This is a genomic window from Hyphobacterium lacteum (assembly GCF_036330345.1).
Taxonomy (GTDB): domain Bacteria; phylum Pseudomonadota; class Alphaproteobacteria; order Caulobacterales; family Maricaulaceae; genus Hyphobacterium; species Hyphobacterium lacteum.
Map to the genome: position 1 here is coordinate 112896 of NZ_JAZDRP010000001.1, position 115343 is coordinate 228238.

Annotated in this window: 106 protein-coding genes and 3 tRNA genes (2 of these 109 cut by a window edge); 90 read left to right on the forward strand and 19 right to left on the reverse strand. The window is 59.8% G+C overall.

Annotation, left to right across the window (positions count from 1 at the left end; genetic code table 11):
- From V0U79_RS00555 to V0U79_RS00580, 6 genes are all read right to left on the reverse strand, one after another.
- Window positions 1-860, reverse strand: partial view of an amidohydrolase gene (locus V0U79_RS00555; protein WP_330197510.1) — the 5' portion only. Its footprint begins 562 nt before the window's first position; the window shows 860 of its 1422 coding nt (coding positions 1-860); the start codon lies at window positions 858-860; the stop codon falls past the left edge of the window.
- Between the two features lie 67 nt (window positions 861-927).
- The gene (gene parE, locus V0U79_RS00560; RefSeq protein ID WP_330197511.1) at window positions 928-2988 is read right to left on the reverse strand and encodes a DNA topoisomerase IV subunit B; all 2061 of its coding nucleotides are present in this window, start codon (window positions 2986-2988) and stop codon (window positions 928-930) included.
- A 37-nt stretch (window positions 2989-3025) separates the two neighbouring features.
- Entirely contained in the window at window positions 3026-3634 is a 609-nt protein-coding gene (locus V0U79_RS00565) for a transglycosylase SLT domain-containing protein (RefSeq protein WP_330197512.1), read from the reverse strand.
- Between the two features lie 39 nt (window positions 3635-3673).
- Complete coding sequence (locus tag V0U79_RS00570) at window positions 3674-6880, reverse strand: autotransporter family protein (protein ID WP_330197513.1); 3207 nt, start codon at window positions 6878-6880, stop codon at window positions 3674-3676.
- A 155-nt stretch (window positions 6881-7035) separates the two neighbouring features.
- Window positions 7036-8439 (reverse strand): type I glutamate--ammonia ligase, encoded by a 1404-nt coding sequence (gene glnA / locus V0U79_RS00575; RefSeq protein ID WP_330197514.1) that lies wholly within the window; start codon window positions 8437-8439, stop codon window positions 7036-7038.
- Between the two features lie 51 nt (window positions 8440-8490).
- Entirely contained in the window at window positions 8491-8829 is a 339-nt protein-coding gene (locus V0U79_RS00580; protein WP_330197515.1) for a P-II family nitrogen regulator, read from the reverse strand.
- A gap of 92 nt (window positions 8830-8921) precedes the next feature.
- Here V0U79_RS00580 and V0U79_RS00585 point away from each other — a divergent pair, with 92 nt between their 5' ends.
- From V0U79_RS00585 to V0U79_RS00595, 3 genes are all read left to right on the forward strand, one after another.
- Window positions 8922-10481 (forward strand): NAD(P)H-hydrate dehydratase, encoded by a 1560-nt coding sequence (locus V0U79_RS00585; RefSeq protein ID WP_330197516.1) that lies wholly within the window; start codon window positions 8922-8924, stop codon window positions 10479-10481.
- Between the two features lie 27 nt (window positions 10482-10508).
- On the forward strand, window positions 10509-12788 hold the full coding sequence (locus V0U79_RS00590) for an NADP-dependent malic enzyme (protein WP_330197517.1): 2280 nt from the start codon (window positions 10509-10511) through the stop codon (window positions 12786-12788).
- A 74-nt stretch (window positions 12789-12862) separates the two neighbouring features.
- A complete protein-coding gene (locus tag V0U79_RS00595; RefSeq protein ID WP_330197518.1) occupies window positions 12863-14272 on the forward strand; it encodes an MATE family efflux transporter in 1410 nt (469 codons plus the stop codon).
- On the opposite strand, the gene V0U79_RS00600 is transcribed toward V0U79_RS00595, so the two are convergent.
- Window positions 14253-14858 (reverse strand): methyltransferase domain-containing protein, encoded by a 606-nt coding sequence (locus tag V0U79_RS00600; RefSeq protein ID WP_330197519.1) that lies wholly within the window; start codon window positions 14856-14858, stop codon window positions 14253-14255. The two genes, V0U79_RS00595 and V0U79_RS00600, sit on opposite strands and share 20 nt — an antisense overlap.
- A 240-nt stretch (window positions 14859-15098) precedes the next feature.
- On the opposite strand from V0U79_RS00600, the gene ppk2 reads away from it, so the two are divergent.
- From ppk2 to V0U79_RS00645, 9 genes are all read left to right on the forward strand, one after another.
- The gene (gene ppk2, locus V0U79_RS00605; protein ID WP_330197520.1) at window positions 15099-15854 is read left to right on the forward strand and encodes a polyphosphate kinase 2; all 756 of its coding nucleotides are present in this window, start codon (window positions 15099-15101) and stop codon (window positions 15852-15854) included.
- A 59-nt stretch (window positions 15855-15913) separates the two neighbouring features.
- Window positions 15914-15998 (forward strand) — tRNA-Leu (locus V0U79_RS00610).
- 381 nt (window positions 15999-16379) lie between these two features.
- Window positions 16380-17642 (forward strand): TadE/TadG family type IV pilus assembly protein, encoded by a 1263-nt coding sequence (locus tag V0U79_RS00615; RefSeq protein ID WP_330197521.1) that lies wholly within the window; start codon window positions 16380-16382, stop codon window positions 17640-17642.
- A gap of 151 nt (window positions 17643-17793) precedes the next feature.
- The gene (gene tig, locus V0U79_RS00620; protein WP_330197522.1) at window positions 17794-19362 is read left to right on the forward strand and encodes a trigger factor; all 1569 of its coding nucleotides are present in this window, start codon (window positions 17794-17796) and stop codon (window positions 19360-19362) included.
- A 135-nt stretch (window positions 19363-19497) separates the two neighbouring features.
- Window positions 19498-20127 (forward strand): ATP-dependent Clp protease proteolytic subunit, encoded by a 630-nt coding sequence (locus tag V0U79_RS00625; RefSeq protein ID WP_330197523.1) that lies wholly within the window; start codon window positions 19498-19500, stop codon window positions 20125-20127.
- Window positions 20128-20283: 156 nt separating this feature from the next.
- Window positions 20284-21570, forward strand: a complete 1287-nt coding sequence (gene clpX / locus V0U79_RS00630; protein WP_330197524.1) for an ATP-dependent Clp protease ATP-binding subunit ClpX — start codon at window positions 20284-20286, stop codon at window positions 21568-21570.
- 160 nt (window positions 21571-21730) lie between these two features.
- On the forward strand, window positions 21731-24136 hold the full coding sequence (gene lon / locus V0U79_RS00635) for an endopeptidase La (protein ID WP_330197525.1): 2406 nt from the start codon (window positions 21731-21733) through the stop codon (window positions 24134-24136).
- A gap of 163 nt (window positions 24137-24299) precedes the next feature.
- Window positions 24300-25460, forward strand: coding sequence for a bifunctional chorismate mutase/prephenate dehydratase (locus V0U79_RS00640; RefSeq protein WP_330197526.1), 1161 nt, complete (start codon window positions 24300-24302; stop codon window positions 25458-25460).
- 22 nt (window positions 25461-25482) lie between these two features.
- Window positions 25483-25558, forward strand: a tRNA-Val gene (locus tag V0U79_RS00645).
- A 131-nt stretch (window positions 25559-25689) separates the two neighbouring features.
- Here the strand turns inward: V0U79_RS00645 and V0U79_RS00650 are convergent.
- Window positions 25690-26292: a peptidylprolyl isomerase gene (locus V0U79_RS00650; RefSeq protein WP_330197880.1), complete on the reverse strand. Its 603-nt coding sequence runs from the start codon at window positions 26290-26292 to the stop codon at window positions 25690-25692.
- Window positions 26293-26431: 139 nt separating this feature from the next.
- Between V0U79_RS00650 and V0U79_RS00655 the strand changes: the two genes are divergently transcribed.
- From V0U79_RS00655 to yghU, 5 genes are all read left to right on the forward strand, one after another.
- Window positions 26432-26508, forward strand: a tRNA-Asp gene (locus tag V0U79_RS00655).
- Window positions 26509-26637: 129 nt separating this feature from the next.
- Window positions 26638-27303, forward strand: a complete 666-nt coding sequence (locus V0U79_RS00660) for an SDR family NAD(P)-dependent oxidoreductase (protein ID WP_330197527.1) — start codon at window positions 26638-26640, stop codon at window positions 27301-27303.
- A gap of 81 nt (window positions 27304-27384) precedes the next feature.
- A complete protein-coding gene (locus V0U79_RS00665) occupies window positions 27385-28347 on the forward strand; it encodes a mechanosensitive ion channel family protein (RefSeq protein ID WP_330197528.1) in 963 nt (320 codons plus the stop codon).
- Window positions 28344-29300 (forward strand): zinc transporter ZntB, encoded by a 957-nt coding sequence (locus V0U79_RS00670; RefSeq protein WP_330197529.1) that lies wholly within the window; start codon window positions 28344-28346, stop codon window positions 29298-29300. Before V0U79_RS00665 ends, V0U79_RS00670 begins: the two co-directional genes overlap by 4 nt.
- A 100-nt stretch (window positions 29301-29400) precedes the next feature.
- Window positions 29401-30276, forward strand: coding sequence for a glutathione-dependent disulfide-bond oxidoreductase (gene yghU / locus V0U79_RS00675; RefSeq protein WP_330197530.1), 876 nt, complete (start codon window positions 29401-29403; stop codon window positions 30274-30276).
- Between the two features lie 3 nt (window positions 30277-30279).
- Here yghU and V0U79_RS00680 read toward each other — a convergent pair whose 3' ends face one another.
- Complete coding sequence (locus V0U79_RS00680; protein ID WP_330197531.1) at window positions 30280-31665, reverse strand: S41 family peptidase; 1386 nt, start codon at window positions 31663-31665, stop codon at window positions 30280-30282.
- Between the two features lie 314 nt (window positions 31666-31979).
- Between V0U79_RS00680 and V0U79_RS00685 the strand changes: the two genes are divergently transcribed.
- Genes V0U79_RS00685 through V0U79_RS00785 form a run of 21 tightly spaced genes read left to right on the forward strand, consistent with a single transcriptional unit; the run spans window position 31980 to window position 51038 of the window.
- The gene (locus V0U79_RS00685) at window positions 31980-32345 is read left to right on the forward strand and encodes an NADH-quinone oxidoreductase subunit A (protein WP_330197532.1); all 366 of its coding nucleotides are present in this window, start codon (window positions 31980-31982) and stop codon (window positions 32343-32345) included.
- A 3-nt stretch (window positions 32346-32348) separates the two neighbouring features.
- On the forward strand, window positions 32349-32915 hold the full coding sequence (locus V0U79_RS00690) for a NuoB/complex I 20 kDa subunit family protein (protein WP_330197533.1): 567 nt from the start codon (window positions 32349-32351) through the stop codon (window positions 32913-32915).
- The gene (locus tag V0U79_RS00695) at window positions 32912-33523 is read left to right on the forward strand and encodes an NADH-quinone oxidoreductase subunit C (protein WP_330197534.1); all 612 of its coding nucleotides are present in this window, start codon (window positions 32912-32914) and stop codon (window positions 33521-33523) included. The genes V0U79_RS00690 and V0U79_RS00695 overlap by 4 nt, the downstream gene beginning before the upstream one ends.
- Window positions 33520-33954 (forward strand): GFA family protein, encoded by a 435-nt coding sequence (locus tag V0U79_RS00700; protein ID WP_330197535.1) that lies wholly within the window; start codon window positions 33520-33522, stop codon window positions 33952-33954. Before V0U79_RS00695 ends, V0U79_RS00700 begins: the two co-directional genes overlap by 4 nt.
- Before the next feature lie 5 nt (window positions 33955-33959).
- Window positions 33960-35165 carry an NADH-quinone oxidoreductase subunit D gene (locus V0U79_RS00705; RefSeq protein WP_373696421.1) on the forward strand — a complete coding sequence of 402 codons (1206 nt, stop codon included), beginning with the start codon at window positions 33960-33962 and terminating at the stop codon, window positions 35163-35165.
- A complete protein-coding gene (gene nuoE, locus V0U79_RS00710) occupies window positions 35162-35836 on the forward strand; it encodes an NADH-quinone oxidoreductase subunit NuoE (RefSeq protein ID WP_330197537.1) in 675 nt (224 codons plus the stop codon). The genes V0U79_RS00705 and nuoE overlap by 4 nt, the downstream gene beginning before the upstream one ends.
- Window positions 35837-35839: 3 nt before the next feature.
- Window positions 35840-37150, forward strand: a complete 1311-nt coding sequence (nuoF, locus tag V0U79_RS00715) for an NADH-quinone oxidoreductase subunit NuoF (protein ID WP_330197538.1) — start codon at window positions 35840-35842, stop codon at window positions 37148-37150.
- Window positions 37151-37159: 9 nt separating this feature from the next.
- Window positions 37160-39250, forward strand: coding sequence for an NADH-quinone oxidoreductase subunit NuoG (gene nuoG / locus V0U79_RS00720; protein ID WP_330197539.1), 2091 nt, complete (start codon window positions 37160-37162; stop codon window positions 39248-39250).
- Between the two features lie 6 nt (window positions 39251-39256).
- Window positions 39257-39463, forward strand: a complete 207-nt coding sequence (locus V0U79_RS00725) for a hypothetical protein (RefSeq protein WP_330197540.1) — start codon at window positions 39257-39259, stop codon at window positions 39461-39463.
- A complete protein-coding gene (nuoH, locus tag V0U79_RS00730) occupies window positions 39463-40512 on the forward strand; it encodes an NADH-quinone oxidoreductase subunit NuoH (RefSeq protein ID WP_330197541.1) in 1050 nt (349 codons plus the stop codon). Before V0U79_RS00725 ends, nuoH begins: the two co-directional genes overlap by 1 nt.
- Window positions 40509-40997 (forward strand): NADH-quinone oxidoreductase subunit NuoI, encoded by a 489-nt coding sequence (gene nuoI / locus V0U79_RS00735; RefSeq protein WP_330197542.1) that lies wholly within the window; start codon window positions 40509-40511, stop codon window positions 40995-40997. The genes nuoH and nuoI overlap by 4 nt, the downstream gene beginning before the upstream one ends.
- 24 nt (window positions 40998-41021) lie before the next feature.
- A complete protein-coding gene (locus tag V0U79_RS00740) occupies window positions 41022-41633 on the forward strand; it encodes an NADH-quinone oxidoreductase subunit J (RefSeq protein WP_330197543.1) in 612 nt (203 codons plus the stop codon).
- Window positions 41633-41941 (forward strand): NADH-quinone oxidoreductase subunit NuoK, encoded by a 309-nt coding sequence (gene nuoK / locus V0U79_RS00745; RefSeq protein WP_330197881.1) that lies wholly within the window; start codon window positions 41633-41635, stop codon window positions 41939-41941. Before V0U79_RS00740 ends, nuoK begins: the two co-directional genes overlap by 1 nt.
- 5 nt (window positions 41942-41946) lie before the next feature.
- Complete coding sequence (gene nuoL, locus V0U79_RS00750) at window positions 41947-44088, forward strand: NADH-quinone oxidoreductase subunit L (protein ID WP_330197544.1); 2142 nt, start codon at window positions 41947-41949, stop codon at window positions 44086-44088.
- On the forward strand, window positions 44089-45585 hold the full coding sequence (locus V0U79_RS00755) for an NADH-quinone oxidoreductase subunit M (protein ID WP_330197545.1): 1497 nt from the start codon (window positions 44089-44091) through the stop codon (window positions 45583-45585). It abuts the gene before it with no gap.
- Window positions 45586-45597: 12 nt separating this feature from the next.
- Window positions 45598-47049: an NADH-quinone oxidoreductase subunit NuoN gene (nuoN, locus tag V0U79_RS00760; RefSeq protein WP_330197546.1), complete on the forward strand. Its 1452-nt coding sequence runs from the start codon at window positions 45598-45600 to the stop codon at window positions 47047-47049.
- Window positions 47050-47790: a biotin--[acetyl-CoA-carboxylase] ligase gene (locus tag V0U79_RS00765; RefSeq protein ID WP_330197547.1), complete on the forward strand. Its 741-nt coding sequence runs from the start codon at window positions 47050-47052 to the stop codon at window positions 47788-47790.
- Window positions 47791-47799: 9 nt separating this feature from the next.
- Window positions 47800-48579, forward strand: a complete 780-nt coding sequence (locus tag V0U79_RS00770; RefSeq protein ID WP_330197548.1) for a type III pantothenate kinase — start codon at window positions 47800-47802, stop codon at window positions 48577-48579.
- The gene (locus tag V0U79_RS00775; protein ID WP_330197549.1) at window positions 48579-50249 is read left to right on the forward strand and encodes a ribonuclease J; all 1671 of its coding nucleotides are present in this window, start codon (window positions 48579-48581) and stop codon (window positions 50247-50249) included. Before V0U79_RS00770 ends, V0U79_RS00775 begins: the two co-directional genes overlap by 1 nt.
- 10 nt (window positions 50250-50259) lie before the next feature.
- On the forward strand, window positions 50260-50676 hold the full coding sequence (gene mce / locus V0U79_RS00780) for a methylmalonyl-CoA epimerase (RefSeq protein WP_330197550.1): 417 nt from the start codon (window positions 50260-50262) through the stop codon (window positions 50674-50676).
- Window positions 50673-51038 carry a DUF1467 family protein gene (locus V0U79_RS00785; RefSeq protein WP_330197551.1) on the forward strand — a complete coding sequence of 122 codons (366 nt, stop codon included), beginning with the start codon at window positions 50673-50675 and terminating at the stop codon, window positions 51036-51038. The genes mce and V0U79_RS00785 overlap by 4 nt, the downstream gene beginning before the upstream one ends.
- Here the strand turns inward: V0U79_RS00785 and V0U79_RS00790 are convergent.
- Window positions 51035-51826, reverse strand: coding sequence for an enhanced serine sensitivity protein SseB C-terminal domain-containing protein (locus V0U79_RS00790; protein ID WP_330197552.1), 792 nt, complete (start codon window positions 51824-51826; stop codon window positions 51035-51037). The genes V0U79_RS00785 and V0U79_RS00790 overlap by 4 nt on opposite strands.
- 134 nt (window positions 51827-51960) lie before the next feature.
- Between V0U79_RS00790 and proS the strand changes: the two genes are divergently transcribed.
- The 19 genes from proS (at window position 51961) to V0U79_RS00885 (ending at window position 73531) form a co-directional block, all read left to right on the forward strand.
- The gene (gene proS / locus V0U79_RS00795) at window positions 51961-53283 is read left to right on the forward strand and encodes a proline--tRNA ligase (protein ID WP_330197553.1); all 1323 of its coding nucleotides are present in this window, start codon (window positions 51961-51963) and stop codon (window positions 53281-53283) included.
- Window positions 53284-53290: 7 nt separating this feature from the next.
- The gene (locus tag V0U79_RS00800) at window positions 53291-54598 is read left to right on the forward strand and encodes a lipoprotein-releasing ABC transporter permease subunit (RefSeq protein WP_330197554.1); all 1308 of its coding nucleotides are present in this window, start codon (window positions 53291-53293) and stop codon (window positions 54596-54598) included.
- Complete coding sequence (locus V0U79_RS00805) at window positions 54591-55283, forward strand: ABC transporter ATP-binding protein (protein ID WP_330197555.1); 693 nt, start codon at window positions 54591-54593, stop codon at window positions 55281-55283. The genes V0U79_RS00800 and V0U79_RS00805 overlap by 8 nt, the downstream gene beginning before the upstream one ends.
- A 243-nt stretch (window positions 55284-55526) precedes the next feature.
- The gene (dnaE, locus tag V0U79_RS00810) at window positions 55527-58979 is read left to right on the forward strand and encodes a DNA polymerase III subunit alpha (protein ID WP_330197556.1); all 3453 of its coding nucleotides are present in this window, start codon (window positions 55527-55529) and stop codon (window positions 58977-58979) included.
- Between the two features lie 179 nt (window positions 58980-59158).
- Window positions 59159-60004, forward strand: coding sequence for a 30S ribosomal protein S2 (gene rpsB / locus V0U79_RS00815; RefSeq protein ID WP_330197557.1), 846 nt, complete (start codon window positions 59159-59161; stop codon window positions 60002-60004).
- 39 nt (window positions 60005-60043) lie between these two features.
- Window positions 60044-60925, forward strand: a complete 882-nt coding sequence (gene tsf, locus V0U79_RS00820; protein ID WP_330197558.1) for a translation elongation factor Ts — start codon at window positions 60044-60046, stop codon at window positions 60923-60925.
- A 56-nt stretch (window positions 60926-60981) separates the two neighbouring features.
- On the forward strand, window positions 60982-61746 hold the full coding sequence (pyrH, locus tag V0U79_RS00825) for a UMP kinase (RefSeq protein ID WP_330197559.1): 765 nt from the start codon (window positions 60982-60984) through the stop codon (window positions 61744-61746).
- Window positions 61747-61762: 16 nt separating this feature from the next.
- The gene (gene frr, locus V0U79_RS00830) at window positions 61763-62323 is read left to right on the forward strand and encodes a ribosome recycling factor (protein ID WP_330197560.1); all 561 of its coding nucleotides are present in this window, start codon (window positions 61763-61765) and stop codon (window positions 62321-62323) included.
- A 24-nt stretch (window positions 62324-62347) separates the two neighbouring features.
- Window positions 62348-63076, forward strand: a complete 729-nt coding sequence (locus V0U79_RS00835; RefSeq protein ID WP_330197561.1) for an isoprenyl transferase — start codon at window positions 62348-62350, stop codon at window positions 63074-63076.
- Entirely contained in the window at window positions 63066-63884 is an 819-nt protein-coding gene (locus V0U79_RS00840; RefSeq protein ID WP_330197562.1) for a phosphatidate cytidylyltransferase, read from the forward strand. Before V0U79_RS00835 ends, V0U79_RS00840 begins: the two co-directional genes overlap by 11 nt.
- Window positions 63881-65059, forward strand: coding sequence for a 1-deoxy-D-xylulose-5-phosphate reductoisomerase (gene dxr / locus V0U79_RS00845; RefSeq protein ID WP_330197563.1), 1179 nt, complete (start codon window positions 63881-63883; stop codon window positions 65057-65059). The genes V0U79_RS00840 and dxr overlap by 4 nt, the downstream gene beginning before the upstream one ends.
- Before the next feature lie 16 nt (window positions 65060-65075).
- On the forward strand, window positions 65076-66251 hold the full coding sequence (locus tag V0U79_RS00850) for a M50 family metallopeptidase (RefSeq protein ID WP_330197564.1): 1176 nt from the start codon (window positions 65076-65078) through the stop codon (window positions 66249-66251).
- Window positions 66252-66275: 24 nt separating this feature from the next.
- Window positions 66276-68633 (forward strand): outer membrane protein assembly factor BamA, encoded by a 2358-nt coding sequence (gene bamA, locus V0U79_RS00855; protein WP_330197565.1) that lies wholly within the window; start codon window positions 66276-66278, stop codon window positions 68631-68633.
- Window positions 68634-68635: 2 nt separating this feature from the next.
- Window positions 68636-69229 carry an OmpH/Skp family outer membrane protein gene (locus V0U79_RS00860; protein ID WP_330197566.1) on the forward strand — a complete coding sequence of 198 codons (594 nt, stop codon included), beginning with the start codon at window positions 68636-68638 and terminating at the stop codon, window positions 69227-69229.
- Between the two features lie 18 nt (window positions 69230-69247).
- The gene (locus tag V0U79_RS00865) at window positions 69248-70258 is read left to right on the forward strand and encodes a UDP-3-O-(3-hydroxymyristoyl)glucosamine N-acyltransferase (RefSeq protein ID WP_330197567.1); all 1011 of its coding nucleotides are present in this window, start codon (window positions 69248-69250) and stop codon (window positions 70256-70258) included.
- Window positions 70255-70719, forward strand: coding sequence for a 3-hydroxyacyl-ACP dehydratase FabZ (gene fabZ / locus V0U79_RS00870; RefSeq protein ID WP_373696414.1), 465 nt, complete (start codon window positions 70255-70257; stop codon window positions 70717-70719). Before V0U79_RS00865 ends, fabZ begins: the two co-directional genes overlap by 4 nt.
- Entirely contained in the window at window positions 70716-71507 is a 792-nt protein-coding gene (lpxA, locus tag V0U79_RS00875) for an acyl-ACP--UDP-N-acetylglucosamine O-acyltransferase (RefSeq protein WP_330197569.1), read from the forward strand. Before fabZ ends, lpxA begins: the two co-directional genes overlap by 4 nt.
- Window positions 71500-72363, forward strand: coding sequence for an LpxI family protein (locus V0U79_RS00880; protein WP_330197570.1), 864 nt, complete (start codon window positions 71500-71502; stop codon window positions 72361-72363). Before lpxA ends, V0U79_RS00880 begins: the two co-directional genes overlap by 8 nt.
- Window positions 72356-73531 carry a lipid-A-disaccharide synthase gene (locus tag V0U79_RS00885; RefSeq protein WP_330197571.1) on the forward strand — a complete coding sequence of 392 codons (1176 nt, stop codon included), beginning with the start codon at window positions 72356-72358 and terminating at the stop codon, window positions 73529-73531. The genes V0U79_RS00880 and V0U79_RS00885 overlap by 8 nt, the downstream gene beginning before the upstream one ends.
- On the opposite strand, the gene gltA is transcribed toward V0U79_RS00885, so the two are convergent.
- The gene (gene gltA, locus V0U79_RS00890; RefSeq protein WP_330197572.1) at window positions 73528-74832 is read right to left on the reverse strand and encodes a citrate synthase; all 1305 of its coding nucleotides are present in this window, start codon (window positions 74830-74832) and stop codon (window positions 73528-73530) included. The two genes, V0U79_RS00885 and gltA, sit on opposite strands and share 4 nt — an antisense overlap.
- A 28-nt stretch (window positions 74833-74860) precedes the next feature.
- Complete coding sequence (gene gltX / locus V0U79_RS00895) at window positions 74861-76294, reverse strand: glutamate--tRNA ligase (RefSeq protein WP_373696415.1); 1434 nt, start codon at window positions 76292-76294, stop codon at window positions 74861-74863.
- A gap of 59 nt (window positions 76295-76353) precedes the next feature.
- Between gltX and V0U79_RS00900 the strand changes: the two genes are divergently transcribed.
- Window positions 76354-78471, forward strand: a complete 2118-nt coding sequence (locus tag V0U79_RS00900) for a ComEC/Rec2 family competence protein (RefSeq protein ID WP_330197573.1) — start codon at window positions 76354-76356, stop codon at window positions 78469-78471.
- Here V0U79_RS00900 and lexA read toward each other — a convergent pair.
- Entirely contained in the window at window positions 78452-79120 is a 669-nt protein-coding gene (gene lexA / locus V0U79_RS00905) for a transcriptional repressor LexA (RefSeq protein WP_330197574.1), read from the reverse strand. The two genes, V0U79_RS00900 and lexA, sit on opposite strands and share 20 nt — an antisense overlap.
- Window positions 79121-79185: 65 nt before the next feature.
- Window positions 79186-79794, reverse strand: a complete 609-nt coding sequence (locus tag V0U79_RS00910) for an anthranilate synthase component II (protein WP_330197575.1) — start codon at window positions 79792-79794, stop codon at window positions 79186-79188.
- A 111-nt stretch (window positions 79795-79905) separates the two neighbouring features.
- On the opposite strand from V0U79_RS00910, the gene V0U79_RS00915 reads away from it, so the two are divergent.
- A complete protein-coding gene (locus V0U79_RS00915) occupies window positions 79906-80853 on the forward strand; it encodes a divergent polysaccharide deacetylase family protein (RefSeq protein ID WP_330197576.1) in 948 nt (315 codons plus the stop codon).
- 27 nt (window positions 80854-80880) lie between these two features.
- Here the strand turns inward: V0U79_RS00915 and V0U79_RS00920 are convergent, their stop codons facing one another.
- Window positions 80881-82794 carry a SurA N-terminal domain-containing protein gene (locus V0U79_RS00920; protein WP_330197577.1) on the reverse strand — a complete coding sequence of 638 codons (1914 nt, stop codon included), beginning with the start codon at window positions 82792-82794 and terminating at the stop codon, window positions 80881-80883.
- A 113-nt stretch (window positions 82795-82907) separates the two neighbouring features.
- Here V0U79_RS00920 and tpiA point away from each other — a divergent pair, with 113 nt between their 5' ends.
- From tpiA to V0U79_RS01010, 18 genes are all read left to right on the forward strand, one after another.
- Window positions 82908-83624 carry a triose-phosphate isomerase gene (gene tpiA / locus V0U79_RS00925; protein ID WP_330197578.1) on the forward strand — a complete coding sequence of 239 codons (717 nt, stop codon included), beginning with the start codon at window positions 82908-82910 and terminating at the stop codon, window positions 83622-83624.
- An 84-nt stretch (window positions 83625-83708) separates the two neighbouring features.
- A complete protein-coding gene (locus V0U79_RS00930; protein WP_330197579.1) occupies window positions 83709-84692 on the forward strand; it encodes a response regulator in 984 nt (327 codons plus the stop codon).
- Window positions 84693-84725: 33 nt separating this feature from the next.
- Entirely contained in the window at window positions 84726-85058 is a 333-nt protein-coding gene (gene secG / locus V0U79_RS00935) for a preprotein translocase subunit SecG (RefSeq protein WP_330197580.1), read from the forward strand.
- 76 nt (window positions 85059-85134) lie between these two features.
- The gene (gene pyrG / locus V0U79_RS00940) at window positions 85135-86763 is read left to right on the forward strand and encodes a CTP synthase (protein WP_330197581.1); all 1629 of its coding nucleotides are present in this window, start codon (window positions 85135-85137) and stop codon (window positions 86761-86763) included.
- A 71-nt stretch (window positions 86764-86834) separates the two neighbouring features.
- Entirely contained in the window at window positions 86835-87485 is a 651-nt protein-coding gene (locus V0U79_RS00945; RefSeq protein ID WP_330197582.1) for a head GIN domain-containing protein, read from the forward strand.
- Window positions 87486-87595: 110 nt separating this feature from the next.
- Window positions 87596-87778, forward strand: a complete 183-nt coding sequence (rpmF, locus tag V0U79_RS00950) for a 50S ribosomal protein L32 (RefSeq protein ID WP_109260304.1) — start codon at window positions 87596-87598, stop codon at window positions 87776-87778.
- Between the two features lie 105 nt (window positions 87779-87883).
- Window positions 87884-89158 carry a phosphopyruvate hydratase gene (eno, locus tag V0U79_RS00955; protein ID WP_330197583.1) on the forward strand — a complete coding sequence of 425 codons (1275 nt, stop codon included), beginning with the start codon at window positions 87884-87886 and terminating at the stop codon, window positions 89156-89158.
- Between the two features lie 143 nt (window positions 89159-89301).
- Entirely contained in the window at window positions 89302-89607 is a 306-nt protein-coding gene (locus V0U79_RS00960) for an FtsB family cell division protein (RefSeq protein WP_330197584.1), read from the forward strand.
- A gap of 103 nt (window positions 89608-89710) precedes the next feature.
- Window positions 89711-90745 carry a pyruvate dehydrogenase (acetyl-transferring) E1 component subunit alpha gene (pdhA, locus tag V0U79_RS00965; RefSeq protein WP_330197585.1) on the forward strand — a complete coding sequence of 345 codons (1035 nt, stop codon included), beginning with the start codon at window positions 89711-89713 and terminating at the stop codon, window positions 90743-90745.
- A 3-nt stretch (window positions 90746-90748) separates the two neighbouring features.
- The gene (locus V0U79_RS00970) at window positions 90749-91588 is read left to right on the forward strand and encodes a CPBP family glutamic-type intramembrane protease (protein ID WP_330197586.1); all 840 of its coding nucleotides are present in this window, start codon (window positions 90749-90751) and stop codon (window positions 91586-91588) included.
- Window positions 91585-91983, forward strand: a complete 399-nt coding sequence (locus V0U79_RS00975; RefSeq protein WP_330197587.1) for a hypothetical protein — start codon at window positions 91585-91587, stop codon at window positions 91981-91983. Before V0U79_RS00970 ends, V0U79_RS00975 begins: the two co-directional genes overlap by 4 nt.
- 37 nt (window positions 91984-92020) lie before the next feature.
- Window positions 92021-92509 carry a hypothetical protein gene (locus tag V0U79_RS00980; protein WP_330197588.1) on the forward strand — a complete coding sequence of 163 codons (489 nt, stop codon included), beginning with the start codon at window positions 92021-92023 and terminating at the stop codon, window positions 92507-92509.
- Window positions 92510-92554: 45 nt separating this feature from the next.
- A complete protein-coding gene (locus V0U79_RS00985; protein WP_330197589.1) occupies window positions 92555-93934 on the forward strand; it encodes a pyruvate dehydrogenase complex E1 component subunit beta in 1380 nt (459 codons plus the stop codon).
- Window positions 93924-94334: a hypothetical protein gene (locus tag V0U79_RS00990; RefSeq protein ID WP_330197590.1), complete on the forward strand. Its 411-nt coding sequence runs from the start codon at window positions 93924-93926 to the stop codon at window positions 94332-94334. The genes V0U79_RS00985 and V0U79_RS00990 overlap by 11 nt, the downstream gene beginning before the upstream one ends.
- A complete protein-coding gene (locus tag V0U79_RS00995) occupies window positions 94331-94732 on the forward strand; it encodes a GFA family protein (RefSeq protein WP_330197591.1) in 402 nt (133 codons plus the stop codon). Before V0U79_RS00990 ends, V0U79_RS00995 begins: the two co-directional genes overlap by 4 nt.
- The gene (locus V0U79_RS01000) at window positions 94729-95178 is read left to right on the forward strand and encodes a hypothetical protein (protein ID WP_330197592.1); all 450 of its coding nucleotides are present in this window, start codon (window positions 94729-94731) and stop codon (window positions 95176-95178) included. The genes V0U79_RS00995 and V0U79_RS01000 overlap by 4 nt, the downstream gene beginning before the upstream one ends.
- 63 nt (window positions 95179-95241) lie before the next feature.
- Window positions 95242-96561, forward strand: coding sequence for a pyruvate dehydrogenase complex dihydrolipoamide acetyltransferase (locus V0U79_RS01005; RefSeq protein ID WP_330197593.1), 1320 nt, complete (start codon window positions 95242-95244; stop codon window positions 96559-96561).
- A complete protein-coding gene (locus V0U79_RS01010) occupies window positions 96561-96929 on the forward strand; it encodes a cupin domain-containing protein (protein WP_330197594.1) in 369 nt (122 codons plus the stop codon). The genes V0U79_RS01005 and V0U79_RS01010 overlap by 1 nt, the downstream gene beginning before the upstream one ends.
- Here the strand turns inward: V0U79_RS01010 and V0U79_RS01015 are convergent.
- A complete protein-coding gene (locus V0U79_RS01015) occupies window positions 96926-97822 on the reverse strand; it encodes a haloalkane dehalogenase (protein ID WP_330197595.1) in 897 nt (298 codons plus the stop codon). The genes V0U79_RS01010 and V0U79_RS01015 overlap by 4 nt on opposite strands.
- 131 nt (window positions 97823-97953) lie before the next feature.
- Between V0U79_RS01015 and lpdA the strand changes: the two genes are divergently transcribed.
- The 4 genes from lpdA (at window position 97954) to V0U79_RS01035 (ending at window position 101313) form a co-directional block, all read left to right on the forward strand.
- Entirely contained in the window at window positions 97954-99366 is a 1413-nt protein-coding gene (lpdA, locus tag V0U79_RS01020) for a dihydrolipoyl dehydrogenase (protein ID WP_330197596.1), read from the forward strand.
- Between the two features lie 21 nt (window positions 99367-99387).
- Window positions 99388-99738 carry a hypothetical protein gene (locus V0U79_RS01025; RefSeq protein ID WP_330197597.1) on the forward strand — a complete coding sequence of 117 codons (351 nt, stop codon included), beginning with the start codon at window positions 99388-99390 and terminating at the stop codon, window positions 99736-99738.
- 78 nt (window positions 99739-99816) lie between these two features.
- Window positions 99817-100494: a hypothetical protein gene (locus V0U79_RS01030; RefSeq protein ID WP_330197598.1), complete on the forward strand. Its 678-nt coding sequence runs from the start codon at window positions 99817-99819 to the stop codon at window positions 100492-100494.
- Window positions 100495-100578: 84 nt separating this feature from the next.
- Window positions 100579-101313 (forward strand): AsmA family protein, encoded by a 735-nt coding sequence (locus V0U79_RS01035; protein WP_330197599.1) that lies wholly within the window; start codon window positions 100579-100581, stop codon window positions 101311-101313.
- On the opposite strand, the gene V0U79_RS01040 is transcribed toward V0U79_RS01035, so the two are convergent.
- A complete protein-coding gene (locus V0U79_RS01040; RefSeq protein ID WP_330197600.1) occupies window positions 101310-103139 on the reverse strand; it encodes an AMP-binding protein in 1830 nt (609 codons plus the stop codon). The two genes, V0U79_RS01035 and V0U79_RS01040, sit on opposite strands and share 4 nt — an antisense overlap.
- Before the next feature lie 248 nt (window positions 103140-103387).
- On the opposite strand from V0U79_RS01040, the gene V0U79_RS01045 reads away from it, so the two are divergent.
- From V0U79_RS01045 to V0U79_RS01060, 4 genes are read left to right on the forward strand one after another with little or no spacing between them, the layout of a single operon-like run.
- Window positions 103388-104269, forward strand: coding sequence for a hypothetical protein (locus V0U79_RS01045; protein WP_330197601.1), 882 nt, complete (start codon window positions 103388-103390; stop codon window positions 104267-104269).
- Between the two features lie 48 nt (window positions 104270-104317).
- Complete coding sequence (locus tag V0U79_RS01050) at window positions 104318-105577, forward strand: hypothetical protein (protein ID WP_330197602.1); 1260 nt, start codon at window positions 104318-104320, stop codon at window positions 105575-105577.
- A gap of 57 nt (window positions 105578-105634) precedes the next feature.
- A complete protein-coding gene (lipA, locus tag V0U79_RS01055; protein WP_330197603.1) occupies window positions 105635-106594 on the forward strand; it encodes a lipoyl synthase in 960 nt (319 codons plus the stop codon).
- Complete coding sequence (locus tag V0U79_RS01060) at window positions 106594-107097, forward strand: type II toxin-antitoxin system RatA family toxin (protein WP_330197604.1); 504 nt, start codon at window positions 106594-106596, stop codon at window positions 107095-107097. The genes lipA and V0U79_RS01060 overlap by 1 nt, the downstream gene beginning before the upstream one ends.
- Here the strand turns inward: V0U79_RS01060 and V0U79_RS01065 are convergent.
- Both V0U79_RS01065 and V0U79_RS01070 read right to left on the reverse strand, forming a co-directional pair.
- Complete coding sequence (locus V0U79_RS01065) at window positions 107071-107571, reverse strand: CinA family protein (RefSeq protein WP_330197605.1); 501 nt, start codon at window positions 107569-107571, stop codon at window positions 107071-107073. The two genes, V0U79_RS01060 and V0U79_RS01065, sit on opposite strands and share 27 nt — an antisense overlap.
- A complete protein-coding gene (locus V0U79_RS01070; RefSeq protein ID WP_330197606.1) occupies window positions 107564-108718 on the reverse strand; it encodes a bifunctional 2-C-methyl-D-erythritol 4-phosphate cytidylyltransferase/2-C-methyl-D-erythritol 2,4-cyclodiphosphate synthase in 1155 nt (384 codons plus the stop codon). The genes V0U79_RS01065 and V0U79_RS01070 overlap by 8 nt, the downstream gene beginning before the upstream one ends.
- A 79-nt stretch (window positions 108719-108797) precedes the next feature.
- Here V0U79_RS01070 and dusB point away from each other — a divergent pair, with 79 nt between their 5' ends.
- From dusB to V0U79_RS01095, 5 genes are all read left to right on the forward strand, one after another.
- Entirely contained in the window at window positions 108798-109772 is a 975-nt protein-coding gene (gene dusB / locus V0U79_RS01075) for a tRNA dihydrouridine synthase DusB (protein WP_330197607.1), read from the forward strand.
- Window positions 109773-109837: 65 nt separating this feature from the next.
- Window positions 109838-112090, forward strand: a complete 2253-nt coding sequence (locus V0U79_RS01080; RefSeq protein WP_330197608.1) for a sensor histidine kinase NtrY-like — start codon at window positions 109838-109840, stop codon at window positions 112088-112090.
- Window positions 112091-112093: 3 nt separating this feature from the next.
- Window positions 112094-113497 carry a nitrogen assimilation response regulator NtrX gene (gene ntrX / locus V0U79_RS01085; protein ID WP_330197609.1) on the forward strand — a complete coding sequence of 468 codons (1404 nt, stop codon included), beginning with the start codon at window positions 112094-112096 and terminating at the stop codon, window positions 113495-113497.
- A 10-nt stretch (window positions 113498-113507) separates the two neighbouring features.
- Window positions 113508-114881 carry a Trk system potassium transporter TrkA gene (trkA, locus tag V0U79_RS01090; RefSeq protein WP_330197610.1) on the forward strand — a complete coding sequence of 458 codons (1374 nt, stop codon included), beginning with the start codon at window positions 113508-113510 and terminating at the stop codon, window positions 114879-114881.
- A gap of 33 nt (window positions 114882-114914) precedes the next feature.
- Window positions 114915-115343, forward strand: partial view of a potassium transporter TrkG gene (locus V0U79_RS01095; protein WP_330197611.1) — the beginning only. It continues 957 nt past the right edge of the window; only the first 429 of its 1386 coding nucleotides appear in the window; its start codon is at window positions 114915-114917; its stop codon lies off the right edge, out of view.

Below are 115343 nucleotides of genomic sequence, written 5' to 3' on the forward strand. Positions count from 1 at the left end.
CAGTGCATCTGAACCAGGATCTGGCCTTCGAGGACGCCCATCAGAGTATCGAGCTCCAGATCACGGGTCGGAGCCGAATTGTTTTCCGGGTCTTCCCAGTAATCATTCCAGCTGTCGCGATAATCGGAGGCACGGATCCAGGCAGCGCGATAGCCGGCCATATTGCCCATATCCGTTGCCGGTGATGTGCCGCGATTTCCATAGACCCGCGACGGGTTCTCGCCACAGGCCATTTTAAGCGTGTAGGGCGCTTCCGGAAACTTCATGCCCTGAACGGTGCGAGACGGCACATTGCGCAGCGTGATGCCCCGGCCGCCGAACAGATTGCCCGAACCCGGTAGGACGTGCAGCGTTGTGACCCCGCCGGCCAGCGCGCGGGCAAAGCCCGGATCCTGCGGCCAGACCGAGTGCTCGGCCCAGACCTCGGCCGTATTCGGCTGGGTCAGCTCATTACCGTCAGAGTGCGCATCCACGCCCGGAGACGGATAATCGCCTAGGTGCGAGTGGATATCGATGACGCCCGGCGTGATGTAGCGGCCGGCCGCATCGACAATGACCGCGCCTTCTGGGGCTTCCAGGCCCTGGCCAATTGCCGCGATCCGGCCATCGACGACCAGGATGTCACCGTTCTCGATTTCACCTCCAACGCCATCAAAAATCGTGGCGCCGGTGATGAAAGTTGTCTCACTCGGCAGCGGTTGGTAGGTCGACGGATACGGGTCGAGATCGTATCGCACGACCTCCGCCTCGCCATTGCCAGTGTCGTTATCGGCAGCTTCATCGCTGCCATCGCCGCCAGAACAGGCAACGAGTGCGCTGGCCGCCAGACCGGCGACCCAGCTTTTCCAGTCCAAGGACATGATGTTCCACCCCATGAATTCGCGTCAGAAACGAATGGGGGCATTCAAACGGAGTGTGCCGGGTCCGTCAAACGTCCAGCGCGGCCATTGTGAATTGCGGCGCGTGATCCTGGATGTACTGGAAACGCAACTCGGCCTTCTTGCCCATCAGGGTTTCGACCAGAGCTTCGAAGGAGGGCCGTGCTGCCGCGTCGAAAGTGACCCGGGCCAGCTGTCGCACTTTGGGATCCATGGTCGTCGATTTCAGCTGCGATGGCGTCATCTCGCCAAGGCCCTTGAAGCGGCCGACATCGACCTTGCTGCCGGCCTTGAATTCGGACTTCAGCAGCTCCTCGCGATGCGCGTCATCGCGGGCATAGACGGTTTTCGAGCCCTGCGTCAGCCGATAGAGCGGCGGCTGGGCCAGGAATAATCGACCGGCCTCGATCAGCCTTGGCATGGCCGTATAGAAGAAGGTGATCAGCAAGGCCGCGATGTGGGCCCCGTCGACATCGGCATCGGTCATGATGATGACGCGCTCATAGCGCAAATCATCCGGATTGAACTTGGCGCCGGTCTGGACCCCGAGGGCCAGAAGCAGATCGCTGATTTCCTGGTTGGCGGCCATCTTGTCGGCTGTGGCCGACGCCACGTTCAGGATCTTGCCTCGTAGAGGCAGAATGGCCTGGGTTTCCCGGTTGCGGGCCTGCTTGGCGGAACCGCCAGCGGAATCGCCCTCCACGAGGAACAGCTCTGTATTGTCCGATCCGGCGCGGGAGCAATCCGCCAGTTTTCCTGGCAGCCGCAGCTTTCTGGAAGCCGTCTGCCGCTTGACCTGTTTTTCCTTGCGGCGGCGCATCCGGTCTTCGGCGCGCTCGATCACCCATTGCAGCAATATGTCGGCTTCCTTGGGAGAGCCGCCCAGCCAGTGATCGAAGCGGTCGCGCACCGAGCCTTCTACGATCCGCGTGGCTTCCGCGGTCGCCAGCCGGTCCTTGGTCTGGCCCTGGAATTCCGGATCGTGGATGAAGACCGACACCAGCGCACCGGCGCCGCCCATTACGTCCTCCGGCGTTATCAGGCTGCCTTTCTTGACACCGGTCAGTTCAGCATAGGCACGAAGGCCTTTCGTCAGCGCATTGCGCAGCCCTTGCTCGTGTGATCCCCCTTGGGGAGTCGGGACGGTATTACAGAAGGAATCAACAAAGCCGTCCGCGTCGCCAAAGCCGACCAGCGACCAGCTGACCGCCCATTCCACGGCGCCATGGCCTTCTTCCTTTTCGATCCGGCCGGAAAACTGCGACTGTGTGACCTGGCTTTTGGTGCCGATGATTTCCGCCAATCGGTCGGACAGACCGCCGGGAAAGTTCAGGACGGCCTGATCAGGTGTGTCTGTGCCCTCGATCAGGGATGGATCGCACGACCAGCGGATCTCGACACCACGGCGCAGGAAGGCTTTCGACCTTGCCATGGCGAACAGGCGCGCCGGCTTGAACCGGGCCTTGCCGTGAAAGATTTGGTCGTCGGCGAGGAAACGCACGGTCGTGCCGCGGCGGTTTGGTGCGGCGCCGATTTTCTCCAGCTTTCCAACGGGCAAGCCACGTTCAAAGACCTGCCGCCAGAGTGTCTTTTCCCTGGCGACCTCGACCTCCAGCCTTTCGGATAGCGCGTTGACCACGGCCGCACCAACGCCGTGCAGACCGCCAGCCGTCTTGTAGGACTTGTCCGAGAACTTGCCGCCTGCGTGAAGTGTGGTGAACACCACTTCCAGTGCAGATTTGTCCTTGAATTTGGGGTGAGGGCCGGTCGGGATACCCCGGCCATTATCAGCTACGGTGACAGAACCGTCGGCGTCCAGCCGGACTTCGATCCGGTCGGCCCAGCCAGCGACCACCTCGTCCATGGAATTGTCGAGCACTTCGGCAAACAGATGATGCAGGGCCCGCTCGTCCGTGCCGCCAATATACATGCCTGGACGGCGGCGGACCGCTTCCAGCCCTTCCAGCACTTCGATCGAGGCGGCGTCATAGCCTTCGCCACCGCCTTTCGCGGGCGGTTCGGCGGACGCAGGCGCAGCCTCGCTTGCCGTTTCGGATTTCTTGGGCGGGGGCGACGAAAACAGGTCGTCCTGGTCAGGTTGAGCGCTCATGAGTCAATAATGCCCGAGTCGTTCCGGGAAGGGGAGTTCAGAACACTCCCAGGAAGCGGCGATCCAGCCGCCGGCGGCACTGCGAGATCTGGCTGTCATAACGTGAGGCATCGGTGGCGACCTGGCTGGCAGCCCTGTTGAGCCAGGCGATGCCGCGATAGGTGCCCTGGTTATAGCCGGTATGACCCTGATGATAGGCCAGATAAAGGGACCGGCCGTCAGTCGGCGAAATGCCGGACAGGCGTCCGCTCATATGGCTATACCAGCCGATGAAATCGGTGGCATCGCCAAAATCGTCCCGGTCCGCACCACGCCGGCCGGTTTCCTCGCGATACCAGTCCCAGGTGGAATCCAGCGCTTGGGCATAGCCATAGGCCGATGACGGACGACGGCCCGGGATTACGCCGAAGAGGCGCTGCCGGGCAGGGCGGGCATGTGCGTTGAAGGAGGATTCCCGGCGCAGGATCGCCAGCTGAATTCCGGGCGAGACTCCCCAGCGATCTTCGCTGCGGCGAAGATCGCGCCACCAGGCACGGTTATCTTCCAGGATCAGGCAGGCGTCGTGTGTCTGCTCGGGAGGAGCATGACCGCAGGCGGCCACCAGACCTGACAGGCAGATAGCAAGAAGGGCATGCCGAATGGACATGCCCTTTTTTGATCCTGCTTGGGTTAACCGCTGGTTTCCCTAGAAGACGAGACGAACCACCAGGCGGGCCGTGTGACGCACAAAGCCATCCCGCAAATCGGCATCGTAATCGAACGAGAAGGTCGAGTAGTTCGAGCCGGCTTGCAGGGCGAGACCGAGGATCAGGCCGCTACCCGGCAGATCTTCGGCCCTGAAAGAGAACTCGTTCGTATAGCCGGAGAAACGGGCGGTCGTGATGGCATCTTGGCCGCCGAAATCATTCCGGTAACCAATACGGACCTGCGGTGACCACCAGCTATTGCTGCTGCCGAAGCGGGCACCGGCGGTAAAGCTGGCCGTAGAGGAGAAGGTCGAGCTTTCGCGGTCATCGATGATCAGGTCGATCCCCTGGCCGCCACCGCTTTCAGAGAAGGCGCTTTCGAAAAGGCGAAGGTAATCGATCGACAGGGACGGGCGCGCATACCAGCGGCCAATCTCGAAATCACGCGAGAACCGCGCCGAACCCGAATAGTGATAACCGGTCCAATCCGCCATGGCGGTGCGATCGAAAGAGCCAATCAGTACGCGGCGCTCGGTTTCGAAGCTGTCAAAGCCGCCACCGAGGTAGAATTCGCCGGAGAAGACGTCACCGAAATCGGCACCACCATAGACACCGACCTGAGCTGTCAGGGCCGTCATCGGCTCGTCTACACCGTTGGCTTCCTCGATATCGCTGGCAGCACCAACAAAGTTGAGGCCCAGCGCATAGAGCGGCCCGAACGGACGGTCGACACCGGCCGCGATACCCACACCCTGTCCGCGGTAACCGGGGCCAAAGCTGGATTGCGAGCGGTCAGCAAAATATCCGAATTCCTGGAGCCAGACACCGCCGGTGCCATCGGGGCTGCGGCGGGCAGCATCAAGCCGGCCGGAAAGGGCGCCAATGGCGCTGTCATTACTGGCGACGGCAAACTGGATGGCGCTGGCGGCATATTCCGGCAGCAATTGGTCATAGGCCGAAAAGAAATCCGCCGAATTGTTCAGGGCTGCGAATGCGCTACCCAGCGCATCATTGTCCTGCCAGGCAGAGAAGGCGGCCTCATAGGCAGCGGCACGATTTTCATGCATGCCCAGCTCGCCTGACGTCTTGCGGCGCAGCGTCAGCACCAGCTGATTGGCATCGTTCGGATCGCGCGCAATCGACGTGTTGTAGAGATACGGAGCATCCGTGTCCTGAAGCGCGTCAATCGCCGTATTGATGACCAGGTCATTCGCGGTGAGCACGATGAATTCCGCGCCTTCGCCAATCAGGCCGTCGAGCGATGCGGTAATGGTCGAACCTTCATTGAAGGTCACGGTACCGCTGGCATCGATGAAGGCAGAGGTGTTGCCCAGCGAATTGACCTCGAAGATCAGGCGTGAACCGTCATTGAAAGTGGCTTGCGTCAGTTGGACCGGAGTCTCGTTCTGAAGCTCGATCTGACCCTCATTGACCGTCAGCGAAAGCTGGCCGTCACTGTCATGGAGAGAGCCAATAATGGCAGCGCCATTCGATACGGTCAGCGTGTCGGCGCCATCGCCAAAATAGATGTCGCCATCTACAAATCCGGCCTGGATATCGACAGTGTCATTGCCCGAGCCAAGGCGGACATCACCCCGGATCACGGCATCGCTGTTCGGGGAATCCGCGGGCGGCGCCATTTGGCGCAGAGTGACGTCAATTGTGGACGCAGACACATCAATCGCGGTCCGGTTCACGATGCTGACTTCGCCGCTGGCGCCGATATCTGTTCCGTAATCAACCGGGAAGACCGATGACCCGTTGCCAATAACCGCAAAAATTACGCCGGTATTCTCGATCAGAGCGAGCGAGTTGGATTCGTCCAGAATACCTGTTGAGCTGTTCGGTCCGGTTGTCGTGACGTTGATGAAATTCGAATTCCGGAAGATCGGCACATTGGCGCCCGAAAGGATATGCACACCAAGACCGTCGGAGCCCGGACCAAACGTACTGACATTCAGCGTGCCGCTGTTTTCGAACACCGGAACAATCGCGCCATTGCCCAATACGACGGCAACAGCATTGGCCTGGCGGGCCTGGGCGGAAATCGTACCGGCATTCAGGAAGCCGCCTTCAAGCGTCGTCGTCCGCAGCATGCCGCCGACCATCGCGCCTTCGATACGCACCGCTGTCGAGTCATTGCCATTGAAAACGCCGACGCTCTGGACAAAGCCTTCATTGACGAAGCTGAAATCGAAATTCGTATCCGTGCTGCCTTCGGTATCCGGATCAGCCGGGATCATGATGCGGCTGAGTACAATGTTCTCGCCGGTGCCCAGGGATGGCGCAATCCAGATAGCCGGAGCTGTCGTGCGCGCCAGAATCTGGCCCGGTGACTGGCTGCCGGAAAATGCCGTGCCGGCGATATAGAAGCCGCGCCCGAGATTGCCGCCAATCTGGATGGCGGAGCTGGAGAGCAGACGATCATCCGCATCGACATTGATGATATTTGTATCGTTGGGCGTTGAGGTGATCCGGTAACCCGTAGTCTGGATGTTACCCGTCAGCAGGAAGATGCCATCGATATTACTGCCGACCCTCACAGCAGAGGCATTCTGGCCTGTCGCATTGACCGTGCCGCCGATATTGAGGTCGCCTGTCAGCCCGCCCTGGACATCGATACCGTAGGAGTTGTCACCCAGGACATTGATGAATCCGCTGTTCAGCAGTGACCCGTCAACGAGAACAACAGTCCGGATGGCTGCAGAATTGTTCCCGGCGACATCGATCGAACCATTTTCGCCGTTAATCACAGAGCCGGTAAAGGCGCCCGTTCCGTCGACCAGAATGCCGACGCGGTTTTCACCGTCGGTGAAAGGACCGTCGCCGTCACCATCGCCATCTGTGTCTGTGCCAACATTTGTGCCAGCCACTGAAATGGTACCATTGTTGGTAACGGTGCCGGTCGTACCACCATTGACCATGACAGCAACGACATTATTGCCGCCGGTCGTGTCGGTGATCTCGCCGTTATTGGTCAGGTCATTATCGCTATCGACGGTGACAGCAGGGCCCGTGCCACCATTGTCCGTCGTGATCGCGACCCGGCCGGTGGACGAAATGATTATGTTCGCAGGTTGGCCATCATTGATCGTCGAAGTCCGGATGCCGGTCGTGCGCTCGTCCGTGATCTCCGTTTGCGCAAGCGCAGGAGCGGATAAAAAGGCGGCGCAAAAAGCGGTCGTGATCAGGAGGCGGTTCCGCATGGCAACTCTCAACTGGCAACTCTCGGGTAGTGAAAAGCACACTGACCCGAAGGTGTAGCCGAGCAAAAGCGCCACGTCACCCTCTGATGACTGTTGTAATAAAAAACGGCCGGAGCCTGTTGCGCTCCGGCCGTTCTTCATCATGTCACCAGGCTTTAAACCTTGTAATACATATCGAATTCAACCGGGTGCGGGTGCATCTCGTAACGGAGCACCTCTTCCTCTTTCAGTTCGATATAGGCATCGATCTGGTCGTCATCCATGACATTGCCCTTTTTCAGGAAGTCACGGTCGGCATCCAGCGATTCCAGAGCCTCACGCAGCGAGCGGCAAACCGTCGGCACGTCTTTCAGCTCTTCCGGCGGCAGATCGTAGAGATCCTTGTCCATTGCATCGCCCGGATGGATCTGGTTCTCGATACCGTCGAGGCCAGCCATCATCAGTGCGGCAAAGGTCAGATACGGATTGCCAGCCGGGTCCGGGAAACGGGTTTCGATCCGCTTGCCTTTCGGCGATGTCGAATACGGGATGCGGATCGACGCCGAGCGGTTGCGGGCCGAATAGGCCAGAAGGACCGGAGCCTCGAAGCCCGGAACCAGCCGCTTGTACGAATTGGTGGTCGAGTTCGCAAAGGCGTTGATTGCGCGGGCGTGTTTGATGATGCCGCCGATATAGTGAAGGCAGGTGTCGGACAGGTCGGCATACTTGTCGCCAGCGAAGAGCGGCTTGCCATCTTTCCAGATTGACTGGTGCACGTGCATGCCGGTGCCGTTATCGTTCCAGACCGGCTTCGCCATGAAAGTCGCGGTGCGGCCATAGGCGTGCGCCACATTGTGCACGATGTACTTATAGAGTTGCAGATTGTCGGCCATCGTCGTCAGCGTGTTGAACTTCATGCCCAGCTCATGCTGCGACGGCGCGACTTCGTGGTGATGCTTTTCCGGCTCGAGACCCAGTTCGGTCATCACAGCCAGCATTTCCGAGCGCATGTCCTGGCCGGAATCGATCGGCGGAACCGGGAAATAGCCCCCTTTTGGCCCCGGACGGTGGCCCATATTGCCGCCTTCCATCTGGCGGCCGGAATTGTACGGGCCTTCCTCGGAGTCGATGGCATAGCCCGTATTCTGCTGGTCGGTGGACCAGCGGACATCGTCAAAAACGAAGAATTCTGCTTCCGGACCGACATAGATGGTGTCGCCAATGCCGGAGGATTTGAGATAGGCCTCGGCTTTCTTCGCCGTGGTGCGCGGGTCACGATTATAGGCATTACCCGTGCCTGGCTCGAGAATGTCGCAGAACATGGCCAGAGTCTTGTTCTGGAAGAACGGATCGACATTGGCGTTGTTCACGTCCGGCATCATCGTCATGTCAGACTCGTTGATGGCCTTCCAGCCACCGATCGAGGAGCCGTCGAACATCACGCCGTCAGCAAAGAAGTCATCATCCACCATCGAAACGTCGAAGGTGACGTGCTGCAGCTTGCCGCGCGGATCTGTAAAGCGCAGGTCGACGAATTCGATATCTTCGTCCTTGATTTTCTTGAGAATGTCGTTTGACATCGCGGGTAGGCTCCCTTTCAGGGGATGGTGATTTGGTGGGTGAAGTGGACCTTAGAGGGCGTTTTCGTCGGCTTCCCCGGTCCTGATGCGGATCGCCTGATCGATGGGGGAGACGAAGATCTTGCCATCGCCGATACGGCCGGTACGGGCCGCATTCTGGATCGCTTCCACGATCGCCTCGACCCGGGCCTCGGGTGCCACGATTTCGAGTTTGACCTTTGGCAGGAAGTCGATCACGTATTCGGCGCCACGATAGAGTTCCGAATGGCCTTTCTGACGGCCAAACCCCTTGGCTTCGGTAATAGTCATACCTTGCACGCCGATTTCCTGCAGCGCATCGCGAACATCATCCAGTTTGAACGGTTTGATGACGGCTTCGATCTTTTTCATGGCCCCCCACTCGTAATTGACGAGTTACATCAACGCAGGCGAGAATCAACACCGCCTGCGGATTACGCAAGTGCAGCATAGACAGAAATGAAATGAAAATGCATCCCCCCGCAACTAAAATTCTCTCTGTTGATGGCCATCGCGCTGCCGATGCCTTCGCAATCGCACAAGGTGTTGCCGGTGAACAGCTGATGGAGGCGGCGGGGCAGGCCGTTGCCGACGAAATCATCAAGCGCTGGTCTCCGCGGCCGGCCGTCATTTTCTGTGGCCCGGGAAATAATGGCGGCGACGGATTCGTTGTGGCGCGCCGGCTCCGCGAACACGGCTGGCCTGTCGAAGTGGCTGCGCTCGACCCCGATCACAACTGGTCTGGCGATGCCGGCCAAATGGCCAGGCGATGGGACGCTCCGGTAAGCCTTCTGGCCCCGGAGCTGATCGCCGGAAAAGGCCTGATAGTTGATGCGATCTTCGGTGCCGGCCTGTCGCGTCCAGTGCCGGAAGGCGTGCAGAAACTCATCATCAGCGCCATGGAGCGCGCCATTCCGGTTGTGGCCATCGATTTGCCATCCGGATTACAAGGCGATGCTGGACGAAGCGCAGGAAAGAAGTTGAGCCGGCTTGTCGGGGCTTTCGCGGCGGATCTCACCGTGACCTTTCATTGCCTCAAGCCTGCGCATCTCCTGCAGCCGGGCCGGTCTTTATGCGGTGAAGTTGTTCTGGCGGATATCGGCATTCCCGAAGGTTGGGAGGCCGAAGCGCCGCCCCTGGGCGAAATCAACACGCCTGATGTCTGGGCCCATCTGCCCTGGGGCTTCGAAACGGATATCCATAAACACCGGAAAGGACGGCTGTGTGTGGTCAGCGGCGCCCCGTCGAGCACCGGGGCGGCGCGATTGGCCGCGCTGGCCGGACTGCGTGGCGGAGCGGGGCTGGTGACCCTGCTCAGCCCGCCGGCGGCAATGCAGGTCAATGCGCTGCACAACACCGCGATTATGGTGAAAAGATTTGAAGGGCCGGAAGGATTACTTGAAGCGTTGGACGAACGCCGCGCCACGGCGCTGGTTATCGGTCCCGGCAGTGGCGTTGGGGATGAAACACATGATCTTGTGATTGCGGCAACGGCCCGCGAAGCAGCTCTGGTGCTCGATGCCGATGCGCTGACCAGCTTCGAAAGCGATCCCGCTCATCTCTTCAGGCATCTGCGTTCAGACGATGTGCTGACGCCACACGATGGTGAGTTCGCCCGCCTTTTCCCGGATATCGCAAGCGGCAGCCTTAACAAGATTGAACGCGCACGCGCCGCTGCGACCGCGGCGGGGTGTACCGTGCTTCTCAAGGGTGCCGATACAGTGATCGCCCATCCCGAATGCGGTGTTCGCGTCAACATTCATGCCTCGCCGGCATTGGCAACGGCGGGCTCGGGTGACGTTCTGGCGGGACTGGCCGGCGCCTTCCTTGCGCAGGGATATGGCGGCTTTGAGGCCGCATCAATGGCCGCTTGGCTGCATGGGGATGCGGGTATCCGTCTGGGCGAGGGGTTGATTGCGGAGGACCTTCCGGCCGCGATCCCGAATGCCGTGGCTGAACTGAAAAGGCGCAGAAAAACAGATGCCGCACGCAAGGCTTTAACCGCGCCCGCGAACAGAGCATAAAGGGATCACCCACCACACGGATGATTCATGGCCGACACGTCCAAGAGAACTGATCTGACAGCCTTCGATCGCGAAGCGCTGGACTTTCATAGCAAGCCGACGCCGGGAAAGCTGGCGCTGCAGCCCACCAAACCGATGGGGACGCAACGCGATCTGTCGCTGGCCTATTCTCCGGGCGTTGCGGTCCCGGTGAAGGAGATCGCGGCGGATCCGGACACCGCCTACGATTACACTTCCAAGGGCAATATGGTCGCGGTGGTGTCCAACGGCACGGCTATTCTCGGCCTTGGCAATCTCGGCGCCATGGCCTCCAAGCCGGTGATGGAAGGCAAGGCGGTTCTGTTCAAACGCTTTGCTGATATCGATGCCTTCGACATCGAGGTCGATTACACCGATCCCGATCAGTTCGTGGAATGCGTGGCCGGCTTCGGCAATTCCTTCGGCGGCATCAATCTGGAAGATATCCGTTCGCCCGAATGCTTCGAGATCGAACAGCGCTTGCGAGAGCGCCTCGACATCCCGGTCTTCCATGACGATCAGCATGGCACGGCGATTATCGCTGCGGCGGGACTGATCAATGCCTGCGAACTGACGGGCAAGAAGCTGAAGGACCTCAACGTCGTCCTCGTTGGCGCCGGCGCTGCCGGCCTGTCCGTGATAGAGCTCCTGCAGTCCATGGGTGTCGACAAGGACAAGACCATCGTCGTTGATATTGATGGCGTCGTCTATGAGGGCCGGGAAGGGCTGCATCCGCGCCTGGCGAGCCAGGCCGTGAAAACCAAGCTACGCACGCTGGAAGAAGTGGTGAAGGGCGCGGACTGCCTGATCGGCCTGTCTGCAGCGGGGGTTGTTACCGCCGACATGGTCAAGTCGATGGCCAAGAAGCCGATCATTTTCGCCATGGCCAATCCGGAGCCGGAAATCCGCCCGGAAGTGGTCCGGGAAATACGCCCCGACGCCATCATGGCGACCGGTCGCTCGGACTTCCCCAACCAGGTCAATAATGTGCTCGGCTTCCCCTATATCTTCCGGGGAGCCCTCGATGTGCGGGCGCGCACGATCAATGAAGAGATGAAGATTGCCTGCGCCCGCGCGCTGGCTGAACTGGCCCGCGAGGATGTGCCCGATGAGGTGGCCGCGGCCTATAAAAAAGGCCGGATGAAATTCGGTCCGGACTATATCATCCCCACACCTTTTGACCCGCGCTTGATCTCTCACATTCCGCCCTATGTGGCGCGGGCCGCAGTGGAATCCGGCGTCGCCCGTATTGAGGCGCGTGAAGACGAGGAATACCGTCAGTCGCTGGCTCGCCGGGCCGATCCGACGGCCGGCCTGCAACAACGCGTGTCCGCCGCTATCCGGGCCGAGCCGAAAACTATTGTCTTTGCCGAAGGCGAAGCGCCCAGCGTGATCCGCGCCGCCCATGCCTTCCAGTCGCAAGGCCTCGGCAAGGCCATTCTTGTGGCCCGCGAGGAAATCGCCAAGGCAAATATGCGCGAACTCGGTGTGCCGGAAGATTCACTGGAAATCTGCAATGCGCGCCTGTCCGACCATAATTACGACTATGCGCAATTCCTCTACAAGCGTTTGCAAAGAAAGGGCTATTTGAAGCGCGACGTGCAGCGCCTGGTGAACACCAACCGGAATGTCTTTTCCGCCTGCATGGTCAAGATGGGTCAGGCTGACGGGATGGTCACCGGTGTTACCCGTCACACCAATATGGTGATGGATGATATCCGTCTGGTGCTGGATGCGGTGCCCGGAGGCCGTATCGTGGGCATCAATGCCGCCATATCCCGCGGCCGGAATCTGCTGATCGGTGATGTGCTGGAAACCGAGTTTCCTTCCTCCGAGGAGCTGGCGGATATCGCCATTGAAATGGCCGCCACGGCGCGCCGCTTCGGCCTGACGCCGCGCGTCGCCTTCCTGTCCTATTCGTCCTTCGGCAATCCGCCGGGTGAGCGGACAGAGAAGATGTCGGGCGCGGTCAGGCTGCTTGATCAGCGCGGGGTCGATTTCGAGTATGAGGGAGAGATGGCCGCCGATGTGGCGCTGGATCCGGATCATCATGATCTTTACCCGTTCTCGCGCCTGACCGAGCCGGCCAATGTGCTGGTCATGCCGGCTGTCCATTCGGCCTCGATTGCAACGCGCCTCCTGAAAGCGGCAGGAGCGGCCACAGTCATCGGCCCGATCCTCGTCGGGCTGGAGGCTTCGGTTCAGGTGGCACGGCTGGGCGCGCGTGTCTCGGACATCGTCAATCTGGCCGGACTGGCGGCCTATGACCCGTCCCGGTCAGCGCTTTAGGCACTTCAGCACTTCGTGAGGTGCAAAGCGCGCCGAACGCTCCTATATCGGCAATTCAACTGAGGGGCATTTAGATGGCTGGACGCGCCACCCGCGATCTGACCGAAGGACCTGTCTTCGGTCACATTCTGCGCATGTTGGTTCCGATGAGTTTCGGTATCGTCGCCATGATGCTGACCGGCGTTATCGATACCTATTGGGTCGGTACGCTAGGTACCAGCCAGCAGGCGGCCGTACAGCTGTCCTTCCCGGTGACCATGCTGGTGATGAGCATCTCTATTGGCCTGGGCGCCGGGGCGGTTTCTGTGGTTTCCCGGGCCGCCGGCGAAAAGGATGATTCCATTATCCGCCGTACGGCGACCGATGCCCTGTCCCTGTCCGTACTTGCCGTCGGGTTTGTTTCCATTCTCGGCGTGATCTTTGTCGAGCCGCTCTTCCGCCTGATTGGCGCGTCCGACACCATGATCCCGCACGTCATCGACTACATGACAGTCTGGTTTTCCGGAATTGTGCTGATCGTTGGCCCAATGGTGGCGAGCAATATTTTGCGTGCTCTCGGCAATGCGGTTCTGCCGTCGATAATGATGATTGCGGCGGCCGTGGTGAACATGATCCTCGACCCGTTCTTTATCCTTGATGAATTTCTTGGCCTGCCAGGGTTGGGCTGGGGTGTTTCCGGTGCGGCTCTGGCGACTGTGGCGGCCAATGCCGTGACCTTCGTAATGATCGGCAGCTATCTGGTTTTCCGCGAAAAGCTGATCGATTTCCGCTGGCATGGTCTCGGCGAACTCGTCCACAATTGGGGAGAGATTGCCCGCGTCGGCCTGCCGGCCGCCGCCTCCAACACCTTCAATCCCTTCGCCCTGACCATTGTGATGGGCGGTCTCGGCATGGCGCAATTCGGCGATGCGGCCGTCGGCGGCGTTGGCGTGGCCGCGCGCCTTGAAGCCTTTGCCATCGTGCCACTGTTTGCCCTGTCAGCGTCCATCGGTCCGGTCACCGGCCAGAATGGCGGGGCAGGGATCACCTCGCGGGTTCGCGAGGCCTTCGCCAAAAGCTTCCTCTTCTGCCTTGTATGGTCGCTGTCCATGGCTGTGATCATCCTGCTGCTGTCGCGGTGGCTGGCACCCGCCTTCCTGCCCAGCGAAATGGGCCAGCAGGTCGCCCAGACCTACTGGTCGCTGGTGACGCTGACGATTGCCGGCTACGGCATCTCGATGGCTGCCAGCGCCGGGTTCAATGGGCTCGGACGCCCCAGCTTCGGGGTGATGATCACCTCGAGCCGCGCATTGATGATGGCGGTGCTGGCGGTCAGCGGGGGGATCATCTTCAATTCACCCGCAGGCGTGATCGGTGGGGTCGCGATCGCCAATATCCTGTCGGGAGCGGGCACTGCGACCTATGTCCTGTTCCGGGCGCCGATGGAGGCCCGCAAGCGCAAGCAACGCAAGGCCGCTGCGCCCGCTAACGCCGCGTCAGAATAATCGCCAGCTCGGCCTTGTCGTCCAGCAATGGGTGAGGGTAGGGCACCGGATCGCCATCCGGCCATTCCCAGCGATCATCCGGGAATAATTCACGCATCGCCTCAAGCGGACAGCCATAGGGCGGACCGCCGGGCTCGTTCTTTTGCATGAACAGCGCGAACAGCTTGCCGCCGGGTTTCAGCCAGGCATGGACGGCCTGCTCATACTCCTGACGCAGGCGCGGTGATATAGCGCACAGGAAGGTTTGCTCATAGATGCCATCCAGGGGCGTATCGGGCCGCCAGAGCAGGATGTCCGCCTCGATCAGCTCGGCTTGCAGGCCGTCTCCATCAAGCATGGCCTTCTGGGCCGCCAGCGCGGTGCCCGATAGGTCGGCTCCGATCACCTGCTTGCCCAGCGCGGCAAAAGCCTTCAGCTCGGGCGAACGGCCACAGCCGGGAACGATGATCCGCTCGCGATCATCGAAGGCACCGCTTTCGCGCCAGTCCAGAAAGGCCGGATGCAGCACGCCGCGCTCCCAGGGCGTTGTGTTGTCCTTGAAGCGCTGGTCCCAGTCCATCGGAGTGCGTTCGCTGGTTTCGCTCATTTTCCTGTTCCCGAAACAGATGCCGGAGAATTTCTATACGATCCGGCTTGATAGAGGCGAGGGGCCGTATCAGTGTGGATGACGATCATATGGGAGTGTGACATGCGAAAAGCCATGGCCGTGGGAATAGCTGCCATCCTGTTCACACTCGTGATCGGTGTCGGCCTGATCCATGCCAGCAGCCTTGCACGCGCGGAAGGCTGGATCTGATGCCCGGCTACCGGGCTTAAGGAGGCAGGCTTGGAAAAGGGCGCTTATCGAAAGGCCTTGCGGCAGGCGCAGATCAATCTGGTTGATCTGCAGCGGGATGTCATAGCTCGGGGCCGCCGGTTGCTGGTCATTCTTGAGGGGCGGGACGCGTCTGGCAAGGATGGTACGATCAAGCGCATTGCCGAGCATCAGAGCCCGCGGGAAACACGCGTCATTGCTCTTGGAAAACCCACAGAACGCGAGCGAACGTCCTGGTATTTCCAGCGTTGGGTCGAATTCCTTCCGGCGCAGGGAGAATTCGTCCTGTTCAACCGATCATGGTATAATCGCGCCGGTGTCGAGCGGGTGATGGGCTTTTGCTCGGATGACGAATACGAAAGCTTCCTCAATGATGTCGGCGGCTTTGAAAAAATCCTCACTGATGATGGCCTGATCATCCTCAAATACTATCTGGACATCTCGAAGTCGGAGCAGGCAGCGCGTCTTGAGGACCGCCGCCGGAATCCTCTCAAGACATGGAAGATCAGCCCGATCGACGCGGTCGCGCTGGAAAAGTGGGACGATTATTCAGCCGCGCGCAACCGCATGCTGGTCGAGACCTGCCAGCCCTTGCCCTGGCGCGTCGTCAAGGCGGACGACAAGTACACGGCTCGGCTGACGGTCATCCACGATATTCTGCGCACCGTCGATTGCGGCGGATATTCCGGCGCGGTGCCCGAGCATGACATGGACGTGCTGCGTTATTGGGGCACACCGGACATATCCGGCAGTTTCCTCGCTCCCTGAGCAAAACCGATTGCCTTCACCAATGGCTTGCCTCTAAGACACGCCGCGCCGGACCATGTGCGGGTGTGGCGGAACTGGTAGACGCGCTGGATTTAGGTTCCAGTGTCTTACGACGTGGAGGTTCGAGTCCTCTCACCCGCACCATTCCAAGGCGGTCTGCCGTGGCAGAAAATTTGATCCGGTGGATCAATTTATACGCTGAATGCCCCGGCAGGGGCCTTCGCTCGCTGACGCGAGCTTCGGCTAGACAAGCCATTTCCTTCAATTCGAGCGAAGGCTGTCTCGCCGTAGCCTTGGCGGAGGCGGACTTACCGTGAATTCCAGACGCGGAATGTCCGAGTGGGCACTTCCTCCGCATTTGCCGGAAAATTTTGAATCAAATTTTCTGAAAATTTCAAATCGGCCGGAAGACGGCCATTAACGCCTTTTTCAGAACTCGCTCCCGGTTCGCCCCGATCTCGTGTTCTCTTTGCTTCGAAAGGCCGCGATGCCTGTGCACGTGGCGAAATCAATCGGGGTAGAACCATGTTTCGGTCCGTGATGAAAAAGATGATCCGCCGCTTCCGCGACAATGAGCGTGGCAATGTCGCCATGCTGTTTGCCCTGGCATCGGTACCGCTGGTCATGGCTTCGGGTGGCGCCGTCGATTTCGCCCGCGTCCGCGGTGCCGATGACGGCCTGCAGCTGGCGGCCGATGCGGCAGCGCTGAATGCGGCGATCGTCTATGGCTTCGAAGACCCGATTGATTCAGATGCCGTGCGGGCTTTCATGTTGGACAACCTGCCGCGGGACGGGTCAGGCAATGTCCCAACCTTCTCGGTCAGTCGCGCGAACGGCGAAGTGACGGTTGATGCGACCTTGTCGTATCCGACTCTCGTCGCCGGACTGGCCGGGATCGATACCGTCGATGTCGACATCTCGGCAACGGCGCGGATCCTGGACGGCGATCCGATGTGCATGCTGCTCCTGGAACCGCGCGGGACAGCTTTGAATTCCGGCGCATCGTCTTCGCTGCATGCCAATTGCGGCCTTCACGTGAATTCCTCCAGTTCACGGGCCGTAGTTGGCAATGCGCGCTCCGAGATGATCACCGAGTCAAACCGCATCGTCGGTCAGGCCGTGCTGCAATCGAGCTCGCGCATGTTTCCCGAGCAGGTCGAGGGCTGGGTTGAATTTTCCGATCCGATGGAAGGATACGCCGAACCGAACATGGCGCGCCGAGGCCGCTGCGATCACACAAATTATGTCGTGACGGATCATGACGAGGTCCTCCGTCCGGGTGTGTATTGCGGTCTGACCATCTCACCGGGTTCCAGCGCGATCATGGAAGGCGGCATCTATGTAATCCGCAATGACGAGCTGTGGATCCGCCCAAGCGCGACGCTGAGCGGCAGCGAGGTCTCCATCTACTTCCAGGGCAATGGCGCCCGCCTGAACATGGAGCCCGGCAGCAATCTGATGCTGACCGCGCCGACCATGGGTGAATACCAGGGCATCGCCCTGTTCCAGGACCCGGCTGTGCGCAATGCCGACATGGTGCTGGCCAATGGTGGCGACATGGTTCTGCAGGGCCTGGTCTATGTGCCGAATAACACGCTGGTTCTGGACACGGATGCCTCCTCGTCTTCCATCGACATGAATGTTGCCCTGATCGTGCGCGATATACAGATGACGGCCGATGCCAATTTCACCGCCATCATCCGTGGCGACACCGCTCGCGACTTCTTTCCGCCGGAAGTGAACGAGTTCATCTGGTCGGGCGGGAACAATGCGCGCCTGATCCGTTAGGACGGGCGCGTTTCCCCTGGCAGGCGGCAGACTGCAATCCCTTAGGTCAAGGCCCGTTGCATAGGCAAAGGTGGCGTGACATAACCCGCGCCTTCGTCTAGGCGGTGTCGCATTGCACCGCCGATCGCCCAACAATGCCAGGACTGACATAATGCAAGTCACAGAAAAAGCCGCCGAAGGCTTGAGCCGCACCCTTGAAGTCGTGATCCCGTCAAAGGATCTGCAGGCTCGCCTCGACGCCAAGATTGAAGAAATCCGCCCTCAGGTCCGCCTGAAGGGCTTCCGCCCGGGCAAAGTGCCGGCCAACCACATCCGAAAGGTTTTTGGTGAGTCGATCCTCGGCGATCTGCTGAATGACGAACTGCTGCCGCAGTCGATCGATTCGGCGATGAAGGAACGCTCGATGGAGCCGGCTTCCCAGCCGCAGATCGAGATCAAGACCGAGCCGAAAGACCTGGTTGGTGGTGCCGATTTCGAATTCGAAATCCGTGTCGACATCATGCCCGACTTCAAGGCGCCCGAGCCGAAGGACCTGAAGATCCAGCGCCCGGTGGCCGAAGTGGATGATGCGCAGATCGATGAAGCGCTGGCGGAACTGGCCAAGGAAAGCCGCGCTTTTGAAGAGAAAAAGGGCAAGGCCGCGAAAGCCGAAGACGGCGATGCGGTGGTGATCGATTTCGTCGGCAAGATCGACGGAGAGGCCTTCGAAGGTGGCTCTGCCGAGGATGCCCGCGTCGTGATCGGCGATGGCGCTTTCATCCCGGGCTTCGAGGAACAACTCGTCGGTGCCAAGAAGGGTGAACAGCGTGATCTTAAGGTTACCTTCCCGGAAGATTACCAGGCCAAGCACCTCGCCGGTAAGGAAGCCGTCTTTGAAACGACGGTGAAGGCCGTCGAGGCACCGGCCGAATCCAAGATTGACGACGATCTCGCCAAGCGCCTTGGTCTCGACAGCCTGGACTCGCTGAAGGACGCACTGAAGCAACGTTTCGAGCGTGAACATGCCGGCCAGTCCCGCATGCGCGCCAAGCGTTCGCTCCTGGACTCGCTGGATGATGGTCAGAAATTCGATCTGCCGCCGACCATGGTCGAGCAGGAATTCAACAATATCTGGCGCGAAGTCAGCCATGCGATGGAACACGGCCATCTCGATGATGAGGACAAGGACAAGTCCGAAGACGAGCTGAAGTCCGAATACCGGACCATTGCCGAGCGCCGCGTGCGCCTGGGTCTGGTGCTGGCCAAGATCGGCCAGGGCTCGAATGTCGAAGTGACCCAGGAAGAGCTGGCCCGCGCCATCAACCAGGAAGCCCAGCGCTATCCGGGGCAGGAACAACAGGTCGTCGAGTTCTATCAGAACAATCCGAATGCCGTCGCCCAGATCCGTGCGCCGCTGTATGAGGAAAAGGTTGTCGACTATGTGCTGGAACTGGCCAAGGTCGAGGACGTTCCGGTGACCCGCGAGGCCCTGTTCTCGGAAGAGGACGACATTATTTCCGGCGGCAAGAAGCCGGCCAAGAAGACTGCGGCGAAAAAAGCTCCGGCGAAGAAGGCTGCTGCCAAGAAAGAGCCGGCCAAGAAAGCACCTGCCAAGAAGGCAGCGGCAAAAAAGGCACCGGCCAAGGCGGCTGACAAGAAGCCGGCGACCAAAAAAGCTCCGGCCAAAAAGCCGGCAGCCAAGAAGGCTCCGGCCAAGAAGGCGGCTGCCAAAAAGAAATAACGCCGCTTAACCCTTGCTGACATCGATAAGACGCCCCGCCTTGCGCGGGGCGTTTTGCGTCGCGATAGTTATTTCCGGCTTTTCGAACCGAATCGGGTCGGCGTCCTGCCACCCGCCTGTCAGCTGGAGTACGCGATGAGAGATCCCGAAGACGTCATGATGAATCTCGTTCCGATGGTTGTGGAGCAATCCAGCCGGGGAGAACGGGCCTACGATATCTATTCGCGGTTGCTGAAGGAACGGATCATTTTCGTGACCGGTCCGGTCGAAGACAATATGGCCAGCCTGATCGTGGCGCAGCTGCTTTTCCTGGAATCGGAAAACCCGAAAAAGGAAATCGCCATGTACATCAATTCGCCGGGCGGCGTGGTGACGTCGGGCATGGCGATCTACGATACGATGCAATACATCCGCAGTCCTGTTGCCACGGCCTGTATCGGCATGGCGGCCTCCATGGGGTCGCTGCTGTTGTGCGGCGGCGCGGACGGAATGCGGTCGGCAACGCCGAATGCGCGTATCATGGTCCACCAGCCATCGGGCGGGTTCCGTGGTCAGGCCTCGGATATCGAGCGCCATGCGGAGGATATCATCAAGACCAAACGCCGGCTCAACGAGATTTATGTGAAGCACACCGGCCGCAAGTATGACGAGGTGGAAGCCAAGCTGGATCGCGACACCTTCATGTCCTCGGATGAGGCCAAGGAATGGGGTCTGATCGACCATGTTTACGCCAGCCGCGAGGAGCAGGCGAAAGGCGAGAGCTGATTTTCAGCCGTCATCAACACTTGCTCAACACGGTTGGCTTATGATCGAATTGGGTGTGTGATTACGTTTCGCTAAGGTTCGGCATTGATCTTGCTAGGTCAGGGGCCGGATACGAAGCACTGGTGTGACGTGCCGGAAAAGACAGGCGGGTAGAGTATGAGCAAATCATCGAACAATGGCGGCGAGGCCAAAAACACGTTGTATTGCTCGTTCTGCGGAAAGAGCCAGCACGAGGTCCGCAAGCTGATTGCAGGCCCGACCGTCTTCATCTGCGATGAATGCGTTGAGCTTTGCATGGATATCATTCGCGAGGAGAACAAGACCTCGCTGGTGAAGTCCAAAGAGGGCGTGCCGACACCCAACGAAATCTACAAGGTGCTGAACGACTATGTGATTGGTCAGGACCAGGCCAAGCGTGTCCTGTCGGTGGCTGTTCACAATCACTACAAGCGCCTCAATCACGCGACCCAGAACCAGGATGTCGAGCTGGCAAAGTCCAACATTCTGCTGATCGGACCGACCGGTTGCGGCAAGACGCTGCTGGCCCAGACGCTGGCACGCATTATCGATGTGCCGTTCACCATGGCAGATGCCACCACGTTGACCGAAGCCGGTTATGTGGGTGAGGACGTCGAGAACATTGTTCTGAAGCTGCTGCAGGCTGCCGACTACAATGTCGAGCGGGCCCAGCGCGGCATCGTCTATATTGACGAGATCGACAAGATTTCGCGCAAGTCGGACAATCCGTCTATCACCCGCGACGTGTCGGGTGAGGGCGTCCAGCAGGCGCTGCTCAAGATCATGGAAGGCACTGTGGCTTCCGTGCCGCCGCAAGGTGGCCGCAAGCATCCCCAGCAGGAATTCCTGCAGGTGGATACGACCAACATCCTGTTCATCGTTGGTGGTGCTTTTGCCGGCCTTGAAAAAGTCATCTCCCAGCGTGGCAAGGGCTCTTCCATCGGCTTTGGCGCCGATGTGAAGGAGGCCGATGACCGTCGCACGGGCGAAATCCTGCGCGAGGTTGAGCCTGATGATCTTCAGCGCTTCGGCCTGATCCCGGAATTCATCGGCCGTCTGCCCGTTATCGCGACGCTGGAAGATCTGGATGAGGATGCCCTGATCCAGATCCTGACAGAGCCGAAGAACGCTCTGGTCAAGCAGTACCAGCGCCTGTTCGAGATGGAAGGCGCCAGCCTGACCTTCACCGATGATGCGCTGGTTGCTATCGCCAAGAAGGCGATTACCCGCAAGACCGGCGCCCGTGGCCTCCGCTCGATCATGGAAGGTATCCTTCTGGAGACCATGTTCGAGCTGCCGGGCATGGAAGGTGTCGACGAGGTCGTGGTGAATGGCGATGTTGTTGATGGAGGCGCAAAGCCGCTCTTCATCTACGCTGAAAAGGCCGAGGAAAAGGAAGCGGACAAACGTCCGACGGCTTCCTGAGGCTTTCGTCAGGTTCAAGGTTGAAATCTGTCTGACCAGCAACCACTTGGGTAAGGAAGCTGGGAAAGCTGTGCAAGACGCGTGATGAGCGCGCTTGCCGGAATGCGAATCGTATCAGCATGAAGCGATCGCGGCCCGTATTTCAGGAGTTCAACCGCAGATGACCGAAACCAAAATTCTTCCGCTTTTGCCGCTGCGCGACATTGTCGTGTTTCCGCACATGATCGTTCCGCTTTTCGTGGGACGGGACAAATCCGTCGCAGCGCTGGAAGAAGTGATGCGCGCCGACAAGCAAATCCTTCTGGCAACCCAGAAGAATGCCGGCGACGATGACCCGGCCGTGGACAATATTCATCCGATGGGCGTGATCGCCTCGGTATTGCAGCTTCTCAAGCTGCCGGACGGGACGGTGAAAGTCCTTGTTGAGGGTGGTCCGCGCATCCGTATCGAGCGCTTTCTGGAGAACGCCGCCTATTTCGAGGCGGAGGCCGAAATCCTTTCCGAGGAAGTCGGCGATGCCGCTGAAATCGAGGCGCTGATGCGGGCGGCGTCGGAAAAGTTCGACGACTACGTCAAGCTGAACAAGAAAATCCCGCCAGATGCGCTGACCACGATCAAGGAAGTTACCGATCCGGCCAAGCTGGCTGATGCCATAGCGGCCCATCTGGCTGTGAAGATCTCAGAAAAGCAGGGTCTGCTCGAGGAGCGCAGTGTTTCGCGCCGCCTCGAAATGGTGATGGGCCTGATGGAAGGTGAAATTTCGGTTCTGCAGGTCGAGAAGAAGATCCGCAGCCGGGTCAAGCGCCAGATGGAAAAGACCCAGCGCGAATATTATCTGAACGAGCAGATGAAGGCGATCCAGCGCGAGCTGGGCGAGCCCGATGACAGCCGTGAGGAACTCGCCGAGATCGAGGAGAAGATCGAGCAAACGAAACTCTCCAAGGAAGCGCGCGAGAAAGCCGAGGCCGAGTTCCGTAAGCTCAAGCAGATGAGCCCGATGTCGGCAGAAGCCACCGTCGTGCGGAATTATCTCGACTGGATGACCTCGTTGCCTTGGGGCAAGCGCAAGCGCCTGAAGCACGATCTGAACAAGGCCGAGGATACGCTGAATGCGGATCACTACGGTCTCGACAAGGTCAAGGAGCGCATTCTCGAGCACCTGGCAGTGCAGGCACGTGCCCGCAAACTGAAAGGCCCGATCCTGTGCCTCGTCGGTCCGCCGGGCGTCGGCAAGACATCACTTGGCAAATCGATCGCCAGGGCCACGGGCCGGGAATTCGTTCGCATGTCGCTTGGTGGGGTTCGTGACGAGGCCGAGATTCGCGGTCACCGCCGGACCTATATTGGCTCCATGCCCGGCCGCATTATCCAGGCCCTGAAAAAGAAGAAGTCGACCAATCCGCTCTTCCTGCTGGACGAGATCGACAAGCTGGGCGCCGATTATCGCGGCGACCCGTCAGCGGCACTTCTTGAAGTGCTGGACCCGGAACAGAACTCTACCTTCGCGGATCACTATCTCGAGGTGGATTACGACCTGTCCGACATCATGTTCGTGACCACCGCGAACTCGCTGAACATGCCTCAACCGCTTCTGGACCGGATGGAGATCATCCGCATTGCCGGTTACACAGAAGACGAGAAGGTGGAGATCGCGACCCGCCACCTTCTGCCCAAGCAGATCAAGAACCATGCTCTTAAAAAGGGTGAGTTCGAGGTGAAGGAAGAGGCGATCCGCGACCTGATCCGTTATTACACCCGCGAAGCCGGCGTCCGGAATCTGGAACGCGAGCTGGCTAATCTGGCCCGTAAATCGGTTCGCAAGATCGAGGGCGGCGAAACCAGGTCGGTGACCATCGACTCGGCCAATCTTGGTGACTTCGCCGGTGTCCGGAAGCACCGATTTGGTGAGACCGAGGGCGAAGACAAGATCGGCGTCGTGACCGGTCTCGCCTGGACGGAAGTCGGCGGCGATCTTCTCACCATCGAGGCCGTGAAAATGTCAGGCCGTGGCAAGATGACCGTGACCGGCAATCTGCGCGATGTGATGAAAGAGTCCATTTCGGCGGCCAATTCCTTCGTGCAGGCGAGGGCGCCCAAGCTGGGTGTGAAGCCGACAGTCTTCCGTGCGACGGACATTCACGTGCACGTTCCGGAAGGGGCAACGCCAAAGGATGGGCCTTCCGCCGGTATTGGCATGATGACGGCCATTGTTTCGGTGTTGAACCAGATCCCGGTGCGCAAGGATATCGCCATGACGGGCGAGATCACCCTGCGTGGAAGGGTGCTTCCGATCGGTGGTTTGAAAGAGAAACTGCTGGCGGCCCTGCGCGGGGGTGTAAAGACGGTTCTCATCCCCATCGACAATGAAAAGGATCTCGCCGAGATCCCGGACAATGTGAAGGAGGGGCTTGAGATCATTCCGGTTTCGACCGTCGAGGAAGTTCTCGAGCATGCGCTTGTGGAGCCGATCACGCCAGCGGAATGGACCGAGGCTGATGAAGCCGCCCTGGCTGCGCTGTCGACCACGCCGGCGGGAAGTCCGTCCGGAAGCCAGGTCGCACACTAGGCCCTGGCCATAACCATTCAGGCGCCGCTCCGGGCTTCCGGGGCGGCGTTCCTGTTTTCAGGCCCATTTCCTGTTCTGGGACCAATCGCCACGCTTTGCAGGGCTGTACTTTACAACGGCGCTTGATCGCAGCACTAAGCCAGTAGGGATAGAGGGACCGGCCATGCCCAGAAAAGCTCTGGAAAACCTTCGCACGCAGATCGATGAGACCGATCGCGAGATTCTCCGTTTGTGTGCACAGCGCGCCTCACTGGGTGTGCAGGTCGCGCACGCCAAACTGGAGGCCGGGGAAGCCGTTCGTGACCGTGCAAGGGAGCGTGATGTCCTGCGGGCAGCCATCGAAAACGGTGCGGCTCTGGGGCTCGATGCCGCCGCGGTCGAGCGCCTTTATCAAACCCTGATCGAGCTCTCGCTGAGCGGCCAGCGTGCCGAGCTTGATGCCCGCGCCATCGAAAAGGAAGGCGAAGCCCGTGTAGCGTATCTGGGTGGGCCGGGAACCTACTCGCACTTTGCGGCACTGGCCCACTTTGCCGGGCGGCACGCAGCCATGGCGCCGGTCGTGCGCCGGGACTTCGCCTCCATCGTGCGGGCGGTCGAGGAGGGCGAGGCCGATTACGCCTTCCTTCCGATCGAAAATACGACCACCGGCAGCATCAACGAGGTTTATGACCTGTTGCTGGATACCGATCTGCAGATTGCCGGAGAACATCATTACCGTGTTCGCCACTGCGTTGTCGGCCGCGGCAAGTCGCTTGGCGGTGTGTCGACCATCTACGGTCACCCACAGGCTCTGGCGCAATGCCGGCGTTTTCTGACCGGGCTTGAGGGGGTCACCCAGCGGTTTGCCTCATCCTCCGCACGCGCGCTCGAGCACGCCATGGAAGAGGGGGCTCAGGTGGCGGCGATCGCTGGCGCAGACGCTGCACGGCTTTTCGGGCTGAATGTCATTTCCGACCGGGCCAGTGATACCGAGGAAAACTACACCCGCTTCGTCGCGCTGGCGAAAGATCCGACCCCGCCGGCGCCGGGCCTGCCAAGCAAAACGACCATCGTATTCCGGACCGCCCACACGCCGGGGGCTCTGGTGAACGGATTGGCGGCCTTCCGCGATGAAAGGATTAATCTGGACCGGCTGGAGAGCCGCCCGGTCGAGGGTTCACCCTGGCAGGAAATGTTCTTCCTAGACTTCGAAGCCAATCTGAATTCGCCGGAATCGAAACGCGCTCTGGCCGGCCTGGAAAAGCACGCAACCAGCCTGCGTGTACTGGGCTGTTATGGCGCGGACAGGCTGGCACCGTCATCGGTACTTCACGAAGACGAATAAAGGCGCTATCTACCGCGCCAACGGGCGGTTAGCTCAGCTGGGAGAGCATCTCGTTTACACCGAGAGGGTCGGGGGTTCGAACCCCTCACCGCCCACCATTCCAAGCAGGTCTGCCGTGGCAGAAAATTTGATCCGGTGGATCAAATTTAAGCGCGGAATGCCCCGGCAGGGGCCTTCGCTTTCTTCGAGAGCTTCGGCTTGGCAAGCCAGTTGCCAGAGCGAAGGCGGTCTATTCCAGGATCGTGACCCGCGTAATAATGATCGGCGGATTGAGCCATTGGCTCTCGAAGCCATCCGGCGCGTTGTTATCGCCTGCGGGCGAAGCCCAGATGGTTTCCGCCGTAGCCATTCCATCAGTGACATAGCCAAACACAGCAAAGCCTTCACCGTCGGGATGGCGCCCGTTCGCGCCGGCGTCGAGAATCATGCCGTCCGTCATGACAATGAAAAACTCCGTTGTCGCCGTGCCGGGCTCGTCCCGCGCCATAGAGATGGCGCCGCGCCGATGGGTCAGTCCGGTCTGATTTGTACGCTCATGCACGATCGGTGTGGCACCCGGGAATCCATCAAAGCCGACGCCACCCTGGATCACATCGATGCGCGCTTCCGGCCGGTCATTGTCCTCGCGGACCGTGCGATAGAAGCGCCCGCCATTGAAGTGGCCGGCTTCCGCATGACGGATGAAATTGGCAACGGTAACCGGGGCGGCATCCGGATATAGCTCGACGGTTATATCGCCAGCGCTGGTCTCGATGATGGCCGTTCTCGTCGAGGGGGCTTCGCTGCCGGCGCACATCCCCAACGTCATCAGAATTCCCATCAATCGCAACATCACGCCTGCCTTCCTGATCGCATTAGGATGCGGATCGGCAGCACATGCAAGAGTGCACATTTCACACTGCAAACCTGCTTGACCCGCCGCGCGGGCTTGCGTAAACGTCGCGGCCTCCCGAGAGGGAAGGAATGGCCACGCGGGTGTAGCTCAGTTGGTTAGAGCGCCGGCCTGTCACGCCGGAGGCCGCGGGTTCGAGTCCCGTCACTCGCGCCATTTCCTTGAACAAAGAAAGCCGCCCTCCGGGGCGGCTTTTTTGTCTTGTGCGTCAGATGTCAGCAATAGGACTAACGCGCGCGGACCGGATTGCTTATGTGATTCTCGGGAATTGACCGGAGGAATGCAATGTCATCGAGAAAAACCGCTCTCGTGACCGGTGCCAATCGCGGCATCGGCCTGGCCATAGCCCGGGGCCTGTCGGCGGCCGGGCTGGATGTGATCGTCGGTGCCCGCAAGTTTGAAGACGCGCAGGCCGCTGCGGAGACATTTGGTGCGCGCGCCGTCCAGCTTGATGTTAGCAATGAGGACAGCATCGAGGCGGCGCTGGCCGAGGCCGGCCCGATTGATGTGCTGGTGAATAATGCCGGTGTGCTGTCGCAAGACCCGGTGCTGGAAAACCCCGAAGCCTTCGACCAGGCCATCGCGGTCATGCTGAAGGGCCCCTACGAGCTGATCCGCCGCCTGGCGCCCGGCATGGTGGAGCGCGGCTATGGCCGCATCGTCAATCTGTCATCGGAATGGGGATCATTTGCTTCCGGCCTGGGTGGCCCTGGCCCTTACGGGTTGGCGAAAGCGGCATTGAACGGGCTGACGATCGCCGCCGCGCGCGACCTGCCGGACAGTGTAAAGATCAACGCCATGTGCCCGGGCTGGGTGCAGACCCGTATGGGCGGGGCGGGCGCCACACTGACGCCGGAAGAGGGCGCGGATACCGCCATCTGGCTGGCGACGTTGCCGGATGATGGCCCGACCGGTGGCTTCTTTCAGGATCGCAAGCCACACGCCTGGTGAGCCCGAGGCCTTGGTCGCCGCATCCCCTGATTTCAGCTAGTCTTCCACTGGTGGGGATGATTCCCGCGAGCGGGAGAGGCGATGAGCGTCATCAAGAATTTCCTGAAATGGCTGGCAGGGCACTGGAAGTGGGGCCTGTTCCTTATTCTCGCCGGTGTGTTGGCCGCCATCATGACCGGCCGCATGACCATGGTTCAGTCGGTTCTCGATCAGGAGAGTTTCGCCTTCACCTTCGGAGAGACGCGGATCAGCGCCTGGGGTCTGCTGACGGCGATGATCGCGCTGGCGACCGTGTTCTGGATCGTCGGCATTCTGGTGCATTTCATCGACCAGCGTATCCGCGCACTGCCCAATCTGCGATCTTCAACCCGCACTCTGATTACCAACATTATCCGCATTATCCTCTATGTTCTGGCCTTCATCGTCGGCCTGGACATTGCCGGTGTGGATCTGACCGCACTGACCGTGTTTGGCGGCGCATTGGGTATTGGTCTGGGTTTCGGCCTGCAGAAGATCGCGTCCAATTTCGTCAGCGGCATCATCCTTTTAGCCGAGAATGCGATCGAGGAGGGCGATCTGATTGAATTGTCGGACGGCACGATGGGGTTCGTGCGCAAGTCCAGCGCCCGCTATATTCTTCTCGAGACCTTCGATGGCCGGGAAATCCTTGTTCCCAACGAGGACATGATTACGGGCAGAGTGATCAACTGGACGCTCAACAATACGCGCGGCCGCATCCAGATTGATGTCGGCGTGGCCTATGGCAGCGATCTGCACAAGGCGCAGGAAGTCATGCTGGAGGCGGCAAGAAGCCATCCCATGACCATCGAGGATCCGGCGCCGGTGTGCGTGATGACACGGTTCGGCGACAGCTCCATCGATTTCATGCTGTTGTTCTGGGTCGGCGATGTCGCGGCCGGGCGGATTGTACCGCAGAGCGAGGTGATGTTCGCAATCAATGACGGACTGAAAGCGGCTGGCATCACCATTCCATTCCCGCAGCGCGACGTGCATATGATCCCGCCGGAAAAGGCGGCTGAATGATGGTCGATCCTATCTATGCCTTCGATATATTGGCGGACGGGACCGGAAGGCACGTCACCAATGGTGACGTCGCGCCGGCGGCGGATGCCGCCTATCGCTGGACCCATTTCGATCTGCATTCCGAGGGTATGCTGGACTGGCTGTCGGCCGAGATTGATCCGGTTGTGGCCCTGTCGCTGACGCGTCAGGACACGCGCCCCAGCGTCCATGATCATGAAAACGGGCTGGTGATCGTCTTGCGCGGCGTCAATCTCAATCCCGAAAGCGATCCGGAAGACATGGTCTCCATCCGGATCTGGGTGCAGAAGGACCGCATCATATCCACGCGGATGCGGCGTCTGATGGCGATCGTCGCCATGCGCGAACGCATCGAATCCGGAAAAGCACCGGCCTCGCCAGCGGATTTTATCGCCACCCTGGCGGCGGGCCTGACCGAGCGCATGTTCCCGGTCGTGACCGAACTCTCCGATCATATTGATGATCTTGAAGAGCAAAGCATCAGCCGCGCCTCGGGACTGCGCACCGAGCTGGCGGATATCCGCCGGTCGACCATTGCCCTGCGCCGCTACATTTCACCCCAGCGTGATGCGCTGGCACGTCTGGCGACCGACCCGGGTGACTGGCTGGGCCGCAAGGCCCAGCTGCGCCTGCGCGAGATCGCCGATCAGGTGACACGCCTTGTCGAGGAACTGGATTCCATTCGTGACCGGTGTGGCATTTTGAATGATCAGCTGGCCGACCGCCGCGCCGAGGAAATGAACACCAACATGATGGTGCTCTCGGTAGTGGCGGCCATTTTCCTGCCGCTCGGCTTCCTGACCGGATTGCTGGGCATCAATGTCGGCGGCATGCCAGGGGCGGACAACCCGATCGCCTTCTACATTGTCTGCGGGCTTTGTGCGGCCATCGGCGGCGGGCTCACCTGGTATTTCCGCAAGAAGGGCTGGTTTTAGGCGATCTGCGGTTAAGCGCGGCATTGCTACGCTTTAACCGGAGGCGCGAGCCCCTATATGGTTGGTCTGACCCGTCGTTTGATAAAAGCGAGCCAACACGATGTCCGACGCCACAGCCTATACGCCGCCAAAAGTCTGGACGTGGGAGAAGGACGAGAACAATCGCTTCGCCAATATCAACCGGCCCATTGCCGGTGCGACGCATGACAAGGCATTACCGGTCGGCGAACATCCCCTCCAGCTTTATTCGCTGGCCACGCCCAATGGCGTGAAAGTCACCATATTGCTCGAGGAATTGCTGGCAAAGGGCCATGAAGGCGCCGAGTATGATGCCTGGCTGGTCGACATCAATTCCGGCGACCAGTTCGGCTCCGGCTTTGTCGAGATCAATCCCAATTCCAAGATCCCGGCCCTGGCCGATCACTCCGTGAAGCCGGTTCGGCGGGTCTTCGAGTCCGGTTCGATCCTGGTCTATCTCGCCGAAAAGTTCGGCGACTTCCTGCCAACTGATCCGGACAAGCGCACAGAGACGTTTAACTGGCTGTTCTGGCAAATGGGGTCCGCACCCATGCTGGGCGGTGGCTTTGGACACTTCTATTCCTACGCCAACGAGAAGCAGAAATACCCGATCGACCGCTATGCCATGGAAGTGAAGCGCCAGATGGACGTGCTCGACCGGCATCTGGCTGAAAACGAATTCATGATCGGTGAGGACTACACTATCGCCGATATGGCGGTTTTCCCCTGGTATGGCGCGATGGCCAAGGGCCTGCTCTATGACGCCGGGGAATTCCTGTCAGTGCACGAATACAAGAATGTCATCCGGTGGGCCGACCAGATATATGCGCGTGAGGCCGTGAAGCGGGGCCGCATGGTCAACCGCGCCTGGGGCGAGCCGTCCTCGCAATTGCGCGAACGGCACGCTGCCTCCGATTTCCAGAACCGGACCCAGGACAAGGTTGAAGAGGCCTCCTGAGGCCTAGTCGGGCAGGGCGCTGTCCTGCGATGGCCGATCCCACGGGCGCATCCACGAGCCGGACGGCCAGTAGAGATCAGCCTCTTCCTCGGTGACGGTGAGCGCCCGCTCCAGCACAACATCACGGCCGGCCATGAAGTCGTCGAAGCGTTCCGGGATGAGAATATCCGGATTGACCTGTATGCGATGATCACTGGTGTCGGTACCGGTATAAATCGCCGACGAGGATTCCGCATAAAAACCTGAATAGGGCAGGTCTATCCCGCTGTGATTCATGAAGATATTTGGCCGTCCGCCGGTTGGCTGGCCGATGACCAGCGGATTGGCGGCGATCTCCATCACGCCGGCAAAGACCGATCCGGCAGAAATGGTTTCGGGTCCAATCAGCAAAATGGTGCTGACAGTATCGCAGCAGAAAGGCCGCTGTCCGGACAGGAAGGCGAGGGGGAAGCCACGCTCGATCCATCCGCCCAGATTATAGCGGGCGTCGATGATGATGCGTTCCGGAGGCGTCTCCAGCGCGTTCAGCTCCGTGAACAAGGCCAGGGTGAAGTCAATAAAGCCCGGACCGTCTTCCGCATCTGATGAGGTGTTGAACTGGACATAGGCTGTTCGGCCATTGTCGATCAGCTCATACCAGTAATTCTCGTGCAGCCGCGTCCGCGACAGGGGCGTTGGAGCCACCGACAGACTATCCAGCGTGGTCCAGCCCTCCGGCCAGAAATAGGCTTCGCTGGTGCCGCCATCGATGACGTCGAGAAGGCCCGCGTCCACGGTTTCATCCAGATAGGCATGCGAGCGTTCGCCGGACGATGACGTCAGCTCGACCGCCACCCGCCCGGCCTCGTCCATCATGCCAAGATGCAGATAGGTGGCCGGCTGGATCAGCAGGTGTTCCACACTCCAGCTGTATTGGCGTGTCGGGTTGTCCGAGAAGGCATAGCGCGTCAGATCGCGCGCCAGCGTTTCGACGTCCTGGCCGCCAATGCCGACCACCCGCTGGCCGACCCAGTCCCGATAGGGATCATCGGCCGCCGAAACAAAGATGCCTTCCTCGAAGACCCGGAACCGGACCGGATAACTGGTCTGGAATCCCGGCGTGTCCTCGCCCGGATAGATCTGGACATGGGTGTCGAGCGCCATGGCCATCAGTTCGGCAAGGTCGAAATAGTGATCGACGCTTGTCGGTGGCGTTTCACTGGCCAGCAGACGGTCGCGCAAGGCTTCCCATTCCGCTTGCGAATGAAACCAGTAGGGATCGGGATGTGTCTCCGCGATCCGGTCATAGACGATCCGGATTTCCTCACGAGCCTGGTCGAGAGGGATCCGGGGTAGTTCTGCCTCGGAGAGCTGTAATGCTACGGAAGCAGCCAACATTTCTATCAGCATAATTCACTCCTAGGCCCCGCATGGCGCAACATGCGCTTCGGCGCTTGTCGCATGATGGATTCGGGATGAAGAAAAATTCACCTGCGGCCTACATTAGCCGGTTTTGAGAATGCGCTCCTGCAAACGATTCGCAACTAACGGAAAAACAATGGGTTAGATGGTGTTTTCACACAGAAAAAGCCGCCATTTCGCCTTGCGGGTAAAGTCGGCTCGCACTAGCTTCCGCCTCGATCGTGCGGGGGCATGTTGTCGGCCCATTTTCGCTGTCCAGCGACGGCCATGTCCCGCAAAACAGCTTATCGGGACGATCCGTCATGAATGCGCTTCTGCTCGAATACCTTCCGATCCTGATCTTTCTCGGACTTGCCGCCGGGCTGGGTATTATTTTCATGCTCGCCGCCTGGGTGCTGGCCCCGTCCAAGCCGGACCCGGAAAAGGTCTCGACCTATGAATGCGGTTTCGAGGCGTTCGACGATGCCCGCATGAAATTCGACGTGCGTTTTTACCTCGTCGCTATCCTCTTCATCATCTTCGATCTGGAAGTGGCCTTCCTCTTCCCCTGGGCGGTAACGCTCGGCGAGACCGGCGTGTTTGCGTTCTGGTCGATGATGATCTTCCTCGGCGTGCTGACCGTCGGCTTCATTTACGAGTGGAAAAAAGGCGCGCTGGAGTGGGAGTAGACCATGGCTGACAATACCATTCTTCCCGCGGGTGCTGCCGGCCGCGCCGCCACCCCGCATTATGATCCCAAGAAGCACGATCCCTTCTTTGACGGCGTTTCCGATGCGCTGGCGGACAAGGGTTTCGTCGTGGCGGCGGCTGACGACCTGATCACCTGGGCGCGCACCGGCTCGCTGATGTGGATGACTTTCGGTCTGGCCTGTTGCGCTGTTGAAATGATGCAGGCTTCGATGCCGCGTTATGACGTCGAGCGTTTCGGCTTTGCGCCGCGGGCCTCCCCGCGCCAGTCGGACGTGATGATCGTCGCCGGCACGCTCACCAACAAGATGGCCCCGGCTCTGCGCAAGGTTTACGACCAGATGCCGGAGCCACGCTATGTGATCTCGATGGGCTCGTGCGCCAATGGCGGCGGCTATTACCACTATTCCTATGCTGTGGTGCGCGGCTGTGACCGGATCGTTCCGGTCGATGTCTACGTGCCGGGCTGCCCGCCGACCGCTGAAGCGCTGGTCTATGGCATCCTGCAGCTGCAGAAGAAAATCCGCCGGGAAGGGTCGATCGAACGATGAGCGAGCGTTTGAAAGAACTCGGTGAGCACATCAGCGCCCAGCTGGATTCAGCGGTCCGTGAATGGTCGGTCGACCATGGCGAACTGACGATCATCATTCACCGCGACCGCGTGGAGGACGTGATCCGGTTCCTTCGCGATGACCGGGCCTGCCGGTTCACGACGCTGATCGATATTTGCGGCGTCGACTATCCGGAGCGCTCGGAGCGGTTCGAGGTGGTTTATCACCTCCTGTCCATGCAGCTGAACCACCGCATCCGCGTCAAAACATCCACTGATGAGGAAACGCCGGTCGCCACGATCAGTGAGATTTTCCCGGTCGCGAACTGGTTCGAGCGCGAAGCCTTCGACATGTATGGCATCGTTTTCGCCGATCACCCGGATCTGCGCCGCATCCTCACGGATTATGGCTTTAACGGCTATCCGCTGCGCAAGGATTTCCCGCTGACCGGTTATGTCGAAGTGCGGTGGGACGAGGAAGAAAAGCGCGTTGTCTACGAACCGGTGGAGCTGGTTCAGGAATACCGCGATTTCGATTTCCTTTCGCCATGGGAAGGCGCGAAATACGTGTTGCCGGGCGACGAGAAAGCCAAGGGAGAGGGCGCATGATGTCCGAACCCGTGAAAGGCAGCTGCCTGTGTGGCGCGGTGAAGTTCTCGGCTCCGCTGAAGAACGAGCATGTCGATGCCTGCCATTGTAGCCAGTGCCGGCAATGGGGTGGCGGACCGTTCATGAATGTGATGGCGGCTGAAGCGCCGGTTTTCGAGGATGACACCCATCTGGGCGTTTACGAGTCGTCGGACTGGGCCGAGCGCCTGTTCTGCAAGAATTGCGGTTCCTCGCTGATGTGGCGGATGAAAAGCAATCCGGACATGGTGGCCATTGCGGCCTTTGCCGTGCCGCTGTCAGAGCAAGCGGATTTCCGGCTCCAGGTGTTCACCGACTCCAAGCCGGCCTTCTATGACTTTGCCAATGAGACGCGCAAAATGACCGGTGCGGAGCTGACGGCGGCCTTCCAGAGCGGCGAGAGTGTCTCATGAGCGATATGATCTCGGAAAACCTCGAACAGCTCGACGAACGCAAGTTCACCATCAATTTCGGCCCGCAGCACCCGGCTGCGCACGGCGTTCTGCGCCTCGTGCTGGAGCTGGATGGCGAGATCGTCGATCGCGTTGATCCGCATATCGGCCTTCTGCACCGCGGCACCGAGAAGCTGCTCGAGCACAAGACCTATCTGCAGGGCATCGGCTATTTCGACCGCCTCGACTATGTCGCGCCGATGAACCAGGAACATGCCTTCTGCATGGCCGTGGAGAAACTGGCGGGCATTCCGGTGCCGAGACGCGCCGAATATATCCGCGTTCTCTATTGCGAGATCGGCCGCATCCTCTCGCACATGCTGAACGTCACCACGCAAGCGCTGGACGTTGGCGCGCTGACCCCGCCGGTCTGGGGCTTTGAAGAGCGCGAAAAGCTGATGGTGTTCTATGAGCGGGCCTCCGGCTCGCGTATGCACGCCCACTATTTCCGCCCTGGCGGCGTCCACCAGGATCTGCCGCCGGACCTGATCGAGGATATCGGTGAGTGGTGTGAACAATTCCCGCAAGCATTGGCGGATATCGATACGCTGCTGACGGAAAACCGCATCTTCAAGCAGCGCAATGTCGATATCGGCGTTGTGTCCAAGGAAGAGGCGCTGGCCTGGGGCTTCTCGGGCGTCATGGTGCGCGGCTCGGGCATGCCCTGGGATTTGCGCCGCGCTCAGCCCTATTCGGTCTATGACGAGCTGGAATTTAACATTCCCGTTGGCAAGAACGGCGATTGCTGGGACCGCTATCTGATCCGCATGGATGAGATGCTGGAATCCGTGAAGATCATGAAGCAGTGCGTGGAATGGTTGTCGCGGGCGGAAAACGCCGGCGAAGTCCTGCCGACCGATACCAAATTCGCACCGCCGCGCCGGGGTGAAATGAAGCAGTCCATGGAAGCGCTGATCCAGCACTTCAAGCTGTACACCGAAGGCGTCCACGTGCCGGAAGGCGAGGCCTATGCCGCCGTCGAAGCGCCCAAGGGCGAGTTCGGCGTCTATCTGGTCGCTGATGGCAGCAACAAGCCGTATCGCGTGAAAATCCGCGCGCCGGGCTTTGCCCACCTTGCGGCCATGGATCACATCAACCGCGGACACTTGCTGGCGGACGTTTCCGCCATTCTGGGTTCGCTGGATATCGTGTTCGGAGAGATCGACCGATGAGCGCTCGCAAGATCGCCCTTGAACAGCCGGAAAGCTTCTCGTTTTCAAAGCAAAGCGAGAAAGAGATAAAGTTCTGGATGAACAAGTATCCGGAGTCCAAGAAGGCCTCCGCCGTGATCCCCATGCTGTGGATCGCGCAAAAGCAGGAAGGCTGGGTGTCCGAACCGGCCATGCGCGAGATCGCCGACCGCCTGGGCATGCCGAAAATCCGGGTGATGGAGGTTGCGACCTTCTACACCATGTTCAATCTGGAGCCGGCCGGCGAGGTCTTCATCCAGGTCTGCGGCACCACGCCGTGCTGGCTGCGCGGCTCCGACGAGCTGAAGAAGCTGTGCGAGGACAAGATCGGCCCGCAGCGCCACGTCTCAGAAGACGGCAAGTTTTCCTGGCTGGAAGTGGAATGCCTCGGCGCCTGCGCCAATGCGCCCATGGTGCAGATCTCCACCAGGGACAGCGATCATTATTACGAGGATCTGACGCCGGAACGCCTGACCGTCGTCATGGAAGCCTTTGCCCGTGGTGAAACGCCCAAGCCGGGTTCACAGAATGGCCGCTCCTGCTCGGAAGCCGAAGGCGGCTCCTCCGCGCTGACCGACAAGTCGCTTTATGACGGCTCGCTGGCCAAGAAGATCAAGCTGCCCAATGCGGGCCCCAAGAAGGAAAAGGCCTGATCCATGGTTCAACTTCTTGAAGATAAAGACAGAATTTTCCTGAACCTGTTTGGCCGGGAAGATCCGGGTCTGGCCGCCGCCAAGAAGCGCGGCGCCTGGAATGCCACCAAGGACATGATCGACATGGGTCCGGAATGGATCGTTGATCAGGTCAAAGCGTCGGGCTTGCGCGGCCGCGGCGGCGCCGGTTTCCCGACCGGCCTGAAATGGTCGTTCATGCCCAAGGAAGTGGGCGCCCGCCCGCATTATCTGGTCGTCAATGCTGACGAATCCGAGCCGGGCACCTGCAAGGACCGCGAGATCATGCGCAATGATCCGCACCTGTTGGTCGAGGGCTGCCTGGTCGCGTCTTTCGCGATGCGCGCCCATGCCTGCTATATCTATATTCGCGGCGAATATGTCGACGAGCGGATCGCGCTCGAAAAAGCCATCAAGGAGGCCTATGAGGCCAAGCTGATCGGCAAGAACAATATCCATGGCTGGGATTTCGACTGCTACGTCCACCATGGCGCCGGCGCCTATATTTGCGGCGAGGAAACCGCGCTGCTGGAAAGCCTGGAAGGCAAGAAGGGCCAGCCGCGCCTGAAGCCGCCATTCCCGGCCAATGCCGGCCTTTATGGCTGTCCGACCACCGTCAACAATGTGGAATCCATTGCGGTTGCGCCGACCATTATCCGCCGCGGCGCAGAATGGTTTGCGGGCTTTGGCCGTCAGGGCAATACCGGCACCAAGGTGTTCTCGATCTCGGGCCATGTAAACAAGCCCTGTAATATCGAAGAGACCATGTCGATCCCGCTGAAAACCCTGATCGAAACCCATGCGGGCGGCGTTCGTGGTGGCTGGGAAAACCTGAAAGCGGTCATTCCGGGCGGCTCGTCCGTGCCGTGTCTGCCGGCTGATACCTGCCACGATATCCTGATGGATTTCGACGCGCTTCGGGATGAGAAGTCAGGGCTCGGAACGGCAGCGGTGATCGTGATGGACAAGTCCACCGACATCATCAAGGCGATCGCGCGCATCTCTTACTTCTACAAGCATGAAAGCTGCGGCCAGTGCACGCCGTGCCGCGAGGGCACGGGCTGGATGTGGCGCGTGCTGGAGAGGATGGCGCGCGGCGAAAGCTCGACCGACGAGATCGACAAGCTGCTCGATGTCGCCAGCCAGGTGGAAGGTCACACGATCTGCGCGCTTGGCGATGCCGCGGCCTGGCCGGTCCAGGGCCTGATCCGCCATTTCCGTCATGAAATCGAGGGCCGCATCAACGCCTATCGCGCCGGCAAGCCGGTCGCGGTTTCAGCGGTCGCAGCGGAGTAGGAGAGCATTATGTCTGACAATCTCCGCACCATCATCGTTGACGGCGAGGAAATCGACGTCCCGAACCATTACACGCTGCTGCAGGCGGCCGAGGCGGCGGGCAAGGAAATCCCGCGTTTCTGCTATCATGAGCGCCTGTCGGTCGCCGGCAATTGCCGCATGTGCCTGGTGGAGCTGGTCGGTGCGCCGAAACCGGCGGCGTCTTGCGCCATGAATGTCTCGGACATGCGCGGCGGGCCGAATGGCGAACCGCCGGCGATGAATACCGCTTCGCCCATGGTGAAGAAGGCGCGCGAAGGCGTGATGGAATTCCTGCTGATCAACCACCCGCTGGATTGCCCGATCTGCGATCAGGGCGGCGAGTGCGATTTGCAGGACCAGGCCATGGCCTATGGCCGTACCGGTACACGCTATACCGAGAACAAGCGCGCCGTCGAAGACAAGAATATGGGTCCACTGGTCAAGACCATCATGACCCGCTGCATTCAGTGCACGCGCTGTGTGCGTTTCGTCACCGAAGTCGCCGGCTCGCCGGAAATCGGCATGCTGAACCGCGGCGAGGATGCCGAGATCACGACTTATCTGGAAAGCAATATCCAGTCGGAATTGTCGGGCAATGTGATCGATCTCTGCCCGGTCGGCGCGCTGACCTCCAAGCCCTACGCCTATAATGCGCGCCCCTGGGAGCTGAAGAAGACCGAGACCATCGACGTCATGGACGCGATGGGTTCGTGGATCCGCGTCGACAGCCGCGGCCCGGGCGTTCTGCGGATTCTTCCGCGCACCAATGACGAGATCAACGAGGAGTGGATCTCCGACAAGACCCGCTTTGTCTGGGACGGGCTTCAACGCCAGCGTCTCGACAAGCCCTATGCGAAAAAAGACGGCAAGCTCGCGGCCATCAGCTGGGACGAAGCGCTTGGCATAGCTGCTGAAAAGCTGTCCGGTGATGCCGGCAAGATCGGCGTCATTTCCGGCGATTTGAACTCCGTTGAAGAACTGAAAGCTGCCAAGGACCTGTTCGGCGCGCTCGGTGTGACGTCGATTGACGGCCGCCAGGATGGCGCGCCTCTGGGCAGCGGTCCGCGTGAAAGCTGGCTGTTCAATTCCACGATTGCCGGTATCGACGAGGCGGACGCTATCCTGCTGGTCGGTACCGATCCCCGGCTGGAAGCACCGGTGCTGAATGCCCGCATCCGCCGGGCCTGGCTGGAGCGTAGCATTCCGGTAGGCGTGATCGGCGAGGTCGGTGATCTGACCTATCCGTTCGAGCAGGCCGGGACTGGCCCGAAAGAGCTGAAAGGCTTTGGTGGCAAGCGCTCCGGTTTCACCAAGACACTGAAAGACGCTGAAAAGCCGATGATTATCGTCGGAATGGGTGCTCTGGCCCGTGAAGACGGGGCTCAGGTGCTGCACGAAATCGGCGATCTGGCCAAAAAGGTCGGTGCGGTCAAAGACGGCTGGAACGGTTTCAACGTACTGCACACGGCTGCTTCGCGCGTCGGCGCGCTCGATCTCGGCTTTGTGCCGGGCGAAGGCGGCAAGTCGGCGGCGGAAATGCAGGCCGGTGGCATGGACACGGTTGTGCTGATGGGCGCGGACGAGATCGAGGGCGATTTCGGCGATGCCTTCGTCATCTATGTCGGCCATCACGGCGATCGCGGCGCACACCGCGCGGATCTGATCCTGCCGGGCGCTGCCTATACCGAAAAGCGCGGCATGTGGGCCAATATGGAAGGCCGCGTGCAGATGAATGCGCGCGCCGTCTTCCCGAAAGGCGAGGCCAAGGAAGACTGGGCGATTTTCCGTGCCCTGTCTGAACGTCTGGGCAAGACGCTGCCTTACAATTCGCTCGAAGAATTGCGCGAGCAGCTGATCGCTGATCACCCGGTGTTCGGTGGCATTGATCACGCACCCGGGCATGCCTCGGCAGCAGAATTCGACGTGGCCGCCATCGGCGAAGCGGGCGACATGGTTGCCGCGCCATTCCGGCCGGCTGTCACGGACTTCTATCTGACGAACGCCATAGCGCGCGCCTCGAAGACGATGGCGGAGTGCTCGGCAATGAAAGCGGCGCCGTCAGCGCTGGCCGCGGAGTAGGGGATAATGGCGAGATCCTTTCCACTGACGATTGGTGTCGGCCTGGCCCTCGGCGCGGGTCTTGGGACCGCTTTCGGGGCGGCTCTCGGCGCTGTTATGGGTGATGTCGCCACGGGTGTGGTGTTCGGCCCGGCGATCGGCTCCGGCGTTGGCCTGGTGGTCGCGATTGTCTTGTCGCAGGGCGGCGAAACGGCAGCAGGGGATGACAGGTAATGGGTCATTTCATCGAACAATACGGAGCCGTCCTCGGCACACTGATTGCGGTCGGCCAGATCCTGGCCTTCATGATCGTTTTGCTGATCGCGCTGGCCTTCCTGTTGCTGATGGACCGCAAGGTCTGGGCCGGTGTGCAGATGCGCAAGGGCCCGAACGTGGTGGGTGCTTTTGGCCTGCTGCAATCCTTCGCCGACTTCTTCAAGTTCGTGCTCAAGGAAATCGTCGTGCCGGCCGGGGCCGACCGCGTGCTTTTCCTTCTGGCACCGCTGATCACGCTTGTTCTGGCCTTTATCGGCTGGGCCGTTGTCCCGGTCGCACCGGGCTGGGTGATTGCCGATCTCAATGTCGGCATCCTCTACCTGTTCGCGATCTCATCGCTCGGTGTTTACGGCATCATCATCGGTGGCTGGGCCTCGAACTCGAAATATCCCTTCCTTGGCGCGCTGCGTTCGGCGGCGCAGATGATTTCCTATGAAGTCTCGATCGGCTTCATCATCGTTACGGTTCTGCTGTTTGCCGGTTCGATGAACCTCTCGGTCATCGTCGAGCAACAGGCTGGCGGATTCTGGAACTGGAACATGCTGGCGCTGCACACGCTGCCATTCCCGATGTTCCTGGTGATGATCCCGATGACGGTGATCTTCTTCATCTCCGCCCTGGCAGAAACCAACCGCCCGCCGTTTGACCTGCCGGAAGCGGAGTCCGAGCTCGTGGCCGGTTATCAGGTGGAATATTCCTCCACGCCGTACCTGCTGTTCATGATCGGCGAATACCTCAACATCGTTCTGATGTGCGCGATGTGCACCATCCTCTTCTTTGGTGGCTGGCATGCGCCGTTCGAATTCCTGAGCTTCCTGCCGCCCTTCTTCTGGTTCGCCGCGAAGATCGTCTTCTTCTTCTTCCTGTTCGCGATGGTGAAGGCCATCGTGCCGCGCTACCGCTATGACCAGCTGATGCGCCTTGGCTGGAAGATCTTCCTGCCGACCTCGCTGGCCGCTGTGGCGCTGGTGGGCGGCTACATCGCCTATTTCGGAGCTGCCTCATGAGCCGGATAGCCCAGACCATCCGCGGCGCGCTGCTGCTCGACTTCGTCGGCGCCTTCGTGCTGGCGATGCGCTACATGTTCCGCACCAAGGCGACGGTGAATTATCCCTTCGAAAAAGGCCCGCTCAGCCCGCGTTTCCGTGGTCAGCATGCGCTGCGCCGCTATCCCAACGGGGAAGAGCGCTGCATCGCCTGCAAGCTGTGCGAAGCGGTCTGCCCGGCGCAGGCCATCACCATCGAGGCTGAACCGCGCGAGGACGGATCGCGCCGCACCACGCGCTACGACATCGACATGGTGAAGTGCATCTATTGCGGCTACTGTCAGGAAGCCTGTCCTGTGGACGCGATTGTCGAGGGTCCGAATTTCGAGTTCGCTGCGGAAACCCGCGAAGAGCTCTTCTACGACAAGGAAAAACTGCTGGCGAATGGCGATCGGTGGGAACGCGAGATCGCGCGCAATCTGGAAATCGATGCGCCCTACCGCTAGGGCGCAAGCAAGACGAGACGGCTGATGCTGCAGGCAATAACATTCTGGGTTCTGGCGAGCGTGACGGTTCTGTCCGCTTTCTTCGTCGTATCCGCACGAAACCCGGTGCGGTCAGTCCTCTGGCTGATCCTGTCCTTCTTCTCGGCGGCAGGCCTGTTCGTGCTGCTGGGCGCGGAATTCCTCGCCATGCTGCTGATCGTTGTCTATGTCGGCGCGGTCGCGGTGCTTTTCCTGTTCGTCGTCATGATGCTGGATGTGGATTTCACCGAGCTGAAGCAAGGCTTCCTCAGCTATCTGCCCTTCGGCGGCCTGATCGCGGTGATCCTCGCCGCCGAACTGATACTTGTCGGTCAGTCCTGGGGCGAAGCGCAGGTCACGGCCATGAACACCGCAAGCGCGACGCCGGCGGATGTCTCGAATGTCGAGGCGCTCGGCATGCTGCTCTATGACGATTACGCCTATTTCTTTCAGGCGGCGGGCCTGATCCTGCTGGTCGCGATGATTGGCGCGATCGTGCTGACCCTGCAGCACAAGCCGCATGTAAAGCGTCAGAATATTGCCGTTCAGGTCGGCCGCGACCGCAAGACGGCTGTCACAATGCATGATGTCAAACCCGGAGAGGGGCTGGGCGAATGATGGAAATCGGCCTTTCGCACTATCTCGCCGTTTCGGCGATCCTGTTCACCATCGGTGTCTTCGGGATCTTCGTGAACCGCAAGAATGTCATCATCCTCCTGATGTCGGTCGAGCTGCTGCTGCTCGCCGTGAACATCAATCTCGTGGCGTTTTCCTCCTATCTCGGTGATCTGGCCGGGCAGGTCTTCGCCATGTTCGTTCTGACGGTGGCCGCCGCGGAAGCCGCGATCGGCCTCGCCATTCTTGTCGTCTTCTTCCGCAACCGGGGTGATATCTCGGTTGAGGGCGTCAATCTGATGAAGGGCTAGGCGATATGGCTCCGATACTCATCGTCTTCGGCCCGCTTGTGGGCTCTGTTATCGCCGGACTGTTCCAGCGCTTTATCGGTGATCGCGCCGCCATGACGCTAACAACGGGGCTGCTGATCCTGTCGGCGCTTCTGTCAGCCTGGACCTTCTACGACGTCATTTTCGCGGAAAATGCCCGCACCATTCCACTCGCGACGTGGATGAGCATTGGTGACTTCCAGGCGACCTGGGCCCTGCGTCTGGACCCGCTGTCCGCGGTGATGCTGGTGGTTGTGACCAGCGTGTCTTCGCTCGTTCACGTCTATTCCTGGGGCTATATGAGCGACGATCCACACCGGGCGCGCTTCTTCAGCTATCTCTCGCTCTTCACCTTCGCCATGCTGATGCTGGTGACCGCCGACGACTTCCTCCAGCTCTTCTTCGGCTGGGAAGGCGTGGGGCTGGCCTCCTATCTGCTGATCGGCTTCTGGTACAAGAAGAAGTCGGCCAACGATGCCGCCATCAAGGCTTTCGTCACCAACCGCGTTGGCGATTTCGGCTTTGCGCTCGGTATCATGGCCGTGTTCGCGATCTTCGGTTCGATCAGCTTTGACGCCGTCTTCAACGATGTGGAAGGCATGGCCGCGCTGACCTGGTCCTTCCTCGGTATGGAATTCAACGCGATCGAGCTGGTAGCCTTCCTGCTGTTCATTGGCGCGATGGGCAAATCCGCCCAGTTCTTCCTCCATGTCTGGCTGCCGGACGCGATGGAAGGCCCGACGCCGGTCTCCGCGCTGATCCACGCGGCCACAATGGTGACAGCCGGTGTCTTCCTCGTCTGCCGCTGTTATCCGCTGTTCGAAGCGGCCCCTGCGGCCTCGGCCTTCGTGACGGTGATCGGGGCGACCACGGCGCTGTTCGCAGCCACGGTCGGCCTGGCGCAGAACGACATCAAGCGCGTCATTGCCTATTCAACCTGTTCGCAGCTGGGCTACATGTTCTTTGCTGCCGGCCTGGGGCTCTACTCTGCCGCCATGTTCCACCTGTTCACGCACGCCTTCTTCAAGGCGCTGCTCTTCCTCGGTGCCGGTTCGGTCATTCACGGCCTCCACCATGAGCAGGACATGCGCAAGATGGGCGGTACCTACAAGGCGCTGCCGTTGACCTGGATGCTGATGATCATCGGCACGCTGGCGCTGACCGGTGTCGGCATTCCGGTGCTCGGCTGGGGTTTTGCCGGCTTCTTCTCGAAGGACATGATCATCGAGGAAGCCTTCATGATGGGGCAGGAAGGGCTGCCGTTCGGCATGGCCGCCTTCTGGGTCGGTGTGATCGCTGCGGGCCTCACCAGCTTCTATTCCTGGCGTCTGATCTTCATGACCTTCCACGGCAAGTTCCGGGGCGAGAAAGAAGTGATTGACCATGCCCATGAAAGTCCGCGGGTGATGATGATCCCGCTGGTCCTGCTGGCGATCGGTGCAGTCTTTGCCGGTGCGGCGTTCAAGGACCAGTTTGTCGGCCGTCACGCCTTCACCTTCTGGGAGGATTCCCTGCCGGCCGGTCCATACGCCGAAGGCAATTACGGTGAATACTACGCCCGGTCACAGGCTGGAGAGGCCATGGACGATCATGGTGCCGCCGCAGCCGACACATACGCAGACGAAGCGCATGAGGGTGATCATGGCGCGCCGTCCGAAGCCGCCTCGCACGGCGAGGATGCGGCGCACGGCGCCGAAGAAGATCATGGCGAGGGCGAACATCATGGTCATCATCCGCCGGACTGGGTGCTGTGGACGCCGCTGACGGTGACGATCATCGGCTTTGTGCTCGCCTGGATCTTCTATATCCGCTTTGCCGGTTTCGGGGCGCGTCTGGCGTCCCGCGAGGGTCCGCTGCACCGCTTCCTGTTGAACAAGTGGTATTTCGACGAGATCTACAATTTCATCTTCGTACGCGGTGCGCGTGCCCTGGGTGATCTGTTCTGGAAGATTGGCGACATGCGCATTATCGACGGGTTCGGACCGAACGGTTTTGCGGCGTCGGCGATGGCAGCTGCGCGCCGCCTGTCCAAGGCGCAATCGGGTTATCTCTATCACTATGCCTTTGTCATGCTGATCGGAGTGGTGGCACTCACGCTCTGGGCCATGATGGGCGCGGGAGGCGAATAGATGTTGTTGTCCGCCGTAACCTTCGCGCCGCTCGCCGGTGCCCTCGTCATCACGCTGTTCAAGATGTTCTCGCGTGCCGAGGACTCGGCCTTCATCGAGAAGAACGCCCGCGGTGTGGCGCTGCTGACCACGCTGGTCACCTTCGCCCTGTCGATCGTGGTGATGATGCGCTTCGATGCCTCCAATCCCGGCTTCCAGCTGGTGGAAGAGGTCAACTGGTTTTCGGATTTCGGCATGGGCTATCGCATGGGCGTGGACGGGCTGTCCGTCCTGTTTGTCCTGCTGACCGCCTTCCTGATGCCGATCTCGATCCTGGCCAGCTGGAAGATCGAAAAGCGCGTTGCTGACTACATGATCGCCTTCCTGGTGCTGGAAACGCTGATGATTGGCGTCTTCTGTGCGCTGGACATGGTGCTGTTCTACGTCTTCTTCGAAGGCGGTCTGATCCCGATGTTCCTGATCATCGGTGTCTGGGGTGGTGCCAACCGCGTCTATGCGGCCTTCAAATTCTTCCTCTACACGCTGCTCGGCTCGGTGCTGATGCTGGTCGCCATGGTCTTCATGTTCCAGCAGGCCGGTACGACCGACATCACCGTCCTGCTCGAGCATGATTTCGCGGCGAATATCCAGACCTGGCTGTGGCTCGCCTTCTTTGCCTCCTTCGCGGTGAAGATGCCGATGTGGCCGGTTCACACCTGGTTGCCGGACGCCCACGTTCAGGCGCCGACCGCCGGTTCGGTTATCCTGGCAGGTGTTCTCCTGAAGATGGGGGGCTACGGATTCCTGCGTTTCTCGCTGCCCATGTTCCCGGATGCCAGCGCCTATTTCACGCCGCTGGTCTTCGTCCTGTCGGTAATCGCGATCATCTACACCTCGCTGGTGGCGTTCCGTCAGACCGACATCAAGAAGCTGATTGCCTATTCGTCCGTGGCGCATATGGGCCTGGTGACGATGGGCCTGTTCGCCATGACCGAGCTGGGCGTGCAGGGCGCCATTTTCCAGATGATCTCGCACGGCGTGATCTCCGGTGCGCTCTTCCTCGCCGTGGGTGTCATTTATGACCGCATGCACACGCGGGAAATCGCCTTCTACGGCGGTCTCGTGCACCGCATGCCAGTCTATGCAGCGGTTCTCGCACTCTTCACCATGGCCAATGTCGGCTTGCCGGGAACGTCCGGCTTCGTTGGCGAGATCATGGCGATGGCGGGGACCTTCCAGGTCTCGACCTGGGCCGCAGCCGGTGCAGCTGTCGGTGTCATCCTGTCGGCCGTCTACATGCTGAACGCCTACAAGGCGCTGGTGCTGGGCGACATGACCAATCCGAAGCTGGAAGCCATCAACGACATGAATGTCCGCGAATGGGCGATCTTCATGCCGCTCATCATCGCCACGCTGGTGCTGGGCTTCTTCTCAACGCTGATCACCGATGTCACCGCGGCCTCGGTCGAACAGCTGATCTCGAATTATCAGGCGGCAATTGCCGCCAGCGCGCAGTAGAGGCTGGCGAAAATGGATCTCGCAACGCTCACCTCGGAATACATGCTCTTCAGCCCGGAAATCGTGCTGGCTCTCGGCGCCATGGCGTTGCTGATGCTGGGCGTCTACATCAAGGACCACGGCAAGGCCGCTGGCCTCGTGGCGCCGCTGACGGCCGGCCTCCTTGTGCTGGCGGGTATCGTGGCGGCTTTCCTGGTGCCGGGCGAGGGCGGTCAGGCCTTTGCAGGCGCCTTCATCTTTGATCCGCTGGCCCTGTTCTCGAAGATCGCCATCTTTGGCGCAGCCGCCATCGCGCTGCTGTTTGCCGTGCCCTATCTGAAGGCCGAGAAGCTGGCCCGTTTCGAGTATTTCGTCCTCATCGCCCTGGCCGCGCTCGGCATGTCGATGATGGTCTCGGCCAACGATCTGATCTCCATGTATATGGGCGTCGAGCTGCAATCCCTGGCGCTATATGTGATGGCGGCCTTCAACCGGGATTCGCTGCGCGCGTCGGAGGCCGGCCTCAAATATTTCGTCCTTGGTGCTCTGTCGTCCGGCCTGCTGCTCTACGGTGCCTCGCTCGTCTATGGTTTTACCGGCGCCACCGGCTTCAACGAGATTGCCCAGGCGGCGTCTTCGGGAGAGGTCAATCTCGGCCTGCTCTTCGGTCTGGTCTTCGTGATCTGCGGTCTGGCGTTCAAGGTCTCCGCAGCACCCTTCCACATGTGGACACCCGATGTATATGAGGGTTCGCCAACGCCGGTGACGGCCTTCTTCGCGACCGCTCCGAAATTTGCCGCCATCGTTCTGCTCGCCCGCGTGCTCTACGAGCCGTTCGGTGCCATGACCGATCAGTGGCAACAGGTGATCACCGCCATCGCGATTGCCTCCATGGCGGTCGGCGCATTCGGTGCTCTGACCCAGCAGAATATCAAGCGTCTGATGGCGTATTCCTCGATCGGTAATATGGGCTATGCACTGGTGGCTATCGCCTCGGGAACCCAGACCGGATTGTGGGCTCTGCTGGCCTTCATGATCCTCTACATGATCGGCCTCGTGGCCGCTTTCGGTGTGGTGCTGTCCATGCGCACCAGCGAAGGCATGGTCGAACAGGTCGATGATCTGGCCGGCCTGGCCCAGTCACGCCCCGGCCTGGCGTGGACCATGACCGGCGCCATGTTCTCGATCGGCGGTTTGCCTTTCCTGGTCGGCTTCTTCGGCAAGCTTTTCATTCTCTATGCCGCCCTCGATGCGGGGCTGGTGATCCTGCCGATCGCACTGGTCCTGTTCTCGGTCGTGGCCGCTGCCTATTATCTGCGCATCGTCCGCGTCATGTGGTTCTCCGAGCCGGTCGTCAACATCATCGGACCGCCCGGAACGACGGGCGTGATCACCAATGTCGCCGGCATTGCCACGGCGGCGCTGGTTATCATCGCACCGGTAATCTTCCTTCTGGCACGCGGCGCAGGGATGGGCCCGTTCTAGATGGCGCCGGGCGTCCGGATTGAATGGCTGGACGAGACTGATTCCACGAATGAGGAAGCCCGTCGCCGGTTCAGGGCCGGCGAGATCGGACCGCTATGGATTGCCGCCCGCCGGCAGACGGCCGGTCGGGGGCGCAGAGGGCGCAGCTGGGCGGATCTGGAGCAGAACCTCTATTGCTCGGGCCTCTATTCGCTGAAGTGCACCCCGGCGGAAGCGGCGCAATTGTCCTTTGCCGCAGCATTGGCCGCATCCGATGTCTGCCAGACCTTTCTGCCAGATCGGAACGTGCGGGTGAAATGGCCCAATGATGTGCTTGTGGACGGGAAGAAGATTTGCGGCGTGCTGCTGGAATCCGCAGATGCGCCCGGCAAGATTATCCAGCTGGTTGTCGGAGTAGGGCTCAATACCGCTGCGGCGCCGGACATCCCGGATTATCCTGCAACCAGCCTTGCAGGGCTGGGGGTGAAGGCGTCAGCCGAACAGGCGCTGGACTTGCTGACAGTGCGTTTCGAATACTGGCGCAGCGTCTGGGCCCGCGAAGGATTTGCGCCGCTCCGGGAGGCCTGGATGGCGCGGGCACATGGCGTCGGGCAGCGTTGTGTCGCCCGGCTCAGCCAGGAAACCCTGGAGGGTGTCTTCACCGACCTCTCCAGCGATGGTTCGCTGAAACTGGAAATGGCCAATGGCCAAACGCGGCTTATTTCAGCGGGAGACGTGTTTTTTCCCGGCGCTTTGGAGTAAACCGCCGAAATGTTTCTCGCGATCGATTGCGGCAATACCAATACGCTTTTCGCCGTCCATGACGGTGAGGGCTGGCGCGCGCAGTGGCGCACCGCCACGCATTCCACACGGACCGCTGACGAACATGCCGTCTGGCTGAGCCAGATCATGAGCATGCACGGGCTGGCCTTTGCCGACATATCGGCCTGTGTCATCTCGACCGTGGTGCCCCAGGCCCTGTTCAATCTGCGCAATCTCTCGCGCCGCTATCTCGGCGCCGAACCTCTGATCATTGGCGAGCCGGGGGTGGAGCTGGGCGTGGAGGTCCGCATCCCGCGGCCTCAGGAAGCCGGTGCCGACCGTCTGGTCAACGCGCTTGGTGCCCGGACAAAATATGACGGTGCGCTTCTGCTCATCGACTCCGGCACGGCGACGACCTTCGACGTGGTCTCCAGCGGTGGCGCCTTCGAGGGCGGGGTGATTGCGCCGGGGATCAATCTGTCGGTCAAGGCGTTGCACGATGCCGCTGCCCGCCTTCCACGTATCGAGATCCGCCAGCCGGAAACCGCGATCGGCAAGGATACGGTCACGGCGATGCAATCGGGTATTTTCTGGGGCTATGTCGAGCTGATTGACGGACTGGCTGATCGTATCAAGACCGAATACCCGGAAGACCTGACGGTTATCGCAACCGGCGGTGTGGCCTCTCTGTTCGACGGCGCATCCCGGACCATCGATCATTTTGATCCCGACATCACCATTCACGGCCTTTATGAGGTCTGGAAGCTGAACAGCGGCGGGTCACGCTGATGGTCGAGGACAACGGGCTCTATTTCCTGCCACTCGGCGGGTCCGGCGAGATCGGCATGAATCTCAATCTCTACGGCTATGGGCCGGAGGAGAGCCGCAAATGGATCATGGTCGATTGCGGGGTCACTTTCGGTGACCTCACAACGCCCGGCATTGATGTCATCATGCCCGATCCCGATTTCATCGAGGAACGTGCCCACGACCTTCTGGCTATTGTCCTGACCCATGCGCATGAAGATCACATGGGGGCTGTCGCTCATCTCTGGGAACGTTTCCGCGTGCCGATCTATGCGACGCCGTTTACCGCCTGGCTGATGGTCGACCGGCTGAAGGAAAAGGGCCTCGAGCGCGAAGCCATCGTCCACGTTGTACCGCTGGACGGACATATTAAGCTGGGGCCGTTCGATATCAGCTTTGTCACGCTGACCCATTCCATTCCCGAACCCAATGGTCTGGCAATTCGCACCCCGGAAGGCCTGATCCTGCACACAGGTGACTGGAAGATTGATCCGGAACCGCTGATTGGCGAGAAGACCGATGTCAGCGCGCTGACCGAGCTCGCCGATGAAGGCGTTCTGGCGATGGTCTGCGATTCGACGAATGTCTTCACCGAAGGCGAGTCCGGGTCCGAAGCCGGTGTCCGGAAAAACCTGATCGAACTGGTCGGCGAGCTGAAGGGCCGGGTGGCGATTGCCTCCTTCGCCTCCAATGTCGCGCGGATGGAGAGCGCCATTGTGGCCGCCGAGGCCAACGACCGGCGGGTCTGTCTGGTCGGGCGTTCCATGCACCGCATGGCGGGTGCCGCAAAATCCGTTGGCCTGCTGTCGCACGCCAAGCCCTTCATCGATGAAGACGATGCCTCGCATTTTCCGCCGGACAAGATTCTCTATCTCTGCACCGGCAGCCAGGGCGAGCCGCGCGCAGCCCTGTCGCGGATTGCACGGGGCGACCATCGCTCTGTCAATCTGACCAAGGGCGATACGGTGATCTTCTCCAGCCGGGTGATCCCTGGCAATGAGGCGGATATTTTCGAGCTCCAGAACCTGCTGTCAGAGCGCGGTGTCGACATTATCACCGAGCGCGATCGCCATGTTCACGTCTCCGGCCATCCCTGCCGGGACGAGCTGAAGCAGATGTATCAATGGGTCCGGCCGCAGATTTCCATTCCGGTCCATGGCGAACACCGCCACCTGGCCGAACATGCCGATTTTGCACGGTCGCTGCAGGTTCCGCAGGCCCTGGCCGGTCGCAATGGCAACATGATCCGGATTTCAAAAGACGGCGCCAGTGTCGTTGATGAGGTCAAGTCGGGCCGTCTCTATCTGGATGGCAATTTCTTGACCGAAGCCGAGAACCCGGCCATCCGCGAACGGCGTTCGATGGCTTATGCCGGACACGTTACCGTTGCCATGGTCATTGACGGGCAGGGCAGTCTGATCTCCGGGCCGGATGTGCGTGTTCTGGGGCTGCCGGAAAGCCGCGATCTGCGAGAGGATCAGCTGATGGACCGGATCAGCGAAGCCGCCGAAAACGCCTTCGACCGCCTGAAACGCCGCTCGCGCTGTGATGAAGGCGAAGTGGAAGAGGCTGCCCGCCGGGCCGTGCGCCGCGAACTCAACATGCTCTGGGGCAAGAAGCCCCAGGTCGACATCATGGTCCTGACCGCCTGAGGAGGCTGACATGAAGGTTGGACGCCTGAACCATATCGGTATCGCCACCCCCGACATTGCCGCGACGCGTGACAGTTATGCAGCGCTCTACGGGCTGGAGAATGCAACGGAAATCAAGGATTTCCCCAAGCTGGGCGTGCGCGTGTGTTTCGTCAGCACCGGTAATACCGAGCTGGAATTGCTGGAACCGCTTGGCCCGGAAAGCCCGGTCAATAAATTCCTCGAGAAAAACCCCAAGGGCGGACAACATCATGTCTGTTTCGAAGTGCCGGATATCATCGCCGCGCGTGATGCCATGCAGGCAAAAGGCGCCACCATTCTCGGCACTGGTGAGCCCTATATCGGTGCCCATGGCGTGCCGGTCGTGTTCGTCCATCCGAAGGACACGCATGGTGTTCTGATCGAGTTGATGCAGGAGCCGAAATGACGCCCTACCGGATTTTCCAGATTGCTGTCATCGCCCTGGCGGCGATCGCCTTGCTGGCGCAGCTCTTTCTGCCGGCGGCCGGGATCAATTTCGTTACCGGCATTGCCATCTATCTGACCGTCTGGTGGCTGGTCCTGTTCACAACCCTGCCGCTTGGCGTGACCGGCCAGGCCGAGAGCGGAGAAGTCGTGCAGGGCACGGAGAGCGGTGCCCCCCTTGATCCCGGACTGAAACGCAAAGCCTGGCTGACAACTTTTGTAGCGGCCCTGATCTGGCTGATCCTGTTCGGGGTTTTCGAGTTCCAGCTGATTACGCTGGATGATATCCCCTTTATCCCCGGTTCGGACGCCTGGGACGCCTAACCGTGGATCAGGAAGCTTTTCAGCCGCTGTCCCCAGCTGCGTTCGTAGAAGGGATCAGAGGCTTCCCGGAAATAGCGGGAAGGCCCGTCATCGTCCGGGCGCATGATCATCGCATCGACCGGCAAGCCTTGCGGGGCGTATTCCGCACAGATATGACCCAGCCCGATCCGCTCCAGATCGACGTTGCCGTCGAGTTCCAGTCCGACCAGCAGACTGAAGGGCTGATCGGCTGAGGAATCCTGCATCAGGGCGATATACGCCCGCTGAATGGCGCCATGCCGGGCAAACAGCCGCGTCAGCCCTTCGACAAGTTCAACAGGATATTCCTTTGGCTCTCCCAATTGTACGGGCGTTTCTGCGCGATGAACGCGTGTTTCGACCGGAGTGCTGGTTCCGTGATCGAGCAGATTGTCGACTTCACCCGGCAGGAATTCCTTGCCGAAATCCTGTCCCGGGTTGAGGAAAAGGTGACTCCCGCGCGTTGTATCGAACAGCTCACGCGCCTTGAAAGAGAGATATCCGGATTCACCGCTGATGGATTGCTGCAGGGCTTCCAGAGAGGTGAAGAAGGGGATGTAGCTCTGCCCGTCTTCATGGGTCCAGTTCGCCAGTGACAGCGTATCGCCGGCGGAAATCGTGATTTCATCGCCACTGGCCGGTGAATTGGCGTGTCCGAGAACATAGATCCGGGACTCGAGTAACATTTCGAGAAAGTCCGCCCGGGCGGCCGGGTCCGTTGCTGCCAACTGCAGGGCGCGCTCGAGATCGTTTCGTGGAAAATCGTCCATACCGCATTTCTGCCATGCCGCCCTTTGCAGTTGAAGCCCGCCATATGCCTTCGGGTAAAGCGCAACAGTCTTGCCCCTTCTGCCAAGCCCGGTTAAGCGTCGAGGCTTCACAGAACTGATGCGGACACACCCCAATGCGCCTTTCCCGCTATTTCATTCCGGTCCTGAAGGAAGCCCCTTCGGACGCCCAGATTGTGTCTCACCAGCTGATGCTGCGCGCCGGCCTGATCCGCCAGGAAGCAGCGGGTATCTATGCCTGGTTGCCATTGGGCCATCGCGTGCTGCGCAAGATCGAGCAGATCGTCCGCGAGGAACAGGACCGGGCAGGTGCGGTGGAAATGCTGATGCCGACCATTCAGCTGGCGGATCTCTGGCGCGAAAGTGGCCGCTACGAGGATTATGGCCAGGAAATGTTGCGCATTGTCGACCGTCATGAGCGCGATCTGCTCTATGGACCGACAAATGAGGAAATGATCACCGAGATTTTCCGCGCTTATTGCAAGTCCTACAAGGACGTGCCCAAGCTACTCTATCACATCCAGTGGAAGTTCCGCGATGAGCGCCGCCCGCGCTTTGGTGTGATGCGGGGCCGCGAATTCCTGATGAAGGATGCCTATTCCTTCGACATCGACGAGGACGCCGCGCGCAAGGCCTATAACCGGATGTTCGTGGCCTATCTGAACACGTTCGCGCGCATGGGGCTCAAATCCGTGCCGATGCGGGCCGATACCGGTCCGATCGGCGGCGATCTTTCGCACGAATTCATCGTGCTGGCCGAGACCGGCGAGAGTGAGGTTTTCTGTCACCAGGATCTTGTCGAGATGGGCGCACCTGGCGCTGACGTGGATTTTGACGGCGACCTTCAGCCGCTGGTCGATGAGCGCACGGCGCTCTATGCCGCCACCGAGGAAATGCATGAAGCCGACCGCTTTGCAGCCGAGGTGCCGGAAGACAAGCGTCTGTCCGCGCGCGGCATCGAGGTCGGGCATATCTTCTATTTCGGCACCAAGTATTCCGAGCCGATGAAGGCTTTGGTGACCCATCCGGATGGAAAAGAACGCCCTGTCCATATGGGCAGCTATGGTGTGGGTGTGTCACGCCTGATGGGCGCCATCATCGAGGCGAGCCATGATGAGAACGGCATTATCTGGCCGGAGAGCGTCGCGCCCTTCGGCGTGGGTATCATCAATATGCGCTCTGATGACGCTGACACGTCAGCGGCCTGCGACAAGGCATACGAAGCCCTGACGAAGGCCGGCAAGGAACCCCTGCTGGATGACACTGGTGAACGGGCTGGTGCAAAGTTCGCCACGATGGATCTGATCGGCCTGCCTTACCAATTGGTCATTGGCCCCCGCGGCCTGAAAGAGGGCAAGGTGGAGCTGAAAGTGCGGCGCACCGGCGAGAAGCTGGAATTGCCGCTGGATGAGGCGATCAAACGCCTGGCGGAAGGATAACTGGCTGATGGCTGAGGCGAAGCTGGGCGGGGCCCGGCCGTTTGCACCCTTCGAATTCGTGATCGCGATGCGTTATTTGCGCGCGCGGCGCAAGGAGGGAGGAATTGCACTCATCGCGATCATCTCCTTCCTCGGCATCATGCTGGGCGTGGCGGCCCTGATTATCGTGCTCTCCATCATGAACGGCTTCCGCTACGAGCTTCTGAGCCAGCTTCTCGGAGCGCAGAGCCACGTCTATGTTGACGTCCGCGGCCTGACCGAGCGGGAAGTCGAGGAGATCCAGGGCGATCTTATCGGCATTCCGGGGGTGCTGAATGCGGGCCCGCGCTTTGATGGCCAGGCCCTGTTTACCGCCAACGGTCAAACCGTGGGCGCGCAGGTGGTCGGGATCGAACCCGCAGACCTTGCCAACATTGACAGGATTTCATCGGCACCGGGACCGGGAGAGCGTTATGGCCTGATCGCTGGCTCATTCGATGAATTCGGTGTCGGCAATCATGGGGGCGATACGATTCTGATCGGCGCCGCCCTGGCACGCCGGCTTTCAATCGAACCCGGTGACGAAATCACGCTTCTGGCGCCGAATGGGTCGTCGGGACCGTTCGGGACCGTACCGCGGCGCAAGGCCTACACGGTCGGTGGCATTTTCACGGTTGGCGTTCACCAGTTTGATCAGGTGGTCACTTTCATGCCGTTGGAGCAGGCGCTGTTGTTCTTTTCCCAGGATGGTCCGATGACGATCGAGGCCCGCGTCCGGAACCCTGTCGAGATCGAGCAGACCATGGCGTCTGTCCGCCGCGCTGTCCCATCGGGCACAACCGTCTTCGACTGGCGCGATCAGAGCCTGGCCTTCTATCAGGCGCTTCAGGTCGAACGTTTTGCGATGCGGCTTATCCTGTCCGTCGTTATCCTGATCGCTGCGCTGAACATCATTACCGGCCTGGTCATGCTGGTGAAGAACAAGGGGCGCGATATCGCCATTCTGCGCACCATGGGTGCTACGCGTGGCTCGGTAATGCGGGTCTTCCTGTTGATCGGCATGCTGATCGGCATGGTCGGCGCCCTGGGTGGTGCCTCTCTCGGCTTCCTGTTCGTGCTCAATATCGAGAGCATACAGAGCATGATCGAGGTTCTGACGGGGGTCGATCCTTTCAACCCGGAAGTCTATTTCCTGACCCGACTGCCAGCGAGGATCGATCCGGGCGAGGTGACCTTCGCCATTCTGTTCGGCCTGTTCTCGGCCTTTCTCGCGGCCTTGCCGCCCGCATGGCGGGCCGCCCGTCTCGATCCGGTAGAGGCACTGCGTTATGAGTGACGCCGTCCTTTCCCTGCGCGATGTAACGCGCACCTATGAATCCGGGGATGAGGAATTGCACGTCCTGCGCGGCGTCAATCTCGATCTCCAGCCCGGTGAGATTGTCGGCCTGATCGGACCATCAGGTTCGGGAAAGTCGACCCTGTTGCACATTGCCGGCCTGCTGGAACCGCCTGACGGTGGTTCGGTCCGCCTCGACGGGATCGATGCCGTGAATGCCAGCGACGATGTGCGAACCGGGCTGCGCCGGAACTACATCGGCTTCGTCTATCAATTTCACCATTTGCTGCCCGAATTCGATGCGCTGGAGAATGTTGTTCTGCCCCGCCTTATCCATGGCGAGCTGCGGAACAAGGCCATTCCGGAGGCGACGCGCTTACTCACGGCACTGGGGCTCGAGGACCGGCTCACTCATCGTCCGGCTGAACTTTCGGGTGGTGAACAGCAGCGCGTGGCGATCGCGCGGGCATTCGCCAATAATCCCAAGCTCATCCTGGCCGACGAGCCAACCGGCAATCTCGATCCCAAGACATCAGATGCGGTTTTTGCCAGCTTCCGCGATGCCGCCCGGGACGAGGGAGTGTCGGCCCTGGTCGCCACCCATAATATTGGTCTTGTAGAGCGTATGGATCGGGTTCTCGCGCTCGAAAACGGCGAGCTCGTATCCTACCAGCCCACTGAATAGAAACAGGTTTCGCGCGTTAACGAAAAACCTCTTGGCAATAAGAACAAAACGTGAAAGAACATAACCAGAACACGACGATATGTTGATGGAGACGGTTATGAAAAGACTTCTGGCGGATGCGACCTCGGCGGCTGCTATTCTGGGCTTTGGCTGGATGATTTTGATGTGGACATCCATCCTCCTCGCCTGACCAAAACGCCTATGCTCTGCTAGGAGTGAGTCGATTGATGAGGAGCGGTTTTCATGGGCGAGGGAAGGGATGTTCCGGGCGAAGCTTTTGTCCATCTGCGGAACCGCTCACCCTATTCGCTTTTGGAAGGCGCCATCCCGATCGGCAAGATGGTGGAGCTGGCGAAAGCCGATGGCATGCCGGCCATCGGGTTGACCGATACCAATAATCTTTTTGGGGCTCTCGAATTTTCAGAACTGCTCTCCGGGGCGGGCGTTCAGCCGATCACCGGCTGCACCTTGTCGATACGCCTGACCGACCCCCGCCCCGGAGACGCAGCCCAGCCGGACGGCACGCTGGCACTACTGGCTGCAAATGAGGCAGGTTACAGAAATCTTCTAAAGCTCACGAGCGCCGCCTTCCTGGAAGTCGGACCGACCGAGCTGCCCCACATCACCGCACAGCGGCTTTTTGAACACGCGGACGGGCTGATTGCGTTGACCGGTGGTCCGGACAGTGTCTTGAACCGTTTCATCACGGAAGGGCATAAGGGCGCCGCGGGCGAATGGCTGTCGCGCCTGGCCGAGGGCTTCGGTGACCGGCTTTATGTCGAGCTCCAGCGCCATGGCCGCCGCGAGGAGCTGATCGCCGAGAACTGGCTGGTCGAAGCGGCCTATGAGCGTGGCCTGCCTCTGGTGGCCACCAATGAATGCTATTTCCCCGGCCGGGACATGCACTCGGCGCATGATGCGCTTTTGTGTATTGCAGACAGTCAGTATCTGACGGTGGATGAGCGTCGCCGTGTCACGCCGGATCACTTCTTCGCTTCATCCGAGGAAATGATCGCGCGCTTCGAGGATCTGCCCGAAGCCATCGAGAACACAATCGAGATCGCCCGGCGGTGTTCTTTCCGGCCAAAAACCCACGACCCCATTCTGCCGGGCTTCCCGACCGAGGGTGGACGCGACGAGTTGTCCGAGTTGCGCGCTCAGGCAGAAGAGGGCCTGAAGGCCCGGCTCAACGCGGTCGAACCTGCCGAGCCCGAGGAAAACTATTGGCAACGCCTCGAGGTCGAACTCGAGATCATCGGCAAGATGGGTTTCCCCGGCTACTTCCTGATCGTGGCCGATTTCATCAAATGGGCCAAGAACCATGATATCCCCGTCGGGCCGGGCCGTGGCTCGGGGGCAGGTTCGCTCGTTGCCTGGGCGCTGACCATTACAGACCTGGATCCGCTGCGCTTCGGATTGCTTTTCGAGCGCTTCCTGAACCCGGAACGGATCTCCATGCCCGACTTTGACGTCGACTTCTGCCAGGAGCGGCGAGGCGAGGTGATCCGCTATGTGCAGGAGCGCTATGGCGCCGATCATGTGGCGCAGATCATCACATTCGGTACGCTTCAGGCACGCGCCGTTGTGCGCGATGTCGGCCGGGTGCTGCAGCTGCCGCTCGGCCTCGTCGACAAGATTGCCAAGCTGGTTCCTGCGAACCCGGCCAATCCTGTCACCCTCGCTGAGGCCATCGAGATCGAACCGCGCCTGCGTCAATTCGGTGAAGAGGAACCGGGTGTCGAGCGGCTGCTGGAAATCGCGCTGAAGCTGGAAGGTTTGTACCGGAATGCGTCCACCCATGCTGCCGGTGTGGTCATCGGTGACCGCCCGCTGGAGGAGCTGGTGCCGCTTTATCGCGATCCGCGGTCCGACATTCCCGCCACCCAGTTCAATATGAAATGGGTCGAGCCGGCTGGGCTGGTGAAGTTCGACTTCCTGGGTCTGAAAACCCTGACCGTGATCGCCCGGGCAATCGGTTATATCGAGAAGGCTGGTGGCGAAGTGCCTGACCTCGAGAACGCCGCTTTCGATGACCCGAAGGTCTACGAGCTTTTGTCCACGGGCGCGGGAATCGGCGTGTTCCAGATGGAATCCTCGGGCATGCGGGATACGCTATCCAAGATGAAGCCGGACAAGATCGAGGATCTGATTGCCCTGATCTCGCTCTATCGGCCGGGCCCGATGAAGAATATCGACGTCTATGTCGACCGGAAGTTCGGCCGGGCGGAAGTCGATTATCTGCACCCTGACCTGAAGCAGGTCCTGAACGAGACCTATGGCGTCATCATCTACCAGGAACAGGTGATGCAGATCGCCCAGATCCTGTCGGGCTATTCGCTCGGCGAGGCCGACTTGCTCCGCCGCGCCATGGGCAAGAAGAAAAAAGAGGAAATGGCCCAGCAGAAGGTCCGTTTCCTGGAGGGCGCTGAAGCCAAAGGCGTCTCGCGCGGCAAGGCCGAATACATTTTCGAACTGGTCAACGAGTTTGCCGGTTACGGCTTCAACAAATCGCACGCCGCCGCCTATGCCGCGATCGCCTACCGGACCGGCTATCTGAAGGCCAATCACCCGGTCGAATTCCTTGCCGCGCTGATGAGTCTCGATCGCAGCAATGTCGATAAGCTTGCCGTCTTCTTCCAGGAAGCGCGCCGCATGGACGTGCCGGTCCAGCCGCCGGACATCAATATTTCCGAAGCTGATTTTTCGGTGAAGGACGGAGCCGTTATCTATGCGCTCGGCGCCATCCGCAATGTCAGCCTTTCGGCCATGGAAGCACTGGTCGCGGAGCGCGAGGCCAATGGTCCTTTCAAGGATGTGTTCGATTTCGCCGAGCGGGTCGACCCACGGCTGCTCAACAAGCGGACGCTTGAGAATCTGGCCCGCGCCGGGGCCTTCGACAGCCTCGAGCCGGACCGTGCCAAAGCCTTTGCGGCAGCGGAAACACTGTGTGCCATGGCGGCCAAGGCGCAAGAGGAGCGCGAAACGGCTCAGGTCAGCCTGTTTGGTGATGCCGCCCCCGATGCAGGAGGGCTTGCCCGGCCGAAACTGCCCGAACCGCCGTCCTGGACCGCCACCCAGCGCCTGGACGAGGAATTGGCCGCCATCGGCTTTTATCTCTCCGGCCATCCGCTCGATGATATGGCCGACATGCTGGCGCGCCGCGGCGTGGTCTTTGTGGCGGATGCGCCCGACCGCGTTGCCGACGGCGCTTCGGCTATCCGGATGGCGGGGGTGGTCAGGCGGCGTCAGGAACGCGTCTCCCAGAAATCCGGCAAGCGCTTTGCCTGGGTGACCCTGTCCGATCCTTCGGGCGAGTTTGAGGTCCTGGTCAATCCGGACATGCTGAATGCTTTCCGTGACGTGCTGGAAGTAGGCGCCTCGGTGATGGTCGGGGTGAGTATTGATGACAAGGAAGAACAGCTTCGGTTTTTCTCCGAAAGTATCGAAGCACTGGATGAAGCGCCGGCCGCCGATGCGCTCAGAGTGCGTCTGGAACCCGAGGCGCTTGAAAGCGTCAAAGCCCGGCTCGACCGGGCAGCCGAAAGCGGAAAAGGTGAGGGCGTTGTCTATCTTGTACTTGCGGTATCCGAAGGCGGGGAGGCCGAATTGCGGCTTCCCGGCCGCGTACCCACCACGCCACCCGTTCAGGCTGCCCTGCGCGGGGTCAAAGGCGTAGAGAGTGTCGAGCTGATCTAGCCGGCCCTGAAATGCCCGTTCGGGCTTGCGCTAAGCGGAATCGCCCCGTATAAGCCCGCGCGATCACGCACGCGGAACTTCGGCGCGGCCTGTGTTGGGTCCGTCGCTCCGGTGTTGGGTTGGCAATTCCGCCAACTTGACTCCGTTCCGTGGAGGCTAACCGGAAAAGGATATGATCAATGGCACTGCCTGAATTCTCCATGCGCCAATTGCTTGAGGCTGGCGCTCACTTCGGCCACCAGACGCACCGCTGGAATCCCAAGATGAAGTCTTTCATCTTCGGGGAGCGCGCGAACATCCACATTCTGGATCTGTCGCAGACCGTTCCGCTGCTGCACCAGGCGCTCGTCAAGGTTCGCGATGTTGCGGCCAAGGGCGGCCGGATCCTGTTTGTCGGCACCAAGCGCCAGGCATCTGACATCATTGCTGCGAACGCCAAGCGTTGTGCGCAATATTACATGAACAATCGCTGGCTCGGCGGTACGCTGACCAATTGGGCAACGATCTCGAACTCGATCGCCCGCCTGCGTGAACTGGAAGGCCTGTTCGACGACGAACAAGCCCAGTCGGGTTTCACCAAGAAAGAGCTTCTGAACCTGACCCGCGAACGCGAAAAGCTTGAACTGTCGCTTGGCGGTATCAAGGAAATGGGCGGCACGCCGGACCTGATGTTCGTGATTGATACGAACAAGGAAGCCATTGCCATCCAGGAAGCCCGCAAGCTGGGCATCCCGGTCATCGGCATTGTTGACACCAATTGCGATCCCGATCCGATCGACTTCCCGATCCCGGGCAATGACGACGCAGCCCGCGCCATCTCGCTCTATTGCGAGCTGATTGCCGACGCTGTGCTGGACGGCATTACCCAGGGACAGGCCGATCTCGGCGTTGATCTCGGTGCTGCGGTCGAGCCGGCCGTTGAAGCTGCACTCACCGAGGAGCCGGCCGCAGAAGAAGCCGCACCGGTTACCGAAGCGGCCGCTGAAGCATCTGACGAAGCCAAAGAAGAAAAAGCCGAAGGCTGATCAGCCTTCCGAACCGCAATATAATCAGGAGTGAGACCGATGGCTGGAATTACTGCCGCCCTCGTGAAGGAACTGCGCGACATGACGGGCGCAGGCATGATGGACGCCAAGAAGGCGCTGACCGAAGCCAATGGCGATATGGATGCCGCCGTTGACTGGCTGCGCACCAAGGGCCTGTCCAAGGCAGCCAAGAAAGCCGACCGCGTGGCCGCTGAAGGCCTGGTCAGCATCGCCGTTGAAAATGGCGTTGGCGTCGCTGTGGAAGTGAATTCCGAGACCGACTTCGTCGCCAAGAACTCCGACTTCCAGTCGATGGTGAAAGACATCACCTCGGCGGCATTCGGTGTATCTGACGTGGAAGGCCTGAAGGCTGCGAGCGTGAACGGGAAGGCTGTTGCCGATCTGATCACCGACAACATCGCCAAGATTGGCGAGAACATGTCGGTCCGCCGCCTGGCCAGGATCGAAGGTGGCAATGTCGCCGCCTATGTCCACAATGCTGCGGTTGACGGCATGGGCAAGATCGGCGTGCTGGTAGCCATCGATGGCGATAATGTGGATTTTGCGCGTCAGGTCGCGATGCACATTGCTGCCATCAATCCGGCCTCTCTGTCGGAAGCTGATCTCGACCCGGCTATTGTCGAGAAAGAGCGCAATGTTCTCACCGAGCAAGCTCGTGAAAGCGGCAAGCCGGAAAATATCATCGAGAACATGATCAAGGGCCGGATGAAGAAGTTCTTCTCTGAAGTGACGCTTCTCAACCAGTCTTTCGTGATCGACCCTGACAAGACGGTCGCCGAGGCCGCAAAGGATGCCGGCGTCACCATCACAGGATTTATCCGGATGGAAGTCGGCGAAGGCGTTGAGAAGAAGTCGGAAGACTTCGCCGCCGAAGTCGCTGCAACAGCGAAGGGCGGTTAACCCGAAATCAGCGCCGGAGCCTTACCGCTCCGGCGCTTTTATTTTAGTCTATGGCCATGACTGATTCTGCCGGAGAAAAGCCCTCGCAGGCGCCACACACCCTCTACAAGCGGGTGTTGCTGAAGATTTCCGGTGAGGCCCTGATGGGCGAACAGCAATACGGTATTGACCTGAATGTTGCGGAACGCGTCGCGCGCGAAGTCGCAGAGGCCGTGAAGAATGGCACCGAGGTCTGCCTGGTCATTGGCGGAGGGAATATCTTCCGCGGCCTGTCCGTGGCAGCCAAGGGCATGGATCGCGCCGCAGCCGACTATATGGGCATGCTGGCGACCGTCATGAATGCACTGGCGATGCAGAATTCGTTGGAGCGGATCGGTGTCCCGACGAGGGTCCAGTCCGCGATCCCGATGACCTCGATCGCCGAACCGTATATCCGTCGCCGTGCCATTCGCCACATGGAAAAAGGCCGGGTTGTTATCTTTGCTGCAGGCACCGGCAATCCGTTTTTCACCACAGATACCGCTGCAGCGCTTCGCGCTGCCGAAATGGGGTGTGAAGCCCTGTTCAAGGGCACTCAGGTCGACGGGGTCTATTCCGACGATCCGCGCAAGAACCCGGATGCGGAACGCTACGAGCAACTGGATTATCTGCAGGTTCTTGCCCAGGACCTGAAGGTCATGGATGCTGCAGCCGTAACATTGATGCGTGAGAATGCCGTGCCTATCGTGGTGTTCAATATTCACAAGCCGGGCGAATTCGCACGCGTTCTGGCAGGTGAGGGCACCTGCACAACCATCGGCGAACGCCGTCAGGCCCAATAACAACAGGGGAAAACCCATGAGCGCGAGTATCGACCTCAAGGACTTGCAACGCCGTATGGATGGCGCACTCGATGCGCTTCATAAGGATTTTGGCAGCCTGCGGACCGGCCGGGCATCGGCCAGCCTGCTCGATGCCATCAATGTCGAAGCCTATGGCTCGCCTACGCCGATCAACCAGGTCGGTACCGTGTCCGTGCCCGAACCGCGCATGATCTCGGTCCAGGTCTGGGACAAGGAACTGGTGGGTGCGGTCGACAAGGCCATTCGCAACTCGCCTCTGGGTGTGAATCCCGTGGTTGAAGGCACGCTGCTGCGTATTCCGATCCCGCCGCTCAACGAGGAACGCCGGGCCGAGCTCGCCAAGGCGGCGAGCAGCTATGCGGAACATGCGCGTGTAGCCATCCGCAATGTCCGCCGCGATGGCATGGATACGCTCAAGCAGATGGAAAAAGACGGCGAAATCAGCGAGGACGAGCTGAAGAGCCAGTCCGATAGCGTTCAGAAGCTCACCGATGACTATGTCGGCAAGGTGGACTCTTCGCTGAAATCCAAGCAGGACGAGATCATGCAGGTCTAGGCCTGTCCGGCTTGGGAGGTGTTCATGGCTGAAGGCGAAAACAAATGCCGGGGTGTCCGGCATGTCGCCATCATCATGGACGGAAACGGCCGTTGGGCGCAACAGCGCAACCGGCCCCGCGCATTCGGACATTCCAAAGGGGTTGAGGCTGTTCGCGAAGCCGTGCGCGCTGCGGGCGATCTTGGCGTCAAATATCTGACCCTGTTCGGATTTTCGACCGAGAACTGGCGCCGGCCGAGCGAAGAGGTCGATGCGCTGTTTGACCTGATGAAACGGTTTGTCGATGCCGATCTGGCAAAACTGGATCGCGAAGGCGTCAATATCCGGATTGCCGGCCGCCGCGAAGGTCTGTCGGCCGATCTGCTTGAAATCGTCGAGCGGGCCGAGAAAACTACCGAGAAGAATGACCGCTGTTTTCTGACCATTGCCTTCAATTATGGAGGCCGGGACGAAGTGGTCCGCGCCACGCGCCGGATTGCGCGGGAAGTGTCCGAGGGCCGTCTGGATCCGGGCGCTATCACCGAAGAAACGTTCGCCAGCCATCTCGATACGGCTGGAATGCCAGATCCGGACCTGGTCATCCGCACCAGCGGCGAACATCGCACCAGTAATTTCCTGATCTGGCAGGCTGCTTACGCTGAACTGGTTTTCCTGGATGTGCTGTGGCCGGATTTCCGGGCCAGTCATTTCGAGCAGGCCCTGGCTCAATTTGCCGCCCGCCAGAGGCGGTTTGGAGGCGTGGATGCCGCCTGAGACAGAGCCGGCCCGCCAGCGCGATCCGGCACTGGTCACGCGGATAGTGTCCGCCCTCATCCTGATCCCGGTTTCGCTATTCCTTCTCTGGAGCGGCGGTCTGGCCTTCACGGCCTATTGCGCGGCGTTTGCTGCGGCCATGGCCTGGGAATGGATGCGCATGGCCGACCGGGAAGCGCCGACGCGAAGCTATGCCATTGCCTCGGCAGCGGCTGCGGGAGCCGTCCTTTTCGCAGCGGATGGCGAGTTTTTCTGGATGATCGCCTGGCCAATGGCCGGCGCAATCGGTGTGAGTTTCACCGGTGATATGCCGACGTCCCGGCGCTGGCGCGGCGGTTTCGGCATCCTATATGTCGCTTTGTCGGTTTCCGCATTGGCATCGCTTCGTGCCCTCAACGGGCTGGATGCGGCCGCCTTCATTCTCCTGGTCGTCTGGGCCGCTGATAGTGCGGCCTATTTTGCCGGAACCTGGATACGCGGTCCCAAGCTGTGGCCGAAGGCGAGCCCGAACAAGACCTGGTCTGGTCTGATTGCCGGTCTGGCGGGAGGTTGCGCGGCCGCTTGGGGTTTTGCTGCATGGCAAAGCTTTGACATCACCGGCACAATGATCGCGGGCCTTGTACTGGCGGTCGCGGCTATGGCGGGCGACATGGCGATGTCACTGTTCAAGCGTCTTTTCGGTGTGAAAGACACGGGCGAGATCATTCCCGGGCATGGCGGCGTGCTTGACCGTGTCGATGCGCTGATGGCCGCCTGTCTGACAGGGCTGGTCCTGGCCTCTCTGAATGTGCTTGAAAGCCCGTTATGAGCCGCCGAATTTCAATTCTTGGCGCCACCGGTTCGGTCGGCACTGCAACGCTGGATCTGGTCGGCCGTGCACCCGAGGGCGAATTTGAAATTGTCGCACTGACCGCGCACTCCAATGTGAAGGCTTTGGCGGAACTGGCGGAAAAATTCCGTCCTGAGATCGCCGTGATTGCCGATAATGCCAAGGCCGATGAGTTGGCCGACGCTTTGAAGGGCAGCGGGATCGAGACCGCAGCGGGTCCCGTCGCGCTTGTCGAGGCCGCATCGCGGCCGGTGGACTGGACAATGGCCGCCATCGTTGGTTCGGCCGGGCTGGAGCCGTCGGCAGCGGCCTTGCAGGCGGGATCGTCATTGGCGCTCGCCAACAAGGAATGCCTTGTCTGTGCGGGGGAATATTTTATCGATCTCGCCAGGCAACGCGACGCGCTGATCCTGCCCGTCGATAGTGAGCACAATGCAATCTTCCAGTCGATTTATCCTGGCCAGGACAAATTCATCCGTAAAATCACGCTGACGGCGTCTGGCGGGCCTTTCCGTGACTGGCCGGTCGAGAAGATGAAATCGGTCACGCGCGAAGACGCTTTAGCGCACCCGGTCTGGAGCATGGGTGACAAGATATCGATCGATTCCGCGACCCTGATGAACAAGGGGCTGGAAGTAATCGAGGCCTGCCGCCTGTTTTCGTTACCGCCGGAGCAGGTCGATGTGGTGGTGCATCGTCAGTCCGTGATCCATGGCCTCGTGGAATACATTGATGGCAGTGTGCTGGCTCAGCTGGGCAGCCCGGACATGCGTATTCCCATCGCTTCCGCCCTGTCCTGGCCGGAACGGATCGATACACCGGCCGAGCGGCTGGATCTGGCGCGCATCGGTCAACTGGATTTCGAAGCACCGGATAAGCAGCGTTTCCCGGCACTTCGTATAGCGCGCGAGGCATTGCTGGCCGGCGAGGGGGCCACGTCGGCCCTGAACGCGGCCAATGAAGTGGCTGTTGCAGCCTTCCTGGAACGCCGCATTGGCTTCCTTGACATCCCCCGGCTGGTTTCAGACTGTCTGGAACAGCTGGACGCAGACCATGCGCTTCCGCAGCGATTTAACGGTCTGGAAGAGGCTTTGCGTGTAGACAGACTGGCTCGCGACCGGGTTCGCGGTCAGCTGGCTTCGGTCAGCGCCTGAAATCAAAGAGGTCGCCTTGCTGGATTTTCTCACTTCGGGTCTGATTACGATTCTCGCCTTCACGGCGGTGATCTCGGTCGTCGTGATTGTTCACGAACTCGGACACTTCTTCGCCGGCCGTCTGTGCGGGGTGCACGCCGAAGTCTTTTCCATGGGCTTTGGTCCGACCCTGTTTGCCGTCCGGGACCGGCGCGGCACGATCTGGCGTCTCGCAGCTCTGCCTCTGGGCGGTTATGTGCGTTTTCTGGGGGATGCTGGCGCTGCCAGCGAACCTGATCAGGAAAAGCTGGCCGAAATGCGGGCCAAGCTCGGGGCAGCTGCAGACCGCTGCTATCATTTCAAACCGGTCTGGCAGCGCGCTTTTATCGCCTTTGCCGGGCCGCTCGCCAATTTCATTCTCGCTGTTCTGATTTTCTTTGTCTTGTTCGCCACATTCGGCCAATCCACGCAGGCGCCGATCGTGGGCAATGTGCGCGCTGAGTCAGAAGCCGAGCGGGCGGGCCTGCAAACCGGTGACCGGATTGTCAGTATTGCAGGCAACCGGATCGACAGCTTCCCCCAGATCATGACCGAATTCATGTTGCGGCCGGACGAAGAGCTGCTGGTTGTGGTCGAGCGGAATGACCGCGAGATCGATATGCTGATGACGCCGCGGATAGAGCGCGTTGCCGACGGACTGGGTGGTTTCCGCGAAAGGGCCATTGTCGGCTTCAGCGGAACCAATCAGCGTTATTTCCGGCAGTTGGGGCCCATCGAATCGATTGGCGCTGCGTTTGGTCAGGTCGGCAATGTCATTTCGCTAACCGGACGCTATGTCTGGCGCATTCTCACCGGACGCGTACCGCCAAACATGCTGAACGGGCCAGTGGGAATCGTCACGGTTTCCGGTCAGGTCGCCAATGCGACCATTGATAATGCACAGACAACCGGAGCAGCGGCCGGTGGCCTTGCATTAAATCTCATTCAGCTAGTGGCGCTTTTTAGCATCGGTCTGGGATTAGTTAATCTGCTGCCAATTCCCATACTCGACGGCGGACATCTCGTGTATTACGCCTACGAAGCGGTTGCCGGGCGGCCGCTCAGTGCGAAAGTGCAGGCGATCGGTTTCAGAGTCGGGCTTGCGTTGGTACTGGGTTTGATGCTTGTAGCAACCTGGAACGATTTGGTTTATTTGGGCGGATTGGGTTCCTGATCCGAAACACGAACGGCGGCCTGTATGTCGAGTTTTCAGCGCGTTCTGACCGCGGCTATTTTTTGCGTAATTACCGGTGTTGCGATGATCGGTGCCAGTGCACCGGTTCACGCACAGGCAACACAGGCTGCGCAAAGCCAGCCTCTGCGGCAGATTCTGGTTCAGGGTAACCAGCGCGTCGAAGCTGATACGGTTCTGTCCTATTTACTGCTGCAGCCGGGCGTTCCGGTCGATGCACGCTCTGTGAACCTGTCGATCCAGACGCTGTTTGCCACCGGCCTGTTTTCCGACGTGCGAATAGAGAACCGCGGTGATGTCGTGGTGATCTATGTCCAGGAAAACCCCATCATCAACCGCGTGATCCTTGAAGGAAACCGCGCCGTTGATGACGATGCGATCAACGAGGAAATCCAGGCCCAGCCGCGCGCCATCTTCACCCGAGCCCGGGTTCAGGCCGATGTGCAGCGCATCATCGAGGTCTATCGCCGTGCTGGCCGTTTTGCTGCACAGGTGACGCCGCGCATTGTCGAGCTGCCTCAGAACCGTGTTGATCTGGTGTTCGAGATTTCCGAAGGCCCGGTTACCGGTGTCCGCCGCGTCAACTTTATCGGCAATGACAGCTTCAGCGACCGTACTCTGCGCCGCGAGCTGGTGACGGTGGAATCGCGCTGGTGGCGTTTCTTCTCGACCAATGACAATTACGACCCCGATCGCCTGGAATATGACCGCGAATTGCTGCGTCAGTTCTACCAGAATCAGGGCTTTGCCGACTTCCGCACGGTGTCGGCCGTCGCCGAGCTGACGCCGGACCAGGAAGACTTTTACATCACCTTCACGCTGGACGAAGGTGACATCTATACCTTCGGTGATGTCAGCGTTGAAACCGAGCTGCCGGACGTCGATCCCGAGCGCCTGGTTCAATATCTGTCCGTACGTTCAGGTGAACTGTTCCAGGGCGAACTGATCGAGGAATCGGTCGACACGCTGAATTTTGCTGTAGGTGCCACAGGCTATGCCTTCGTCAATATCGTGCCGAATATTTCGCGGAACCGCGAAGATCGCACGGTGGACGTTGTTTTCGAGATCGAGGAAGGTCCTCGCGTCTATATCGAGCGCATCGATATCGTGGGGAACACCCGGACGCTGGACCATGTGATCCGCCGCGAGCTGGAACTGGTCGAAGGCGATGCCTTCAACCGCTCGCTGATCGATCGTTCGCAAGGCCGTGTACGCCGTTTGGGCTTCTTTGAAGAAGTTGAAATTACCGAGGTTCAGGGCTCATCACCGGACCGGGCGCGACTGCAGGTCGCCGTTACCGAGCAACCGACAGGCGAATTGGCCTTCGGTGCGGGCTTCTCCTCAACGGACGCATTCCTGATCGACCTTTCGATTTCTGAGCGCAATCTGCGAGGCCGTGGACAATTCCTGCGCTTCCGCATCGCGGCATCCTCGCGGCGCGAGCAGATCGATATCCGTTTTACCGAGCCGCGCTTCCTCGACCGCAATCTGGCGGCGGGCGTTGATATCTTCTCGGTTCGCTCGGATTTCATTACCGAAGCGAGCTTCGAAACCCAGTCGACCGGCTTCAGCTTGCGCGCCGGATTCCCGACAACACGCTCAACCAATCTGGGTCTGCAATACACGCTGCGGACGGATGACGTGGTGGTGTTTGCCGGCGCCAACCAGGCGCTGCGCAACCAGGCCGGCTCTCGTGTCACATCGGTGATGAATTACACCTTGCGGTGGGATCGCGTTGATAATCCGATCGAGCCCACGCGTGGTTTCCGGGCTGAAGTGGCCCAGTCCTTTGCAGGCATTGGCGGCGATGTCCGTTTCGTCTCGACGGAAATTACGGCATCTGTCTATCGCCCGCTCTTCTGGAATTTCGTGGGTAGCCTGAATTTGAATTCCGGCTTCATCATGGGCTGGGGCGGCGACAGCGTCCGAATTAACGACCGCTTCTTCCGCGGCGGTAACTCCTTCCGCGGCTTCGAAATCGCCGGTATCGGCCCACGGGTCGTAGTCCGAGACACCACAACCGGCCGCTTGCGTGGCGGTGACGCCCTCGGTGGCCGTTTCTACGCCATCGGTACCGCTGAAATGTCCTTCCCGCTGCCGCTGCCGGAGCAATACGGCGTGCGCGGCAGCCTGTTTACCGATTTTGGTACGCTCGGCCTTCTGGATGATGATGATCTCATCGCCGAAGCCACGCCGGGCTCTGCCTTCACCACAGACGATCTCTCGCTTCGGGTATCATCCGGCCTGAGTATCTTCTGGGATTCACCTTTCGGACCGGTTCGCTTTGATCTGGCCGAGGCGCTGGTCAATGAAACCTATGACCGCACCGAATTCTTCCGCTTCAGCACACGAACAGGATTCTAATCATGAAACCTTCCTCCCTTAATCCGCTCGCGCTGATCTTCGCGGCCGTAGCGTTTGTCTCGATTTCTGCTCCGGCGATGTCGCAGACAATGATCGTCATCAATGAAGACCGCATCCTCCGCGAAAGCGATGTGGGCGTTCACATTGCGGGCCGTCTGCAGACGATTTCCGAAGAAATGGACGGTGAACTTCGTGCTCTGCGTGAGCCGATCGACGCCGAAGCCGAACGTCTCAATGCAGAAACCCAGGGCCTGACCCAGGAAGCTGTTCAGCAGCGCCCTGACCTGATGCAACGCATCCAGACGGTCAGCCAGCAAGCCCAGCAATTCGAAGCAACCCGCCAGCGCTATGCAAACGAGCTGGTGGCCACCGAGCGCGCTGCCATGCGCCCGGTTCTTGAAGCGCTCCAGGCTGTTCTGCAGGAAGTCGTTACGGCGCGCAGCGCTGATATCGTGATGGACCGCAGCTCTCTGGTCTATGCCGGCTCTTCCGTGGATGCCAGCCAGGACGTGATTGACGGTCTCAACGCCCGTCTGCCCACCGTTCCGGTCAACCGCGTGCGTCTGCCGGAAGACGGCGGCCAACCGCAGCAATAGCCCGGAGGATAGCGGGCTGTGGCTGATCCGCGATTTTACGAATCCGCGCGCCCGCTTTCCGTTCCCGAGATAGAATCCCTGTCGGGTGCGAGCTTTGAAGGGCTCGCACCCGATGGTGTTTCTGCAAATGATGTTGCGCCTGTCGGTGAAATGCGTTCCGGCGCGCTCAGCTATGCCGATGGCCGTCCGTCATCGGCTGTCGCCGGTGCCATTGTTCTGACAAAGCCCGATTTCGCCGAACAGTTCCGCGAGGCCGGGTGCATTGTCGGTGTGACGAACAATCCACGGGCGGCCTATGCCCGAACGGCCGGGCATATCTTTGCCGAACGGCCATTGGCTTCAGGCGAGGCCAGCATTGATCCGTCTGCCATTATTCACCCGGGCGCTTTCATTGCGGCCGGGGCCAGTATCGGTGCGAACGCCGTCATTGAACCGAATGCGGTGATCGGCCCGGGCGTCGAGATTGGCGAGGGCGCGTTGATCCGTGCCAATGCGGTCATATCCTTCGCCACAATTGGCGCGCGAACCGAAATCGGTTCGTGCACGGTTGTCGGAAAGACCGGTTTTGCCATTGTTCTGGGTGCCGAACAGCGGATCAAGGTTCCGCATTTCGGCCGTGCGATTATCGGCAGCGACGCATCGATCGGGGCGTCTTGCTCAATCGACCGGGGCGTCTTTGGCGACACGGAGATCGGTGACAACTGCCAGATCGATAATTTCTGCCAGATCGCGCATAATGTGCAGATTGGATCCGGCACCGTCATGGCGGCCTTTGCCGGGATATCCGGCAGCACCAAGATCGGCCGCGATTGCCTGTTTGCCGGCCGGTGTGCGACCACGGATAATATTACCATAGGAAATAATGTGGTGCTGCTCGCAGATTCTGCAGCCATGTATGATATTCCTGATGGTGAGAAATGGGGCGGCAGCCCGGCCATGCCGGCCCGCAATTTCCTGAAACAGCTGACCCAGATGCGGCGCCTCGCGGGTATCAAGGGCGCTCAGGGAAAGAAAGCACGGAGGGATTGATGAGCGAAGCCGAACGGGTGGCGTCCATCGGGATTGACGAAATTCTGCACCGCTTGCCGCATCGCTATCCTTTTCTGTTGCTGGACCGTGCAGAAGACTATGTCGAGGCCGAATCCGTCGTCGGCATCAAGAATGTGACGGTCAACGAACCCTTCTTCCCGGGTCATTTTCCCGGAAATCCGGTGATGCCGGGTGTTCTGATTGTCGAAGCCGTGGCTCAGGCCGGCGCGCTGCTGATGTCAAAGACACTTGATGCAGACGTGTCGAAGACTGCCATCTATTTCATGGGGGTCGACAAGGTGCGCTTCCGGCGTCCTGTGCGGCCCGGCGATACGCTACGCATGCCGGTGAAAGTCACCCATATGCGCGGGGATTTGTTCAAGTTCTCCGGAGCGGCCTTTGTCGGCGATCAGCGCGTCACCGAGTTCGATTTCTCTGCCAAGGGTGTCACCAGCGAATGAGCGGCAAGATCCACTCCACGGCGATCATCGCGGACAATGTACAGCTGGGCGCTGATGTCGAGATCGGTCCGTATTCCATTGTTGAAGGCAATGTGAAGCTGGGTGACGGTGTGCGCCTGATGTCTCATGTCACCATTGCCGGCAACACGGTGATTGGCGATGAGACCGTCATCTACCCTCATGCCTCGCTCGGTCATCCGCCTCAGGATTTCAAGTTCAAGGGTGAGGATACCCGCCTGGTTATCGGTGCCCGCAACACCATCCGCGAATACGCCACCATGCATCCGGGAACGGGGGTGGGCCGTGGTGAAACCATTGTCGGCGACGACGGGTTTTTCATGATCGGCACTCATATCGCGCATGATTGTATCGTTGGTGACAAGGTCGTCCTGTCAAACCATGCGGTTCTGGGCGGTTATTCCGTCGTTGAGGATCAGGTGATCCTGGGCGGCTATACCGGTGTCGTCCAGTTCTGCCGCATTGGTCGGCAGGCCTTCGTGAATGCAATGTCATTGCTGACCAAGGACGTTATTCCCTATGGCGCCGCTGGCGGTAATCATGCGCATCTTGAAGGCTTGAACCTGGTGGGCCTTAAGCGCCGCGGGCATTCCCGCACGGCCATCAAGGAACTCCGTACCGCTTACCGGCTTCTGTTTGCGGAAGAGGGCTCGTTCAACGAGCGGTTGGAGGATGTGGCCTCTCTTTATTCTGAAAACCCGGCCGTGATGGAGATTGTGGATTTCATCCGCGCAGAGCCCGGCCGGTCTATTTGCATGCCGCATGACTGATCAGCCGAAATCCGACTGGAAGCGTCTGGCAATCATCGCCGGGGGTGGCGAAATCCCTTCTCTCGTGGCGCGCGGCGAACTCGCAGCGGGCCGATCGCCCTTTGTGGTCGAAGTCGAGGGATTTGCTGACCAGGACTATTCCCGCTTCGAAAGTGTTCGCCTGCCCATTCCGAAAGTCGGCGGCATGCAGAAGGCGATTGTCGCCGCGGGATGCGATGCGGTTTGTTTCATCGGGCGTATTACACGGCCGAATTTCAAATCGCTCATGGGGCTCGATACGACCGCAATGGGGCTGTTGCCCCGGATCACGCAGGCCGCCCGCTATGGCGATGATGCCTTGATGCGGGTGATAATTGATTCCTTTGAAAGCAAAGGCTTGCGGGCTATCGGGGCCGATGAGGCCATGTCCAGCCTGGTGCCGGAGGCGGGCGTTCTGGGCTCCATCGAGCCGGATGAAATCGCACGGGAAGATATACGCAAGGCTCTGAAAATTGCACGGGCGATTGGCGAGCACGATATCGGCCAGGGTGCGGTTGTCGCCAACGGACTGGTTCTCGCGATTGAGGCCCAGGAAGGAACCGACGAAATGCTGGCGAGGATATTCAGCCTTCCGCCAGACATTCGCGGCAATCCGCAAAGCCGGCTGGGTGTACTGGCCAAGACTCCAAAGCCCCGCCAGGAACGCCGGATCGATCTGCCCACTATCGGCCTGCGAACCATTGATGGCGCTTCGCGAGCGGGCCTGTCTGGCATCGCCGTTATTGCAGGCAGCGCGCTGATCCCGCGAATGGACGAGACCATTGCGGCGGCTGATGCGGCAGGTCTCTTTATCTATGCGGCGGGAGCCGATGAGTGAGCCGCTAAAGGTTTTTCTGGTTGCCGTTGAGCCATCCGGTGATGCGCTCGGAGCCGATCTGATCGCTGCGCTTCGTGAATCCTGCGGAAATGATGTCTCCATTGCCGGCGTCGGGGGGCCACGTATGGCCGAGCTCGGCGTCAGGAGCGCAGTGGATATCTCGGGTCTGGCCATTCTGGGACTGCTGGACGGATTGAAGACCTATCCCCAGATCCTGAAAAAAGTGAACGAGACCGTTGAAGCGGCAATGGCTTTCGAGGCCGATAGCGTTGTCCTGATCGATTCCTGGGGCTTCATGATCCGCGTGGCCCAACGGCTCCAGAAGCGGGAGAATGCGCCATTCCTGATCAAATATGTCGGACCGCAAATCTGGGCGGCCCGGCCCAGGCGCGCCAATGTGCTGGCCCAATCCGTTGATCATTTGCTGACCATTCACGCTTTTGATCAGCCCATGTTTGAGGCTGCAGGCCTGGCCACGACCTTTGTTGGAAATCCAGCGCTGGAGCGCCCCGTCACAGGCGATGGCACCGCATTCCGGCGAAAGCACGGGATCGACAAGGGCACTATTGTTATCGGCGTTCTTTTCGGTAGCCGGCCCAGTGAACTGCGCCGGATCGGTCCCGCTATCCGTGATGCGATTGCCGCGTTGCAGGCGCAGCTTCCCGGGGCGGTTTTTGTTACGCCAGCGGCTCCGGCGATTGCGGAGGGCGTTCGTGCCGCGCTGAATGAAGACCCGCGCATGACCAATGTGCTGGTTGTCGAAGAAGATGAAAAACGCGACGCGACTTCAGCCATGAACGTTGCTCTGGCCGTGTCAGGGACGGCGACGACCGAACTGGCGCTGGCGGGCGTTCCGACCGTCTCCACCTACAGGCTTGGGTGGTTAAGCTACTGGATTTACAAGAACATATTGTTCAAGGCGAAATATTTCAGCCTCGTCAACATTGCCGCAGATCAGGAATTGATCATCGAGCACGCCCAGGACGAGGCGAATGGCGAGCGTCTCGCTGCTTCGGTTCAGGTCTTGTTGGACGAGAACAGTTCCGGTCGCTCGCGTGGTCCGGCCCTGCAGGCTGCCGCAGAAGCGATGAAGGGGGATGGCAGATCCAGCGCGCGGGCTGCCGAAGCCGTTCATGGCCTGACGGCAGCCCGTAAACGGCCTGATTAGCGCTTGTTGATCGGGATGTAATTGCGCTCGGTGGCTCCCGCGAACAGCTGACGCGGGCGGCCGATCTTCTGCACCGGATCTTCCAGCATCTCCGTCCATTGCGCGATCCAGCCGACGGTGCGGGCCAACGCGAACAGCACGGTGAACATGGATGTCGGGAAGCCCATCGCGCGAAGCGTGATGCCGGAATAGAAGTCGATATTCGGATAGAGCTTCTTTTCGACGAAATACGGATCTTCCAGAGCGATCTTTTCCAACTCCATTGCCACTTGCAGCAACGGTTCATCGCGAACACCCAGAACGTCGAGTACCTCGTGGCAGGTTTCGCGCATCACTTTGGCGCGTGGGTCATAATTCTTGTAGACCCGGTGCCCGAAGCCCATCAGGCGGAAAGGATCATTCTTGTCCTTCGCCCTGGCAATGTATTCAGGAATATTGTCAACCGAGCCAATCTCTTCGAGCATGTTCAAAGCGGCTTCATTGGCGCCGCCATGTGCCGGGCCCCAGAGGCTGGCAATTCCCGAAGCAATACAGGCAAATGGATTGGCGCCCGACGAACCGGCGAGCCGTACCGTCGAGGTGGACGCATTCTGCTCGTGATCCGCATGGAGGATGAAAATCTTGTCCATGGCCTTGGCGAGCGTCTTGTTCAGCTCATAGTCCTCGGCGGGTACAGCAAAGCACATCCGCAGGAAATTGCTGGCAAAATCCAGCTCGTTGCGCGGGCTGATGAAGGGTTGGCCGATGGAATACTTGTAAGCGCGGGCAGCAATCGTCGGCATCTTTGCGATCATGCGATGGCTGGCAATGGTGCGGGCCTGAGCGTCACTGATATCCGTCGAGTCATGGTAGAAAGCCGAGAGAGCGCCGACCGTGCCGACCATGACCGCCATCGGGTGGGCGTCGCGTCGGAAACCGCGGAAGAACTGGTCGAACTGATCGTGCAGCATGGTGTGCCGGCGGATTGTCATATCGAAGTCTTCAAGTTCCGCCGGCGTCGGCAATTCGCCGTGCAGCAGCAGATAGCAGACCTCAATAAAACTGGACTGTTCGGCCAACTGATCGATCGGATAGCCGCGATAGAGCAGGGTGCCCTCATTGCCATCGATATAGGTGATGTGGCTTTCGCATGATCCGGTGGAAGTGAAGCCTGGATCATAGGTGAAAACACCGGCCTTGTTGTAGAGTGTGCGGATGTCGATCACATCCGGTCCGATCGTGCCTTTCAGGACCGGCAACTCATAGGTTTGACCATCAATCGTGAGCGTTGCCGTTCCGTTGGGTTGAGCTTTTGTTTCCATGATGATCGTCCTTCTTCTTTCGTGCGTCTTATAGGTCTGATTTGATCTGTTCATCAATACGGGCAAGCGTTTCCTCGGGGCCCAGCCATTCCAGGACCTGGGACAGGTCCGGAGCCGGTTCTCCACCCGTTACGGCCGCCCTGAGTGGAGCTCCGATCTTGCCGAAACCGATACCTTCTTTCTCGACGAAAGCGGTAAGGGCACCGTGCACACTTTCCGCTGTCCAGCTGTCGAGCGATGACAGAACTGATCTGAATTTGGCGAGATAGTCCTTGCCATCTCCATTCAAGGGCCTTGCTGCTTTTCCTTCCAGGATGAAAGGCGTTGGCTTGAACAGGAAATAGGCCTGTGAGGCCAATTCTTCCAGTGTGGCAGCGCGGGTCTTCAGCACCGGCATGGCATCCAGCAAGCGGGTCTGGAAACCGGTATCGGATGGATCCAGCCCTTCGGATTGCTTCTCACACCAGGGCAAGACCAGCTCGGCCAGCCGCTGATCGTCGGCCAGCTTCATATGATAGGCGTTGACGCTGGCCATCTTGTCAAAGTCCAGCCGTCCCGGCGCCTTGTTCAGGCCAGCGAGGCTGAAGGCCGCCATGGCCTCTTCGTCGGTGAAGTATTCCTGGTCGCCTGATGCCCAGCCAAGACGCAGAAGATAATTACGCAGGCCTTCCGGCAGATAACCCATATCCCGATAGGCTTCCACGCCGAGAGCGCCATGGCGCTTGGACAGTTTTTTTCCATCCGGGCCGTGGATCAGCGGGATGTGGGCAAAAACCGGCCGCTTCCAGCCAAGCGCGTCATAGATCTGGGCCTGCCGCGCGGCATTCACGAGGTGATCATCGCCGCGGACAATATGGGTGATGCCCATGTCGTGATCATCGACCACGACAGCGAGATTATAGGTCGGCGTCCCGTCCGAACGCAGCAGGATCAGATCGTCGAATTCCTTGCCTTTCCAGCGAACATCCCCCTGAACCGCATCGGCAATGACGACATCGTCATCGCCGGCCCGGAAACGGACGGTGAAAGGCTGATCCGCCGGCGCATCGCCCGGGTCACGGTCACGCCACGGGCTGCGCAGCGCACGCCCTTCGGAGAAGGCTTTCTCGCGCTCGGCAGCGGTCTCGGCCTCGCTCATATAACAACGGAAAGCACGGCCATTCGCGAGCAGTTCATGGGCTACGGCAGCATGACGGGCCGCATTGCCGAACTGGGAAATCGGATCTCCATCCCAGTCCAGACCCAGCCAGCTGAGGCCATCAATGATCGCGGCTGTTGCGTCATCGGTTGAGCGTTCGCGGTCGGTATCTTCAATCCGCAAAAGGAATTTTCCGCCCGATCCGCGTGCGAGAAGCCAGTTGAACAGGGCCGTGCGGGCGCCTCCGATATGCAAATAGCCTGTCGGCGACGGCGCAAACCGTGTAACTATGGGTTGTGTCTTATTTTGCACTAGCGAAACCATGTTGCGCTGCGAAAGGAGTGCGGTTGGTAGCATGGCAGGCAGGGGGATGAAATAGCCGATTGCGTAAGCTCGAACACAGATTCCCGGCATTCCGGCTGCACGGCTTTCTCAGCAGCTTTTGGCGCCGTATTTCGGATGAAACGGCCCACAAAACCCCGATCCGGATCGTCATCTGGGGCCCGGTAGCATTTGGCGCGGGTTCGATTGTCTATTTCACGTCCGGGATAGAGCCGCCTGTTTTCGCTGGCTGGTTCGCTCTTGCGCTGTCTTTGCTGGCATTTGTGGCAAGTTTTGGCGTGCGCCAAAGGCCGATCCTGTTATCCGGCCTGACATTGCTGGCGGCTCTGATGTTCGGGTTTGCATATGCGCAGCAGCATACCTTGCGGCAATCTCGTTCGGTTCTGACAGATGATAATCGTGCCCGGGAAGTTACAGGCTGGATCGAGGAGATACAGGCCGGAAATGGCCGGGAACGGCTGATCGTGCATGTCACGCACCTGGATGGGCATCCGGCAGACATTTCGAGGGTACGCTTCAATGCCCGGCGGGGGGCATTTTCCCCGGGAGACGGGATCGAGGCGCGCGTTGTGCTGACGCCTCCGCGGCGCCCCGCCGTGCCGGGAGGTTATGACCCGGCCTTCGCAGCCTGGTTCTCCGGTCTTGCAGGCACAGGTTATGCCATTGCACCGCTCGAGGCTGCCGACGTGCAGGGAGATGGATTGCGCAGATCCCTCGTACGTTGGCGTTGGGCCATGGCCGAACATATTCGCAATGGCGCCCATCCGCAGACCGCAGGAATTGCTGCGGCGCTTCTGACGGGGGACAGATCCGGCATTCCCGAACATCAGGCAGAAGCGCTGCGGGCGGCCGGTCTGGGCCATATTCTCGCGATATCCGGCCTCCATATGAGCCTTTTTGCGGGCGGACTTTTCTTTGCTGTCAGGGCAGCAGCTGCCAGCTTTCCGTCGTTTGCACGGCGGTATGACCCCCGGATTCCCGCCGCCATTTTTGCCCTGACGGGAGCGCTTCTCTACCTGGTTTTGTCCGGCATGTCGGTTTCCACGCAGAGAGCCTTTGTGATGGTCGCTGTCATCCTGATGGGGACCTTGTTGCGCCGCCGGGCTATCTCCATGCAATCGGTGGCGATCGCGGCTGCGATCGTCCTCATTCTTCAGCCACAGAGCGTCCTGACACCGGGTTTCCAGATGTCATTTTCGGCCGCGGCGGCGTTGATTGCTGCCTTTGATTTCTGGCGCAAACGTGCGTCGACACGTGATCGGAAGACCTGGTTCGATTCCATCCTGCAATTCTGGAGCAGCCTCTCCCTGTCGTCTCTGGTCGCCGGCGGCGCAACCGCGGCATTCGCTGTTTTCCACTTCAACCGGATCGCAGTTTTCGGATTGGCCGCCAATTTACTGGTCATGCCGGTTTTCTCATTGCTGGTGATGCCGGCTGGAGCGATTGCCCTGGCGCTGGCACCATTGGGGCTGGATGCGCCCGCCCTGGCCGTGATGAGCCAGGGCTTGATGTGGGTGGTCGGAATTGCCGAATGGGTCAGTAATTGGCCGGGGGCGCTGGCACCGGCTGCTTCTGCACCCGGTTCCGTGATGGGGCTCTACTCTCTGGGCTTTGTCATCTTGGTGGCGGCTCGCGGCGTGTTCCGTTGGGCAGGGCCGATCCTGATCCTGCTTGCCTATGCCGGTTGGGCCTATAGCCGGCCCCCGGATATCTTCGTCAGCGAGGACGGTGTGGTTCTGGCGCAGGAAGACACCGATTCCGGTTCTGTCTGGGCAACATCTGACCGGCGCCGATCCCGCTTTCCGCTTCGTGTGTTCCTTGAACAGGCCGGTGATCCTGTCACGCCCCGGTCATCAGGTTGGCGCTGCGATCCGGTCGGATGCCACCTTGATGGTGCGGAACTGGATATCGGGGTCGTGCGCGCAGAAGAGGGGCTCACCGAGGCCTGTCAGCGAGAGGATCTCGTCGTTCTGCTCGCACCAGCGTCACCTATCCAGCGTGCAAGCTGCCGTGCCGAATTGATTGATCAGCGGGACCGCAGCCGCGAGGGAGCAATCGCTATCTGGAGTCAGCCGGGCCGTTCACTCAGGCGAACCAGTGTAGAGGACGGCCGCCGTGGCCGGATCTGGGCCCGCCCTGCTAGTGATAGCGGCGGATAAGTCCGACCAGGCGTCCCTGCACCCGTACGCGATCAGGCCCGAATATCCGGGTCTCGTATGCCGGGTTTGCGGCTTCCAGCGCGATCGATCCGCCTTTCTTGCGCAAGCGCTTGAGCGTTGCCTCTTCCTCATCAACGAGAGCGACGACAATCTCGCCATTCATGGCGGTATCACTGCGCTCGATAATGACGATATCACCATCGAGGATGCCGGCATCGATCATTGAATCACCTTCAACCTCAAGCGCGTAATGGTCACCGCGTCCGCCCGCCAGATCAGGCGGCAGGATGATCCGGTCTCGCTCGTGCTGGATCGCTTCAATGGGAACACCTGCGGCAATCTTGCCGAGAAGGGGGACATCCATGGCATCATTTGCCGCGCTATTCGCGAAGTTGGCTTCCACCACATTGCTGGCCGAAGCGGCAGGAGAGGCGTCCTCGGGCATTTTGAGCACTTCCAGTGCGCGCGCCCTGTGGGCGAGCCGGCGTATGAAGCCGCGTTCCTCGAGGGCGGTAATCAGGCGGTGGACTCCCGACTTGGAGGCAAGATCCAGTGCATCCTTCATTTCCTCGAAGGATGGCGATACGCCATCTTCACTCAAACGCTTGTGGATGAAGAGCAAAAGCTGGTGTTGTTTGCGCGTCAGCATGGCTCACCTCAAAGAGAACAAATCAGAAACTTCTGAAAATGTTCTATGAGTGTTCCGGGTAAACGTCAAGTTAAGGCGAAATCATCCAGCGCGGCCGTCACGGGCAGGCCTGCAATGTTCAGAAAATTGGCCAGTATCGAATGGCCATGTTGCGAAGCGATGCTCTCCGGATGGAACTGGACGCCATGGAGCGGGCGATTCCTGTGGCGGATTCCCATGATTTCTCCATCGGCGGTCTGGGCGTTGACGATGAGAGGAGCATCAGCCGGAAGCGAGCCGATCGCGAGGGAATGATAGCGCGCGACCGCAAACGAGCCGGGCAGACCGGTAAATATGCCGCTATCATCATGGCTGACCTTACTGGCCTTGCCATGGATGATGGCCCGCGCGGGTACGGTCTGGCCGCCAAAGACCTCGCCCATGCATTGATGGCCGAGACAGACGCCGAGAATGGGCTGATCATCCGGCGCTGACCGGATGAGATCGAGGCAAATGCCGGCATCTTCCGGCCGCCCGGGGCCGGGTGACAGGCAAATCGCCTTTGGCTGCAATGCAAGCGCCTGGTCGACGCTCAGTGCATCATTGCGAACGACATGCGTGTTGGCTCCCAATTCCTCGAAATAGTGAACGAGGTTGAAAGTGAAGCTGTCGTAATTATCGATGATCAGCAGCATGAAATGTCCTTTGCCGACGCTAATCTAGAAGCGGTGGTTCGGCGTGCAATGCTGCTGTGCTCATGCGCCGGGTAAACGAGGTGTTAACCGAAGCGGTGTGGCCTCGGCATCATGAGATCCGCTTGGTCCAATTCGGTAAGTCCACTAATCGCCGGTCTGTTGACCGCTGCCATTTTCGTGGCGGGAGCGGGCGCTTTTGAACTGGGCCGCGCCACTGGATTTGAGCCGGCAGCCACCGAAGAATTATCTGTCCACACTGACAACTTTCGTCCTTTGCCCGATCCGGTTCCGTACGTGATCGCCGAAACCCGGGCGCCGCAGCCTGTTTCCGACACCCGGCCGGTGGTCGTTCTTGTGATCGATGACGCCGGTATCGATCCCGGATTGACCCGCCAGGCAATGGACCTACCGGTGGCGTTGACCCTGTCATTCCTGCCCTATGCCGAGGCGACGCCTGCACTTGCCCTGGAAGCGCGGGAGAGGGGGCATGATATTTTCCTGCACCTGCCAATGGAGCCTTATGGTCTGGATGATCCCGGCCCGGGCGCGTTGACCCGCCATCTTTCACGGGAAGAGTTGAGGCGGCGCGTCGATTTGGCTTTCAGACGTGTTCCGGGCGCAACCGGTTTCAACAACCATATGGGCAGTGCTTTTACGGCAGATGCAGCGGCGTTGACCGCGGCTTTTTCGAGCCTTGAGGGAAGCGATCTTGTTTTCCTCGATTCCCTGACATCGGGTCGTAGCCAAGCCTACCGTGTGGCATCCCGTGCCGGGCTGACGGCGCTCAGACGCGATATCTTCATCGATCACGTCCCCGGCGAGGAAATGGAATTTCTTGATGCGATGGCGACCCGGGCGCGCAGCGAGGGCCAGGTCATCGCGATCGCTCATCCGCGGCCCGGGACGCTGGAAGCCTTGTCCAGCTGGATCGCGGCTCCGCAAAATCAGGATATTCGCTTCATAACCGTCAGCCAGCTATTGGAATCCGATCCCGCAACGGACCGGTTGGCGGGAGCGGCAGGAAATGCATCACCCTCATTATCCGCGCGCTCGAGATAGGCGCCCGCGCGCCAAAGTCTGCAGGATTTACTGGAATTGGCTTTGATCGACGACACCCAGCGCCTGGTCGCGGAGGTCTGTTTCAATATCAGCCGTGGTGAAATCGAATTCGCGATACAGGGCGGAAACCAGGCTGCTGTCGATATCACCGCGATAACCGTCCGTGAGGAAAGTCTCGATCTGGGCCAGTAGCTGCGGATCCTCGACATCGCCATCATGTGCGTCGGCTACACGGATCACCATGTGTGAACGCGCAGAAGCCGACCGCGTCGCTTCGAAATCGCCGACATCCATGGAGAAGACCAGGCTGACCACTTGCTGGCCGAACGTGCCTGACGTTTCTGTACGGCGTAGGCTGGCCTGCTCCAGACGGAAATCCGGATTTGCATCGGCAATGGACTGAAGCGACTGGCCGCTCTCGGCGAGTTCCATCACGTTCTCGGCAATATCTTCCAGCCGGGTGTCGACCTCCTGCAGGCGCCAGACCGATTCTGCGTCTTCACGTGCTTCTTCCAGTGAGCGCACGCGTGCCTCGATGATTTCATCAACACGGACCGCGAAATAGCTGCCTTCGCCATATGATTGCAGTTCGCCGTCGATATGGGCAGGGCGGGAGAAGATATCTGCTCCGATTTCCGGCTCGGTGAAGAACCAGAATGCAAAATCGCCATCTTCCGAGCGGCCCTGTTCGTCAACCGGCTGGAAAATTTCATAGGGAAGGCCGGCTGCAAACGCTGCTTCTTCGAGCGAGAAACCATTTCCGCGGGCTTCTTCGTATTCACCCAGGTCGGCATAGAGCAAATCCTCAGCGGCCGTTTGCGCCAGAGCGTCACGGATCTCCTGGCGGCGTTCCTCCAGTGTCGGGATGTCGTCTTCTACCGCTGCTTCAACGACGATCGCGAACCAGTTGCCGAACCTCGTCTCTACCGCAAAAGCGTCGCCGGTCGTGGCCTCGAACAGCGCATCGCGAACCGCACTGTCGGGCACCTGGAATGCCTGGCGGTCTTCAAGTCGGGACGGCTCACTGGCACCGAGTTCGGTGGCGATGATGGTGGGATCCTCGTCATTACCCAGGCGAAGCGCAGCATCCCGCGCTGCAGCCTCGTCATCGAAGACGAGCTGGGTATAGGTTCGCATCGCCGGCGTGCCGATCGAGCCTGTCGAGACCTCATATTCATATTGCTCGACGATGTCGGTCTCTTCGATCTCGACCTCGGTCAGATAATCTTCCGGCCGCAGCCTCACCAGCGTGAAGGCACGGCGTTCCGGCGTAGTGAAGAATTGCGGATTATTGTCGATCGTGGCCTGCAGATCCTCGCTGGTCGGGTCACCGATTTCTCCCGCCGCCGCCGGGCTGATCACCACCGCTTCGAGATCGCGTGTTTCACCGATATAGCGAAGCAGAATGCTGCGGTAGATATCTGGTTGGGCAATGCCTTCAAACAGGCTGCTCGTCATCTGGCTGAGGACCAGATCATTGCGTACTTCCGATTCAAACTGGCGCTGCCGCTGCCCGACCTGGGCCAGATAGTTATTGTAAGCCATCCGGTCAAAACCACCGGTCAACGGGTCGGTCAGAAATTCGATACTGCTGATCTCGTCACGCACGGCGGCATCGGAAGCGGTAATTCCCAGCGACCGGGCCTGCGACCGCAGCATGGCATTCAGGATCAGCTGGCCCAGCACTTCATCGCCCATGCCCTGCTGGCGGGCCTGCTCATTGGTCAAAGATGGGTTTTCCTGACGTTCCCGCTGCATGCGCCGTTCGAAATTGAGCTGCAGCTCGGCCACCGTCACGCGCTCTCCACCAACGACGGTGATGGCGTTGCCGGGCGCCTGGAAGATGTCATTGACCCCCCAAAGAGCGAAACTCGCGACCAGGAGAACAACGATCACCATGGCGATCGGGGATTTGACAGCATTGCGAACGGCAGAAAGCATTGACTTTGGTCCGGTAAATCTGAGTGAGTGCCGGAAACTAACGGCGGGATTCTCCTGCCGCAAGCGCGCCGTCATCTCGGTGCCAGTAGATCGAACGGGTTGGGGAGAACGCCATGGCACGCCGGATGCTGATCGCCGGAAACTGGAAAATGAACGGGTTGCGCCAATCCTTGGGTTTCTTTGAAGAAATCCGGACGTTGGTTGAGCCGGGTTATGCCGTCGATGTGCTTGTCGCGCCTCCAGCAACCCTGGTTCAGGCTGCTGCTCAGGCGTCGAATGGCATTTTTATCGCTGGCCAGGATTGCCATGTTGCGGAAAGCGGTGCGCATACAGGCGATATCTCTGCGGCCATGTTGAAGGATGCGGGCGCAACGCACGTAATCGTCGGGCACTCCGAACGGCGCAGCGATCATGGAGAGCGCAGCGAAACGGTTCGGCAGAAGGCTGAAGCCGCCCAATCTGCCGGCCTGGTGCCGATTATTTGTGTTGGAGAGCAGGAAGAGGATCGTCGTGCAGGCCGTCATACCGATGTTGTCGGCGAACAGCTCGATGCATCCAATCCGGGCAATGGCGATTTTATCATTGCCTATGAGCCGGTCTGGGCGATCGGAACGGGTCTGACGGCCTCGGTGCGGGACATAGCGGCCATGCATGAATTTATCCGTGGCCGTGTTGCGGGTGGGGCTTCCAGGCAGATCCTCTATGGCGGCTCGGTTAAGCCTGACAATGCGGCCGAGATTCTGGACCTCGACGACGTGGATGGAGCTCTGGTGGGCGGCGCCAGTCTCAAGGCTTCCGATTTCGCAGCGATCATCTCGGCGGCATCGTGAAATGTTAACCAAGCCGGGTAAGTGGGCATCAATCATTTTCTGCCAGTGTGATGATCGAGTTTTCACGCGGGCAGGGTGCGGTTTATGGCGGAATTGGATTTTCAGCGAGCGGCAGTTCTGCTGTTCGACCCGGTACATGTAAACATTCGCACGACGCGGTATGCGTTGAACGAGATCGGTTTCAAGTCGATTGAAGCCTGCAGCACGATTGAAGACTTTCAGCGCCAGCTCAAGGAAAACAGCTGGGATCTGATTGTCGCGGAATGTTCCAATCCGAAGATCGATATATTCCGGCTGGTCCGGATGATCCGACGCGGTGAAGCGACTCCGAATCCTTATTCGGTTATCGCGCTGACCTCCTGGACCCGTAAAGGCGGCCATGTCCGCCAGGCAATCGAATCCGGAGCGGATGATGTCATTGTGCGGCCGTTCTCGACCCAGTTTGCCGAGGATCGTATCCGCACCATGGTCCGCGATCGCAAATCCTTCGTGGTGACCAGTGACTATGTTGGTCCTGACCGGCGCTCGGGTGATCGCGCCGCGCTGGACAAGGATTGCGTCGCCGTCCCGAACACGTTGAGCGCCAAGGCGGTGGGCGACGAGGAACAGCTTCGCGAAGCCTACTCGGCAATCAGCGATGCCAAGAAAACCATCGAGGCCGAGCGCATTCGCCGCCTGGCGATGCGGATTGTGGTTTCCGCCGAGCTGCAATTTGATGCCAAGGCCGGTCCGCCCAAGGCATTCGATCCGGCGGACATGATGAAATCAGCCCGCGAACTTCGTGATCAACTGGAATCGGTTGGACAGTTTCAGGCCGTTCAGGTCGGCGAAGCGTTGCTGGATCATGTCCGGAATTTCCGCAATCCGGATGAACGGACGACGAAGAATTTCCGGCTCGCCAAGGAAATGGCGATCGGTGTCTATGCCGCCTATGCGGACGGCAGATCGATCGAGAAAGACAAGGATGAAATCTCCAAGACGGTCTCGGCACTGCGCAAACGCATGTCATCCGAACGGCCGGGGAGTAGCGTTCAGGACTTGCCTGAGCTAAAAGCCGCCTCCATGTAGATCGGGATCAACCGGTAAAGGCGGCGTTTTGCCATGATGACAGTGCTATTGATTGTTCACCTGCTCGTGTCGGCGGGCCTTGTTGGCGTTGTGTTGATGCAGCGGTCCGACGGGGGGGCGCTGGGCATTGGTGGTGGTGGTGCGGGTGGCATGATGTCCAGCCGGGGCGCGGCCAACATCCTGACCCGTACGACGACGATTCTTGGTGCCGCTTTCTTTGCCAATTCGATCCTTCTGGCCATTGTCGCCGGCGTGGATGCGCAGGGGCAAAGCGTCTTCGACAACATCGAAGATGAAGCGCCGGTGATGGATCTGACCTTGGATGGCGAGGAAGAAGACACGCCGTCACTGCCGGACGACGAGTAGTTTTTTACAGAAATTGGTGTGATCGGACGGCGGACCCGCTTTCGCCGCCGGCGAATCTGGGTTATTCGGAATTCCCATGCCGCGATATATTTTCATCACTGGCGGCGTGGTCTCCTCATTGGGAAAAGGCCTCGCTTCAGCCGCGCTGGGTGCGCTCTTGCAAGCGCGCGGGTACAAGGTCCGCCTGCGCAAGCTCGACCCTTATCTCAATGTCGACCCCGGAACGATGTCGCCGTACCAGCATGGCGAAGTCTATGTGACCGATGATGGTGCCGAAACCGATCTTGATCTGGGGCATTATGAACGCTTCACCGGTGTAGCCGCCGCCCAGAGCGACAACATCACCACTGGCCGCATCTATTCGACCATTATCGAACGCGAGCGGCGCGGGGATTATCTCGGGGCCACGGTGCAGGTCATTCCGCATGTCACCGATGCCATCAAGGAATTCGTCCTGTCGGATGCCGGCGATGTCGACTTCGTGCTTTGCGAGGTTGGCGGGACGGTCGGCGACATTGAGGGCCTGCCCTTTTTCGAATCGTTGCGCCAGCTGGGCCAGGAACTCGGCCGGGATAACGCCATCTTCCTGCACGTGACGCTGCTGCCCTACATCAAGGTGGCCGGCGAAATGAAAACCAAGCCGACCCAGCACTCGGTAAAGGAATTACGCTCGATCGGTATCCAGCCGGACATTCTGCTGTGCCGCTGTGAACAGCCCATCGATCCGGGCGAGCGCCGCAAGATCGCGCTGTTCTGTAACGTGCCGGAAAGCGCTGTCATAGAAGGTATGGATGCAGCGTCGCTGTATGATGTGCCACTGGATTATCACGCCAAGGGGCTGGATACCGAAGTTCTCAAGCGGTTCGGCCTGACGGACGCGCCGGAGCCGGACCTGACCCGTTGGGAAGCGATTTCCCGCACCATACACGAGCCGGACGGCGAAGTGACGATCGGCGTTGTTGGCAAGTATACCGGTCTTCTGGATGCCTATAAGTCGCTGAACGAAGCGCTGGCCCATGGCGGCATCGCCAACAATGTGAAGGTTCGCCTGAAATGGCTGGAGTCTTCCCAGTTCGAAAGCCCGGACACCTTTGGCCCGCTCGAGAATGTGCATGGTATCCTCGTGCCGGGTGGCTTTGGTGAGCGGGGTGCAGAAGGCAAGATCGCAGCTGTCCGTTTCGCCCGTGAACGGAAAATCCCGTATTTCGGGATCTGCTTTGGCATGCAGATGGCCGTGATCGAGGCGGCCCGCCATCTCGCAGGCCTGCCAAAGGCCAACTCGACCGAGTTCGGACCCAGCGAAGAGCCGTTGATAGGCCTGCTGACCGAGTGGACACGTGGCAATGCCGTCGAACGCCGCGGTGAAGATGACGATATGGGTGGCACAATGCGTCTTGGCGCCTACAAGGCGGCATTGAAGGCCGGCTCACGTGTGCGCGAGATCTACGGCACGGATTCAATCGAGGAACGCCACCGGCATCGCTATGAGGTCAATATCGGCTATCGCGATCAACTTGAGGCGGCCGGTCTGAAATTTTCCGGCTTGTCGCCGGATGGCGTGCTGCCCGAAATCGTCGAGCTGGAGGATCACCCGTGGTTTATCGGCGTGCAATTCCACCCGGAACTGAAATCACGGCCCTTCGAGCCGCATCCGCTCTTCGCCAGTTTCATCCAGGCCGCTGTCGAACAGAGCCGCCTCGTCTGATATTCTTGCATCCAAATGACTGCCTAGAGGCATCCCGTTAGTGGAGGGCCTCTGCGCGACAGGAGAGATGCATGAAAAATTGGCTTTTTGGCGGGATCGCAACCCTGGTTCTGGCCGGCACTGCTGCCGCCCAGTCGGATGATCGCAATATCAATATCGGAAATTTCGAACGGCTCGATGCGGGCGGACGGTTTGAGATCGTGTTCACGCCCGGTGACAGGCCCGGTCTTCGTTTCGAAGGTGATGCCGATGATATTGACGATATCGAATATGAATTGAACGGTGGCGAGCTCGAGATACGGCAAAACCGCCGGTTTTTCCGCTGGTTCGGCGGTGACCGCAGGCTGGATGTGACCATTCACGTCACTGGCCCCGGCGTGGGCAGCTTCCATTTTTCACGCGGGGTTGATGCGCGCCTTGATGGAATAGACAGCGAAGAGCTCAATCTGAGCGCGTCCACGGGTGCAGACGTCGATGCTGGCGGAAATTGTTCCTACGTTGATCTCAATGCCTCGACAGGTGCCGAGCTTGATGGACGCGATTTGTCCTGTGCGAACGTCGATGTGAATGCGTCGACAGGTGCCAGCGTCACGGTGAATGCCACCGAATCGCTGGATGCCAATGTATCGACGGGCGCGGATGTCCGCTCTCTATCAAGACCCGCGAATATCAGCATCAATACCAGCACGGGTGGCGATGTTCATATGGGTTCCAGCCACTAGCAGGTGAACGCATTTCAGGTGGTTGCCTTATTGACCAAGTGCAGGTATACGCGCCGGTCTTCGCAGGCGAGGGCCTGCACACGTGTTCATTTTCAGATGTGGAGAGACCTATGGCGGTCCCCAAGAGAAAAACCACCCCGTCCAAGCGCGGGATGCGCCGCAGCCACCACAAGCTGGCGAACCCTTCCTACGTGGAAGACAAGGATTCCGGCGAACTGCGCCGTCCGCACCACATCGACCTGAAGACCGGCATGTATCGCGGCAAGCAGGTTCTGGAGCCGAAGGAAGACTAGTTCCTCCGGTTCTTTCTGGATTAAGTGAACGCGCGGGGCTTGCACCCGCGCGTTTTGCTTTTATGAAGCGCCCAAAGCCCTTTCACGCTTTCAAGGAGCGCCCTCATGACCGCCATCGTCGACATTATCGGCCGCGAAATTCTCGACAGCCGGGGCAACCCCACCGTTGAAGTGGATGTCGTGCTCGAAGATGGCAGTCTCGGCCGGGCCGCGGTGCCGTCGGGCGCGTCGACCGGTGCTCATGAAGCGGTCGAGATGCGTGATGGCGGCAAGCGCTATGGCGGCAAGGGCGTGAAGAAAGCCGTTGAAGCCGTAGAAACCGAGATTTTTGATGCCATTGGCGGCATGGACGCCGAGCGTCAGCGCGACATTGACGAGGCGCTGATTGCGCTCGACGGTACCGACAACAAGGGCCGGCTTGGCGCGAATGCACTCCTGGGTGTGTCTCTGGCCACGGCCAAGGCTGCCGCAAACTCGCTCAGCCTGCCGCTCTATCGCTATATCGGTGGCACCAATGCCCGTGTTCTGCCGACGCCAATGATGAATATCGTCAATGGCGGAGCGCATGCGGACAATCCGATCGACTTCCAGGAATTCATGATCATGCCGGTCGGCGCGCCCAGCTTTTCCGAAGCGCTGCGCCAGGGTGTCGAGGTGTTCCATGCGCTCAAGAGCCGCCTGAAGGCCGAGGGGCACAACACCAATGTCGGCGACGAGGGCGGTTTTGCCCCGAATCTGAAGAGCGCCGAGGACGCGCTGGATTTCGTGATGTCAGCGATCGAGGCTGCCGGTTTCAAGCCGGGTGAGGACATCGCTCTGGCCCTCGATGTCGCGTCGACGGAATTCTACAAGAAAGGCAAGTATGTGCTCGAGGGCGCCGGCGAGGCGCATGATGCCGAGGGCTTTGCCAAATACCTCGCCAAACTGGTCGGTGATTATCCTATCATCTCGATCGAGGACGGTATGGCCGAAGATGACTGGGATGGCTGGGTCGCTCTGACCGAAGCTGTCTCCGGCAAGTGCCAGCTGGTCGGCGATGATCTGTTCGTCACCAGTCCGCGCCGCCTGGCCATGGGGATTGAGAAGGGGGCGGCTTCGGCAGTCCTGGTAAAGGTCAATCAGATCGGCACGCTGACGGAGACGCTGGAATGCGTCGAGATGGCATTGCGCTCGGGTTATGGTGCCGTGATGAGCCACCGTTCGGGCGAAACCGAGGATGCCACAATTGCCGATCTTGCCGTGGCGACCGGTTGTGGCCAGATCAAGACCGGCTCGCTGGCCCGATCTGACCGGACGGCAAAGTACAATCAGCTGCTCAGGATCGAAGCCCAGCTCGGTGCTCAGGCGCTTTATGCCGGTGAAGATCCGATCGCGATGTAATCGCCGGACAGGCTTGCCGCATTATCGAAAAAAGCGACGCGAAAGTGATTCGCGTAACCCTTGATTCACCCTGTTCGGTTTTACTGCTGCCCATCAAGACGCGGGGAAAACCGCGCTGATCATGGTGATGAGGTGGGCGCAGTATGCGATCCGTAAAACGACTATTTCCGTCCATGCTGTTCGCGATGATGATCGCGTATTTCGGCTATCATGCCTTGAATGGCGAGCAGGGCGTCCTGAACTGGCTGGTCGTCCAGAACCAGATCAACGAGATGGAAGTCGAGCTGGCCGAGACCCGGGCAGAGCGCGAAGGGCTAGAGATCCGCGCCGCACGCCTCCGGTCCGACAGCCTCGACCTGGACTATGTCGAAGAACGCGCCACGGCGCTGCTGAATATCGCCCATCCACGTGATTTCGTCGTCGAGATCGAGGCGCCCGAGGGCCGTTAGAACCCGAGACTCAGTTCAGATTCCGGCTTGCCGTAGGCGGCAACTTCCTGTTATGGCCACCCCAATGAACAGGGAGTGCGGACATTCGTTCGCATACGAAATAATGGCCGCCAAGAAAACATCCTCTCGAACCACCAAGACAGCCAGCGCGAAAAAGAAGGCTCCGGACGCCAAGGTCACCAAGGCGGACCTGATGACCTATTATCGCGACATGCTGCTGATCCGGCGTTTCGAGGAAAAGTCCGGCCAACTTTACGGCATGGGTCTGATTGCCGGTTTCTGTCACCTGTATATCGGCCAGGAGGCCGTCGTCGTTGGCGTTCAGGCAGCCCTGGAAGAAGGTGATCAGGTAATCACGGGCTACCGTGACCATGGCCACATGTTGGCCTGCGGTATGGACCCCAATGGCGTGATGGCCGAGCTGACAGGACGCGAGGGCGGTTATTCCAAGGGCAAGGGCGGCTCCATGCACATGTTCAGCCGCGAGAAGCAATTCTTCGGCGGTCACGGCATCGTCGGCGCGCAGGTTTCCCTCGGCACCGGGCTCGCCTTTGCTGACCTCTACAAAAGTAACGGCAAGGTCTGCGCCACCTATTTCGGGGATGGCGCGGCCAATCAGGGTCAGGTCTATGAGAGCTTCAATATGGCCAAGCTCTGGAACCTCCCGGTGATCTACATCATCGAGAACAACCAGTACGCCATGGGCACCAGCGTGGTGCGGGCTTCGTCCGAAACCCATCTGCACAAGCGCGGAGCGTCCTTCGGTATTCCGGGTGCGGAAGTCGATGGCATGGATGTCATCAATGTCCGTGAAGCGGCGGCCAAAGCCCGCAAGCATTGCGCCGAAGGCAAGGGGCCCTTCATCCTCGAGATGAAGACCTATCGCTATCGCGGCCACTCCATGTCTGACCCGGCGAAATATCGCACGCGAGAGGAGGTCGACGATATCCGCTCGCATCGCGACCCGATCGAAGGTGCCAAGAAGCAAATTCTCGAGGCTGGTTACGCCACCGAGGAGGAGCTGAAGGCAATTGACAAGGAAGTGAAGGCGATCGTCAACGAAAGTGCCGAATTCGCCAAGACCTCTCCGGAGCCCGATCCGGCCGAGCTCTGGACCGACGTCCTGGTGGAGAGCTAGGCCTTGTCCACCATCCTCCGTTTCCTCGGCGTATTTATCGCCCTGAACCTGATCGCACAGAGCTTTGTGCTCTGGTCGGGCTTTGCCATGGAATCGGTGACCTTCATCATGTGGACGGTGGGCCTGGCGGCCATCATCACCCTGAAATGGGAAGGCAAGGGGCTCGGCGATCTCGGCTGGCAATGGGGTGAAGGGCGCTATCACTGGATCGCGCTTGGCCTGCCTTTCATCTATGGCACCATCGCCTACAGTCTCGCCGGCATGATGGGCTGGGCCCAATTCGCGACACCCGACATGCAGGCCGCTTTTCGCGCAGACGGTCCGCTGGCAAACTGGGACAGCGCGGTAGCGCTGTTGCCGACCGTGCTGATCGTCTTTGCTGCCGGAGTTGCGAACTCATTCGCCCGTGCGCTTGGCGAGGAAATCGGCTGGCGGGGTTTTCTGACGCCGCGCCTGACACAGGCCTGGGGCTTCGCTTTGGCCACGCTGGTGACCGGCCTCTTCTGGGGCGTCTGGCATTTCCCGGCGCTTCTGTTCAGCGAATACAATGCGGGCGGAAACCCGATCTGGGAGATGATCTCTTTCCTGGTGCTGGTGGTCTCGCTGTCCGCGCCCATGGCCTGGCTCCGGTTGAAATCCGGCTCGCTCTGGCCGGCGGCGACATTCCATGCGGCCCACAACGTCTTCATCCAGCGGATCCTCGATCCGATGGCGGCCCGCAATGAGGGCGACATCACCATGGTCAGTGAGTTCGGAATCGTCCTTGCGATTGTGGCCGCTCTGGTCGCCGCGCCATTCTGGTTTTGGGGCATCCAGTCCTTCCGCAAGGGAGGCACCGCATGACCCCCGGCGAATTCCTGAAGAAATGGCATGCCGCCGTTGAAAAACGCGATGCTTCGCTGATGGACGAGATCATCGCTGAGGGCTGCGAGCTGCATTCCCCTGTGGTCTGGAAGCCGACCACCGACAAGGCCTATCTCATTCACATCCTGCAGGGGGTCATCGATACCGTCGATGGCTTCGCCTACCGCGAGGAATGGGTGAAGGATAACGGGATCATCCTCGAATTCACCGGTACTGTCGCCGGCAAGGGACTGGTAGGGATCGACAAGATCACCTTGGGCGAAGATGGCCGCATGATCCGGCTGGAAGTCCTGATCCGCCCGATGAACACCTATATCGAATTTGCCACCCGCATGCGCGACCACGTAGCGACCTTTCAGAAGGAAGACGCCTGATGGTCAGCTCGCCGGATAAACATGAAGGAGGCGAATTTTGACGTTACGAACGGTTCTGACTGTCGCGATTGGCGCCACGCTGATCGCTCCTGCCCTGCAAGCGCAAACGCTTCGGGAACGACTTCAATCGCGTCAGTTGCGAGCAGGTGAACAGACTCTGACGATATCCTGCCCTGCCGCCTCCATGGATGGGCGCCTACAGCTCGGTGGCGAAGAATTGCCGGATACCATCCCGGGCACGGGTGACATTGGCGAGGGCGGATGGCAACGCTCGCCCTATGGCGGTTATGCTTGGACGTTTGAAGTGCTGAGTCATGGCGTCAACGCTTCGAACGGTGGACTTTTCTGTGTTTACGGCCCTGCAGATGGCCCGGCGGGCAGTGGCGTTCAATTGAACGGCCTGGTGTCCTTCAGCTACCGCATGCCCGCTCCCGGCAATGGATACGATTGTCAGGCTGGTGATGAATTTACTTTTGTCTGCACCCGCCCATTGCGTGCCACGACACGGCCCCAACGGCGGAACTGATGATTTTGCGTACTCCGAAAATTCTCTTCACGACGGAACAGAATAATGCCGATTGAAGTTCTCATGCCAGCGCTCTCGCCCACCATGGAAGAGGGCAATCTCGCCAAATGGCTGGTGAAGGAGGGCGATAGCGTTGCCTCCGGTGACGTCATCGCCGAAATCGAGACCGACAAGGCGACGATGGAAGTCGAAGCCGTGGAGGAAGGAATTGTTGGCAAGCTGCTGGTGGAAGAAGGCGCGGAGGGCGTGAAGGTCAACCAGCCCATCGCCATTCTGCTGGAAGAGGGTGAGGATGCCAGCGCCATGGAGGCCGCTCCGGCACCCAAAGCCGAGGCGAAGCCGGAACCGGCAGCCGATCCGACGCCGGCGATCGATGAGCGCCCGGCCATGATGGTGGCGCATACAGCTGCTAGCGATCCGGAGGTGCCGTCCGGCACGGACATGGTCCCGACCACGGTGCGGGACGCTCTGCGCGATGCCATGGCCGAGGAAATGCGCCGCGACGAGACCGTTTTCGTCATCGGTGAAGAGGTCGCAGAATACCAGGGCGCCTATAAGGTCACCCGCAATCTGCTGCAGGAGTTCGGCTCCAAGCGCGTTGTCGATACCCCGATCACCGAACACGGCTTTGCTGGTCTGGGCGTCGGCGCGGCTTTTGGTGGTCTGAAGCCCATCGTCGAATTCATGACCTTCAACTTCGCCATGCAGGCGATCGACCACATCATTAACTCGGCGGCCAAGACGCTCTACATGTCCGGTGGCCAGATGGGCTGTCCCATCGTGTTCCGCGGCCCGAACGGCGCGGCCAGCCGCGTCGGCGCCCAGCACAGCCAGGATTATTCCGCCTGGTATGCGAATGTGCCCGGCCTGAAGGTGATCGCGCCCTATGACGCCGCCGATGCGAAGGGACTGTTGAAAGCCGCCATTCGCGATCCGAACCCGGTTGTCTTCCTCGAGCACGAGCTGATGTATGGCGAGACCTTCGATGTCCCGGACATGGAGGATTACATCCTGCCGATCGGCAAGGCGAAGATCCGCCGCGAGGGCTCGGACGTGACCATCGTCGCGCATTCCCGCATGGTCGGTTTCGCGCTGCAGGCCGCCAAGGAGCTGGCGGGAGAGGGGATCGACGCCGAGGTGATCGATCTGCGCACGCTGCGTCCGCTGGATACCGACACGGTGATCGAGAGCGTGAAGAAGACCAATCGCATTGTCTGTGCGGAGGAAGGCTGGGGCCAGCATGGCGTCGGCGCCGAGATCGCCGCGCGCGTGGTCGCCGAGGCCTTCGATTATCTCGATGCCCCGCCCGCACGCGTCTTCCAGGCTGACGTTCCGCTGCCCTATGCCGACAATCTCGAAAAGCTCTCCCTGCCGGGCAAGGATGATGTCGTCCGCGCGGCGAAGCAGGTGTGTTATGTGGGATAAGGTGTTTCGGTCTGCTGGATTGTCCGATCCCGGTGCTCTTCTGCGCCCGGGCGTGAACTGGCGATTGGAGGAAACTCGAATAGACGGTTCGATTATAGAACTCGTCCTGAGCGAGTATAACGGCACAGAAGTTCGTAAGATACGGTTTTCACCCCTCTATTTCTCCCTCGCAGACGAGTTTTCCGAAGCGTATTCAGGCCTGCAACAAGAACATCAGGCGAGAATGGAGGCGGGGGACGATGACTGGTCCGTGGGTCGTGTCGGTAACCAGATCGGGGCCAATTTTCCGGGCCTTGCATCCGATTACTTTGACCTGCGCGCGTATCAGCTCTCTGCGATGGAGTGGCATTTGCGCTTTGTGAGCAAAGGTAAGCCTCAGGTCGCGGTTTCGGCGCGATGATCGAAAGCCTCACCAAACCCCGCAGCGGTGGCTGCCATTGTGGCGCGGTGCGCTTCACGGCTGATCTGCCCGATCAGATTGTCGGCCTGTCGTGTAATTGCTCGATATGCGCGATGACCGGTTTTATTCATGTCATTGTCGATCCCGAGCAGTTCCACCTGGAACAGGGCGAGGACGCGCAGAGCGAATACACCTTCAACACCCATACGGCGAAGCATCTCTTCTGCAAGACCTGCGGGGTGAAGAGCTGGTATTACCCGCGTTCTCATCCGGGGAAGATATCGATCAATCTGCGCTGTTTTGACAGCGATCAGAATCTTTCGGGCCGCATCGTCGATTTCGACGGCGCCAACTGGGAAAAGAATATCGGCGAGATCAATCCGGAGCTGGGTAATTGACCGAAGCGGATGTCATCTCGCTCCTCGTGGAGTTCATGCATGTCCTGCTGGCCGGGATAACGATCTATTTCTCGATCGTCTCGGCCTACATCGCCGGGCTCTACATGTTCCTCGCCCGCGCTCATATTTTCCTGAAACTGGTCGCTTTCCTGTTCTTTTCGCTGATCTTCTTCTTCCTGATGCAGTTCAACTACGGTGCCGGTGTCTTCCAGCGGGGACTGGTCGATACGCTGGCCGAACTGCAAGCGTCAGGCGTCGATCTGTCAGCGGCCGGGGAAACCGCTCTGGAATCAGCCCGCGCGGGATTGAACCAGAAAGTCCGGACCGTGATGTGGCTCGGATCGGCGGCGACTTATGCCGCGCTTTTTTACCTGACCTTCTTTCATAACTGGCGGTTTCTGATGGGTGAGAATTCCGATGAAGCCATGCTAAGGAGGCAGCGTTGAGCCTTTCCCGGAAAATCGAAAATGTCGCCCGGTTTTCGATGGCGAATGAAGTGAGACAATGTCATGCCCATTGAAGTCCTGATGCCCGCCCTGTCACCCACCATGGAAGAGGGCACGCTGGCCAGATGGCTGGTCAAGGAGGGCGATAGCGTCGCTTCCGGCGACCTGATCGCCGAGATCGAGACGGACAAGGCCACGATGGAAGTCGAGGCCGTGGACGAAGGCAAGATCGGCAAGCTTCTGGTGGCGGAAGGCTCGGATGGCGTGAAGGTCAACGAAGTCATCGCACTTCTGCTCGAAGACGATGAGGATGCTTCTGCGCTTGAAGGCTTCAAGGCGGGCGGTGCGGCCGCGCCGGCACCCGCCAAGGAAAGTGCGCCTGCCACTCCGTCGAAACCGGAAACTGCTGCGACACCAGCGCCGGAGCCGGTAAAAGCGGCGACACCGGCCACAGGCGATCGCATCAAGGCGTCTCCGCTGGCCCGCCGCATGGCGACCCAGTCGGGCATTGATTTGTCGGCTGTGGTTGGAAGCGGCCCGAATGGCCGCATCGTCAAGCGGGATATAGAGAGCTTTGATGGCAAGACAGCCGGCGCTCCAGCCGCAACGTCTGTCGCGTCGGCCATGACCGCGCCCGATACGCCGCGCGAGATCAGCCAGGACGAGCCGCTGGCCGCCTATGGCATTTCCGCCGACCGCTATGTGGTTGAGAAGGCCGATAACATCACGAAGATTTCCGCCAAGCGCTTGTCGGAGAGTTTCCGCGACGTTCCGCACTTCCCGCTGAATGTTGATTGCGAGCTCGACAGGCTGCTGGCCTTCCGCAAGGAGATGAATGAGCGCGCGCCCGACGGCGTGAAGGTGTCGGTCAACGACATATTGATCAAGGCGGCGGGCCTGGCGCTGAAATTCGTGCCGGAAGCCAATTCCTCCTGGATCGAGGATGGCCGCATTGCCCGCCACAAGCATGCTGACGTGTCGGTCGCTGTGGCGATCGAAGGCGGGCTGATCACGCCGATCATCCGCGATGCCGATACCAAGGGGTTGGCGCAGATTTCTTCGGAGATGAAGGATCTGGCGGCGCGGGCCCGCGATCGCAAGCTGAAGCCCGAGGAATTCCAGGGCGGCACGTTCTCGCTGTCCAATCTCGGCATGTTCGGCATCAAATCCTTTGCCTCCATCCTCAATCCGCCGCAGGGCATGATCCTGTCGGTCGGTGCCGGCGAGGAACGCCCGGTGGTGAAGGACGGGGCCTTGGCCAAGGCGACAGTGATGACAGTCACGCTGACCTGCGATCACCGCGTTGTGGATGGCGCCACCGGTGCCAAGTGGATCGCGGCGTTCAAGGGCTTCGTTGAAGACCCGATGACGATGTTGATGTGATGATTCGGACGATCAACATCGCCGAAAAACACGCCCAGTTCGATGCGCCCTGGTCGCCCAAACGCGTGGCCAAGGTGGACAATTACGACATCAAACTGGCCAAGGGTGAAGGCGAGTTCGCCTGGCACAAACATGATGAGGAAGACGAAATGTTCCTCATCACCAAGGGCGTATTGCGGATTGAGATCGAAGGGCAGGACGATGTCGTGCTGGGCCCCGGCGAATTCTGCGTGATCCCGAAGGGTGTACGCCACCACCCGGTCTGCGTTGAAGCGCCGGTCCATATCATGTTGTTCGAGAGAGCCGGCGTCACCAATACCGGTGATAATCCGGACAGCGATCTGACACAGGAACTTGTCGACCTCTAGAGGCCGAACTTTTCCAGTGCCGCTTTCGCAATCGGCTCACCCCATTCCTGCACGAAATGGCCGCCCTCGGCGATTTCCATCGGTTCCGGACATCCCTTGATCAGCTTTTGCAAAGCGCGCATGGCGGGCGGACCGAGAACCGGATCCTGCATGCCGATCGCCATGAAGCTTTCACCGGACCAATCCGCGTTCCAGAACTTGGCCGCCGCCATGTTGGTATCGACGCCTTCCATATCCGGCGAGATCTGGACCAGCATGGGAAAGCGCCGCGCTCCCGCCATATAGGTCGGATCCGGGAAGGGCGCCTGATAGGCAGCGATTTCGTCCTCGTCGAGAATAGGCGTGGCGCGCTTCATCAGATCGCCGACGTGAAATTCCGGATTAGTGGCGACGAAGTCCCGCCAGGCCATGAAACCCGGCCCCGGATCGCGGCCGATCCCGAGCCCGGTATTCATCACCAGCAGGCGGGTGAAACGATCCGGATAATCCATCGGAATGGAAAGTCCCAGCAATCCGCCCCAGTCCTGACAGACCAGGCAGACATCTTTCAGGTCCATGTATTCGAAGAAGGCCTTCAGCGAATTACGATGGAAGTGGAAGGTGTAGTCCTCATCATTCACCGGCTTGTCGGACCGGCCGAAGCCGAAGAAATCCGGCGCGACGACCCGATATCCGGCGTCCAGGAAAACCGGGATCATCTTGCGGTAGAGATAGGCCCAGCTGGGCTCGCCATGCAGGCAGAGAAAGACCGGTGCATCCGTCGGGCCTTCATCGACATAGTGCATGCGAAGGCCTTCATAGCCCGGCAGATCGTCCACATAGTGCGGCGCATAGGACCAGTCTTTCAGATTGGCAAAACGCTCTTCCGGCGTGCGGATGGCTTCAATGGTCATGATCACTCTCCCTCGCTGGCCCGCAGCATGCCGTGGACTTGCAGGTCTGCAAACCCGCCTTGCGTTTGAAGCATTGATTTTTCACCGCCCAGCCGCCAAACCGGAGGCGGATATTGCGAGGAGTTTCAGGCATGGCCGACCAGTTCGACCTTATCGTGATCGGCAGCGGACCGGGCGGTTATGTCACCGCGATCCGCGCGGCCCAGCTGGGCATGAAAACGGCCATCGTCGAGCGCGACCAGCTTGGCGGCATCTGCCTCAACTGGGGTTGCATCCCGACCAAGGCGCTGCTGCGTTCCTCCGAGATCTATCATCTCATGCACCGCGCCGATGAGTTCGGCCTGTCCGTGAAAGACATCAGCTTCGACATCAAGAAAGTCGTCGAACGTTCCCGCAAGGTGTCCGGACGCCTGTCCGGCGGTGTTGGCATGCTGATGAAGAAGAACAAGATCACGGTGATCGAGGGCACAGCGCGCCTTGAGAAAGGTGCAGCGGCCCCGAAGGTTGTCGTCACCGGCAAGGACAAGAAGGACACGGCCTACACGGCGAAACATGTCATCCTGGCGACCGGTGCCCGCGCCCGGACCATCCCGCAGGCCGGCCTTGAGCCTGACGGCAAGCAGATCTGGACCTATCGCGAAGCCATGGTTCCCGAAGACATGCCGAAATCCCTTCTGGTGATCGGGTCTGGCGCCATCGGAATCGAGTTTGCCAGCTTCTATCACACGATGGGTGCGGACGTGACGGTGGTCGAGATGATGGACCGTGTCCTGCCCGTCGAGGACGAGGAAATTGCGGCTTTCGCTGCCAAACAATTCAAGAAACAGGGCCTCAATCTGATCACCGGCGCTCAGGTCGAGAAACTCGACAAGGGCGCGAAATCGGTAAAGGCCACCATCAAGACCAAGGACGGCAAAAGCCAGACCATCGAGGTCGAGAAAGTCATCCTGGCCATTGGCATTACCGGCAATGTCGAAAATCTCGGCCTCGAGGACCTCGGCGTGAAGGTCGACCGCGGCCATGTCGTGATCGATGGCTATGGCGCCACCAACGTCAAAGGCCTCTACGCTATTGGCGATGTCGCCGGTCCGCCCTGGCTCGCGCACAAGGCCAGCCATGAAGGCATTATCTGCGTCGAGAAAATCGCGGGTCAGAACCCGCATCCGATGGATACGTCCAACATTCCCGGCTGTACCTATTGTCATCCCCAAGTGGCGTCCGTTGGCTTGACCGAAGCGAAAGCTAGGGACGCCGGTTATGAGGTCAAAGTCGGCCGTTTCCCCTTCGTCGGTAATGGCAAGGCCATCGCGCTTGGCGAGGACCAGGGCCTGATCAAGACAGTGTTCGACGCGAAAACCGGTGAATTGCTGGGCGCGCACATGGTCGGCGCGGAGGTGACCGAACTGATCCAGGGCTTCATGGTGGGCAAGGTGCTCGAGACCACCGAGCAGGAATTGATGCATGCCATCTTCCCGCACCCGACGCTTTCGGAGATGATGCATGAAAGCGTGCTGGATGCGTATGGACGCGTTATCCATATCTAGGCCACTGTCGGGGAGGGCGGAATGGCATTTGAAACCGGTATCGGCGCAAACCAGCTGACTTTCGGATCCCTGTTCCGGATTTTCTTCTGGACGGGGTTGGCTTTCTGGATCCTGTTCGGCGTGCTGATGTCCTTCCTGTCGCTGGCCGGCATGGACACGGTTAGCTGGAACGGCGCGCCGGTCTACGGTATTGCCGGCTTTGTGACCGGCATGCTGATCTCGTTGATCGCAGGTGCCATTTTCTCAGCGCTTGCCGGCGTTTTTTCCGCTCTGATCGTCAAGTTGCTCGGCAGGTTCTTGCCACTTGGCAATCTCCGTTCCAGCCAGCAGAGCTTTGCCAACGTCTCGACAGTCTTCAGCGACGACAGCTGATCCTGCATCCAATTTTCCAGCTTCCTGCATCATTGATCTGAATGCCCCGGACCGGGGCCGGATACAGGGAGCGATCTGATGAAAGCCATTCTTTGCCTTGCCGCCTCAGCAATTGCGTTGGCCGGCTGCAGCTATTCCAGCCACGGATCGGCTGAAAACCGCTCGTTCGAGCGTGCCGGCATCGTCGCCGCCGGCGACCTCAATGCCTCAGGCAATGCGGATTATGCCGGCGTGTTTGTGGATGCAGGCGGTGTCATCGACCGCGACCTCACCCTGTCGGGTGCAAATGTCGTCTCCGATGCGAGTGTCGGCGGCAATCTGGAGATCGAAGGCGCCAGAATCCGGTTCACGGGCCGCGTAAATGGCGACGCCGAAATTACCGGCGCGACAATGTATCTCGATGGCTATTTCGGCGGCCGTCTGGAGGTCCTGGGCGCACGGGCCACGATTGATGGTGATATATTGGGAGCTCTGGATGCGATGGGCGCACGGTTCAATCTGGAAGGCCGTTTCGCTCAGCCGGTCCATGTCGTGGGAAGCCGGGGTGATAATGGCAATGGCCGGAATGGCCGCGTCGTGATCTCCGGAAACCTGGAGCAGGGCGGTTATATCTGTGCAACGCAGGTCGATTTCCGCGCCGGAGCGTCCGCTTCAGGGCCTCTGGTGGTCGTTGCCGAGAACCGCCCGGACTGGGACGGGGATATCAATTATCTGCCGCTCAATGGCCGCGATTGCGAGGATGTCGCTCGCGGCTAGTTCATCGCCGGCCTTGATCTTGACTTAAAAATTCAGAACAGTGCGCCTCGGAAGGGGCTCTCTTGATCCTGAAGGGAGCTTGAAATGACGAAATCCATGCTTTTCCTGGCAGCCTCGGCTGTCGCCCTGGCGGCATCTCCTGCGTTTGCCCAAAATCAGAATGTCTCCATGTCTGGCATCGTCGTCGACTATTCCGGCGAAGTGTCTGGTGATGGAGACTTCTCCGGTGCCACGGTAGAGGTCAGCGGCACTTTTGGCCGCGACCTCGAAGTTTCCGGCGCATCCGTTGAAGTCGATGCCAATGTTGGCGAAGACCTCGAAGCCAGCGGCGGTGCCGTGGAGGTTTCGGGAACCGTCGGCGGTGATGCAGAAATAAGTGGCGGCGCTGTCGATATCGACCTGCAGGTCAGTGGACGCAGCGACATCTCCGGTGGTGCGATTGATGTCACCCGGAATTCCAGCTTTGCCGGCGATGTGGAGATATCCGTCGGTGCGATGGAATTTGCCGGTCATGCCCAATCGGACCTCGATATCGAATTCGGTGATATGGACTTTACCGGACAGGTTGACGGCGTGGCGGACTTCAGGGGTCACAACCGTGAAGGCTTTTTCCGCCGTCGTGACCGCAGCGAAGTCGAAATCAGTGGAACCCTCGCCAGCGGCGGTGAGATCTGTGCCCATGAAGTGCGTTTCATGGATGGTGCACAGGTCAACGGCCCGCTGACCGTTCGCGCTGACAGCGAGCCTGAATACGCTTCAGGCTTCGATGCTTCGAATGTGACATATGTCGATCGTGACGGTGAACGCTGCCGCGACTAGTCCTCGCCTCTGGCGAGCTTTTCAATTGCGACATAGTTGATCTTGCCAGTGCCCAGAACGGGGATCTCGGAGACCGGGATCACCCGTTTCGGGATGGCCAGTTCGGCAATCCCGTGACTGCGGGCAAAGGCTACCATCTCGCCGCGTTCCGCATTCGCATATTCCGTGACAATCACCACCTGCTCACCCTTCTTGGGGTCGGGCAGGGTGACGGCGGCATGAAGACAATCCGGCCAGAGTGATGTGGCGATGTTCTCGACCACGGCAAGAGACACCATTTCGCCACCGATCTTGGCAAAGCGTTTCTGTCGTCCGCGGATCTGGACACAGCCTTCTTCGTCGAACGCGACAATGTCACCCGTGTCATGCCAGCCATCTTTGGGCGGGTGAATGACACCCGGCTGATCGGCATAGATGTAGCCCTGCATGACATTCGGGCCTTTGACGTGCAGGCGGCCACCTTCCTCGATACCGTCAACCGGCTCGAGACGTGCCTGCATGCCCGGAATCAGACGTCCGACTGTGCCCGGCTTGTTCCGTTCGGGTTGATTGACGGCAATGACTGGAGCCGCCTCCGTGGCGCCATAGCCTTCCAGCACCAGGAGGTCGAATTCACGCCGGACCATGGTCCGGGTTTCATCTTTCACCCGCTCGGCACCGCAAACCACGAAGCGCAGGCTGTCAAAGTCACCTTTTTCGGCAACCCGCGCATACTGGTTCAGGAATGTGTCGGTTGCGAACAGGACGGTCGATTTCGTCTTCCGGACCCGTTCCATGATTGTCTTGCCCTGCAATGGGCTGGGATGAAGCACAGCAGGAATGCCGACCAGCAGCGGCAACAGAAGCCCGCCTGTCAGGCCAAAGCTGTGGAAGGTCGGCAGCGAGTTGAACACGATGTCCGTTGGCAAAATGTGGACGTGAGCCCGGGCCTGTTCAACATTGGCCACCAAATTCATGTGGCTGAGCGCCACGCCTTTCGGATCGCCCTCTGTCCCTGACGTGAACAGGATGACAGCAGTATCGTCCGGGCTGACCCTGGGCGCGACAAGACCGGGAAAAATCGGCCCGAGTACAGCCTTGATCTTGTCGACCGTGGAGATCTCCTCCCGGACATCCTCCAGATAGATCATCTCATGGTCGGCCTTCAGCTGGCTTTCCAGCTCTTCCAGGCCGCCAAGTTCGATGAATTTCCGGGCCGTTACGATCTTCGTGGCCTCCGCACCGCGGCACGCCGCCTTGATGGCCTTTGGGCCCGCGGTGAAATTCAACATGGCGGGCACGCGTCCATAGGCATTCAACGCGAAGAAGGCGATGCCAGCCCCCGCGCCCGTCGGCAGAAGGACGGCGACCTTTTCGCCTTTCTCGGTGTGCCGGGTGAGGGCGGAGCCCAGTGCAAAGGACGCTCGCAGGATTTCATTGTAATCAAGCTTGCGGCCGTCCGCGTCGATAATGACAACGGTCTTCCCGCCGACCTTGGATTTGGCGCGCATCATCGCCTGCACGACGGTCTTACGGGCCCGGCTCAACTTGAATGGCACGCCCTCGATCTGCGGCCAGGACGATGGATCAATCGGCGGTGGAGCGTCGCCATCTGTTGTCATGTCGTCAGGCAAGGGCGTGGCTTCTGCAACAGTGGAGGCGGGCGCTGGATCCTCTGGGTCGGCCACTTCCGCGGACTCTTCGTCCACTTCTTCCGGTGCCGCCACTTCGGTATCGCCGGTATCGCTGTCTGGACTTTGGACACGATCGGCCTGGAATTCGGCCGGCATTTCCACCTCATCCGATTCCAATGCTGATGCATCGTCCGCCTTGCTGCGGTCGGTCATGGCATACTCCCCGTGAGACGCGATTGACGCGCTTTTCTCTGATTGACGCCGACGTTAGGCCCTCACTGCAGTCAAGAAAAGCCCGAAATTCCGTTCTGGCGCTGAATAAAATCAGTCCCGTACTGAAATAATTTATCGAAAAACGAAAAATCGCTTTCATATCGAAATTCGATATGTTAGAAACGAATCGTCGCTGGGGAGCGTGTGAGGAGATTGGTGTCTTCCTCATGAGTCTGGAGTTTTCAGGCATGAAAGTCATTCTTGCCACGAGCGCCGCACTGGGTGCTCTGATGGTTGGCGGGTGCGCGGACAGTGCATCGGCGACGGTTCATATGTCCGGCGCTGGTGCGTATTCGTCTGCTGACGGCCAGCACGTTTATGATCAGGACGGCGACGTCTCCCTGATGGGCAGCGATATGTCGGTCAGCGGCCGCATTGGTGGTGCGCTTTCCCTTATCGGTTCCGATCTGGATGTCGATGCCGACATCGGCGAGGGCATGTCACTTGTCGGATCCGATATCACATTCAGCGGCAGCGTCGGTGGCAATACAAGCATCGCCGGTAGTGACGTCGAATGGGCCGGCACCTCGGGCGGAAGTGTCGAAATTGCCGGCAGCGATATTGAATGGTCCGGCTCGGCTGATGATGGACTGGCAATCGCTGGCAGTGACGTCGGCATTGACGGCCGCATCGGCGAGGACGTCGATATTGCTGGAAGTGATGTTGAACTGTCCCAGGCGACAAATGTCGGCGGCGATCTGTCAATCGCGGGTAGCGATCTCATTATTCATGGCACGATCGGCGGCAATGCTGATCTGGTTGGAAACAGCATCGAGATGGATGGCCGGATCGAAGGTCGTCTCCTGGCGGTTGCGTTTTCCCGCAGCGGCTGGAGCTGGACAACCGATAACAGCCATCACCGCATCCGTATCAATGGTGCGGTCGGCGAGGGCAGTGCGGTTTGTGCCCGCCGTGTTGAAATCGGCCCGGAGGCCGATATTTCCGGCACGCTGGCTGTCTTCGCAGAGGATCCGCCTGTCTTCACAGACGGTGCCACTCAAGCCGATGTAAATTTTGAAGAAATTGGTGATCGCGACTGCGATGACCTGCTTGAGCCCTATGACCGCTAACCCGGTCATCCCCTTATCCTTCACGCCGGGGGGCGAACGGAGGTAATGATGTTTTTCAGAACGCTTCTTCTGGCTGCCGGGCTGGCAGTCTTTCCAGGCGTCAGTGCGCAGGCCCAGCATTTTGGCGGGCATGTCGAGTTCCAGAACGTTGATCGTGATGGCGAACTCGTCGTGATTGCCGGGTCGGCCGAGGTGTCCGGCCGCATTCGTGACGATCTCACGGTTTACGCAGGCAGTATCGAGGTCGATGCCGAAATTGACGGCGACACGCAGATCGCCGGCGGCAACGTGATGGTCACCGGCCATACCCGCGGGGATGCCGAAATCGCTGGTGGTTCCGTCGAAATAGAAATGAATATCGACGGCAATGCCGACCTTGCCGGCGGTTACGTCACCTACACGGGTGCGATCGGCGGCAATCTTGATGCCGGAGCCGGCATCATGGAGATCGGCCGTAACGCGGTGATCAATGGCAGCAGTGATTTTGCGGGCCAGGAACTGATCTTGCGCGGAACATTCCGCTCTGACGTCGACATTTTCGCAGAGGAAGTGGTCCTGGAGGGAACTTTCGATGGCGATCTCGATATCGAGGCCGAACGCCTGACAATCGCTGACAGCGCGGTGATCAACGGGCAAGTCGTCTATGAGGGTCCGAGAGAAGCCCGCATTGCGGAAGGTGCCACGCTGGCGTCTCCGGTCGACTATACCTATCGGGATATTGTCATTGACTGGGACGAACGCCATTTCGATCATATCAATCTTGATCTGGATATTATTCCGGCAGCGCCGGTCTTTATCGGACTGGGAATCGCCTTTGACTTCCTGCTGGGCCTTCTCGCCATCATTTTCATGCCGCGCGGCGTTGCCCGGGTATCGCGCAAGTTTGCAAAGCGGCCGCTGGCATCCTCCTTCGTTGGGGTGCTTCTATTCCCCATGGGATGGGTCATGCTGCTGATGGCCGGGATCGTGCTGTTGGCTGTGACACTGGTCGGTATCCTGCTGATCCCGTTCTGGGTCACCTTTGCGCTTCTCGTGCTGATGCTGGCCTACCCGCTGGGCTGTATCGCGGTCAGCGAATGCATTCTGCAGCGCACCGGCATTGCCAAAACCGGTACCGGAATCCGCATTCTAGGCCTTCTGGCGACGCTGATCCTGGTGGCGGCTCTCTGGGTGGTTCCGCCGCTCGCCATCATTGCCGGCTTCATCCTGTCCTGGATTGGTCTGGGTGCATGGATGTTTGCCGCCTTTGGCCGCAAGGATGATTTGCCGCCGGCCAATGAGGCAGCGGCTGAAGCCGAGGCTGTCTGAACCTGGATTGCGGGCGGCGCTTGAAGCCGCCCGCAACTAGCGCCATGTTGCGCCGCAATGGCTAAACTGATCGATACTCTATCGGAGACGCCGCGCCCGCGGCATCCGGAAAAGGCTCACAGGCCTGACAATCCAGTCCAGCGCAAGCCGGACTGGATTCGTGTTCGTGCCCCCATTGGGAAGGACTATTCCGAGACCCGCAAGATCGTGAAGGACAATAACCTTGTCACGGTTTGCGAAGAGGCGGGCTGTCCGAATATCGGCGAATGCTGGACCCAGAAGCACGCCACTTTCATGATCCTGGGCGATACTTGTACGCGGGCCTGCGCCTTTTGCAACGTCAAGACCGGTCTTCCCGCTCCCGTCGATCATGACGAAGCGGCGCGCATAGCCGATGCTGTCGTGAAAATGGGTCTGGAGCACGTCGTGATCACATCGGTTGACCGGGATGATCTCGATGATGGTGGCGCGCAGCATTTTGTCGATGTGATCAACGCCATCCGCTCGGCCTCACCGGCCACTACGATCGAGATCCTGACACCGGATTTCCTGCGCAAGGACGGCGCGGCCGAAGCTGTGATCGATGCCCGGCCAGACGTGTTCAATCACAACCTGGAAACCGTGCCGAGGCTCTATTTGTCGATACGTCCGGGCGCCCGCTATTTCCATTCCCTGCGCCTGCTGGAACGCGTGAAAGAACGTGATCCATCACAATTCACCAAGTCCGGCCTGATGGTTGGCCTTGGTGAAAGCAAGGAAGAGGTGATGCAGGTCATGGACGATATGCGTTCGGCCGGCATCGACTTCCTGACCATCGGCCAGTATCTGCAGCCCACCCGCAAGCATGCCGCTGTCGCGCGTTTTGTTGAGCCCGAAGAGTTCAAGGCCTACGAAACGATTGCCCGGGCCAAGGGCTTTCTGATGGTCTCGGCCACACCGCTGACCCGCTCCAGCTATCACGCTGGCGACGATTTCCAGCGGCTGCGTACAGCCCGGGAAAAGGCGCTTTCGAACTGATGACGACGGATGTCGTGGAAACCATCAGGGTGCGTCATGCGCCCGCCGATGTGTTCGAGCTGGTTTCAGACGTTGAACGCTATCCCGACTTCATTCCCTATCTGACGATGCTGCGGGTGCTGGAGCGGGTGCCTGTGGAAGATGGTGGGGAGATATTCACCGCCGAAGCTCTGGTCCGCTTCAAGATGGCCAAGGAACGCTTTGTCACGCGTGTTGCGGCGCATCCTGAAAATTTCACAGTGCATGTCGGGCTGATTGACGGCCCGTTCCGGAAGCTCGAAAACCACTGGCATATAACGCCGCTTCCGGATGGGTCGTCACAAGTCGATTTCAGCGTCAGCTTCGAGTTTGCGAACATGTTCCTAGGCATGCTGATGCGGGCCAACAAGGAACGGGCGGTCGCTTTTCTGATCGATCGCTTCGTCGCCGAGGCCGCACGCCGTTATCCCACTGTCGGCAATTCGGAATTCGGTGGTCTACGAACGATCCACGCCGAGCAATAACATTTCCAGGGCTTCCTTCACGGCGGCCTGTCGAACCTCGTCCCGGCCGACATCACCGAATTCCCGTACACGTGACAATAGCGTATCCGTCCCGGCTGCGAGGCCAAAATGGACGAGGCCCGCCGGCTTGTGATCACTGCCGCCGGGACCGGCGATTCCGGTAATTGAAACCGCAACATTTCCCCGGGACGCCGAAAGCGCCCCGATCGCCATCTCGCGCGCAACTGTTTCAGAAACAGCACCATGGGTTTCAAGGCTTTCCACGCTCACCCCCAGAAGATCGACCTTCGCCTCGTTGGAATAGGTGATGAAACCCCGATCAAAGACATTGGAAGCGCCTGGAACGCGCGTGATCGCTGCGGCGGCCATCCCACCGGTGCAGCTTTCTGCGGTGACTAGCACCAGCCTTCTTGTCTCAGCCTTTTTGACGAGGTGGACCGCCAGAGCCGCAATTTCCGATTCCAGATCATTCATGGCGTGTCACCGTCACACTGGCGTGGGCAGCGATACCTTCCTTGCGGCCCGTAAAGCCGAGTCCTTCAGTTGTAGTCGCCTTGATGTTGACGGCAGAGACCGGCAGGGCCAACAGGCCGGCAATGCGTTCGCGCATGATATCGCGATGCGGCCCGATTTTCGGCACTTCACAAATGATCGTCAGATCGGCATGGATGATCCGGCTGTTCCGGGCCTGGGCAAGGCTGACAGCGTGCGCCACAAATTCCGATGACGCAGCACCTCGCCAGCGTTCCTCCGATGGCGGGAAATGCTGGCCGATATCACCTTCACCAATGGCGCCGAGAATGGCATCGGTCAATGCGTGCAGCGCGACATCGGCATCGGAATGACCGATCAGTTCATAGGGGCAGGGGATCAGCACGCCGCCCAGCCAGACGCCGGTTCCGGGCCCAAGCCGGTGTACGTCATAACCTGTGCCATGAATGCACAGGGTCGGTCTTGTAGCGGTATCCGGCATGAAATCCTCGGCAAAAGTCAGCTTGATATTGGCAGGATCGCCATCGACAAGAGCTACCTCAAGGCCTGCCGCCCGCGCCAGACTGGCTTCATCAGGGAAGTCCCGGCCGGAATTTTCCCGGAATGCGGCGCGTAGCGCGTCATATGCAAAGGCTTGTGGCGTCTGGGCCCGAACCAGGAAATCACGATCAACGGCTTGATCAATCCTGTCACCCTTCCGGGTAAAGGTTGCATCTGTCTGGGGCAGAACCGGAATAGCCGCGCCTGTTGCATTCGCCGCATCAATTAGCCGGTCAATCATTTCGGCGCTGATGAAGGGACGGGCCCCATCGTGAACCAGAACAAGGTCAGGGGCACGGCTTTCCAGCGCCGCCAGTCCGGCAAGAACGCTGTCAGACCGGTTATCGCCTCCAAAACAATGATTTACATCCAACCCTTGAATGGCCGAATTAAACAATCGCTGATCATCGGGGTGAATGACGACCATCATTTCCGAGATCGCCGGGTGGCCCATGAATGCCCTGACAGTTCTGCGGATGACCGGTTCGCCGTCCCAGTTGCGAAACTGTTTGGGCAGCCCGACACCGGCGCGTTGGCCGCGGCCTGCGGCGACAATCACAACGGAGATGGATTTCTGGCTCAACGGCACCCTGTTGTCCTGCTTGTGATTTACCATTGGTATCTATAGGTTCCGCCCGCTTTTGAAGCCAGTGACTGTTGACAGCAAGATGATCCAGATCGGACCACACAGGATTGTTGCCCGGGTAATGCTCGCGCCGATGTCGGGCGTGACCGATCTGCCGTTTCGTGAGCAGGCAAGGGCGTTTGGCGCGCGCCTCGTCGTCAGCGAGATGGTGGCAAGTGAGGAATTCGTCACAGGTGGCAAGCAGGCCTGGGGCAAGGCGGCAATGGATGACGGCGCCGGCCTGAAGATCTTGCAGCTGGCCGGCCGTGAAGCGAAATGGATGTTCGAAGCCGCCCGCATTGCCGAAAGCGAAGGCGCCGATGTCATCGACATCAATATGGGCTGCCCGGCCAAGAAGGTGACGAATGGTCTGTCCGGTTCCGCGCTAATGCGGGACCTTGATCATGCCCTTGGTCTGATCGAGGCGACTCTGTCGGCCGTGAGTGTGCCGGTCACCCTGAAAATGCGGCTGGGTTGGGACGATGAGACCATCAATGCGCCGGCGCTGGCCGAGCGGGCAGAAAAAGCTGGTGTAAAACTGATTACGGTCCATGGCCGGACCCGTCAGCAATTCTACAAGGGCCAGGCGGACTGGAAGAAGGTGAGGGCGGTCAAGCAGGCCGTTGATATCCCGGTCGTCGTCAATGGTGACATCATCGATTCCCGGACCGCCTTGCAGGCCCTGGATCAATCGGGCGCCGACCTGGTCATGGTAGGCCGTGCGGCTGAAGGACGCCCCTGGCTGATCGGTGAACTGGAAGCCGAACTTTCAGGCGAGCGGAGCAATGCTTCCATCGCTTCCAAGATTTCCGGTCTTCAGGCCCAGTTGGAGTCTTCGCTGCGTTTCTACGGTGATCATATCGGCCTGCGGATGATGCGTAAGCATTTCGCGGCGTTTATCGCAACAGAAGCGCCGGAATTTTCCGGAGCGCGACAGGCCCTGTGCCGCAATGACGATCCGGCCGAGGTTGTTCAATTGCTGAAGCGGCTGGGCCAGGCTGCTCCCATGGCCGCCTGACCATCTGTGTCTTGAGCGACACAAGGGCGTTGATTTGACGCAACATATGACCGATCATGCAGGCAATGTCGGCTGAAACCACCGATACACTGGCCTCGCCACCCAGCGAAAGCGTGCCTTTGCCGAAGGCTGCGATCTTCGGATTATGGGGTGGCCTGGCTATCGCTTTCAGCGTTATCGCCTACACTTCCCTGGTCCTGATCTTCGGAGACGATGCCAGTTTCCCGGGGCGGCGGAATCTCGTCTATCTGCTCCTCGCAAACCTTGTCATTCTGGGGGCTCTGGCTGGGCTTGTTGGCTTCCGGGTGGCACGCCGGTTTGCGGGACGCAAATACGGCGAACCGGCACCGCGTCTTCATTTGCGCTTTATCGCCATGTTCTCGCTGGCCGCGGCGGCGCCGGCGATTCTTATGGCCGTCTTCCTCGGGGGCGTCCTGACGCGTGGCGTGGAATACTGGTTTGGCGAGCGTGTGAATACGGTGGTTGAATCCGCCGCGGCCACAGCCCGAACCCTCGTTGAGCAACAAACCAATGAAGCCCTCAACGAGATGCAGCTGATGGCCTTCGACATCAGCGGTACAGAACCGGTTGCGGCCTTCTCCAACGATCAGGAAACCTACAATGGCTATTTTCGGCGTCAGGTCATCGTGCGGGGTTTTCAGTCGGCCTATCTGGTTGATGGCGAAGGTAATATTCGTGTCCGTGCCGAGGACAGCGATTCACCAGAATACATTCCGCCGTCAGACCGGCTGTACGAGCTGGCACGGGGAGGGGATCTGGGTGTCTCCGACCCTGATCAGCTGACCGGCAATGAATCGGCCCTGCGTGGTTTGCTGCTTCTGCCGGCGTATAACGACACTTTCCTCTACGTGACGCTGGAAACCGACTTGTCACTGCTTTTGAGGGCACAGGCTGCGCTCGATGATTATCGGGCAGCGACGGAGAGCGAAGCGGAAACCCGACTGGTGTTTGTGCTCGTCTATCTGGAAACCGCATTCCTCATTCTTCTGGGCGCCATCTGGTTGGCCCTTTCGGCTGCGACGCGGGTTGTCCGACCGGTGTCCAGCCTTGTCCGGGCAGCCGAAGAGGTTCGTCAGGGCAATCTGGAAGCACGCGTGGAAGTCAAACGCCAGGATGACGAGATCGCGACGCTGGGGCGCGCCTTCAACCGGATGACACGACAGCTGCGCGGACAACGCCGGGAACTGGTGATGGCCCACAATCAGTCAGAGCGCCGCCGGGCCTTTACCGAAGCCGTGTTGTCGGGGGTCAGTGCTGGCGTGATTGGCCTCGATGATGAGGATCATATCACGCTGGTAAACCGGCCGGCCTGCGATCTTCTGGAGAAAACCGAAGACGAATTGGTCGGTCAGACGCTGGCGTTTGTTTCCCCCGCGCTGGAAAGTGTGGCGATGCAGGCAAGGCAACGCCCGGGTGAGCTGGCCGCTTCCCAGATCGAGCTTTCCGAAGACGAGCAACGGCCAATCAGTCTGAATGTGCGTGCAGGGCTTGATGCAGATGCCGGCCTGATCATTACTTTTGATGATGTAAGCCGCCTTGTTGCAGCCCAGCGGAGCGCTGCCTGGCGGGACGTGGCACGCCGGATCGCGCACGAGATCAAAAACCCGCTGACACCGATCCAGTTGTCGGCCGAGCGCCTGCAGCGGCGCTACCGCAAGCTGCTGCCCGAAGATGATCTCGATACCTTCGACCGCTGCGTAGATACTATCGTCCGTCAGGTCGGTGATATCGGCCGGATGGTTGATGAGTTCTCGTCCTTTGCACGCATGCCGCAGCCAAAGATCGAGCGCGTTGAACTGGACGAGTTGATCCGGACCGTCGTTTTCGCCCAGCGTGTGGCCACACCATCAATTTCCATCGAGTTTACCGGTGCAGGCGGCACTATCGCTGCTGACTGCGACGAGCGGTTGGCGGCACAGGCGCTGACCAACATTGTCAAGAACGCCTCCGAGAGCGTGATTTCCCGGATGGAAAGTGACGGTGGAAATGATTCACCGGGCAAAATCACCGTTGATCTGCAAGCCGAAGACGGTTTTGCGGTCATCACCATCACCGACAATGGTCTGGGCTGGCCGATTCCGAACCGTGAGCGGCTGACAGAGCCCTACATGACCACCCGCGAAAAAGGCACAGGACTGGGCCTGGCAATCGTCAAGCGGGTTATGGAAGACCATGGCGGACGGCTTGAACTCGATCAGCCGAATGATGCCCAGGGCGCCATTGTGCGCATGAAATTTCCGCTTTCAAACCAAACTGGCCCGGATATCGCTTCCGAGCCTGAAACTGCTCAGGTGTGAGACATGGCGAACGACATTCTCATCGTTGATGACGAGGAAGATATCCGCGATCTGGTTGCCGGATTGCTGGAAGACGAAGGTTATCAGGCCCGTGAAGCGGCCAATGCCGACGATGCCCTGGAGGCAATTCGGAGCCGCAAGCCATCGCTGGTCATTCTTGATGTGTGGCTTCAGGGAAGCCGCCTCGACGGTATCGAATTACTGGAGGAGATGAAGAAGGTTGATCCGGAACTTCCGGTGATCGTCATTTCCGGTCATGGCACAATCGAGACAGCTGTCGCCGCAATCCGCAAGGGCGCCTACGACTTTATCGAAAAGCCTTTCAAGAGCGACAAACTGATCCTGACGATCGAACGCGCCATGGAAGCCAGTCAGCTTCGCCGCGAGAATGCCGAGCTTCGTGCCAAGGGCGGCGGCGAAAACGAACTGATCGGCAAGTCCAGTGCTATCAGCCAGCTGCGCCAGATGATCGAGCGCGTCGGGCCAACCAATTCGCGGGTATTGATTACCGGGCCTGCCGGGAGCGGCAAGGAGGTTGTCGCCCGGCTCATTCACTCCAATTCACCGCGCGCCAAAGCGCCCTTTGTCGCCGTCAATGCGGCAGGCATGGCTCCGGACCGCGTCGAGCAGGAATTATTCGGTGCCGAGAATGATCAGGGCCTGGTCAGTCAGATCGGGCTTCTGGAACGCGCCCATGGCGGCACGCTCTTTCTCGATGAAATTGGCGACATGCCGATTGCGACGCAGAACAAATTGCTGCGTATGCTTGTCGATTCCAGCTTTCGCCGCGTCGGAGGCAGCGCCGATGTCCGCATCAATGTCCGCGTGATTTCGTCATCTTCCAGGAATTTGCGGGACCACATCTCCAATGGCCTGTTCCGCGAGGACCTTTATCACCGCCTGGCGGTTGTCCCGGTTGAAGTGCCCGGTCTGGCTGAACGCCGGGAAGACATCCCCTTACTGGTCGAGCATTTCCTGTCGAAGATTACGGCTTATTCCGGTCTTCCCAAGCGTGAGATTGGCGAAGATGCCATGGCGGCGCTCCAGGCCCATAGCTGGCCGGGCAATGTCCGTCAGCTGAGAAACAACGTGGAACGCTTGCTGATCCTGGCCTCTGGAAGTGACAGCGGCGCTATCACGCTCGATTCGCTTCCGTCAGAGGTTGCTGGCCGTGAAACCGACGAGGCGGGCTTTGACGCCGAAAGAATGATCGCTTTGCCTTTGCGGGATGCCCGGGAGAAATTTGAGCGTGAGTATCTGAAATCACAGATAAATCGGTTTGGCGGGAATATTTCGCGTACCGCGGCCTTCATCGGAATGGAACGCTCCGCCTTGCATCGCAAGCTCAAGTCTTTAGGGGTAAATACCTCAGAAGCCCGCTCGGACGGCGAGCTCGCCGAGGAATAAGGATGACGCCATGAAGGCTGTCGTTTGTGGGGCAGGGCGCGTTGGCTACGGTATTGCCAAGGCGCTTTCCCGCGAAGGCAATTCGGTGACGGTCGTTGACTGGTCACCGGAGCTGATTTCCCAGATCACGACCGATTTGGATGTTCGCGGCATTGTCGGACACGGATCGCATCCGGACGCGCTGGAGCGCGCTGGCGTCGGTGATGCCGAGTTGCTGGTCGCGGTTACGCACTCTGATGAAACCAATATGATCGCTGCGCAGGTTGCGCATTCATTGTTCAAGACGCCGATGCGCATCGCCCGGGTCAGGGCACAGGCCTATCTCGATCCGGCATGGAGGGGGTTGTTCTCGACCGGCAACCTTCCGGTCGATGTGGTGATCTCTCCCGAACTGGAAGTCGGCCGGTCCATCCTGCAGCGCGTGGAAACGCCTGGCGCCTTCTCGACAGCCCTGTTTGCGGGCGGCCGCGTCCAGCTATTAGGCATCCGCATGGAAGAGGAGAGCCCGGTTGCCGGTTCTTCAATTGACCAGATCCGTGCCATCTTCCCGGATCTGAAGCTGTCTCTTTGCGGCGTGAACCGCGATGGCAAGCTGTTTGTTCCAACAGCCGCAGATCCGCTTCTGGCCGGTGACGAAATCTACATTTCGATAGAACCGGCCATGCTGGAACGCGCCCTTCAGATTTTCGGACAGAAGACTGAAAAAGTGCGCCGCGTGGTCATCATTGGCGCAGGGAATATCGGTGTTTACGTCGCGCGCGCTTTGGAACGCCTTGGCCGCGTCAAGGTCCGCCTTATCGAAGCCGACAAGCATCGTGCCGAGCTGGCCGCTGACCAGCTGAAGAAAACCGTCGTGCTGCATGGTGACGGTCTGACACCCGAGCTGCTGAACGAAGCCGGTGCCGACCGGGCCGAGCTGGTGATCTGCGTCACCAATGATGACAAGGTCAATCTGCTGAGTGCGGTCATGGCCAAGAAGGAAGGCGCCGGCCGGACGATCTGCCTCGTCAATGAGCAGGCGTTTGAGCCTCTGCGTGATCCGCTGGATGTCGATGTATTCATCGATCCGCGCACAACGACTGTTTCGACGATCCTCCAGCATATTCGCCGCGGCCGGATCACGGGTCTGCAATCGATTGCAGGAGGCCTGGCTGAAGCGCTGGAAGGCGTCGTGCTGGCAACGTCTCCATTGCTCGGAAAATCCATTGACGAACTGGAGCTCCCGGACAATGTGACGGTCGGTGCGCTGGTCCAGGATGGCAAGATCCATATGCCCGGCGCCGGTACGCATGTGAAAGAGGGGGATCGCATGCTGTTGTTCGCAGAAGCGTCTGCGGTCTCCAAGGTCGAGCGTCTGTTCCGCGTCAGCCTCGATTATTTCTGATCTGCAATGGCGTTGCTGGCAGTCCTCAGGCCATTGGGCCAAACCTGGACCGGTCTTGCGATTGCCATCTTTCTGGTCGCACTGGGGGCTTTGCCCATTGGCGATCGTCTGGCTTTTCAGGCCTTTCTGACAACGTCCGCAGTTCTCGGCTTTGCGGGAGGCTTGCTCTGGTCGGCCTCCACCGGGGTCAAGCTGGTCGCCCGCGCCGCTGAGGCTTCGGCATTCGTGATGGCGCTGTGGATCCTCACACCGCTGTTTCTGATCGTCCCGTTTTTACTGCTGGCGCCGGGCCTTTCCTATCTCGAGGCGGTTTTCGAGGCCTATTCGGCGCTGACCACTACAGGGGCCATATTGATAGCGCCCGAAAACATTCCGGACACGCTGATATTCTGGCGCTGTCTTCTGGGTTTTCTGGGTGGGTATCTCACCCTGCTGACAGCTGCCGGTATTCTTGCCGCCTTT

Excerpts from the sequence above, each read along its gene's own strand:
- V0U79_RS00660 (WP_330197527.1), top strand. The coding sequence starts at position 26,638 with ATGTCATCGAGAAAAACCGCTCTCGTGACCGGTGCCAATCGCGGCATC.
- V0U79_RS00880 (WP_330197570.1), top strand. The coding sequence starts at position 71,500 with ATGACTGATCAGCCGAAATCCGACTGGAAGCGTCTGGCAATCATCGCC.
- V0U79_RS01035 (WP_330197599.1), top strand. The coding sequence starts at position 100,579 with ATGACGAAATCCATGCTTTTCCTGGCAGCCTCGGCTGTCGCCCTGGCG.
- dxr (WP_330197563.1), top strand. The coding sequence starts at position 63,881 with ATGAGCCGCCGAATTTCAATTCTTGGCGCCACCGGTTCGGTCGGCACT.
- V0U79_RS00840 (WP_330197562.1), top strand. The coding sequence starts at position 63,066 with ATGCCGCCTGAGACAGAGCCGGCCCGCCAGCGCGATCCGGCACTGGTC.
- V0U79_RS00650 (WP_330197880.1), bottom strand. The coding sequence starts at position 26,292 with ATGTTGCGATTGATGGGAATTCTGATGACGTTGGGGATGTGCGCCGGC.
- V0U79_RS01080 (WP_330197608.1), top strand. The coding sequence starts at position 109,838 with ATGTCGGCTGAAACCACCGATACACTGGCCTCGCCACCCAGCGAAAGC.
- dnaE (WP_330197556.1), top strand. The coding sequence starts at position 55,527 with ATGGGCGAGGGAAGGGATGTTCCGGGCGAAGCTTTTGTCCATCTGCGG.
- tsf (WP_330197558.1), top strand. The coding sequence starts at position 60,044 with ATGGCTGGAATTACTGCCGCCCTCGTGAAGGAACTGCGCGACATGACG.
- V0U79_RS00785 (WP_330197551.1), top strand. The coding sequence starts at position 50,673 with ATGACGCCCTACCGGATTTTCCAGATTGCTGTCATCGCCCTGGCGGCG.
- gltA (WP_330197572.1), bottom strand. The coding sequence starts at position 74,832 with ATGGAAACAAAAGCTCAACCCAACGGAACGGCAACGCTCACGATTGAT.
- V0U79_RS00665 (WP_330197528.1), top strand. The coding sequence starts at position 27,385 with ATGAGCGTCATCAAGAATTTCCTGAAATGGCTGGCAGGGCACTGGAAG.
- V0U79_RS00725 (WP_330197540.1), top strand. The coding sequence starts at position 39,257 with ATGGCGAGATCCTTTCCACTGACGATTGGTGTCGGCCTGGCCCTCGGC.
- V0U79_RS00705 (WP_373696421.1), top strand. The coding sequence starts at position 33,960 with ATGATCTCGGAAAACCTCGAACAGCTCGACGAACGCAAGTTCACCATC.
- pyrG (WP_330197581.1), top strand. The coding sequence starts at position 85,135 with ATGCCGCGATATATTTTCATCACTGGCGGCGTGGTCTCCTCATTGGGA.
- V0U79_RS01005 (WP_330197593.1), top strand. The coding sequence starts at position 95,242 with ATGCCCATTGAAGTCCTGATGCCCGCCCTGTCACCCACCATGGAAGAG.
- rpsB (WP_330197557.1), top strand. The coding sequence starts at position 59,159 with ATGGCACTGCCTGAATTCTCCATGCGCCAATTGCTTGAGGCTGGCGCT.
- nuoG (WP_330197539.1), top strand. The coding sequence starts at position 37,160 with ATGTCTGACAATCTCCGCACCATCATCGTTGACGGCGAGGAAATCGAC.
- V0U79_RS00765 (WP_330197547.1), top strand. The coding sequence starts at position 47,050 with ATGGCGCCGGGCGTCCGGATTGAATGGCTGGACGAGACTGATTCCACG.
- nuoL (WP_330197544.1), top strand. The coding sequence starts at position 41,947 with ATGGCTCCGATACTCATCGTCTTCGGCCCGCTTGTGGGCTCTGTTATC.
- V0U79_RS00565 (WP_330197512.1), bottom strand. The coding sequence starts at position 3,634 with ATGTCCATTCGGCATGCCCTTCTTGCTATCTGCCTGTCAGGTCTGGTG.
- tig (WP_330197522.1), top strand. The coding sequence starts at position 17,794 with ATGCAAGTCACAGAAAAAGCCGCCGAAGGCTTGAGCCGCACCCTTGAA.
- V0U79_RS00570 (WP_330197513.1), bottom strand. The coding sequence starts at position 6,880 with ATGCGGAACCGCCTCCTGATCACGACCGCTTTTTGCGCCGCCTTTTTA.
- clpX (WP_330197524.1), top strand. The coding sequence starts at position 20,284 with ATGAGCAAATCATCGAACAATGGCGGCGAGGCCAAAAACACGTTGTAT.
- V0U79_RS01060 (WP_330197604.1), top strand. The coding sequence starts at position 106,594 with ATGACGACGGATGTCGTGGAAACCATCAGGGTGCGTCATGCGCCCGCC.
- V0U79_RS00920 (WP_330197577.1), bottom strand. The coding sequence starts at position 82,794 with ATGCTTTCTGCCGTTCGCAATGCTGTCAAATCCCCGATCGCCATGGTG.
- V0U79_RS00740 (WP_330197543.1), top strand. The coding sequence starts at position 41,022 with ATGCTGCAGGCAATAACATTCTGGGTTCTGGCGAGCGTGACGGTTCTG.
- gltX (WP_373696415.1), bottom strand. The coding sequence starts at position 76,294 with ATGGTTTCGCTAGTGCAAAATAAGACACAACCCATAGTTACACGGTTT.
- lipA (WP_330197603.1), top strand. The coding sequence starts at position 105,635 with ATGGCTAAACTGATCGATACTCTATCGGAGACGCCGCGCCCGCGGCAT.
- V0U79_RS00985 (WP_330197589.1), top strand. The coding sequence starts at position 92,555 with ATGCCGATTGAAGTTCTCATGCCAGCGCTCTCGCCCACCATGGAAGAG.
- yghU (WP_330197530.1), top strand. The coding sequence starts at position 29,401 with ATGTCCGACGCCACAGCCTATACGCCGCCAAAAGTCTGGACGTGGGAG.
- V0U79_RS00800 (WP_330197554.1), top strand. The coding sequence starts at position 53,291 with ATGGCTGAGGCGAAGCTGGGCGGGGCCCGGCCGTTTGCACCCTTCGAA.
- V0U79_RS00595 (WP_330197518.1), top strand. The coding sequence starts at position 12,863 with ATGGCTGGACGCGCCACCCGCGATCTGACCGAAGGACCTGTCTTCGGT.
- nuoH (WP_330197541.1), top strand. The coding sequence starts at position 39,463 with ATGGGTCATTTCATCGAACAATACGGAGCCGTCCTCGGCACACTGATT.
- V0U79_RS01030 (WP_330197598.1), top strand. The coding sequence starts at position 99,817 with ATGAAAGCCATTCTTTGCCTTGCCGCCTCAGCAATTGCGTTGGCCGGC.
- V0U79_RS00680 (WP_330197531.1), bottom strand. The coding sequence starts at position 31,665 with ATGCTGATAGAAATGTTGGCTGCTTCCGTAGCATTACAGCTCTCCGAG.
- parE (WP_330197511.1), bottom strand. The coding sequence starts at position 2,988 with ATGAGCGCTCAACCTGACCAGGACGACCTGTTTTCGTCGCCCCCGCCC.
- V0U79_RS00625 (WP_330197523.1), top strand. The coding sequence starts at position 19,498 with ATGAGAGATCCCGAAGACGTCATGATGAATCTCGTTCCGATGGTTGTG.
- glnA (WP_330197514.1), bottom strand. The coding sequence starts at position 8,439 with ATGTCAAACGACATTCTCAAGAAAATCAAGGACGAAGATATCGAATTC.
- rpmF (WP_109260304.1), top strand. The coding sequence starts at position 87,596 with ATGGCGGTCCCCAAGAGAAAAACCACCCCGTCCAAGCGCGGGATGCGC.
- V0U79_RS00960 (WP_330197584.1), top strand. The coding sequence starts at position 89,302 with ATGCGATCCGTAAAACGACTATTTCCGTCCATGCTGTTCGCGATGATG.
- V0U79_RS00885 (WP_330197571.1), top strand. The coding sequence starts at position 72,356 with ATGAGTGAGCCGCTAAAGGTTTTTCTGGTTGCCGTTGAGCCATCCGGT.
- V0U79_RS00910 (WP_330197575.1), bottom strand. The coding sequence starts at position 79,794 with ATGCTGCTGATCATCGATAATTACGACAGCTTCACTTTCAACCTCGTT.
- V0U79_RS00640 (WP_330197526.1), top strand. The coding sequence starts at position 24,300 with ATGCCCAGAAAAGCTCTGGAAAACCTTCGCACGCAGATCGATGAGACC.
- V0U79_RS00930 (WP_330197579.1), top strand. The coding sequence starts at position 83,709 with ATGGCGGAATTGGATTTTCAGCGAGCGGCAGTTCTGCTGTTCGACCCG.
- V0U79_RS00685 (WP_330197532.1), top strand. The coding sequence starts at position 31,980 with ATGAATGCGCTTCTGCTCGAATACCTTCCGATCCTGATCTTTCTCGGA.
- lpxA (WP_330197569.1), top strand. The coding sequence starts at position 70,716 with ATGAGCGGCAAGATCCACTCCACGGCGATCATCGCGGACAATGTACAG.
- V0U79_RS00580 (WP_330197515.1), bottom strand. The coding sequence starts at position 8,829 with ATGAAAAAGATCGAAGCCGTCATCAAACCGTTCAAACTGGATGATGTT.
- V0U79_RS00615 (WP_330197521.1), top strand. The coding sequence starts at position 16,380 with ATGTTTCGGTCCGTGATGAAAAAGATGATCCGCCGCTTCCGCGACAAT.
- V0U79_RS00995 (WP_330197591.1), top strand. The coding sequence starts at position 94,331 with ATGATCGAAAGCCTCACCAAACCCCGCAGCGGTGGCTGCCATTGTGGC.
- V0U79_RS00670 (WP_330197529.1), top strand. The coding sequence starts at position 28,344 with ATGATGGTCGATCCTATCTATGCCTTCGATATATTGGCGGACGGGACC.
- V0U79_RS00585 (WP_330197516.1), top strand. The coding sequence starts at position 8,922 with ATGAAAATGCATCCCCCCGCAACTAAAATTCTCTCTGTTGATGGCCAT.
- ntrX (WP_330197609.1), top strand. The coding sequence starts at position 112,094 with ATGGCGAACGACATTCTCATCGTTGATGACGAGGAAGATATCCGCGAT.
- V0U79_RS00790 (WP_330197552.1), bottom strand. The coding sequence starts at position 51,826 with ATGGACGATTTTCCACGAAACGATCTCGAGCGCGCCCTGCAGTTGGCA.
- V0U79_RS01010 (WP_330197594.1), top strand. The coding sequence starts at position 96,561 with ATGATTCGGACGATCAACATCGCCGAAAAACACGCCCAGTTCGATGCG.
- V0U79_RS00770 (WP_330197548.1), top strand. The coding sequence starts at position 47,800 with ATGTTTCTCGCGATCGATTGCGGCAATACCAATACGCTTTTCGCCGTC.
- V0U79_RS01050 (WP_330197602.1), top strand. The coding sequence starts at position 104,318 with ATGTTTTTCAGAACGCTTCTTCTGGCTGCCGGGCTGGCAGTCTTTCCA.
- V0U79_RS01025 (WP_330197597.1), top strand. The coding sequence starts at position 99,388 with ATGGCATTTGAAACCGGTATCGGCGCAAACCAGCTGACTTTCGGATCC.
- lpdA (WP_330197596.1), top strand. The coding sequence starts at position 97,954 with ATGGCCGACCAGTTCGACCTTATCGTGATCGGCAGCGGACCGGGCGGT.
- V0U79_RS00695 (WP_330197534.1), top strand. The coding sequence starts at position 32,912 with ATGAGCGAGCGTTTGAAAGAACTCGGTGAGCACATCAGCGCCCAGCTG.
- pdhA (WP_330197585.1), top strand. The coding sequence starts at position 89,711 with ATGGCCGCCAAGAAAACATCCTCTCGAACCACCAAGACAGCCAGCGCG.
- V0U79_RS01065 (WP_330197605.1), bottom strand. The coding sequence starts at position 107,571 with ATGAATGATCTGGAATCGGAAATTGCGGCTCTGGCGGTCCACCTCGTC.
- bamA (WP_330197565.1), top strand. The coding sequence starts at position 66,276 with ATGTCGAGTTTTCAGCGCGTTCTGACCGCGGCTATTTTTTGCGTAATT.
- lexA (WP_330197574.1), bottom strand. The coding sequence starts at position 79,120 with ATGCTGACGCGCAAACAACACCAGCTTTTGCTCTTCATCCACAAGCGT.
- V0U79_RS00975 (WP_330197587.1), top strand. The coding sequence starts at position 91,585 with ATGACCCCCGGCGAATTCCTGAAGAAATGGCATGCCGCCGTTGAAAAA.
- nuoF (WP_330197538.1), top strand. The coding sequence starts at position 35,840 with ATGGTTCAACTTCTTGAAGATAAAGACAGAATTTTCCTGAACCTGTTT.
- V0U79_RS00775 (WP_330197549.1), top strand. The coding sequence starts at position 48,579 with ATGGTCGAGGACAACGGGCTCTATTTCCTGCCACTCGGCGGGTCCGGC.
- V0U79_RS00945 (WP_330197582.1), top strand. The coding sequence starts at position 86,835 with ATGAAAAATTGGCTTTTTGGCGGGATCGCAACCCTGGTTCTGGCCGGC.
- secG (WP_330197580.1), top strand. The coding sequence starts at position 84,726 with ATGATGACAGTGCTATTGATTGTTCACCTGCTCGTGTCGGCGGGCCTT.
- V0U79_RS00700 (WP_330197535.1), top strand. The coding sequence starts at position 33,520 with ATGATGTCCGAACCCGTGAAAGGCAGCTGCCTGTGTGGCGCGGTGAAG.
- V0U79_RS01040 (WP_330197600.1), bottom strand. The coding sequence starts at position 103,139 with ATGACCGACCGCAGCAAGGCGGACGATGCATCAGCATTGGAATCGGAT.
- nuoK (WP_330197881.1), top strand. The coding sequence starts at position 41,633 with ATGGAAATCGGCCTTTCGCACTATCTCGCCGTTTCGGCGATCCTGTTC.
- proS (WP_330197553.1), top strand. The coding sequence starts at position 51,961 with ATGCGCCTTTCCCGCTATTTCATTCCGGTCCTGAAGGAAGCCCCTTCG.
- V0U79_RS00835 (WP_330197561.1), top strand. The coding sequence starts at position 62,348 with ATGGCTGAAGGCGAAAACAAATGCCGGGGTGTCCGGCATGTCGCCATC.
- V0U79_RS00915 (WP_330197576.1), top strand. The coding sequence starts at position 79,906 with ATGAGATCCGCTTGGTCCAATTCGGTAAGTCCACTAATCGCCGGTCTG.
- nuoN (WP_330197546.1), top strand. The coding sequence starts at position 45,598 with ATGGATCTCGCAACGCTCACCTCGGAATACATGCTCTTCAGCCCGGAA.
- V0U79_RS00805 (WP_330197555.1), top strand. The coding sequence starts at position 54,591 with ATGAGTGACGCCGTCCTTTCCCTGCGCGATGTAACGCGCACCTATGAA.
- frr (WP_330197560.1), top strand. The coding sequence starts at position 61,763 with ATGAGCGCGAGTATCGACCTCAAGGACTTGCAACGCCGTATGGATGGC.
- lon (WP_330197525.1), top strand. The coding sequence starts at position 21,731 with ATGACCGAAACCAAAATTCTTCCGCTTTTGCCGCTGCGCGACATTGTC.
- V0U79_RS00990 (WP_330197590.1), top strand. The coding sequence starts at position 93,924 with ATGTGGGATAAGGTGTTTCGGTCTGCTGGATTGTCCGATCCCGGTGCT.
- nuoE (WP_330197537.1), top strand. The coding sequence starts at position 35,162 with ATGAGCGCTCGCAAGATCGCCCTTGAACAGCCGGAAAGCTTCTCGTTT.
- tpiA (WP_330197578.1), top strand. The coding sequence starts at position 82,908 with ATGGCACGCCGGATGCTGATCGCCGGAAACTGGAAAATGAACGGGTTG.
- V0U79_RS01015 (WP_330197595.1), bottom strand. The coding sequence starts at position 97,822 with ATGACCATTGAAGCCATCCGCACGCCGGAAGAGCGTTTTGCCAATCTG.
- nuoI (WP_330197542.1), top strand. The coding sequence starts at position 40,509 with ATGAGCCGGATAGCCCAGACCATCCGCGGCGCGCTGCTGCTCGACTTC.
- V0U79_RS00755 (WP_330197545.1), top strand. The coding sequence starts at position 44,089 with ATGTTGTTGTCCGCCGTAACCTTCGCGCCGCTCGCCGGTGCCCTCGTC.
- V0U79_RS00860 (WP_330197566.1), top strand. The coding sequence starts at position 68,636 with ATGAAACCTTCCTCCCTTAATCCGCTCGCGCTGATCTTCGCGGCCGTA.
- trkA (WP_330197610.1), top strand. The coding sequence starts at position 113,508 with ATGAAGGCTGTCGTTTGTGGGGCAGGGCGCGTTGGCTACGGTATTGCC.
- mce (WP_330197550.1), top strand. The coding sequence starts at position 50,260 with ATGAAGGTTGGACGCCTGAACCATATCGGTATCGCCACCCCCGACATT.
- dusB (WP_330197607.1), top strand. The coding sequence starts at position 108,798 with ATGATCCAGATCGGACCACACAGGATTGTTGCCCGGGTAATGCTCGCG.
- V0U79_RS00590 (WP_330197517.1), top strand. The coding sequence starts at position 10,509 with ATGGCCGACACGTCCAAGAGAACTGATCTGACAGCCTTCGATCGCGAA.
- eno (WP_330197583.1), top strand. The coding sequence starts at position 87,884 with ATGACCGCCATCGTCGACATTATCGGCCGCGAAATTCTCGACAGCCGG.
- V0U79_RS00690 (WP_330197533.1), top strand. The coding sequence starts at position 32,349 with ATGGCTGACAATACCATTCTTCCCGCGGGTGCTGCCGGCCGCGCCGCC.
- V0U79_RS01045 (WP_330197601.1), top strand. The coding sequence starts at position 103,388 with ATGAAAGTCATTCTTGCCACGAGCGCCGCACTGGGTGCTCTGATGGTT.
- pyrH (WP_330197559.1), top strand. The coding sequence starts at position 60,982 with ATGACTGATTCTGCCGGAGAAAAGCCCTCGCAGGCGCCACACACCCTC.
- V0U79_RS00600 (WP_330197519.1), bottom strand. The coding sequence starts at position 14,858 with ATGAGCGAAACCAGCGAACGCACTCCGATGGACTGGGACCAGCGCTTC.